The organism is Chitinophaga sp. Ak27 (assembly GCF_012726295.1).
In the GTDB taxonomy this organism is placed as follows: Bacteria; Bacteroidota; Bacteroidia; order Chitinophagales; family Chitinophagaceae; genus Chitinophaga.
In genome coordinates, this window is sequence record NZ_JABAOB010000003.1 from 230,687 (window position 1) to 346,029 (window position 115,343).

A 115,343-nucleotide genomic window follows, 5' to 3' on the forward strand; every position below is an offset into this window, starting at 1 on the left:
CGTAAAAAGTGCGTAGTGAAAATAGTGGATTTTACCCTGGTGCCAGGCCCTGAAAGAGCATTACGCATAGCCATCTCCTTTACTAAAAATACTTCCCGGATAGAATGGTTCCTGGAGAAAGCAACGGAAATTGGTATCCAGACGATCATTCCGCTGGTAAGCCAGCGTACGGAGAAAGAAAAGATAAAAGCAGAGCGGTTGCAGAATATCCTGGTATCGGCGATGCTGCAATCCCAACAGTTTTATCTGCCCGACTTGCAGGAACCACAGGCGTTTGACAAGGTGGTGAAACAGCATACCGATTCTCAAAGGCTGATTGCACACTGCCTGCCAGAACAAAAACAAGCGATGCAGGATATCATCCAACCGGGTAAAGACACCCTGGTACTGATAGGACCGGAAGGCGATTTTACACCAGATGAAATCAAGTTGGCGCTGGAGCAGGGGTTTGTACCAGTGTCGTTGGGAAATACCCGTTTGCGTACGGAAACGGCGGGGATGGTAGCAGTAACAATTATGAATTTAGCATAGGAGCATAAAGCGGAAAGCAAAAAGCTATTGAGGCGAATAGTCTCTGCGAGTAAATATCCGCTTAGGTTATTCGCCTCGATAGCTTTTTGCTTTCGCTTTCCGTTTTCAGCTCTTACGCAGTCCTGCACAGATCTTCTTAACAATGGCTGGCCCTTCATAAACGAAGCCGGTATATACCTGTACCAGGGAAGCGCCGGCGTCCAGCTTTTCCTGGGCATCTTCTGCTGTGAAAATGCCGCCTACGGCGATAATAGGGATACGGCCCTGGCTATGGGTATGGATATAGCGGATCACTTCGGTGGCCTTGCGTTTTACCGGCAAACCGCTGAGTCCCCCGGCGCCGATGTCTTTGATGTCGGCATCAGGCGTTTTTAGTCCCGCCCGGCTGATGGTGGTGTTGGTGGCCACAATGCCGGCCAGTTTTGTTTCCGTCACAATTTCGATGATATCATCCAGTTGTTCGGTGGTCAGATCGGGCGCTATTTTCAGTAAGATTGGCTTCTGTTTGGGTTTTTGAGCATTCAATACCTGCAGGTGATGCAGCAACTGTTTTAAGGGCTCTTTTTCCTGTAAGGCCCGTAAGTTGGGGGTATTGGGAGAGCTTACGTTTACTACGAAGTAGTCAACCACATCAAAGAGCGCATGAAAGCATTTTTCATAGTCGCTGACAGCTTCTTCATTCGGGGTCACTTTATTTTTCCCGATGTTGCCACCTACGATGATATTGGATTTTTTGCGCTGCAGTCTTTTTGCAGCAGCGACGGCGCCTTCATTATTGAAGCCCATGCGGTTAATCAGCGCTTTATCTTCCGGCAGGCGGAATAAGCGGGGCTGTTCGTTCCCTGGTTGGGCGAGTGGTGTAACGGTCCCTATTTCTATGAAACCGAAGCCGAGACAGGCCAGCTCGTCAATGTACTTAGCATCTTTATCAAATCCGGCTGCCAGCCCTACGGGGTTGGAAAATTTCAGTCCGAACAATTCCCGTTCCAGTCCTTTGGTTTTAACGCCGCAAAAGGCATTTAATACGGTTTTGCCAAATGGCAGGGAATATACTGTCTTAAGACCACGCATAACGCTGTGGTGAATACTTTCCGGCGGATAGCGGAAAAGGAAGTTTTTGATCAGGTTGTACATTGCGCGGCAAAGATAAACAGGTTTGGGGGATTTTAACGAATTTGCAGACGCACAAAACAGCTTTTCCCCCTATTGCAATCGGTTATTAAGTGGTTACCAGTGGCCATTTTACGTATTTCTACGGAAAGATATAAGAGATCGTAGGAATTAATTTGAATCAGGCAAATCATGCCTATATTTGCGGCTTATCATGCTGGAGCTGCATACATTTGAAGCATTATTTAGAGAAAACCATGCTCATTGCCTGGCCTTTGCCACCCATTACACGGGTGATCCCCATGTAGGAGAGGAAATTGTGCAACAGGTTTTCCTGCGTTTGTGGGAAAAACGGGATGGGATCACTATTACTGGCCCTGTTAAAGCATATTTGTTTTCTGCTATTCGTAATACCGCCATCAGTCAATGGCGGAAGGACGTAGTGCGTTCAGAAAAGGAGTCCAGTTATGGCCAGCAGAAAGATACCACGATAGCGGCCGGAGAGGAGGTAAAAGAACTGGAGCGGTTGTACCGCCAGGCGTTGGAGCGACTGCCGGAGCGATGCAGGGAGGTATTTGTACTAAGCCGGCAGCAACATATGAAATATGCCGAGATAGCGGAGGCAATGAATATTTCAGTAAAGACAGTGGAAAACCAGATGGGGAAAGCACTAAAAATCCTGCACCAGGAGCTGAAAGAATACTTGCCACTGTTGACAGGCTTCTTATTTTAAAAATAATTGCGGACGCATAGGGGCATTGGTATTTTCTATGCGTCTTATTTTAGATAACCGTCCCTGGGGGCGCTGACTGTAAAACTTACAACAACTGATGACACCATCTTTTCCAGATGAGGCAATGCCTGATGAGGCGCTGTATACCTTGCTCTGCAAGTATCTGTTGCATGAAGCAGATGCGGAGGAGCGCGCCTGGGTGGAAGCATGGGTAGCAGAAGATCCGGGGAATGTGGCCTTACTGGACTCTTTGAGAAAAGTGCTGGATACAGCTACTTCCAATGAGCGGTTGGTGGAAGCCAACACCAATGATGCCTGGTTGCAGCTCAGTGGCAAAATTGAAGAGAAACCGGTATTGATAGCCGTTAAGCCTGCGGCCCGTTTTACCTGGCTGAAAATAGCTGCCGTGCTATTGATAGCCCTGGGCGCCGGCTGGTGGTTTTTAATAGGTAAGCGTCCACAACAGGTATATGCCGGGCCTGCCACTGCTACACTGGCAGACGGCAGCAATATCCGGTTGTCGGCTTTTTCCCGGCTGGAAGTAGCCAGGGGCTTTAACCAGCGCAACAGGAAGGTAAGTCTTACCGGTACCGCTACCTTCGACGTAAGCGGCAGCGCTGAAAATCCCTTTGTGATAACATTGGGACATACAGATGTGAAGGTATTAGGTACCCATTTTATGATTAATTATGAACCGGGTACGGCAGTTCTTAAAGTACATGTCACTACCGGTAAGGTGATGGTAATAGATCATGATAAGGCGGATAGTGTGGTGTTAACAGATGGCATGTTGTTGCAGAAAGATAGTGATCGCCCTGCTTTTCGTATAGCGGCCCATGTTACAGATATGATTAAAAAATCCTTGTCGTTCAGGGATACTCCCCTGGAAGAAGTATTACACACGATCACGGAGGTATATGATATCAAAGTGGAAGTGGTAAATATGGATCTCCTGAAATTACCTGTTCGTGCTGACTTCACCGGCGAATCAGCCGATGATGTAATCAGATCACTGGCGCTCATGTTGAGTGCCGACTATGAGAAAATAAATGATCGGCAATACAAATTAAAATAGCTCGTGTCGGCAAGCGCACAGCTTTAACTGTCTTTCACACTTTCAATTTAGCTATCTATGTCGTTAGCCGGAAAACTGCTGGCGGGGATATTGATATTATTGTATGTCCCACTGAACGTTTTTGGGTGGGACTGGCAAACAAGAGTAACGGTAATTGTGAGAAACCAGCCCATTGAGGCGGTGTGTAATATACTGGAGAAAGAATACGGTATTCATTTTTCCTATAGCAGAGAACTTGTCAACTTGTCCCGGAAAGTTACGTTAACAGCCCAGCACCAACGCCTGAAGAAGTTGCTGGAAGATTTATTTGCTCCAGATGACATACGTTTTACCCGTGTGGGTGAGCAGGTCGTGTTGGTGCCTGCACAACGCACTACCCGCACTATCAGTGGCTATATCAAAGATGCCGTTAGCGGTGAAAGTCTCATTGGCGCTACGGTATATGCCCCTGCGCTTAAACAGGGCACTACTACCAATCAATATGGCTTTTTTAGCTTAACTACCGTAAAAGATACCAACAGCCTTTTTATTTCTTACATCGGCTATGGACCGCATTTACAACAGGTAACCGCAAAAGGTGACCTGTGGCTGAATATCAGCTTACAGCCAACCGGCAGCCTGAAGGAAGTAGTAGTCAGCGCCCGGGAAAATAAGCTGCAGGAGCAAACACAAATGAGTAAAGTAAAACTCTCTACCACCGAGCTGGAAGCGATGCCCCGTTTCCTGGGGGAAGTGGACGTGATGCGTACCTTACAACTGTTGCCAGGTGTAGGCGGAGGGATGGATGGCGCCGGTGGTTTGTATGTGCGGGGTGGCGGGCCAGACCAGAACCTGGTACTGCTGGATGGCGCACCGATATTTAACTTTTCTCATTTCTTCGGCGTTTATTCCCTCATGGATGCCAACGTGGTGAAATCTACCGACCTGTATAAAGGCGCGTTTCCTGCCCGCTACGGCGGACGATTATCTTCGGTGGTGGATATTGCCACCAAAGAGGGCAATATGAAAGCCATACACGGCAATGCGTCTATTGGACTGATTGCTGCCAAGTTTGATATAGAAGGGCCTATTGTAAAAGATAAAACATCTTTCCTAATATCGGCCCGCCGCTCTTATCCCGACCTGTTGCTGAATGCAGCCATACAATCAGATAATTCCCTGGGACCTAACGGCGATTTCAAAGCTTTCTTCTATGATATCAACGCCAAGGTGAATCATATCTTTTCGCGGAAAGACCGGGTATTTCTCAGTTTTTACAAGGGGGAAGACAACCTGGGACTACAGCAAACCACCAACGATACGGCTGCTATTTCCGGGCTGCACACGTATAAAGGCGTAACCTCGCGGTTTAAAATGTCGTGGGGGAATACTATTGCGGCATTGCGGTGGAATCATATTTATGGGCCACGCCTGTTTTCCAATATCACGCTCAATTATTCCAGCTACACCTTTGCTACTCAATATGGACACCGTTACATTATGCCCGTACTGGGTGAAACAACGGACCTGTTTGGGAAATACAGTTCCCGTATGGAAAACAGCGGTGGCCGGGTCGATTTCGATTATCGCCCCCATCCGCGTCATGCCATACGTTTCGGGGCTATTACTACCATGCATTATTTTAAGCCAGGCAACTCCTCTTTTGAAAATAAAGGTACGCCGGTACAGCCGCTGGATACACTGAATACTTCCCTGCGGGTGGTGGGCGGTGAACTATCGCTTTATGCAGAAGATGACTGGCAGCTGAATCCCAACCTGTACGCCAACCTGGGAATACATGCTTCCGCTTTCCTTGTAGAAGGCCGGTTTTATTCTTCCGTACAACCCCGCCTGGGGCTCCGCTACGTACTGCCGCGCAACTGGGCCGTAAAGGCGGCTTATACACATATGAACCAGTATATCCACTTATTGTCGAGTAATGGTACTACGTTGCCGACCGATATCTGGGTACCGTCTACCCAGCGGGTAGCGCCTATGTTTTCCAAGCAGGTAGCACTAGGTGTAGCTAAAACGTCGTCTAACCTGAAATATGAATTTTCATTGGAAGGCTATTTCAAATCGATGCATAATATGATCGAAAATGCCGAGAACAATAACATTACCAATACCGGTGCCACCCGCTGGGATGAAAATGTAATTGTGGGCAAGGGCTGGAGTTATGGATCGGAATTGATGTTACAAAAGAAAAAAGGCAGCACTACCGGCTGGATCGGGTACACGCTTTCCTGGTCTATGCGCCGTTTCCCGGGCATTAATTACGGAGAAATTTTCCCTTTTAAATATGATCGCCGGCATGATATCGAAGTGGTGCTGATGCAGCAATTGGGCGAGCATTGGGAGTTTTCGGCCTCCTGGCACTACAATTCCGGTACGCCCATAACTGTTCCGGTATCCAGTTATGTAGGTACCGGCAATGCTTCTCCCTGGGACCCGGGCACCGGCCAGCCTGTCATAGATCGTTATGATAACTGGAACAACTATCGCGGAGCGGATGTACATCGCCTCGACGTGGGAATTACCTATAGCAAGCAGAAAAAACACTGGCGTAAAAGCTGGAACCTGAGCATCTTCAACATATACAATCGTAAGAACCCGGTTTTTTATTATATGGAAAGTGATCCGGTTACAAAGCAGCGCTACCTGACCAGGGTAACGTTATTGCCTATACTACCCAGTATTACTTATGCGGTTAAATTTTAAGGAGATGAATAAAGTATATTTTTTCGTAGGGACGATACTGTTAGCAAGCTTTCTGCAAGGCTGTGAAAAACGGGAGAGCGTGACATTACTTTATGAAGGCAATAAAATAGTGGTAAACACGCTGATACAACCCGACAGTGTGATCTATACCCGCATTACACGCAGTGTTCCCAGTAATGTATTGATCGATGGTAATAATACAGATATAAGCGGGGCTAATGTGCAGCTGCTGGAAGATGGCGTGCCGCTTGCCTCACCGGCAATGCAAACCATAAAGGGAACGGCTTATTATGTATCGGGGAGCAAAGCGGTGCTGGGCAAGCGGTACGAGGTACGGGTAGCGGTTCCTGGTATGCAGGCTGTAACGGCTATGGATACCCTGCCCGGGGTGCCATTGGCAAGTGCAGCAGCGGCACAGGTCAATAGCAACCGTATCCGGTTTACGCTGAAAGACTGTCCTACTGCCAATAACTATTACCGCATAAGAATATATGTTTCCAACCCGGATGGCAACGACGGCAGCTTTTGGCAGTTCCGCCTGGACCCGGCTTTCAATAATAACCTGGTAGACTTTTTTACACAGGGAGCCTCCAACAGCCTCATTATGAGCGACGAACGATTCAACGGGAAAGAAGTCAATTTTGTACTGCAAACCAACAATCCGATTGCCGCCACTACGCAGATCACTTTAGAAGTAAGTGCGCTTACCTATAACACCTATCAGTACCTGAATACGCTGACCACGCAATTAAGATCAGGGGAAGCGGTAATATCCCAGCCGGTACGGGTATTTACCAATGTAGCCAATGGCTACGGCATTGTAGGCGGTATCAATACCAAAAAGCTGGTATTTAAAGCAGAATAAAGCTAAACGGCGGGAGGTAGAAATAAATTAGTTAAACCCGCCGAAAGACCCTCCTATATTAATACTTCGCTATTTTTTTTGTTCCCCGTTTGTTCTTTTAAAAACCTGCTCTATTTTTAGCCCATATACTGTTATATGCCAGAAATAATGCCTGACGACCTGACTGATCGGCTACGGACAGATGATTTTAAACTGTTTGAGCTGATTTTCAATACTTACTGGGAGGAATTATACACTTATGCAGCCCGGATAACAGGAAGTGATGCAGATGCACAGGATATTATACAAGACCTGTTTACCAGTATCTGGGAACGCCGGCACCAGCTGGAGTTGCATACCCATATCCGTTATTATCTCTTTAGCGCCGTCAGAAAGCACATCTTGCGTAAATTCCGGGATGATGGATTGAAAGAAAAACATCTCGAAAAATTTATTACCCATAGTGAGCTGCGTACAGAGCTGACCCTCAATACTATTATCCATAAAGACATCATCACCCAGTTACAGCAGGACCTCCAGCATTTACCCGAAAAGGAGCGCCAGGTTTTTGAGTGGTATCATTTTGATGAACTCAGCATCCGGGAGATTGCCCTCATGCATGGCACAGCAGAACAAACAGTGCGCAACCAGCTGGGAAATGCCTATAGAAAAGCCCGCCCATTGCTCAATCGCCTGCTGATGTTCCTTTAATATCCCCTTCCATGTTACCTTAATGTTAATCCCGCTTTTTCGATAGTTAAAAAGGGCCGGTTGTGCAACTTAGCTTTTAAACATCGTACCTTGATCCGATCCAAAATAAGCGCCATCATAGATAAGTACCTGGATAACAGGGCTACGCCAGCTGAAGAGCAGTTGCTCACGCACTGGCTGGATGTGTTATCCGCAGAAGGGACTCCATCGGACGCTCTGACGCCGGGAGACAAGGAACAACTCAGGCGTAAAATGCTGCAAACCATCCGCCAACGTACCGGGCAGCCTATACGCACCTATCATATATGGAAACGCATGATGGCTGCCGCCGCTATACTCCTGGCAGTTACGGTTGCCGGCTGGTGGATGATACAACAACGTACCTCCCGACCCATCGCCTGGCTGGAACTAAGCACCGGCATTGGCGAAATGAAAAAGCTGGTGCTACCCGACAGTAGCACGGTATGGCTGGAAGGAAACAGCCGGCTGAAATATCCCGCGCATTTCAGAGACAAACGGGACATTGAGCTGTTATATGGAGATGCCTTTTTTGATGTTTCTCCCTACCCAAAATCACCCTTTACGGTATATGTAGATAGCCTGCAAGTACGGGTGCTGGGCACTTTCTTTCACGTAAGAGCCTACCAGCAACTGCCTATGGAAATAACGGTTAATAGCGGTAAAGTGAGTGTTAGTAAGCATGATCAGCTCATGGGGATGCTCACTGCCAACCAGGCTATGCGCATCAACTGGAACGATCATACGTTTTCGAGAATGGAAGTGAGCCCATTAAACATCAGCGACTGGATGCGACGGGAAATCGTTTTTGACAACATGCCTTTAAGGTCGGTATTACACTTACTGGAAAATTATTATCGCGTAAAGTTTGAAATTGAGCGTGTGCCCGATATGCAGATTACAGGCTCCATGCCTGCAACGTTAATGCCATATCAGGTATTTAATATTCTGGAAGAGCTAACGGATCACCAGGTGATAGTACAAGCCCGTGGAGGAAATAAAGTTACTGTAAGACATAAATAAATATTCCCTGAATTGATTTAATTAAAAAATCGCGGTTATGAATGTACGTAGTACTCATCTGCGTACAAGCGTATTTGGCAAACAAATATGTCTTGTACTGCTCTTGCTATCCCTATACGGAAGCATTTCAGCCCAACAAAAGTCTGCGGTAGTGCAGGAATTACATGTAAGCGCCGGACCGCTGACAAGCGCCCTAGGGCTATTGCGGCAGCAAAGCGGCGCCAATATTATGTATGACGCCAATCTGCTGAAACACCTGACAGTAAAGGCCCAGGACTTCCGAGGCCAATCTGTGGAAGACGTGCTGCGCCAGCTACTGAAAGGAAGTGGTTTCTCTTTTTCTTCTACAGAGGGCGTATTTATTATTAAAAAGGAGAAAGTTACTGCTCCCGTAACCGGTACCATTACGGACGAGGAAACCGGCGCCCGCCTGCCTGGCGTAAGCGTATTGGTAAAAGGCAATACACAGGGCAGCATTACCAATGCCGAAGGGGCTTTTACGCTGCAGGCCGATCCTCATGGCGATACCCTGCTATTCAGCTCCCTGGGTTATAAACCCGGCCGCCTGGTACTTAATGGACAACAGCAGGTAACTATACGCCTGAAATCCGATGCCAGTGTGCTCAACAGCGTAGTGGTGGTAGGATATGGCCAAACTACCAAAGGTGATCTCACCGGTGCAGTATCACATGTATCATCCGAAAACTTTAACACCGGTGTATTCAGTTCACCGGAGCAGCTGCTGCAAGGCAAGGTTCCCGGCCTGAATATTACCCGCAGTGGCGATCCCAACGCCACGCCGGCGGTGATCCTGAGAGGCCCCTCCACCTTCCGGGAAGGCGAAGCACAGCAACCCTTTTATGTGATCGATGGTGTACCTGGCGCTAATATACAGCTGGTATCTCCCGCAGATATCCTGTCGATGGATGTATTGAAAGATGCCGCGTCTACCGCAATCTATGGCGCCCGCGCGGCCAACGGCGTGATCATGATTACTACGCGTCGCGCCAAACAGGGACAAAGCTGGATCAGTTACAACGCCTATGCTGCGTCAGAACGCATTTCCAATAAGATAGATATGCTGTCGGCCAATGAACTGCGCCAATACCTGAAGGACAATAACAAAAGCCTCACACCAGCCTATGAAGACAATGCCAACACCGACTGGCAGAAAGAAGTAACCCGCAACGGCGTGTCGCAAAGTCACAACCTTTCTTTCGGCGGCGGTAATGAAAAAACCTTGTTTGACGGAAGTATCAACTACCTTCAGAATAATGGTATTATCAAGACTTCCTCACTGGAACGGCTAAACGTTAGGGCCAACCTGGAACAGCGCGCTTTTAATGACGTGTTGAAAATAAACCTGTCTATCAGCAATAGCTTAAGCACGCAGAACCGGGCGCCAGAGCAGGTTTATCTCAACATGCTGAACTATATACCTACGGTAAACATTTTTAATCCCGATGGTACTTATAAAGAAGACCTGAGCCGCTCCCGTGGTTATCTCAACCCTGTTTCCCTGATCGACAACAACAGCGATCGTACCAAAGAAAAAATTATGCTGGGTAATGCACGCGCTGAGTTAAAATTATTGCCAGGGCTGCGTTATACCATGAGCCTATCTTTGCAGGATCAGCAAATTAACCGCGATATCTATAATAACCGGGCGTCCAGCTTATCGCCTAATACGAACGGACAGGCCACCCGCAGCGCTTTTACCAATTCACGTAAAGTGCTGGAGAGCTATTTTAATTACGATAAAACATTTGGTAAGCACGACCTGCGGTTGCTGGCCGGATACTCCTGGCAGGAAGACCGTACCGGCGACGGATTCCAGACCTCGCAACAAGGGTTTGTATCAGATGTTACCGCGGGCAATAACCTGAACCTGGGAGGCGCCAAAGATGGATATCTCCCTAACTATGGTACTACCCGGATACAAACCTTACGCTTTATTTCCTTCTATGGCAGGGTAAATTATTTATATGAAGATAAATACCTGTTGCAGGTATCTGTTAGACGGGATGGATCTTCGGCCTTTGGTATCAACAACCGCTGGGGTACCTTCCCGGCAGTATCCGGCGCGTGGAAGATCAGCAAGGAAAAATTCATGGACAACATACGCTGGATCGAAGAGCTGAAGCTACGTGCAGGCTATGGCGTTACCGGCAACTCGCTGGGCTTTGACCCGCTTATCGCCAGGTTCCGCAACGATATTTTTGGTAAGTTCTACTCCGATGGCAGGATTATCAGCTCTATAGGACCCGTACAAAACGATAACCCTAATCTCAAATGGGAGCGTACCGGTATGGCCAATATAGGTATCGATCTGACCTTATGGAAAGGACGCCTGAGTGTAACCGCCGACTACTACGATAAGCGTACTACCGACCTGATTTACTCGTATGAAGTACCTTCTCCTCCCTACTTCGTACCTAATATGTTAGCCAACGTAGGCGCTATGAGCAACAAGGGTATTGAGTTACAGGTAAATGTAGTGCCGGTAAAAACAGCCAATTTTACCTGGAGCACTTCTGCCAATATTGCGCATAACAAAAACCGCGTAGTATCCCTTTCCAACGATATGTTTTCCGTGAAATATATTGAAACGGCAGACCTGGGCGGTAAAGGACAATCCGGTAATAAGTCGCAGCTGATACAGGCTGGATACGCATTAGGCGCATTTTACCTGTGGCAATATGAAGGGAAAGATAAAGAGGGCAACTCCACCTTCCGTTCCGCCAATGGAGGCATCACCAAAGAACCCAGTTCCACTGACCGCTATTATAGCGGTGATGCGCAGCCGGCCATCATCTATGGTTGGAACAACAGCTTTACCTTCCACCAGTTCGATGCCAGCATCTTTATACGAGGCGTTTCCGGCAATAAAATACTGAACGCTACGCTCGCCAATCTTAATAATCCTGCGGAGGCCACTGGCTACGATATGCCCCGGATAACGCTGGGAGAGGCAGTTACAGACGCCAAAGCGCCTTACATTTCTACCCGTTATTTGGAAAACGGTTCTTATCTGCGCCTCGATAACGTGACCATCGGATACACCATCCCGGTGCCCGGCAAGTATGTACGCAAACTCCGTGTATACGCTACCGGTAACAACCTGGCACTGATTACGAAGTATAAGGGCATAGATCCCGAAATCAATATGGGCGGGCTCACACCAGGTATAGATAATAATAACTTCTATCCTAAAACCCGTTCCTTCCTCTTAGGTTTGAACGCAACTTTTTAACAACGGTAAATCTGGATAACATGAAAAATATTATTATAACGGGAATGGCTATATGCTTTACCTGCCTCACTGCTTGTACCAAGCTGGATGTAAAGGTAGAATCCGAATATACCAGCGATAACTTTCCCACCACCGCGGATGGTTTTATTGCCGCCTCCGGACCCATGTATACGCAACTGAGTTCAAAATATGCGGTAGATTACTGGCGTCTGCAGGAGCTGTCGACCGACGAGGCCATTATCCCTGCGCGTGATGGTAACTATGAGGATGGCGGACAATACCGTTTCCTGCATAAGCATACGTGGACAAAAGATCATCCCACTGTTAGAAACGTATGGCAGTGGGCTTTCAGCGGGGTAACTACCTGTAACCGTATCCTCACTCTTTTCCAGAAAGCGCCCGAAAGCAAAAGCAAGCAAACCAGCCTGGCGGAAGTAAGAACCATGCGGGCCTTGTATTATTTTTTCCTCATGGATCTTTTTGGTAAGGTGCCCATTATTACGTCGTTCGACAATACTTCCCTGCCGGAACAATCTTCCCGGGAGGCGGTATTTACCTTTATAGAAAAGGAGTTGAAAGAATCGCTGCCATTGCTTAATACCAAGACGGGACAGGCTACTTATTCCAAACCAGTGAAATGGTTTGCTTTTGCGCTGCTGGAAAAAATGTACCTGAATGCGGTGGTGTATACCGGTCGCCCTATGTATACCGAAGCTGTAGCCATGGCAGACAGTGTGCTGGCAGGCGGCGCCTATACGCTGGATGATAATTTCATCAACATATTTACGCCGGATAACGGGCCGCAGGTGAAAGAAACCATTTTTGCCATTCCTTACGATACCTACCAGATTAAAGGCAACCAGTTCTCCCGGTTTGGATTGCATCCTGCGCTGGTAGATAAGTACTCTCTATTGTTCCGCCCCAGTATTGCCATGAGCACGATTGCTTCTTTTTATGAGAAGTTTAATTTAACGGGAGATATCCGCAACAATACCTGGCTTGAAGGAAAGCAATTCAATAGCGATGGATCTCCCATTATGATCAGTACTACCAATAAAGGATTGGACAATAACTATGCTGGTCCTGATCCGGGCGCGAAGATTAGCTGGCAGTTAAGTTTTTCCAAAGAACTGAGGCTGCGGGTAGATTCTTCTATGGACCTGGGCAATGATGAATTGGCCAAAGCGTCGGGCGTACGTGGTATTAAATTTTATCCGGATAAAAATACCGAGCCGCAGGATCGTAACTCCAACAATGATGTGCCCGTAATGCGGCTGGCAGATGTAATGCTGATGAAAGCGGAGGCGATCCTTCGTGGCGCCGCGCCTACTGCGGTAAAAGGGGAATTGCAGACAGCAGATGTACTGGTCAATAAAATACGGGCCAGGGCTCATGCACCCTTGATATCCGGTATTACCCTGGATGGCATGCTGGATGAACGTGCCCGGGAAATGGCCTGGGAGGCCTGGCGCAGGAATGACCTGATCCGTTTCAATAAATTTGAAAGTGCCTGGGGCTTTAAAACGGATGGCAATACCTTCCACCGGGTATATCCCGTTCCTGCCAGCGAGTTGACCCTCAATCCAAAACTGGTGCAGAATACAGGCTATTAATACAATAGTTAAGTTATATATTCAGCGGCGTGTTCACATAGTTTTAGTTAAAACTATGTGAACACGCCGCTGCTGTATGGATAGTTTTCCCTTTTGCGTAACAGGTTTTCCTGATCCGATCATTGCGGTGAGTAGTCCATTCTTATTTTTGTGACATGTCAATGATACCCCGGTGGATTTAGCCATACATATAAACAGATCTATTGTTTGCGCCACCAGATCTCAGATAGTAAAGAATGATGAATGAAGTCCTGACAGCGGCCGGCTCCCGGCCGCTGGAGGCACAAACCATACGCCCATGTGTAATTACCAGACATTGTATCATGGCGCGGCGGGATATGTGATCCGCTGCCCTCATTGTAAAGGAATCCAGCTTGCTTTTGGTACTACCGTTGTTAACCTGGCCACTGCAGAATTTAGTTGCTTTAAAAAGATGGTGACCCGGCTGGCGGATGATCATCATGACGCTACGCTGCACGAAAAATCAATTTGTTTGCCCCTGCCGGCCGATCATGTGATGATGCTGGTTACTCCTGCTGAAATAGGCGATTTGTCGCGTATGGCGGCAGAAGTACAGGCATTGTTGGATACCTATGAAATATTGGAAACTACTTCCACAGATTAAGTATGCGTTGGTGCCGGCCTGTTCATCCGTCTTTTAACCCTGGTTCCGGTTTTTTATTGTCAGCATAAGAACGGATAATGCTCGTTAAGTATGAACGCTACATTATATTTGCGTGCGCATACGTGCATGCGGTTAACAGTATAAAAACGCAATCATATGAAAACGACAGTTGCATTACTCCTGGTAATGGTGCTGGGATTTACCAATAGTTACTCCCAGAAAAGCGCCAAACCAGTTGACTACAATGCGGTCATTAACGAAGCATTTCAACTTTTCAAAAATGAAAAGGGTGGCAAAAATGCAAACTATATCCCTTTCCTCGATAAGGTGGATCCCGATATGTACGGTATTGTGCTGGTAACGAAAGAAGGGCAGGTATACCAGGTAGGAGAAACCCGGTATGAATTCGGGATTGAATCAATAGAAAAAGTATTTACCCTTTGCATGGCGATGGAAATATTTGGCGATTCAGCCATCCTGGAGAAAGTAGGTGCGGCGCAAACAGGATTGCCTTTTAATTCGGTTCCTGCCATTGAGCAGAACGGCCAGAAGCCCTCCAATCCGCTGGTAAATGCCGGCGCCATGGCTACCACCAGCTTACTGACCAGTCATTTCGGGCATGCTGATGCCTGGGATAAAGTGAATACTTATTTCGGCAGGTTTGCGGGAAGGCCCCTCACCGTGCTGGATGAGCTGTATAAGTCGGAAGCTGCTACCAATGAACATAACCAGGCAATTGCCATGTTGCTGAAATCGTATGGATACATGTATGATGATCCGTTATATGCCTGTGACTTTTATACCAAACAATGTTCTTATGGGGTTACCACCCGCGACCTGGGGATTATGGCCGGTACGCTCGCCAATGGCGGTGTAAATCCCATTACCAAAGAGCGGTTACTGAAAGAAGTGTATGTACCGCGGGTACTGGCCATTATGGGCACTACCGGGTTGTATGAAACCACCGGCGACTGGATGTATAAAGTAGGATTACCCAGTAAGAGTGGTGTTGGGGGCGGTATTATTTCAGTGGCGCCTGGCCGTTTTGCTGTTGCTGTTTTTTCGCCCCGGTTGGATAAGGCAGGTAACAGTGTGAGGGCGCAGGAAGCTATTAAATATATTTCAGAGAAATTGTCTGCCAATGTGTATTTAGGGAGATAATTGTGGTGGAATAACCACTGATTGGTGAACGGTGCCGGGGATTTTCCGGAGGCCGTTCACCAATTTTTTTTCGGGGTTAATTCGTAAATTCATAAAACAAGTTATCATATTAACCTGTTTTAGAGCTATGGACGTAAAAGATTATTATAAGATACTGGGAGTAGAGAAAGCGGCGACAGCTGAGCAGATAAAGAAAGCTTACCGGAAACTGGCGGTGAAATATCACCCGGATAAAAATCCGGACGATAAGGCTGCAGAGGAAAAGTTCAAGGAAATTAACGAGGCTTACGAGGTGTTGAGTGATGCGGAGAAGCGCAAAAAATATGATCAGTTTGGGGAGAATTATAAATACTACGAGCAGCATGGGGGCCGGCCGGAGGATTACGACTGGTCGCAGTTTGGCGGCCGCGGCCGTGGGCAGACATATAGCAGCGGGAATATGGAAGACATATTCGGCGGCGGTGCTGGTGGAGAGGGCTTTTCAGATTTCTTTGAGCAGCTTTTTGGCAGCAGGTTTGCGGGCGGAAGACGGGGACAAACTTCGCAGGGACCCGGCAGGGGCCGCGATGTGCAGGCAACGATGGAGGTAACGCTGGAAGATGCTTATACAGGAGCCACCCGGCAAGTGGAGGTAAATGGCAGCCGGCTCAATATTAAACTGAAACCTGGTTTGTATGAAGGACAGGTAATCCGGCTGAAAGGCAAGGGGAGCCCGGGGCGTAAGGGAGGAGAGAACGGTGATTTACTGATCAGCGTACAATTGGCGCCACATCCGCATTATGAACTGAAGGGACAGGATATCTATACAGATCTGGCTTTGCCCTTGTACACCGCCGTATTAGGAGGAAAAGTAACCGTGAATACGCCCGGTACAGCATTGAACATGAATATACCCGCAGGAACGGACAGTGGGAAGGTATTCCGGTTAAAGGGAAAAGGAATGCCAGCCTACGATAATAAAGGTACCGCGGGCGATTTATACATCAAAGCAATTATACATATACCAACAAATCTTTCCGACAAGGAAAAAGAACTGTTTCAGCAACTTTCACAACTAAATGAGAATGGCCATGCTTAAACTTTTTGATTACCTGGAAGAAGTGATTTCCACTGAAAGAATTTCACAGCTCAACAATCCCAAGTTGTTGTATACCGCCAGTGAAATCATGCAGGAGCTGGGCTACGGCCAGTCCGGTATGGAACAGGAACCATTGGACAGAGCCATGCATGCGTGCGCGGCGCTGAATATCCCGGTGGACTTCAACTTCAAGAAAGTATATTGTTTTAAAGACGGTGAACTTACTACCGATTGGCAATTATCTGAACTGGCTACCTACCTGTTTATGATTAATTGTAACCCACTAAATCCTTATGTAGCTAAAGCGCAGCTGATCTTTATGATGAAAGACAGAGTATGAGAGATATTAACCGTACCGGTATCCTGATTGTAGTGATTATGGGTACTACCATGGCCGGGATAGATTCGAGTATCGTTAATATATCCCTTCCAGTGATGAGTAAGCAGTTTAACTGTACGCTCGATGAAATTGAATGGGTGATTACGGTATATATGCTCAGCTTTTCGGTATTGATGCCGTTGACCAACTGGCTGAAGAACAGGATAGGTTTTTTTAATCTTTATGTGGGGGCCGTTTCTCTTTTTACATTGGGTTCACTGATGTGTGCCTTGTCGACCAGCCTCGATTCATTGCTGGTAGGCAGGGTAGTACAGGCATTGGGTGGCGGGGCTATGGCGCCTACCTCGATGGCCATTATTTCCTATGTATTTCCCGCCCGTGTGCGTGGTGCCGTTTTGGGCTGGTGGGGACTGGGCAACCTGATTGGCCCCGCCATGGGACCTACCCTTGGAGGGATATTAACGGAAAAGTTTGGTTGGCCTTCCATCTTCTATATTAACCTACCCATTGGTATCATTACCGTGGTGTTGGCATACAAATACCTGGATGTATTGCGTAAGCAACCCAAATTAAAGCTTCCCTTCGATCTTACAGGCTTTGTTGCCCTTACTATCTCCCTGGTGTGTTTACAATATGGTATTGCCAGGGCAGAAGTAGTGGGCATTACTTCGCCGGAAATACTATTGACCCTGGCGATGGCCCTGCTGGCATTTATTTGTTTTATATGGATAGACCGGCGCAAGCAGGACCCTATTATGGACCTGGCCCTTTTCAGTAATTATTCATTTGTGAGTTGTATTTTGGTCACTATTTCCCGGGCGGCGGCATTGTACGGTGGGCTGTTTCTGATGCCTTTCCTGTTGCAGGAGCAAATGGGTTTTTCGGAAGGTATTTCCGGGTTGCTGATATTGCCTAACTCCGTGTTTATGGCCGTATTGATGCCCTTTGCCGGTCGTTGGTCAGATAAGCATGGATCCAGGGAAATTTCCATGCTGGGCATTTTACTATTGGCGGTATCCATGTATTTATTTGCCGAACTCGATAGGGGTAGTCATTTAACCGCCGTAATTGTTACCATGACGGTAAGGGGTATCGGTATGGGGTTGCTGCTGGCGCCCTTGAATGCTGCTACACTCAGTGCAGTAAAGCCGAGCGAAGTAACGATGGCTTCTTCCATCAGCACGCTGATGCAACAGGTAGGCGGGGCCATTGGTATAGCCGTGCTGGCTATTGTAACCCAGGCCGCCTACAACCGGCATGTGCTGGAAGGATTAACGAATATGAGAGCACATCACCTGGCGTTACGGGAAGGCTTTTATATTTCGCTGATCATTTTAGCCGTAACCCTGGTACCTGCCTGGTTTCTACCAAGAAGGAACGTGGTGCTAAAGGATACCGGTACTCATATAGATACCTGATTTTTTGTGCATAATTATTGATGAGAGGTTAAAATAATGAAGGAATTTTTGCGAAACTATGACAACAAACGGTAAGCAGCACATTTTGATGATAGACGATGACGAAGATGATTTTTTCCTGGTAAATGCTTTACTACAGGACATCTCTCCGGATCAATATGTGCTGCAATGGGTATCCTCTTATAAAGAAGCCCTGTTGGCTATCGAAACACGGTCGCATGACCTTTACCTGGTCGACTACCGGTTGGGTGCTCATACCGGTATTGATGTGTTGCATCATTTCCGCAACCTGGGATACAAAGCCCCCGTCATTCTATTTACTGGTAAAGGCGATTATAAAATCGATAAAGAAGCCATGCAGGCCGGTGCGTCCGACTACCTGGTAAAGAGCGAAATTAACGCAGCTTTATTGGAACGCGCCATCCGTTATACGTTAGACAAGTTTAATCATCTGCTGGCCATTGAGAAAAGCGAGAAACGTTATTTCAGCATCTTCGAAAAATCAAACGACCTGATTATCCTGGCCGACTGCGAACACAAGATAGTGGCCGCTAACCCTGCGGCGCTGCGGGTGTTGAAATATGAAGAGGGTGAACTATACAGCAGCCGTTTACAAAGCCTGTTTGCCGATGACGAAGAAATAAAGGGTTTCCTTGACCATCTTTGCTCCGATGATGGCGTAGTGCAGCGGGAGTATACTTTCCGCAGCAAGAGCGGGCAGCAGCTCGACGTAATGATGAATGCATCGCTGTTGGATGAAAAGAAACAGCTGTATTTATGCATTATCCAGGATATTACCGCACGCAAACGCAAGGAGCGGGAAAAGCAGCAACAGGAAAAATTTGCCATTACCGGCCGTATTGCCCGCCTGGTGGCCCATGAAGTACGCAACCCGCTTACCAATATCTTGCTGGCGGTTTCACAGCTTAAAACAGAACCTGTTGCCGAATCAGAAGATACGCAGCTATACCTGGATATCATGGAGCGCAACTGCCACCGGATCAATCAGCTGATCACGGAGCTGTTGCAGTCTACCCGCATGTCGGAGCTGAATATGCTGCCAATGGGGCTGAATGTACTGTTGGAAAAGGCGTTACAGCTGGCGGCCGACCGGTTACAGCTGAATAATATTACAGTAGAAAAGAACCTGGGCGAGCCGGATCACACGATATTGGCAGATGAGGATAAAATACTGATTGCCTTGCTGAATATCATTATCAATGGTATTGAAGCGATGAAAAACGGGGAAGGATGTTTAGCTATTCAGTCTTGGGGGGAAAACGACCGGGTGTTTATTCGTATATCCGATAACGGGAGTGGTATTTCTGAGCAGAACCTGGCCAAGTTATTTGAGCCTTTTTTTACCAATAAAACCAAGGGAACGGGGTTAGGGCTTACAGCTACGCAGAATATCATATTGCAGCACCAGGGCACTATTTCTGTAGATAGCGCCCTGGGCAAAGGCACTAGTTTCCTGATCAGTTTCCCGATCCATCATGGCTAGTCTTCCGCTATTTTGAAACCTGTTTGTGTAAAAGCAATTTTCCGTTGTTTATACAGGTTGCCGATCGTCATTTTAAATGTTTTCTTACTCATGCCAAAGAAGTCCTGGATTTCTTCCGGGGTCGACTTATCATGATAGGGTAAATAGCCATCATTTTCCCGGAGCAGGCGTAATACTTTTTCCCCTTCATCTTCTACTTTGCTGAACCCGGGCTTACCTAAGATCACATCTATTTTATCATCTTTTATCTGGCGTATGAACCCGGTCATTTTATCGCCGATTTCAATGGGGCGGAAAATGTCGCTGTGATGGAGGATACCGGTATGCTGGTTGTTGATGATCATTACATAGCCGATGTCGGTACGGCGATAGGCTACCAGGTTTACCAGGTCTTTTTCTTTGACGGTGAGGTTTTCGTTGCTGAGAAAGCGGTCAATTTTTTCGGTGGCAGCCAGTCGCCCTGTCAGTTCATCGATATATATTTTTACCAGGTATTCCTGTCCGGGTACCATGCGGGTAAGTTGCTGGGACTGGGCTACAAACAGGTCTTTCATGAGGCCCCAGTCGAGGAAGGCGCCTTGTTTGGTAGTGCTGACGGCTTTCAGGAGTACAATATCGCCGGCAACGCCGTAGGGGCGTTGGGTGGTGGCAATAAGACGGTTTTCGGAGTCGTGGTAGATAAATACTTCCAGTTCATCGCCGATTTTTGTTTCCCTGGGTACAAACCTGCTGGGGAGCAGGATTTCCTGGTCTATGCCCTCCAGGTATACACCAAAGTCAGCTTCTTTTTTTACTCTCAGGAGATTGTATTCACCCACCTTTATCATAAAATTCAATTAATTGTCCGGCTGCAAGTTACTTATAGATTGCCGGATTGCGAGAATCATATTCTGCTTACTTTTGTAAGTAACGGCTACTCAATAATAACTGTAATTCCATAAAAGCTGTTTCAAAAACCAACCGACCATCTTATGACGATTTTATTTTTTACCCTGATCTTGCTATGCGGGGCCTTCACGGCTGGCCTGCTGGGGTCGCTTACCGGTTTAGGAGGCGGCGTTGTCATTATTCCGTTGCTCACCCTGGGATTCCATGTCGACATCCGTTATGCCATTGGTACCGCCCTGGTAGCCTCCATTGCTACTTCATCGGGGTCAGCCTCAGCTTATGTGAAAGAGGGCATTACCAATATCCGGCTGGGGATGTTCCTGGAAATAGCCACCACCACGGGTGCGGTGGCAGGTGCGCTCATTGCCGTGTACATGCCTACAAATGTGGTAGCCATTATTTTCGGGCTGGTACTTATTTTTTCTTCCCTGGTGTCGTTTCAAAAGAAAACACCGTATGCGGAAGACAGTGCCAAAAGCAAGCTGGCGGCGCAGCTGCGGCTCAATAGCAGTTATCCTTCTGCCGATGGAGCCGTTAATTACCAGGTACATCGTGTACCCGGGGGCTATTTTATGATGACCTTTGCCGGTGTAATGTCCGGGTTGCTGGGTATTGGTTCCGGCGCCCTGAAAGTGTTGGCGATGGATAATATTATGCGCATTCCATTTAAGGTATCTACCACCACCAGTAATTTTATGATTGGCGTAACCGCTGCTGCCAGCGCCGTGGTATACCTGCAGCGGGGTTATATTTCCCCGGGCTTGTGTATGCCGGTGGTATTGGGGGTGTTGGCCGGGGCCTTTGCCGGTTCCAGGCTGCTTACCCGTGCCAATGTAAAATGGCTGCGTATTGTATTTAGCGTGGTCATTGGCTTCCTCGCTTTGCAGATGATTTATAATGGTATCACCGGAAAACTATAACATATGAAAAAATTATTTTCTACTTATTTCCGGGATAAAGATATTCAGCAGCTCATTGGCAAGCAGTTGCGCCTGGGCGTGATACTCTCCAGTGCGATTGTGCTGGTGGGTGGTATTATTTACCTGGTACGGCATGGGCATGAACAGCCCTCCTACGGCAGCTTTACCGGCGTACGTGAAGGGCTGAACAATTTGCCCGGCATCTGGCAGGGCGTGCTGGAGAACAAGGGCATGAATATTATCCAGCTGGGAGTGGTATTGCTCATTGCCACGCCTATTATTCGTATAGCCTTTTCTGTTATTGCTTTTCTTTTAGAGAGAGATTACCTCTATGTAGTGCTCACCCTGGTGGTGCTGGGCATAATTATGTTCAGCATGAGTGGTGGCCTGGCCGGTTAGGGCTACAGGCTTACAGCTACTACGGTGGCTATTTTATCGGGCGCCTGTGCAGGGAGATCAATGATGAGCTCATCTGCGCGGGCGTTGGTAGAGAGTGTTTGTCCGCCTGCCAGCAGCCTGGCATGGCGTATTTTCTCTTTAATGCCCGGTACATGTAGTTTGCCATCGGCTGGCCAGTCGAATATGTGGAGATAGAGCGTGGTGCCGTTATCTTTCTTTTTCTGCGTACAGCGGCCCCAGGGCAAAGGAGGCAACGGGCTACCCTGTGTGCCGTAGATGGCTTCTCCATTTACCTTCATCCATTGGCCTATGCCTTTCAATGCGGTGAGACTTCCTTCCGGGAAGGCGCCACTGGCATCGGGACCTACATTCAAGAGATAGTTCCCATTTTTAGAAGCGATATCTACCAGGTTACGTATAAGCGTTTCCGTGCTTTTCCATTTGTGGTCGTAGCTTTTATAACCCCAGGTACCGTTCATGGTCATGCAGGTTTCCCAGTCGCGTCCGTCCAGTTCGGCGGGGGAGGGAATTTTTTGTTCCGGTGTTTTATAGTCGCCCGGAAAATTGGGGCGTTTGAGGCGATCGTTGGTAATGATATTGGGTTGCAGGGCCAATACAGCCTGCAATTTTTCTGCATATTCATCCGTCATGTTGGTAGGCGTATCCCACCAGAGCACGGCTACATCGCCGTAGTTGGTAAGTAGTTCCTTTACCTGCGGCACGGCTACTTTATCGATGTATTCCGACATGGAGGTGGTGGTTTGTGCGGGGTCCCAGTGACCGCTGTGCTCGAGCGTATAGGCGTCTATGCGGGCAGAGTCAGGGTTGGGCCATCCTTCCGTGGCTATTTTGCGGGCGGCGGCGCCGCCGGGGTTGTTCCAGTCTTGCGCCTGTGAATAATAGAAGCCTAGTTTGAGACCGTATTTCTTACAGGCGGCGGCCAGTGGTTTCAGTACATCTTTTCCGTAGGGGGTGGCATCTACTATGTTCCATTTGCTGGCGCTTGATTTAAACAGGGCGAATCCGTCGTGGTGTTTGGCGGTGATTACGATGTACTTCATGCCTGCGTCTTTGGCGGTTTTTACCCAGGCATCTGCGTCATACTTAGTAGGATTGAATTGACGGGCGTATTGCTGATAAGTAGCTACAGGGATTTTCGCGCGGTTCATGATCCATTCTCCGCCCCGGCCTACCTGTTGACCATTATATACGCCTCCGAGTACGGCATAGTCGCCCCAGTGAATGAACATGCCGAAGCGTGCGTCGCGCCACCATTGCATGCGCTGATCGCGTGATGGTGTGGTTTGCGCAAATAGCTGGGTAGTGACAAGTAATACGATGAATAAGTGGAATACTTTTCTCATAACTTTTGTGGATATTATTAATAATGCAAACGTTTGCATTGGCCGGGTGAAAAATAAGCGCATTGCGCTTTTTATCTCTCTGTAATACTAATATCCGCAAAAAAGGAAAAGAAAGCTGGATGAATTTTGCCGGAAGGTTATACTTTTTTAACGAAAGGCACCTGTTCAGCTATTTCAGTAGCTGAACAGGTACTTAGTTATCTTAAGCCATTTCCATTTCGCGCAGTTCGAGTACCTGGGTAGTCCATGTCCGGAGTTCGTCTACCATGGCGGGATTATTCAGGAGGGACTGGCCGTAGGACGGGATCATTTTCTTCAGTTTCACCTGCCATGCTTCTGTCTCCACATCTTCCTTGAAGCAGCGTTTCAGGAGGTTGAGCATGATAGAAACCGCGGTAGAAGCGCCTGGGGAAGCTCCCAGCAGTGCGGCGATGGAACCATCGGCAGCACTTACTACTTCGGTACCGAATTCGAGGATGCCGCCATGTTCAGGATCTTTTTTAATTACCTGTACACGCTGACCGGCAATTTCCAGCTCCCAGTCTTCCATTTTAGCTTCAGGGAAGTATTCACGCAGGGCTTCCAGTCTGTCTTCCGGCTTTTGTCTTACCTGGGCAATGAGGTATTTGGTGAGCGGAATATTGTCCAGGCCTGCAGAAACCATCGGGCGTATATTATTGGCCTTGATGGATAATGGCAGGTCCATGAAGGAACCGTTTTTCAGGAATTTAGTGGAGAACCCGGCGTAGGGGCCAAACAGCAATGCTTTTTGGCCGTCTATCATGCGGGTGTCCAGGTGGGGCACCGACATAGGAGGCGCTCCTACAGAGGCTTTCCCATATACTTTAGCACGGTGCTGTTCAATTATTTCAGGATTGTTGCAGCGCAGCCATTGTCCGCTTACCGGGAAACCGCCGAAACCTTTTCCTTCCGGGATGTCTGATTTTTCCAGTAATGGGAGGGAGCCGCCGCCGGCGCCAATAAATACGAATTTTGTCTGAATGGTTTGTTTGTCGCGGGTTTCACGGTTTTTTACCTTGATTACCCAGGAGCCATCATCGGCTTTTTTGAGGTCGCGTACATCGTGGTTGAAGTGCAAGGTAACGCCATCGAGTTTTTCGAGGTGGTTAAACAATGCACGGCTCAATGCGCCGAAGTTCACGTCGGTACCCATTTCCATGCGGGTAGCTGCTACTTTCTGAGATGGGTCGCGGCCTTCCATTACCAGCGGGATCCAGGATTTCAGCTTTTCCTGGTCTTCCGTATATTCCATGCTTTTAAAAAGATGGCATTGCTGCAGGGCTTTGAACCGCTTTTTGAGGTAATCCACATTGTCTTCTCCCCAAACAAAACTCATGTGGGGAATGCTCTGAATAAAGTTGTGCGGATTGGAAATGATGTTGTTTTCTACGAGATAAGACCAGAACTGGCGGGATACTTCAAACTGCTCTGCAATGTTCACCGCTTTTTTAATGTCTACCGATCCATCTTGCTTTTGTGGCGTGTAATTCAACTCGCAAAATGCAGAGTGACCTGTGCCTGCATTGTTCCAGGCATCGGAACTTTCAGCAGCCGCCACATCCAGTCGTTCAAAAATTGCAATGGTTAACCCGGGTTCGAGCTCTTTGAGGAGCATTCCGAGTGTAGCGCTCATGATGCCAGCGCCGATTAAAACCACATCCGGACCTGTTCCAGCTGTACTCTTGCTTCTAAACATAACCCCATTTTTATTCGAGGTGCAAAGTTACAATCAAAACATTTATGCAGGGTGACAATTTTGGTTCTTTTAAGACACTTTAACAATATTATTACAATTCTTTCTGAATGGATTGAAAGATTTGAATTTATTAAAGAGATATATAATTTTATCTTTTGGTTAAGCATCTGGCCGTGAAGTAATTGACTACCCGTAAATATTACTTTTATTTTATGATGAACAGACGTGCATTTCTAAAAGGCGCTTCCGCCGCCATCGTAATTTCTGCCTGCGGAAAAATAGTAAGTGCCGCCACTGCCCGGCATTTCGACAGCAAAACCGTTTTCCGCTTTGCCGTAGGCTCCGACTGGCACTATGGAGAGCCGAAAACCCAGTACGACCAGTACTTCCAGGATCTGCAATCGGCTTTCAACCAGTACCAGCAGGCATTTCCGTGTGAGTTTTTCGTATTGAACGGCGACATTATCCACAACAACCCAGATTTATTATTACCCGCTGCCGCCAAGCTGAAAACCCTGCACCCGAAACTGTTTGTTACCCATGGTAACCACGATATGGTATCGGCCGAAGCCTGGCAACAAGCCTGGGGACATCCGCTCAATCACGATATCGTGATTGGCAAACAAGTAATCCTGCTGGGAGATACCGCAGATGATAAAGGCAAATACCTTTGTCCCGATGTGGAATGGTTTGCCCGTAAACTGGAACAATACAAAGCTGCTCCCAATGTTTTCATCTTCCTGCATATTACCCCGGTAAAATGGACAGACAATGGACTGGATTGTACCGAATTTCAATCTCTGATAAAAAAATATCCTAATATAAGAGCCGTATTCAACGGGCACGATCACGACCAGGACAGCGTAAAAATGTTGGACGACACTAAAATACCTTTCCTCTTTGATGGTCATGTGGGCGGTAGCTGGGGTGTAGGCTACCACGGCTTCCGCGTGGTAGAGCTGAAGAAAGACGGTAGTTTGCTTTCCTTCATCATGAATCCGCTGAAAAGACAGGACGAAAGAGTTTTTCCGAAAGTTTAGCTATTTTGCCGGTACATTCGACCGATAAACGAACAACTATGCTGGAGGAACTGGAAAAGGACTACGGGTTTACCTATCCAACACTTTACAAACAATTATATAAAGATGGAATGCTGGACTGGGGCGAGTTTGGGGAAGGCTGGCTGGACAAGGTATATCCTTCCATCAAAACCGCGCCGCCACTGTTGCTGTATGCCAACGACCTGGAAATAATGCCGCTCAGCACTGTAGATGAAGAAATGGACGGGGGCCTCCTGTTTGCCGATCCTATACACCGGTTTGTGCCATTTGCCCTTAGCGGCGCCGGCGACTGGTTTGCCTTCTATTTCAATTTGCAGGAAGGTGACAACGTGCCTATCGTACAGGTATTTCACGATGCCAACGAAGCTTGCATTCTCGCTAAAAATTTACAGGACTTCATATTCCTGCAAATGCTGGAAGCTGTAACAGACCTGGTTCCGGAATATCCTTCCCTGATTGAGCACGGCGACATAAAAGAGAACTGCCACAACTTCCTGCGTACACACGCTCCTTATCTGACCCCCAAACAGGCGAAGATTATCGCCGCCGTATACGAAACCGGCAGCTTAACCAATACCGCCCTGCACGAAATTGTAGAAAAAGAAATGAGCTTTGAATGGTTGGATAGTAGCTTTCCTTACCAGGTAAGAGAATAAATTTTTCTGAGAGGCTGACCGCTGGTTAGCCTCTTTTTATATGAACCGATACCTATGAAAACACACCTCATTTATTTGCTCGTTGCCCTATGTGGCCTGCTAGGCAGCTGCCACACTAAATCACCCGTGAACGCAGGAACTACCACGCTCAGCGAAGGCGTAATTACACTGAAACCAGATACCATCAGGACATTCCGGCTGCTAAATGAAGATGGCAGTGTATGGAAACAAATCGTTTTTAACGACGGCTTTTCCGATAGCCTGCTCCTACCCTATGCGTCAAAACCGGAAAACTGGCTGCTGGTTTTCAGATGTACCCATAAAGAACATAACCGGTATAAAGTAATCGTGAACGAAGAAACTGGTAATACAAAATACATCAGCAGCAACGACTCCAACTTCATTGCCCAAAGCTGGGAAGAGAATATGCTCCAGTCTACGTTTATAGGCTTCGACGTAAAGACAAACCCACTAAAGGAATCGCCACTGGTATCCGCTGCTAACGTGCCTTATGCCCCAGACGAAGAAGAAGATGTATTCTTCCGCGCGGTGAAAGTTGAAGGCGATTGGGTACAGGTAAAGAGTAATGATGACCAGGTGATAGGATGGATAAGATGGAAGAATGAGAAAGGAGAGATGATGGTGGATGTTTTTTATGATGCGTGAGGGTAACGGGATAGGGTATACGATTTAATACTCATTTGGAAACTGAAGTCACTGCGCCAATAGAATGCGTATCGCCTTTTTATCTTCACAACACTGTCCTGGTAATAAAATCTTAACTCAAACTAATAACAATGAAAGAAAACTGTTAACCTGAATAGTACCCCTTGCCTGTGAATGTTTGCCCTGATACTGTGTGAAGAACGTCAATGCCTGGCTTATAAACGAATCTGATTAATTTATTCTGTCGCTATACTTATTATGAACAAATTATACCCTATTACGATATAAGTTTCACTAATGCCATTTTACAGCGGAAAGTTCACGCCCCTTATGGACAGGCTGGGGCCCTGGGCTTCTGATTTTGGAACAGCCTTTGGCTCGTTTGATTTATCAGGTAAGGGGTCTTTCATGATTACAACAGATGGAAAAGGGGGATATACAGTTGCAGGTGATATTAAGTATACATTTAGCGATAACTATAGATGGGATAGTAGAAGAGGAGATAGCGGTGATGAAGAACTGGTGGATCATTCAAAAATGAACTCTTTACAATCGCTCGGTGCAAAGAACTTTTACATAAGGTGTATTATATACAAGGAGTGTCTGGTTCAAATGGTTCTTTAGACTATACAGATAAGCGGGATGCTGGAGTTACAGAAGATAAAAGTAGTTACCCGCAAGGTAGCCGCTATTATAGAATGCCAGAAGGTGTAAAGCAAGCAAATAACTATGGTGGTGAATGATTCTATACAATTAATTAAACGAATATTATGGGAGGGAAGCTTAATAGCTGTTCCTTTAGGGGGGGCGTTGCTTGTCTCTTATTCCTTTTTGGATCAGGTGTCTATTTACCTGAATTGGTTTGGCTACGTACTATTATTTTGGGGATTATGTTATTTTTGGGCCAGTCTTTTTTTGAGAAAAAAGGGCCGTTTAGGAAATAGATACTTATTGATTGTAGGAATAGGCTTATTCTTGTTGGGGTTACTATCAGTAATCTATTATTATAATTTTTCACCGTTGCCCGCAGAGCTAGATTACTAATTTAAAAAATTTACTTTTGATAAATGCTAAAAACCAGTCGTAGACCGGGTTTTAGCATTTATCAAAAGACTTTTTAGTTTTATAGTTTTGGGATCACATTATCGATTAAGAAAAACAGATGCTGTTTAGTCTCTGCATCAAATTTTTCAATATCCTCGATCCCTTTTAGCAGATCCTTATCGAAAGCGGATAATTGTCCTTCTCCAATCAGATAATCCACCGTTACAATAAGTAATACCTCAATAGAGGGCGTATTTGCATTGCGCTCATAGTTGCCAATGATGATGTCTCTATGGATCTTTATTGTTTATCTAAGAGGCAAGTATATCAATACCAGGGAACTTATCTGTAAGGATTTTTATAAAATCATTGAAGTCTTGCACTTCCGCTACCGATTCATCTTTGTAGTTTTGTTCATTAAAAACATCATCTCCTTCCAAGAAGTATGAATGTATTTTGAATAGCCCCTTGTTAAAGCTTAGGTGTATTGAATAGAAAACATCATTACTCTTTTTGTAAGAGGTAGTAATATTAGCTCCATTTTTAAGCCGTAGAAATACTTTCTTAATATTCATTTGCTATGGGGTATGAAGGCGCGTTATGGATTGGGTGTAGTTTTATTTTCAAAATAATTACATTTCAAAAGCCCCGCACCGCAGGGCCTTAATATCTCCACAAAAATCAATCCTTATAAAACTCAATCAACGACCCAAAATACTGCTCATTCCATCCCGCTACCATATCTTCATACGCTTCATCGGGAATATTCGTATGCCGCAATTCCACGTCCGTTCCCTTTGGCGACGGGTGTAATTTAATCGTAACAATCGACGGATTTTCGTCTTCTTCTTCTCCAAAATACCATTGCTGCACTATTTTCTTCCCTTCTTCAAATTCCAGGTTGCGGCCTACGATGCTTTCTTCCCAGAGTGAAAATTCGGACCCTGGTTCGGTCGACATTTCCGCTACTTCTCCGGTCCACAACTGGATGGTGGCGGGGTTGGTGAGGGCGGCGTATACTTCTTCCGGCGGGGCGGCGAGAATAAAATGTTTTTTGTAATCTTTCATACCTTCAAAGCTACTGATTTGGAGAATTATTATTTACTTTTCTGTAAAATTTGGGTGTATGCAATTTACTAAACTGATCCCGACTATTTTTTACTCCGATATGAGCGTGGGCTTACAGCTTTTTGTAGATATCCTGGGTTTTGAGCTGGCTTACCGGGATGACACGGGCGATCAGCCTTTTGGAATCATCAAGCGCGATACCCTGGTGATCCACCTGGTGGAGAATAGGGAATGGGCGCAAAAAGACCGCCCACAGGTGAGGCTGGAAACAGATGATATTGAGGCGGTGTATCAACAGGTAAAGGAACGGCACCCGGAATGGTTGCATCCCAACGCCAACGAGGTGAGATTACAACCCTGGGGCGCCCTGGAATTTGCATTGAGAGATACCGAAGATGTGTGCGTGATTATTCAGCAGCCGGCGTAACGGGTGTCCGATTACGGCCAAAGGTTGTTCACTTTCGGACAAATAACCCCTGTATTTTCCTTCCAGAGTCTTTATAGTAGCTGCTTTGCAACTATGGCCACTTTCTTGTGTCTTTAAGGCGTCAACCATCAAAATCCAGTTGCCATGGTAAAAAATTACCTGAAAATAGCTATCAGAAACCTGTTGAAAAACAAGAGTATTTCGTTTATCAATATTTTCGGTTTGTCGGCAGGTATGGCAGTAACCATGCTGATTGGACTGTGGATATGGAATGAGCTTTCTTTCGATAAATATTACCAGCATTACGACCATATTGCCGATGTATGGCAGCGCCAAACGGCTGGCGCCAATAGCGGCGCCTTCAACTCCATGCCTATCCCCCTGGCAGCGGAGCTAAGAAATACCTACCCGGGCGATTTTAAGAACGTTGCCCTGGCCTCTTATGGTACGCATACCCTGAGCGCCTGTAACCAGAAGTTTACCCGCCGGGGTATGTTCATAGAAAAGGGCGGCCCGGAGCTGTTTACCTTGAATATGCTGAAAGGCAGTCGAAATGGGTTAAAGGAGCCCGGCTCCATACTGCTGTCGGCTTCCTTTGCCCGTGCGCTCTTCGGGGACAAAGACCCTATGGACCAGCTGGTAAAAATTGATAATAACAATAAGCTGATCGTAAAAGTAACAGGGGTATATGAAGACTTCCCCGAAAATACGACACTGTACGAAATGACCTATATGGTGCCCTGGGAGCTGTTTGTCAATACCTGGGACTGGGTGAAAGATGCGAAAGACAACTGGAGTTTTAATTCCATGCACATCTACGTGCAGCTGTCCGACCAGGCCGATATGGACAAGGTATCTGCAAAAATCAAGGATATTAAAACCTTGCACGCCGAGAAGGAGTCGGGCGTGACCACAGACATTTTCCTGCATCCCATGAAGAAATGGCACTTGTATTCCACTTTTGAAAACGGGGTCAACGTAGGCGGACAAATCCGCTATGTGAAACTCTTCGGCCTTATCGGGTTGTTTGTGTTACTGTTGGCCTGTATCAACTTCATGAACCTGAGCACTGCCCGTTCCGAAAAGCGGGCCAAGGAAGTAGGTATCCGCAAAGCCATAGGCTCCATGCGTAAGCAGCTGGTCTGGCAATTTCTCAGCGAGTCGTTGCTGGTGGCGGTGTTTTCATTTGTCATTTCTTTAATGATCGTGTTGGTAGTGCTGCCCTGGTTTAACCAGGTTGCCGATAAACATATCCATATATTGTGGGATCAGCCAGGGTTCTGGCTCATCGGCATCGGTTTTAGTCTCGTTACCGGCCTGCTGGCAGGTAGCTATCCGGCACTTTACCTTTCTTCCTTCCAGCCGCTGAAGGTATTAAAAGGTACTTTCCGGGTAGGACGCTTTGCGGCGGTGCCGCGGAAGGTGCTGATCGTAGTGCAGTTTACCGTGTCGGTATTCCTGATCATTGCTACCGTGGTAGTATACAGGCAAATACAATATGCCAAGAATTTACCCGTAGGATATACCCGCGACGGTTTGTTGTCTATCCAGATGACCACGCCGGAAATTTACCAGAATTACCAGGTGATCCACGATGAGCTGATACGCTCAGGTGCTATTACAGAGCTCACCCAGGCCCAGGGGCCAGTTACAGACATTTGGACAGGATCAGGAGATTTTGAATGGAAGGGACAAAGGCCCGATCAACTGCAGAGCTTTGCCACCATCGGCGCCAAATTCGGTTATGGAAAAACAATAGGATGGCAGCTCCTCCAGGGGCGTGATTTCTCGCCCGATTTTGCTTCCGATTCCATGGGAATGATCCTCAATGAAGCCGCCGTGAAATACATGGGATTGGAGCATCCTGTAGGTGAAATTATCCGGAGAGGCGGCAAAGAGTTTCATGTGCTGGGAGTAGTGAAAAATATGATTATGACTTCTCCCTACGACCCGGTGCAACCTGCGATCTACTATTTCCTCGCAGAAGGGGGGAATTTTATCAATATCCGGATTAATCCAAAAATGAGCGCCAGCAAGGCATTGGCTATTATCCAGGACGTAATGCAACGTTATAACCCTGCGGCCCCCTTTGCTTATACTTTTGCCGATCAGGAATATGGTAAAAAATTCAGCGAAGAGGAAAGGATTGGTAAGCTATCTACGTTCTTTGCCTTGCTCGCCATAATGATCAGTTGCCTCGGACTATTCGGCCTCGCCGCCTTTGTAGCCGAACAGCGCACCAAAGAAATTGGTATCCGCAAAGTGATGGGCGCATCTGTATTCCAGCTGTGGCAGCTGTTGTCGAAAGATTTTGCCCTGCTGGTGGCCATCTCTTGTTTGATCGCCATCCCCGTGTCCTGGTACTGTCTGAACAACTGGTTGCAGCAATACCGTAATCATACCACTATCGTTTGGGAGATCTTCGCATTTACCGGCCTCGGCGCATTAATGATCGCGTTGCTGACCGTCAGCTATCAATCGGCCAAAGCTGCCATGGCTAATCCTGTCAAGAGTTTGAAGGCAGAGTAGCCGGAAATTATTTCTTCCGGTTGTCAGTTGAAAAAGGTATTTTTATCAATACCTTTTTCAACCGCGATCCATATGAAGTATACCCGCCCTTTTGTTTTATACCTGCTATGCTGGCTACTTTCATTCAGTAATAGCCATGCGCAGTCATGGATACGCATCAACCAGCTGGGCTACCTGCCCGGTGGTATAAAGGTAGCTGTATGGGGAACGAAAGCTGAACAAGCCCCTCCCCAGTTTCAACTCAAGGAAGCTACCACTCATAAAATTGTTTTTACCGGGAAAGCCAGTAAGCCGTTTGGCGCCTATGGCCCTTTTTCACAAACATGCCGGCTGGATTTCAGCTCCTTTAAAGGCCCCGGTATCTATTACCTCGAAGCTGGTACTGCCGTTTCTCCCGTTTTTCGTATAGCCGATAATGTATATGCCGGTACGGCCGATTTCCTGTTGCGCTATATGCGGCAGCAACGAAGCGGCTTCAATCCTTTCCTGAAAGATTCCTGTCATACCCACGATGGCTATACGATGTACGGCCCTATGCCCGACAGCACGCATATAGATGTGGTAGGCGGCTGGCACGATGCCAGCGATTACCTCCAGTATGTAACTACTTCTGCGAATGCTACCTACCATCTGTTGATGGCTTACCGCGATTTTCCACAGATATTTGGAGATAGATATGCGGCTAATGGCCTCCCTGGAATAAATCACGTGAAAGATGTGCTGGATGAGGCCCGGTGGGGACTCGACTGGCTCCTGAAAATGCATCCGCAGGAAAATTATATGTTTAACCAGGTAGCCGATGACCGCGATCACCACGGCATGCGACTGCCCGCCGAAGATAATTTCTATGGAAAAGGCTTTGAGCGGCCGGTATATTTTTGTTCGGGAAGGCCCCAGGGACTGGGCAAATACAAGAACAAAGCAACCGGCGTCGCTTCTACCGCTGGTAAGTTTTCCAGCGCCTTTTCGCTGGGATACGACCTATTGAAAGATGCCGATCCAGCCTATGCTCAGTTGCTGAAAACAAGGGCGTTGTCAGCCTGGCAAATGGGGCAGAGGCAACCAGGCGTTTGTCAAACAGCTTCGGTGCTTTCTCCTTACATCTACGCGGAGGATAACTGGACCGACGACATGGAACTGGCGGCAGCAGCCTTATACCATATGACCCGCGATACCGCTTATCAGCGCGCGGCCTGGGATTATGCCCAACAGGAAAAAGTAACGCCCTGGTTGGGTGCGGATACGGCCAATCACTACCAATGGTATCCGTTTATTAACCTTGGGCACTATGCCCTGGCTACTCACAGTAAAGGAACTACCCGGCAACAGCTGATCGGGTACTATAAAACCGGCATCGAAAGCGTGTGGAAACGCGCCAGGCAAAATGCTTTCTACCGCGGCATTCCATTTATCTGGTGCAGCAATAATCTTACTACCGCTTTTGCCATTCAATGCTACTGGTACCGGCAGCTTTCCGGCGATGTTGCGTTTTCAGCCCTGGAGCAGGCCAATACCGACTGGTTGCTGGGGTGTAATCCCTGGGGCACCAGCATGATAGGAGGACTACCCGCCGGCGGCGATACGCCGGAAGACCCGCACTCATCTTTTTCGGTGGTCGGTCATTACCGGGTAGATGGCGGTCTTGTGGATGGGCCTGTTTATACCAATATCTACAAGAACCTGATCGGTATCAAACTATCAAAACCGGATGAATATGCCGCCTTCCAGAGCAACCTGGCCGTATACCACGATGACGACGGCGATTATAGCACCAACGAACCTACCATGGACGGTACCGCTTCCCTGGTATACCTACTGGCAGCCAAAGCCAGCGAGGGCGCCGGAAAGCGCCAATATGACCACGGCGGCATTATACGGGGCGATAGCTCCCGGAAGCAGCTGGCACTCGTGTTTACCGGCGATGAATTTGCCGACGGCGGAACGGCTATACGCAACACCCTGCGTCAGCAGAAAGTACCGGGCGCTTTTTTCTTCACCGGGAAATTTTACCGGAATCCATCTACACAAACACTTATTCAACAGCTGAAAGCCGATGGGCACTACCTCGGCGGACATGGTGATCAACACCTGTTGTACTGCGATTGGCAACAACGGGATAGCTTGTTGGTGACGAAAACACAGTTCAGAGATGACCTTTCCGCCAATTACACTGCTATGAAAAATGTAGGGATAACCAATGCTCCCTGGTTCCTGCCGGCCTTCGAATGGTATAACGATAGTATCGCCGCCTGGACCTCCGAAGTAGGTTTACAGTTAGTCAATTTTACCCCCGGCACCGGGTCTAATGCGGATTATACTTATCCAGAGATGGGGAAAAAATATTGCTCTTCCGAAGCAATCTATAGGTCGGTATTGCAGTATGAAAGTAGCCGCCCTGGAGGATTAAACGGGTTTTTATTATTACTGCATATAGGGACTGATCCCAGGCGGTCAGATAAATTTTACAACAAACTTCCCGCTCTCATTGTTGCATTGAAAAGCAAGGGCTATCATTTTGCCACCGTTGCTGAGGTGTTACAATAATGATGAGGAGAAACATTGCCAGCCAGCATCTAATCAACCGCGGCTAAGGTTAAAGATCACCTGTTACGGAAATTGTCTTCCCATTGCATCCAATTGCCTGTTATACCCGCAATCCTGTTGTGTATATCAACCATTCATAAATCTGCTAAAACTTTTCTATGAACACGTTTCTATTGATGAAAGTGGCGAAAGCCCGGTTCCTGTTGCTGTTCCTCGCTATTAATTTCCTTGCCGCCGCCGCATGGGGGCAGGTGAAAATTTCCGGCCAGGTAACAGACGATCAGCATACCCCACTACCAGGTATCACGGTAGTAGTGAAAAATACCCAACAGGGCGCACAAACAAACCCTGATGGCCGTTATACCATTAATGCCAACCTGAAACCAGGTAATTACACGCTTGCTTTTTCCGGTATAGGGTTTGCTCCCCGCGAAAGCGTGTTAGTTGTTGTAGAAGGTACCACGACCTATACGCAAAACATCCAGCTGGCTACTTCTGTATCCAAGCTGGATGAGGTAGTAGTAACCGGTACTTCGGAAGGTACTACCCGTCGTCAGTTAGGTAACTACATCAGCACGGTGAAAGCGGATGAAATTAACAAAGGCGGTACCGGAAATGTGCTGGCAGCTTTACAGGGCAAAACCGCCGGCGCACAGATCTCACAAAACTCCGGTGACCCTTCCGGAGGCATCTCTGTAAAACTACGTGGTATCAGTACCATATCAGGATCTACCGAACCGCTCTACATCGTAGATGGGGTAATTATCGACAACTCCACTACCCGCGTTACCAACTCTGATCCCAACTATGGTATTGGTTCTACAGGAGATAACGTGGTAGGAAGCGTAGGACAAAACCGTATGGCGGATATCAACCCTGCCGATATCGAAAGGATAGAAGTGCTGAACGGCGCCGCTGCCGCTGCCATCTACGGTTCCCGCGCCAATGCCGGCGTAGTGCAGATATTTACCAAAAGAGGAAGCGCCGGCGTGCCGGTGATAAATTTCTCTACCACTTTTTCCGTTAACCAGCTCCGGAAGAAATTAGATGTAAACCAGGCGCCTACTAAGTTTGGCGGATCGCCCAACGATTCCACTCAAAATATTCTCACGCCTGCTATCGTTAGTACCACGCCGGTACAGCGCTACGACTACCAGGACTTTATTTTCCGCACCGGCGTAGGAACGGATAATAATATTTCTGTGGCCGGTGGTAAAGACAAAACAAAATATTATACCTCCGCCAGCTATCTCTATAACCAGGGCATTATCAGGAATACAGATTTCAGCCGGTACAGCTTCCGCGTTAACCTCGACCAGGAGATCAATAACTGGATCAGCTTCAACGCCAGCCTGAACTATGTTTACAGCAAGTCGAATGAAAAGCCTGATGGAAATACTTTTTATTCACCCATGAACTCCGTTACCATTATCGGTAACTACTACGATATACAACAGCGGGATGCATTTGGTAACCTGTTGAAAGTAGGAGAAAGGGGACGTGTAAATCCTGTTTCTGTTATCGAAGACTTCAAACAACAACAGCATGTAGGCAGAGTCATTGCCGGTGCAGGTATTAAGCTACGGCCTATCAAGAACCTCACGGTCGACTATCGCATGGGTATCGACAACTATAACCAGGAGGGTACTACGTTTATGCCAGCCTTTGCCTATAACGTAAGCCCGGGATTTTATGGAGGAGGCCCCTCCCTCGATCCAAGCCAGAATGGTTATGCCAGCGCAGGTAATAACAATTCCTTCATGATTAACCATGATGTAAATGCTACCTATAACTGGGATATCAGCGATAAACTTACCTCTGTAACCCAGCTGGGATACTCCCTGCAATACCAGCGTATGCACTATACCCTGGAGCAGGGAAGAGGGTTGCCTCCTTTTGTACAAACATCCGACAGGGCTACTACCATTATTCCTGGCGCAGATCAGCGAACAGAGGTATCTATCTCCGGGGAGTTTATCCAGCAGAACTTTAAATACCGCAACCAACTGTTTCTTACCGGTGCGCTCCGTTTAGATGGCTCTTCCGTTTTTGGTGTTAATGAACGAAACCAGCTCTACTCAAAACTGAGTGGTAGCTATGTATTGTCGGGCACCGACTATTGGGAAAAATCGGGGCTCAGCAAATGGTGGACACTCTTTAAACTACGCGCTGCCTATGGCGAATCCGGTAACCTGACCGGGATTCCTGCTTACGGCCGCTACAATACTTACCAGGCCACTGCATTCATTGGTGCTTCTGCATTTCAATCGCCCGCTACCTACACTAACCCGGATGTAAAACCTGAGCGGCAGAAGGAGCTGGAATTCGGTACGGATCTGTCATTTTTGAATGATCGTATATCCTTATCCGTTAACTACTACCGTAAGAAAGTAGAAGATCTGCTAATCAGCCGCGCTATTGCACCTACCAAAGGATATTCCTTTTACCTGAGTAATGTAGGCACCCTGCAAAACAACGGGCTGGAGGTAGTGCTGAACCTGGTGCCGGTAAAAATAAAAGACTTTTCCTGGAGCCTGACCGCCATCTATAACCATAACCGCAATAAGGCAGTAAATATTGGCCAGTCGCTGATCCTGTATAATACTGTGGGTGGTGCGCCGGTAGGTATTGCCAATGGCGAACCTATCGGGTTCTTCTATGGTACCTTCTTTGCCCGGGATGCCAATGGAAATATCTTGAAGAATCCGGCTGGCATTCCTGTTACCGAAGCTGGTAAGCAACTTACGCCGCTAACTTATACCGCTGAGCGTGATCCGGCCACCGGCTTACCTCCCGCTACAGCAGCCGCGCTGAATACAAAAATTGGCGATCCAAATCCGAAGTACACCGGTACCCTTACCAGCGATTTCCAGTATAAGAAACTGGGATTGCATGTACAGGTAGACGCGGTACAGGGTGTGAACGTGTTTAACGCCGACTGGAGAACCCGGCAGGGGGTGGATAATGGTAAGATCGCCGAAATGGAAGACCGGGGCCAGCTGCCACGTGGCTTCATTGCCGGCAACTACAATATCCAGGAATGGAGAATAGATGATGGATCGTTCGTAAAACTACGTGAACTGTCATTGAGTTATAGCGTGGGCAAACTGAAAGGCATCAGCGACCTGACAGTAAGCCTGGGCGGCAGAAATTTAATCTCCTGGGATCATTACAAAGGATACGATCCGGAATTGAATGCAGCAGGACAAAGTTCTGTACTGCGTGGCATCGATTTCGGTGCGGTACCTATTCCACGGAGTTATAACCTGTCTGTTCGCCTTAAATTATAAACCACTTTAAAAGATCCATCATGAAACGATATATCAAACAATGCTTACTGGGTGTGGTAGCCATTAGTTTTATCACCGCCTGTAAGAAAGATTACCAGGACCCGTCAGGACCGTCATCAGAACAGGCTTACAGTACGCCTAACGCTTTAGCTAATGCGGCCGTAGGGCTGCAGGCCTGGTACGAAAAAGACAGGATCGGGATACTATATACCAGCGTGGCTTCCGGCAGTTTACTCACCGGCGAAACCTTTGTTACCAACCCGGGTAATACCGATGAAGCACAGATAGGCGCCGGTGGAGTAAAGATTCTGAATACCAATGCCATTGTCACCGGGTTGTGGTCGGTGAGTAATAAGATCCGTTATGAAGCCGATAGTATCATGCGCCGTACCAATGCGATTGTTACCGATAAAGGATATGCCAGCGGTATTATTGCCTATGCTTCTATCTTTAAAGCCCTGGCCATTGGTGTACAGGCCAGCTTCTGGGAGCAGGTACCTGCAGGTAGCAGTACGCCCGGATCTACCACCAATAATGTGAGCTTCATTACAGGACAGCAGGGATTTGCGCTTGCAGCATCTACGCTGGATAATGCCATTGCTACGGTAACGGCAACGCCTATAGGCAGTAACTTCTTGGTGAATGTGCCTGCCAGTGTAGATATTGTAAATACGTTGTATGCCTTGAAGGCTAGGTATGCCTTGTACGCTGGCGACTATGCCGGTGCCCTGGCTGCAGCCAATAAAGTAGACCTTACGGTGAGGTCAGTATTCGGATTTAATCCCCAGGTTACCAACCCAATTTATACCCTGGTAACCGCCACTAATAATATCTACAACGTGGTAGATTCTACTATGGGGTTGCCTGTGGGCTTACAACCTAATTTGTCGGATAAACGTGTACCGTTTTATATAGCAACCAGGACGGTAAAACCACACTTTAATATCAATGGTTTTTTCCAGACCAATGTTACCGCGGTGCCTATTTATTTGCCGGGAGAAATATTGTTGATAAAAGCAGAATGTTATGCCCGTCAGCATGATGTGCCCAATGGATTACTGCAGCTGAATAAAGTGGTGACCAAAACGCCTGCTGCCGATCCTTTTGGCGTCGGGGCTGCCCTGCCGCCGGTTGTAGCTGCATCAGAACAGGATTTACTCACCTTGATTTTTCAACATCGCCGGATTGAAATGTTTATGGGTGCACAGGAGCTGGAGGATAGCCGTCGCTTCGGAAGACCCGTAGGGGAAAGAAAGAGGAATTACTTCCCGTATCCGTTTGTGGAAAGGAATGATAATCCCAATACCCCGCAGGATCCTGCATTTTAATAATGTTGCAATGGTTGCTGCCTGCTGGTAGCAACCATTGTTTTATATTGGTTGCTTGAATAGGTGAAAAGATGGATTCCCGTGAAAGTAATAGTAAAAGAAGCTACCCCCGAAATAGGCGGCTACGTCCCACCAGTCGCCGGTATAGCGTGAGGAAAAATGCGGCATGATCCACTCAAACACCACCGCCGTATAACCAGCCATGAACAATAAATAGCCTAACGGATAAGTATAGTTGGCATTGCAGACAATAAATCTGCGGATGAAATGAAGCGACAAATGCGCCATGGCAGGCACTGCTACCAGGTCGGTCAGATGATCATTCAATACCGGGATAGGCTGATGCAAATACCTGCACAGGTGAATAATACACCACGTTACCCCATACGTGACAAATAAGGGATCAAATAACTTTTTCATCTCACAAAACAAACATAATGGCTCCCCCCAACAGTAATGTAACAACAAGTACCATTACGGTAAACAGGTAGAATCCACTTGTCTTCAGTATTTTTACGGGTGTGCTATCGCCGGGAGCGATAGGGAATATGCTGCCTCTCAACCTTTTAAGTAAAGGCGTTTCGTCCTGTACCGGTTCGTTTGATTCGTTTGGCATATCTTTAAATTTAGAACAAATGTACTAATTATTTTTAAAATCGGACCAAACATCTAAATTTGGATATGGATACTAAAGAGCGCATTCTAAAAACGGCTTTGGAGTTATATAACAGCCAAGGGGTTAACACCATTACCAGCAGGCATATTGCCGCTAAAATGGGCATCAGCCCCGGCAATTTGCACTATCACTTTAAGCATACCGACGAAATTATTAAAACGTTATACGACCGCCTGTCGGCCGATTTTGACGTGATAGTAGCCAGTGTGGAAGCGCTGGAAGAGGTAGACTTGCCAATGATTCGTAGTTTCGTTATCACCTCCCTTGAGCTGGGATATAAATACCGGTTTATCTTTTTACATTTTGTGGAGATAGGATTGCGTATACCCGCGGTAAAGAAAGACTATGCGGCGTTGACACAAAGACGCGAGAAAGAGTTCTTGTCTATTTTTGAAAAATTGAAAGCCAGTGGTGTATTCAGGCCCGATTTACCGGAAGAAGTATTGAAAGCATTTGTTACCCAGATTTTTATTGTGGGCGACTTCTGGTTGTCCAACAACGAGTTGACATTAAAGCTAAAAGGCAGTAAAGCTATTGCGCATTATAGCGATATATTTTCCAGTATGTTTTATCCTTATTTAACGCCGGCAGCCATGCAGCTGGCAAAGGGAAATGAATAGTGGCACAGGACCGCGCTTTATTGCAACCCCTGTGCCACCCTGTTGATTAGGCTAATACCGCCTTGTAATCCTCCACAAATTGCCGGAACCCGATAGCTGTTTTACCGGTAACCTCTTGCACGGTATTAAAAACAGCTGCTGCTTCCCCTCTTGAATAGTGGGCATAGTCTTCCAGTAGGCCGCCTACCTGCCATTCAGGGAATCCTGCCGCTCTCACAGCTTCTTCCATTTGAGCCGGCGCTACATCTACAAAGGCGATTTGCTTACCCAGCACCTGGGATAGGATATCGGCCATTTCATAGTGCGTAATAGCTGTACTCCCGGTAATGTTGTAGATCTTATTTTCATGTCCCAGTGAGGTTAGGGCTGCTGCAGCTACGGCCGCAATATCGCGTACATCCACTGCGCTGATAGCGGCATGACCGACTGCGGCATAGAATTTTCCCGTTTGCTGAATTAAATCTTTGAAGCCAAGTAATCCCTGCATGTACAGGTTGGGACGAAGAAAGGTATAGTTAAATCGTAGTGATTGGATATACGCTTCTACCGCTGCATGGTAGCGCAGGAAGCGCACCGGGGAATGTTTTTCCGAAGCAAATTGCGACAGCTTCACGATATGCTTTACGCCAGCCTGATGAGCTGCATGTACAAAATTTATTTGCAGCGATTCCGCCTGCTCGGATGAGTTGGTAAGTAAAAATGCTTTATCGATGCCTTGCAGGGCGTTGCTTAAAGTAGCAGAGTCAGATAAATCGCCCGTTACAATGGTAGCTTGCGGCAGGCTTTTGAGCAATTTACTACTATCTCCATTACGTACCAGGGCTTTAAAAGGAGTATTGGAAGCTACCAGTTTTTTTACGAGTTGTGTACCTACGTTGCCGGTGGCGCCAGTGATCAGGATAGTTGCTTGTGTCATTATTTGAACGTTTAATTGTTATTTGATGACACAAAGATGGTGATAGCCGCCTGCCTGGAATTGTAAGAAAACGAAAGTTAGTCCCGCTGCCTACAGATGCTTTGTTGAAACTTCAGGTATTGTGTGGGGCTTAAATGCAGGTAGTGTTTAAAATCGTGGATAAGCTGGCTTTGATCATAGTAACCACAGCCTTCAATGATATCAAACCAATCTACTTTTCTGTTGCCGCCTGTGCTGGCCCCGATCATTTCAATGGCTTTCAGGAAGCGCTGATACCGCGCTATTTCTTTGGCAGAATAACCAAAGTATTTTTTGTGATGCATTTGCACGGATCTTTCCGACAACTGGTTCTTTTCAGAAATCTCTTTTACAGTACTCAAGTTGGGATCGTTGAAACCTGCTATTTGCTCCACGATAGGATGACGATTACGCAGATATGGTTGGCAAAATGCCAGCAGGTGATTTACCCGGTCTTCCATAGCTGGTATATGACACAGCTCTTTCCATAGCACAGTAAAGCAATCGTCCTGCAGCAAGGTATCGGGATGGGTAGAAAAGTTTTGAGCAAAGGCGGCGCTGCCAAAAAAACGGGAAAAGGCATCGTCTTTAAAATTAGCCACCAGCAGTGATGCACCTGGTGGCAGTGTATAGTCAAATGCCTGCTTAATAGGCCCTGCTACCAGGCAGGTATCCATCACCAGCTCGTCTTTCTCCCGGGTAGTAAGCACGATAGGCGCCCCGAAGCTAAATGCCATCATGGTTTGAAAAGAGGGTAACAGCGTGTGAGTTATCGCCTGATCAGTGTTGTTTTCCGCAAAATAGAAATGCGAGAATACTTCCTCAAAGGCAGCAGGAACAGCAATGCTGCCGGTGTTGTAGGTGCCCTGGTTTTGCATGATGCAAAGATAATAAAGAGTTCGGAATCCAACTTTTTTCGAAGCTGTGGAACGTTTTTTATCGGGAATTTTGTGTCGAATTTTTTTGCTGAAATTTTATTTATCCAGTAAAATTTCTTTTATGCTCATCTTAATTTTTTTCCTAGTTTCGCTATACTGAAATCATGATATCGTTAACCACGCCGCATCCCTTATGTGGCCTATCTCTGTAGCATTTAATAATCCTATAAAACTTTTATTTATTCATTAAAACCCATCCCTCAAGCATGAAAAAGTTGTTTGTATTGATCCTCGCAGGATCCCTGGCATTCGTTAACCAGTCTTGTCAGAAAAGTAATATGAAAGATCCGCTATCTACGGAAACAGCCACCACGTTAAAGTCGGGTGTTAACGCTAAAGCAGCAGGTGCTTGTTATAGTGCTACTTATGTAGATACCTGGCATTATGCTACGCCACAGCTATACATCTTTCATGACAACCAGTATGCGCGTTATGATGTGCTCACGAATACCTACAAAAGCCTGAATGGTATTTCGAATGGCTATCCTGGCGTGCCGTTCAGCTCATTTGATGCTACGTACATTGATACCTGGCATTACTCCACACCGCAATTGTATATCTTTAGAGGTAATCAATATGCCCGCTACGATATTCTGACTAATACTTACCAGGGTCTTAACAGTATTGCCAACGGTTATCCCGGTGTGCCTTTCACCACGATTGATGCCGCTTATGTGGATACCTGGCATTATGCAACACCCCAGTTATATCTGTTCAGCGGTACACAGTACGCACGTTACGACATCCTGACAAATACCTTCATGGGAGTAAACAGTATTGCAAACGGTTACCCGGGTGTGCCTTTCAGTACTTTCAATGCTACTTATGTTGATACATGGCACTATCCAACACCGCAATTATACATCTTTAACGGTACCCAGTATGCACGTTACGACATACTGACCAATACCTTTATGGGGGTTAACAGCAACGCTAACGGTTATCCTGGCGTCCCTTTCTGCCTGTAATCTGCATCAATGGAATATAAATGGAGAACCTCTTCCGGTTGGGAAGAGGTTCTCTGCACGTGCTGTCTATTCACGCACTAAATTGTTTTAAATGATGGTCGCAATGTTTGTAAATAAATTGTCCCAGCTGTTCTTTCGTCATTTTGCCAAAAAACCAATGTGTGAATTCGGTGCCGTTAAACGTATCATAACGCTCAATCAGCAATTTCCATTTTAATTTTTCATCGTCTAAGTCACTGATGTTTTCAGTTACTTTAAACGGCGGAGGAGTGGTAGAATTTTTTCTGATGTTGGAATGTTCATCTTTTAAAATTGCTTTAATGGCTAATTTGCCAAAAATGCGCCCCATCAATGACCGGTTGATTTTTATATGGCCATAATAGTATTCTTCGCAGCGTGCACAATGCCTTACCATTTGAGTAACTGTCATCTTGCCCCACTGAGGAGTATTGTTTTTGGTAAGGGAATCAATTCTCCGGACTATCTCCTGCCTTGTTTCCCTGTCAAATATTGATTTCATGCATTAGGGATTTATTTGTGCCAGTGAAAACCAATTTCCGGAATCGTCTAAGAAGAGTGCTTCGTAGCCATAAAATTCTTTTGTAGGCGGTTTTTTAAAGACAACGCCTTTACTTTTTAACTCTTCGTAAGTTGCCATCAGGTCTTTGCAGGTGAATACGGCGGCGCCGAAGGTTCCTTTCCTGATAAGTGAGGTCATTGTTTGTACGGTTTCTTTGTCAAACATGGAGCCTTCTATTATAGGGAAAAGTGTAATTTCTAACTCCGGTTGTTCTGGAGGTGTAACGGTCAGCCATCTGGCATCTTTGCCCATAGGTACATCCGTGTGCACTTTAAAGCCAAGCTTGGTTACATAGAAATCGTATGCACTGTCCTGGTTAAGCACATAAATGGTGGTGTGCGTAATCCTTGTAATCATATTTTTTTATGTAAAAATGCTGAATCCGGACGCTTTCAACCTCTTCAAAATTGCTATTTTTTCCAACCATGCGTTTCGGCAAAACAGTTTGGAATAAACTGTAGGGGATGTTCGTTCATCTTGTTTTTTCTGATTGTTTCACTTTTTTGAAAATGAGAAGGAGTTTGCCCGGTGATCTTCTTAAACATACCAGCAAATGAAGTGGGGCTTTCCAGGCCCACCATTAATCCTGTGGCTAAAATAGAGTGCCCTTCTCTCAACAACTCTTTTGCTTTTTCAATCCGGAGATGAATCAGATAGTTTTTGGGAGTCAGGCCATAGATAGATTTAAACAGCCTGATAAAATGAAATTTGGAGAAATTCGCTTGCTCAGCAATATCGTCGAGATCGATGCTGTCGGCGTAAAACTTATCTATAAATAGTTTAGCGCTTACAACCCGCTTGTATAAATATATCTTTTCATACTGTTCCAAGATACATATTGTTTAAAGGTGTCGCTTTAACGGATGGTTGCCTGGTGCTACTGTTAATAACAGTTGTTTGTTATACAGTAGCGCTGGGTAATTGCTAAGTTAAGAAAAAAAGGGTGTTATTGTCCGTCAACTATATAATGTCATTGTTTGTATGGTCTTTTTGATGGCTTCAAATTTTTAAAAAGCACTATGTAGCTGAAGAAATAATCTCGTTTATTTGTAATTATCAGGGAAAGCATTATGTTTGTCGGAACCAAGCAGTGTTAACTCAATAGAAATGTTGTATGGAGCGTATAAGTTATTGAAGCCTATTTAATCTGTATTTTTCATTTAAAGTTTTCTGAATGCGAAAGCTATCCTCCGGGCTGTTAACGCCCTTATTGTTGTTATGCCTATTGCTAAAATTGGTTTCATGTTCAAAGCAAGAAAATGATTATCCCAATGAGAAAAAATTGCTTAATGAGATAAAAACCTGGTATATGCAAAGTCCGCATACCACAGGCGAGTTAGATTGGGACGGAGCAAGGATTTCTATAGGCCCTGTAACCGGAAAATCAAAAATAGAGGTGCCTTATCGATTGAACAAGCCGTTTGAAAAAGGCGGTAAAGGCATCAGAAAGATCATTTTTACTAAAGATAAGGGAATAATCGCAGGGACAATGTTCGTAATTGTTGCCACCGAGGAGTATGCAAAATTTCATGCAGGTTTTAATACACAGGATTTTACCGGAGTGATTGGTGAATATGATCTGAACATGAGGTTTATGTACGGTGAATATTATGAAAATGGTATCAAGAAGCGCAAAGCGGAATTTGTATCTTATTCAAGTAAGCGTGCATTCCTAAATGAAATCAAGACAGAGAGAGAATGCCAGTATTTACAGGACACGTATGTTGATGCAGATGGCGTATTCACAGTTTATGGATATTCAGTTTGTACTGATGATCAGGGAAATAGTACCCCCAATACAGGAGCAGGGTCAGGTGTGGGGGTAGGCGGTGGCGGAGGCGGAGGGACAGGAGGTGGTGCTGGTCCACATCAGGATGAGCATTGGGATATAGATGAAGTACCACCGCCAGTCATAAGCCAAGGTGCATCATTTGACTCATTGCGGATCGAACTGGTAAGCCCTTGTCTGATTGAAGCTACCAAATTAGCCATGAAAAATGATTTTCAGAATGCCGTTTTGAAAACGTTTAATCATTTCTTTATCTCACAAAGTGAGGTTGACGTATATGTTGGTGAAGCACCTTTAAGCGGCAATCTTTACGGAAAGACATCAGGAAGTATATATAATATTGAAATAACACTTAATACTAATCTTTTGGCCCATGCCTCAAAAGAATTGATTATTGCAACGCTCTATCATGAAATGATTCATGCTTTGTTTGATGCGAGAAAAACTCAAACAAATGATCCATTGAAATGGGGAGAGGCGTTTCAACACACAATTATGGCTGCAACTTATGTGGATCAAATGAGCTCCTCTCTCCGGCAGATATTTCCATCTTTATCTAAAGACGACGCAGATGCTTTGTCATGGGGAGGATTGGAAGAAACAAACGCCTGGAAATTAATGGATCCGAAAATTGCAAATGAGATATTATTAAAGGCAGATCAATTTGATCAGACGCATAAAGCAGGTACTCGTTGCCCATGATAAAATAAATATAGATATATGAGCATTAGATTAATATGTATGCTTTTCTGCACAATGATGGCAATTTCGTGTAGTTACAAATCTTTTGGACAAGACATTGAAAAGGCAAAGCTGGAAAAGGCAATAGGAAAGCAATTTCGTTATCCGGCAGATTTAGCAGCTAATAAGGTAACTTCTTTTTTTGCCTTACGTATCTTTTTGTCTTCAGAGGGAAAAGTTGATAGTATCCAGACGTCTAGGTTTACGCCAAAGAAAATGATCACAGAGCTAACAAAGAAATCCTATTTATCAGGCATAAATTGGGAAAAGGTGATCCATCACAAAGTGCAAGTTGGAGAATCAATAATCATTCCTTTGGTCGCATACTATGATTCTGGGCAAAATGAACAGACTTTCTATGAATACACGCTAACAGATATCATTAATTTTAATGGGGTAAATGATGTAATAAGTAATTGCGCCATTGTACCTACTATTGCTATACCCTACAACGTATATAAGTAATCTTAAATTAGTAGACATTCAGAAGCTACTCTTTTATCATATGTTTTTGGGGTAGCATTAGATTAACTGTTAGAGGAAAATGTTAGCCCTATCTATTCTATTTACCGCTATAAAAACTGAGTAAAAAAAATAGAAGCCTGCAATGATGCAGGCTTCTATCCTGTGACCCCCCTGGGGCTCGAACCCAGGACCTACTGATTAAGAGTCAGTAGCTCTAACCAACTGAGCTAGGGAGTCAGCTTTTCCCATCCTTTTGTTAAAAACGAGAGTGCAAATTTAACGCATCTTTTCTGAATTTTCATGTACTTAATTTAATTAAATTTGGTAAAAAGGCGGAAATGTGGATAAATACCCATTATGTTGATAATCTAGCCGTTAGCTCATTATAAAATTATTATTCATGCAGGAAGCGTACATAGTAGCCGGATACCGCACCGCGGTGGGCAAATCTAAAAGAGGGGGTTTTCGTTTTTACAGACCGGATGATCTGGCAGTTGACGTAATTACCGGGTTGCTGAAATCCGTACCACAGTTAGATCCCAAGCGGGTCGACGACCTGATTGTAGGTAATGCGGTGCCGGAAGCGGAGCAGGGGTTACAGATCGGGCGCATGATTTCTGTAAGAGCGCTGGGCGTTGATGTGCCGGGCATGACGGTGAATCGCTATTGTGCTTCCGGCCTGGAAACAATCGCAATCGCTACCGCTAAAATACAGTCCGGCATGGCCGATTGTATTATTGCAGGCGGTACGGAGAGTATGAGCCTGGTGCCCGTAGCCGGTTGGAAAACAGTACCTAACTATACCGTGGCCAGTACTAACCCTGATTATTATATTGGCATGGGACTCACCGCTGAAGCAGTGGCTTCTGAGTTTAAAGTAAGCCGCCAGGACCAGGATGAGTTCTCATTTAAATCGCATCAGAAAGCATTAAATGCCATTCAGAACGGCTATTTCAAGCCGGGAATTTTGCCTATTGCTGTAGAAGAAGTGTATGTGGATGAGAAAGGCAAGAAACAGAAACGCACTTATACAGTAGATACCGATGAAGGTCCGCGCGCGGATACTTCTATGGAAGCACTGGGTAAGTTGAAGCCTGTGTTTGCCGCCGGAGGCTCTGTTACGGCTGGTAACTCTTCACAAACGTCCGACGGCGCTGCCTTCGTGATAGTGATGAGCGAACGTATGGTCAACGAGCTGGGATTAAAGCCTATTGGCCGTTTGGTAGGGTGTGTGTCTGCCGGTGTGCATCCCCGTATTATGGGTATTGGCCCCGTGGCCGCTATTCCTAAAGTGTTGCAGCGTACTGGAAAAACTTTACAGGATATCGACCTGGTAGAACTCAACGAGGCATTCGCTTCCCAGTCTATTGCCGTTATCCGGGAGCTGGGCCTCAATCCCGACATCGTGAATATCAATGGCGGTGCTATTGCGCTGGGACATCCCCTGGGTTGTACCGGCGCTAAGCTTACGGTACAACTGCTCGGCGATCTGAAGCGGCTCAATAAAAAATACGGTATTGTTACCGCCTGTGTAGGTGGTGGACAAGGCATTGCCGGTATCATCGAAAATATTAGCTAATTATAAAGGTCAACCTGGCGTTAAAAAGTATGGGGCTGTGAAAACAGCCCCTTTCTTTTTCAACCAAAATCTGAACCAATGGTGGTCAGAAAAATTTTAAAACAAAAACCAAATTTTTTGAAAACTGAGGGAAACTGTTTTTCCTCCGGGCAGGACGCTTGCTTCACACTTACATAACGAGGCCTCTAAACTACAAAATCTCTAATTATTTCAACTAAATATTTATATCAGTGGTAAATAGATAGTGCAAAAACGATTTTATTTATCAAGCCCGCCTGGCCTGACTCGCACTTGGTTTGCCTTTCTTCTTATGTATTTTATTATATTGTAATATTATTTAAATAAACAATATGTAAATAGCCAGTATATTAAGGGGCCTGTACCCACAGATCCATAAAAAATCAATAGCTTTATCCTTTCAAATTATTGATTGTGCAAAGATCCTTACTACTAGTACCTATTTTCTTATTCGCCTGCCAGCAAACAGCTACCAAGGAAGAGACCACTACCGGTCAACCACCGGTAACTACGGCTAAAACAACACCCAAATCGGTGGCTTTTAAACTGATAAGCGGAAATACCAACAGCGATACCGCAGTATTTGAACAGGCAGGCATCACCGCCGGGATCGCCAATACAGGCAACGGGATGCAAACCATCTATATTACACAACAAGGAAAACGACTCATCAACTATATACGGGCTATCGACTCCGCCACTACCGCGCTGCCAACACCTGCGCTGGTTATAACGGGAACGGATACCCTGGTCAGCTTTAATAGGCAACAAACCAATAGCTTCTCTTTTAAAATAAAAAATAACAGGGGATTCTATATGAAATCGACCCACCAGGCCGACAGCATAAAAAAAGCTCCCCTCTTTTAACGGGGAGCTTTCTAAAAAACAGTTTATTTAAAATTGATCGGGATAGCCAGCTTCACACTGTAATTGCGACCTACATTAAATACACCCGCTCTACCGGTAACTTCATTTACAGGAGCATATTTCAACCTGCTCAAATGGCTCTGGTAAGCTACATCCGTAATGTTGTTCACCGCAAAATGAAGGGAGAATAATGTTTTATTTTTCTTATTCACAAAATCAGATCCCAACCCTGCATTAAACAACGTATAACCAGAAGTAGGCGTTTCTGTTGCATAAGCAGTAAACACATCGTTCTGCGCAAAATTCAAATCCATCTGCACGCCCACATAAGCATTCTGTAACGGACTTTTGCCTACTTTCTTAAACTTACCCTTCAACTCAGACAACCAGCGTGCCGGCGGAATATTGGGCAAATATTTCGTAGAGTCGCTGCTGTTAACTGTAGTAGCCCGCACATAGGAAAACGTGTTTTCAAAATGCAGCCAGTCAATCGGATGCGGATGTATGTCCAGCATAATTTCACCACCATATAGGTTGGCATTGGTTTGCTGGTACTGGAACGCTGCAAAACCCTCATCGTTATCATGCACCGGGATAGAATCGGTACCAGCAGCGTTAAACAGTTTACGGGAGAAAATAAAGTTATTGATATGATTATAAAATACGCTCGCTGTCAAAGACAAATGCTGGGTATTGAAATCGATACCCGCATCCACCTGCGTACTTACCTCCGGTTTCAACTGCTGGTTGCCATATTCGTATTTGATAGTGCCTTCATGCACACCATTGGCCGACAACTCCGCAATATTAGGCGCCCGGAAACCACGCGCTGCATTCAGTTTCAACACCACGTGATCGCTGGCCTCATAACTCAGCCCCACACTACCGGATACATTGGAAAAGTTACGATTAAACGCATCAAATTTGCTGTCTCCACTGGTTGCAGGCTTACCATCTGTACCCAGGAACAAGGCCTTGGAGTTAATGGAGCGGTTGTCGAACCGTAAACCGCCACTTAACGTCAGTTTGTTGAATGTTTTGCTGGTAACGGCAAACGCACCAATGTCAAACAGGTCGTACGCTGGGATCAGGAACTCTTCTCCTTTGTTCTTGTTGGTTTGCTGCATACCATTTACCCCTACCGTGGTTTGCCACCCATTCATCTCTGGCAGGTAATACTTAGCGCCATAGTTGAAGGTTTGCAGGTACAGGTAAAGGCCCGGCGTATTCGGTTGCAGCACATCGCCGTATTCTCGGCGCTGGTTCAGCTGGTAACCCAATGTCAGCCCCAAACGGCCGCCATTATTAAGATACAGGTTGTTGTCCCATACTATTTTCTGGTGATTGATCTGCTGCTTGGGAACCGTCATACTATACGAACGGTGATCGCTGCTGGTAACAGGCCCTTCTTCCGCTGCTCCGTCAATATTTACAGGTTTCACGAAATTACCGGTACTGTCACGATCTCCCTCTACCAACCCCAGGTGCTGATTAAAGGAAGAAAAGCTCAGGTGGGAATATCCCCACTGCTTATTGATGCCCAGCGTAGCGCCATAGTTGGTATTGTTGAAGCGGGAATTGAATACATACCCGTCGTATTTATTCTGGTAATCATGCGCTTGCTTTTGCGTAATATAAGCGCCCCAACTGATGCCATTGTTGTTACCTGCTATGTCAGCATGATAGGCCATCAAACCATTGTTGCTCTGGTAGTTGGCTTCCACGTTGCCTTTTATCTGCCCTAATGGTAACGGCGCCGGGGGAACGATGTTAACTACCCCAGCCAACGCATCCGAGCCATATACTAAGGATGCAGGCCCCTTCAGCACTTCTATCCTGCTCACATTGTAATCATCAATTTCAATTCCATGCTCGTCGCCCCATTGCTGGCCCTCCTGGCGTACGCCATCACCTACTACTACCACCCGGTTGTAACCCAGCCCACGGATAAAAGGTTTGGATATAGCCGGACCGGTAGACAATTGCGTTACTCCCGGCACTTTTGCAATGGCGTCAATAATGTTGGTAGAGATGTTGTCATCGAGATAGTCCCGGCGGATTACACTGATGGGCGTAGGCGTTTTCTTTACGGAAGTGGCGAGGTTGGCGCCGGTAATCACAATCTCATTCTTTTCTATCAAGGTTTCTGTCAGCGTAAAATCTTTGTTGGTGGCACCTGAAATAGCCACCAGTTCTGTATAAGCGGCATAGCCGATGTAATGTACATCCACTACATATTTTCCTTTAGGAAGATTTTTGATCACATAATTACCCTGGGCATCCGCAGCAGCGCCTACACGCAGGTCGGGCAGGTAAACAGTGGCTCCCGGCAGGGGCGTATGGGTTAATTTATCCACTACCTTACCGGATAAAGAATTAGAATATCCCTCTTCAGGGTTTACACCGGCATAGGCAGCTGGCAACGCCAACAGCACTATACCCATGAGTCCGAGTATAAATACACGCAAATAATGCATATCTGAAAAATATATAGAACTGATTGCTAATAATGAATAACTAACGTAGCACGAGAGTGCCCGTTATGATAATGCGTATGCTGTTTTAAAGCATGTTTAAAGCGTGTTTAAAGCATGTTTAAAGCATAGCAACGGCCGGAGGCGCCCGGGGAGTGAGATTGTAATAAGTAGCATGCGTGGTTTCTGGTATCGGAAGCGGGAAGAAAATCCAGTTTACCTGCCACACCGGCGCTATATAATAAGTAACAAACGGCTCATAGGGCTCTACACCTATCTGCAGAAAATCACAGTGACGGTGTTGCTCCGAAATGGTAAGCCCGTCATGCTGATGTACGGCATCTACCGTGTCGTGGTGACCGGCAAATTCGTGTATAAACTCCCGCGGGATGGTATTTAAAGTAAATACTCCCAGGAGAAGAATCGCTAATATTTTATGTAGATAGCGCTTATACACGAGGGCAAAGGTAGCAAAATCCATTTATTTGCAACACCGTTGCACGATTATTAATCTAATTATAAGGTCAGTTTACTTTCAGCATAGGCCGTACCTGCTGTACGGGGCCGTTTTGAAACCGGGCATAATAAATACCGCTGGGCAGGGACTGGGCATCAAAAGTAAAGGTATAGGTACCCGGTGTATGTACTTTATTCACAGGTACACTGATCAGCCGGCCAGTGGTGTCAAATACCTGGATCATGGTGTTGCCGCTGCCGGTGATATAGGTAATGGTGGTAAAATTATTAAACGGATTGGGTGAATTGGTGATCAGCTTCTTATCGGTATTCAGATCCGGTAAGCCGGTAATAGTCCCACAGGCCACCCCGCTGATCAGTGGCAGGCGCTGGTAATCTTTTTGCAGGATGTTCTGCAAGGTGGTTTGATCCACGCAGAACCACTGCTCAAGAATAGACGCATAGATAGACCTGAAGTCGTACTGCATGGGGATATTGTCGATTACCGTAGTCGTATCTGGTAAAGCAGGGGAGTTACCCAGCACACCCTGGTTTACATAATCTCCGAAAATGATCATAGGCGCGGCAGCACCGTGATCGGTACCCATACTGTAGTTGGACTTAATACGGCGTCCAAACTCAGAGAAGGTCATACCCACTACGCGGCGGGATGCATGCAGGCCTTTCAGGTCGTCCATAAAGGCTTTAATGGCATCCGACAAACCACCCAGCAGGTTGGCATGGCCTCCCTTGCTGGTATCGCCGCCTTCCGTTTGGTTGGCATGGGTGTCGAAGCCGCCAATGCTCACCATATACAGCCTGGTTTTCAGTCCGCCGGCAATTAACCGGGCTACGATCTTCAATTGTTCCGCTAGGCCATTGTTGGCCGGATAAGCGCCCTGGCTGGTCACTTTCTTGGCAGCCGCCATAATAGATTGCTCATAGCTGTTGGTTTGCTTCGCAATCAGGCGGATATATTGCAATTCCTTACCCCACTTGGTATTGGGAACAGGATCTGTAACGCCATCTATCAGGTTGTAAAAGTCGGTAGCACTGGTAATGGCAATACCCATACTGGCGCCGGCGCCCTGGAAAGCGGGCGACACGATAGAACCAATTTGTATGGCCAGCGGATCGGGATTATCTGCGTTAGGATAACCATCCGGGAAACCAGGATACTGTGTATCGAGGTAACGGCCACCCCAGCCGGTAGTCAATATCTCATTGGAATCGGAACCTGTTAACCAGATATCAGTAGCACGGAAATGGGAATAGTTGGGAGAAGGATAACCCACACTTTGCACAATGCTTACCTTTCCTTCATTGTACAGTTGTTGAATGCCGGTCATTGCCGGGTGCAGGCCGGATTTCAGGTAACTGTCCAGGCGAAGTACCTTACCTTCCTGGATGGCAATATTGGTACGCGCTGCCTGGTATTTGCCATAAACATCAAGCGGAATAACCATGTTCAGGCCATCATTGCCACCGGTCATCTGGATCATTACCAGTACGTGATCGTTATCTTTTGCCCCGGTACTCAATGCAGTGAGCATGGGCGACGAAGCAAAGGCTTTAATGGAAAAACCATTGATCAGGGTAGGTAGGATAGCAGCTGGCGCTGTATATTTGAGGAAGTCTCTTCTTTTCATAAAAAGGTTTTTCAGCTATCAGGATAATTGATATTCCGACAGGTCCATAATGTATTTATACAGCGCCTGGAGGCGTCCTTGCACGTTGTCTTTTGCGGTAGCATCTCCGGGGTTGGCGATATAGGCGTTCCATGCCTGCGTCCAGTAATAGTTACTGTTCGGGCTTTGACCAAAGAGTAGTATCGTATTCTTCAAAAAATCTTTCACTGTATCGGAAACGCCTACGCGATACAGGAGGTCCAGCGAGTCGCTGATCAGGGCTACCGGATCTTCCGGATGCGGGAGCCTGGCGGCAAAGGCCAGGGTGTCTATGCGCAATCCGCCTACGCCACCACTGCTCACCAGTCCATCACTCAGGCGGTTGCGTTTAGGCAACGTATCAGTATTGATCCAGAGTTCATGAAAGGCGGGCTCCTGGTAGTAAGCTTCCCATCCGGCTACCAGCGGGGGATCCCCAAAGTTTTGCAGCATAGCAGCCGCCCTGTCGTGTATAAATGCCCAGGTCTTGTATTGCGACGTATAGTCAGTGGGGATAGGAATCCCATATTCCCGGCAAATGCCTACACAGAAATCGGCCGGACTCTTAATAAGGCAGGCCATATTAGCCGGGTCAAAGAAGTGTTCACTGGTAAACAGCGCATTCAGCGTTACTTTAATATCGTAAAGACTGCTGCGTAGAATATCTGCCAATGGCGCAATCACATTGGTTTCCGTGGCCTGGTCTATATCGTAGTATACGAAGAACCGGTAAAGCTTGCGGCAAATAAATTTCGCCACTTCTGGTTGTAAAAAAATAATATTGAGTAAGTCATCCACTTCTGTAGCACCATCAGGACCTGTTTTCCCGGAGATGACTTTATTGGAATAAAAGCTGGAAAACTGTTTATTGGTGATATCGTGCTGTGTAGTATCAAACAAGCTCACAATATTGGTTCGGTCTACCCGGAACCCGGTGAGTACGCGGGCCGTGGCTCTCACATCATCTTCCGTATAATGAGAATCCGGACCTTTACCTACCGTGAAAAGCTCATGTAATTCCCGGGCATAGTTTTCATCGGCGGCGCCTTTTGAATTGAGGTACCCGTTGAGATATACCAGCATGGCCGGATCCAGGGTAATGGCTTTGGTAAGCGCTTTAAAATTACCCAATGCATGTTTGCGTAACGTGAGATTGTATTGGTAAACAAAGCGGCTATCATTCACCATACTTGTTTCCGTTACAAAATGATTATGCCAGAACAATACCATTTTTTCGTGTATACTGGTAGGTTGGTTAATCATTTGACCAGTCCACCATGCTTTATAGGAAGCTATTCTTTTTCTTTCCAGCATTTCGTCTCCCATGGCGGCTCTTACCCAGGTAGCACCGGGCGCTACCCCGGTATCATCCACCCCATAGTTATTTACGGGAGGGGTAGGATCTGCCTGTGGAGTGAGCAAGGTATCAACTGCCTGCTGCATCGACAGGTTCTTGAAAGTGTTGATATTGTCCGGGGAAACGCCGAAGAGAGTACGTTTCAATAAATGTATCTGCTGTAAAGATCCCCAGGCGCCGGTATAAGGCGCAAGGCCGGTTCTGGTACGGGCAAATGAGGTAACGTTCCGCACTGCGCGGTCAGGAGATAAGGTTAGGAATTGTCTGCGATCCATAAAACGATATGGTTGATGGCCAGGCGACCGATTATAGATCCAAATTAGTAAAAAGTTTAATCTAATTAAAGAGAATGGAGGATTATATTATTCGTAATTCTCATTTTGATATGCTAAAGATCAGGATGATAATTAAATTGTTATTTTGATTAAATCGTATTGTATTAATATACAAATGATTACGAAAAGATTTTTTATCTTCGCAATGTAAAAATACCTACATTTGAAAATGTCTGCGGGTAGTCGTACCCGTAGACAAAAAGTACCAGGGGGCTGCCCATCCGTGGAAAGAGCCAGCAGCCTTACCTGGTTTATTTGAGCAGTAAACACCAACTCAAATGACATATAATAATTTGTCGGCCCCAATGCCGTCCACGAACCTTCGCAGGTATATTTCAGGTAATCAACTTTATCTACCTGATCATAATTGTTGCTTTTCTCATAGTCCATAGTACAACAACTGTGATAGATGAGAGATCATTTTGATCTTCTTTTTCTCAATATTTTACCGGTGTATCGCCGGTACTGGAAATCCATTTTTATCTTAATAATCCTGTTTGCAAAAATCTATATCAACAATCAATTTGAATATGTATAACTTATTGATTATTAATATGTAAATATACTAATAAATTAATAGTGGTATACATTTTTGTAAATTTTTTAACCCACGAAAAATGCATACATCAGAAATCCTGGAAATAGTCAGAACGACACTCGAATTATCAAAACAAGAAATGAGCAACCTGCTGGGCATCCCCGGTAAGCGATATGCCCGCTACGAAAGCGGAGTGTTAATACCAGATGATTTTTTTTATGAAAGAATGGAAACACTATATGGCATCGATATGCAGCAATCCGGTATTGCTTTCGCTCACCCGGAAAAGCTGAAACCTGCGGTATATGAACAGTTGCGTCAATTGTTATTGTAAGGCATAGCGTATGAGCGTCCCTGTTATACTAATTAGGTATTGCAGGTTTGAATAAGAAAGCGAGTTATCAACAAACAAAAATAAAAAAGGAGCCAACGTCAATTGGCTCCTTTGATATTTTAATGATGATGGTGATCAGTATGATCGTGATGATGCTCGTCCGGTTTTAACTTCGCCGTACTGTCATCATAATACACGAAGAAGTATAAATAAATGGCCCTCGATAATCGCATCAGCCAGGGCTGGATAAGTACGAGCAACACCCCATTTACACCCAGCCAGATAAAAATGCTGTTATCTCTCCACGTAAGACCGAAGAAAAGCCAAAACCAGATTAGATTAAACACGCTGAAAGCCACCGATAATGCGTAGCTCACATAGCCTGTACCAAACCAAAATCCTGTTTCTAACTCATACTTCTGTCCACATACCGGGCAGTTATCGTACATATTAAAGATCTTCGAAAACTTAAAGTGAAAGGGATTCTGATCTCTGAACATATGTCCTTTCCTGCATCTGGGGCACTTCATCGTCAGCATGCTGACGAAATAGTTTGGCCGCCCGGGCTGTTGTGTACTCATACTGCAAAAATAACCATTTATTTTAAACTGTTATACCGCAGCAGTTTTGCGTTCGCCGATCTGTTGCCTCCACATAGCGTAATACAGGCCCTTTTCTGCCACCAGGTCTTCATGCTTGCCCGATTCTACAATCTGCCCTTTTTCCAGTACATAAATCCGGTCAGCATGCATGATAGTACTCAAACGATGTGCAATCATCACGGTTATATGTTGTTTGCTGGCGGTGATCTCTCTTACAGTAGTCGTAATTTCTTCTTCTGTAATAGAATCCAGCGCGGAGGTAGCTTCGTCGAATACCATCAGCCGCGGGTTGCGCAGCAACGCTCTGGCAATAGATAACCGCTGTTTCTCTCCACCGGAAATTTTAATACCACCTTCTCCGATCACCGTTTCCAGGCCCTTGTCGGCCCTTGCCAGCAATGAATAACAGGAAGCCTTGTCCAGCGCTTCCATCACCGCTGCATCACTGGCGCCAGGATTTACAAACAACAGGTTTTCTTTGATGGTACCGGCAAATAACTGCGTATCCTGGGTTACAAATCCTACCTGGTGACGCAGGTCTTCCATATCTACTTCATTGGCATCTACGCCGTTGTAGTAAATATGCCCTTCGTTAGGTTTGTATAATCCTACCAACAGCTTCACCAGCGTGGTTTTACCCGATCCGGAAGGCCCTACAAAAGCAATGGTTTCTCCTACTTTTACAGAGAAATTCACATGATCCAACGCTTTGGATGCAGCTGTAAGATGTTTAAATCCTACCTGCTTAAAGTGCAGCTCATCAATGCCATTCACCTTAATAGGATTGGCCGGCATTTCTTCTACCGGCGTATTTAAAATACTTTCAAAGTTCAGCAGCGACACCTGCGCCTCCCGGTAGTTGAGAATGATATTGCCCAACTCCTGCAACGGCCCGAAAATAAAGAAAGAATAAAGCTGCAATGTCATCAGCTGACCAATACTCACCGTGTCCCGGTAAATGTAAAACAATAGCAAAAACAAAATGCTGGAACGCATCAGGTTCACAAAAGTACCCTGTACAAAGCTGATACTGCGAATGCTCCGCACTTTCTTCAATTCCAGCATCAGGATTTTCAGCGTAGTAGAATTTAAACGCCTGATTTCCTGTTGGGTAAGTCCCAAACTCTTTACCAGCTCTATGTTACGGAGCGACTCAGTAGTAGAACCCGCCAGTGCCGTGGTTTCTTTTACGATGGTTTTCTGAATCACCTTAATTTTTCGGCTCAATACACTCATCAATATGGTCAGTAAAATACAGCCGGTGAGGTATACAAAGGGCAGTGTCCAATGCACGGCAGTAGCATACACCATCACAAACAGCACACCGATCAGCGATACAAAGAGCACGTTTACAAAAGCGGTGATAAACTTTTCGCAGTCTACCCGCACTTTTTGTAAAATGGCCAGTGTTTCCCCGCTGCGCTGGTCTTCAAATTGCTGGTACGGTAACCGGAGCGAGTGCTTCAACCCGTCGGTATATACCTGGGCACCAAACTTTTGCACAATCACATTCACGAAATAATCCTGGAATGCTTTGGCAATCCTGGATACCATAGCTACGCCGATAGCAGCCAATACCAGGAGTAATACGCCCCATAAATAGTCGTTTTCAGGCCTGAAAATACTTCCTCCCTTTATGGTCGTCTTAGGATGAGAAGCAAACCTGTCGATAATCCACCCAAAAATCATGGGGTCCATTAGTGAGAAAAGTTGGTTAATACTGGCTAAAGCCATGGCTAATACGACCAACCATTTATATCTCTTTAAATAATGCAATAATAGTTTCATATGTCCAATTTCCTGAGCTGCAAAGGTACTGCATGTTGTCACATATGTGCGGAAAGTTGTGTGCGTTTTTGGTCAAAAAATGTTAACTTAATAGTAAGTTCTTTTCTACAGGCATTGGCGATTATTTTTTACCTGAATAAATCTCCACATATGAAAGCGTATGATGAAAAACATATCAAAAACATCGTACTGTTAGGTGCACCCAAAAGCGGCAAAACAACCCTCGCTGAAACCATGTTATTCGAAGCCGGCATCATCAGTAAACGCGGTAGTATTGAAGAAAATAATACTATCTCCGACTACCACGATATAGAGCACGAACGCGGTAACTCTGTATATGCCACCCTGATGCACACAGAATGGAAAGATTATAAGATCAACATCATAGACACCCCCGGTCTGGAAGACTTCATAGGAGAAGTGATTGCCGCCATCAGGGTATCCGATACCGCAGTATTGCTGCTAAATGCACAATATGGAGTGGAAGTAGGTACCGAAATGGTATGGGACTACGTGGATAAGTACCGGAAACCCACGATTATCGCGGTCAACCAGCTCGACGCTGAACTGGCCAATTTTAATAAAGCCGTAGAAGACGCTGTACAGGCATTTGGCTCATCCGTTACCGTTATGCAGTACCCGGTAAACCAGGGCCCTGGATTCAACGCCATTGTCGATCTCCTGAAAATGACCATGTACCGCTTTCCCGAAAATGGAGGTAAACCCGAAAAGCTTCCCATCCCCGACAGCGAAAAAGAACGCGCCGAAAAAATGCACAACGAACTGGTGGAAAAAGCCGCTGAAAATGATGATACCCTCATGGAGCAATATTTTGAGAAAGGAAACCTGGATGAAGATGAACTTCGTAAAGGCCTCAAAATAGGCATGCTCCGCCACCAGGTGTTTCCCCTGTTTTGCCTGTCGGCAAAGAAAAACATGGGCAGTGGCCGCCTGATGGGCTTCATCGATAATGTAGCCCCCTCCGCCATGGAAATGCCCGATGAGGTGACCACCGATGGCAAAGCCGTTCCCTGTGATCCCGCCCGTCCTACCGCCTTATTCGTATTCAAAACACTACAGGAGCCTCACATTGGGAGGCTCACTTATTTTAAGGTAATGTCAGGAGAAGTGAAAAGCGGTATGGAGCTGATCAACGAACAGGGCAACACTACAGAGCGTATCAGCCAGCTCTTTATTGCAGACGGTAAAAACCGCAACAACGTTGACCGGTTACAGGCAGGCGACATTGGCTGTACCCTTAAAATGAAAAATACCCTGACCAATCATACCCTGGCAGAAAAGAGTTTCGGCGGACAAATAGCGCCCATCGATTTCCCCGCACCTAAAGTACGGGTTGCCATCGAGGCAAAGAATAAAGCCGATGATGAAAAACTCAGTGAAGTGCTGGCCGAAATTCATATGGAAGACCCAACCCTGCTAGTGGAATTCAACCGGGAACTGAAACAGGTAATCCTCCACGGCCAGGGCGACCTACACCTGCTCGTTACCAAATGGCGATTGGAAAACATTTATAAGATGCCGGTAGTTTTCCAGGCCGCCCGGATACCATATCGCGAAACCATCCAGAAACCCGCACAGGCCTCCTATCGCCATAAAAAACAATCCGGTGGCGCCGGCCAATTTGGGGAAGTATTCCTTAAAATTGAACCCTGGTTCGAAGGAATGCCTCCCTATAAGGAACATTCGGTGCGGGATACGGAAGAAATAGCCCTTTCCTGGGGAGGGAAACTGGTATTTAACAACTGTATCGTAGGAGGCGCCATCGACAGCCGCTTCTTGCCCTCCATCCTGAAAGGTGTCATGGAAAAAATGCAGGAAGGCCCCCTAACAGGCTCCTATGTACGCGATATACGGGTAAGCGTATACGACGGTAAAATGCACCCGGTAGACAGCAACGATATTTCCTTCAAAATAGCCGGCATGATGGCTTTTCGCGAAGCTTTCCACCATGCCGCTCCCCAACTGCTGGAACCTGTATTTGAGCTAGAAGCCACCGCTCCCGATGTTATGATGGGCGATATTATGAGCGAACTGCAAAGTCATCGCAGCATTATAACAGGCATGGATACACTGAATGGATACCAGGTCATTAAAGCCCGTACGCCACAAGCCGAAATAGATAAGCTGTTTGCCGCCCTGCGAAATGTTACACAAGGAAAGGCAAAGCTCAGGTCACACTTCGCAGAATACGCCCCTGTCCCGGCCGAATTACAAAAAAAGCTGAGCGAAAACTATAAGGAAGAACTGAATATTTAGCCCTTAGTTGCCCCATCCTTCCCGGTCAAGACTCCTGAACTGTATCGCCTCTGCCATGTGCGCCGGCGTTACACTGTTGCTGCCTTCCAGGTCAGCAATCGTTCTGCTCACTTTCAGTATCCGGTCGTAAGCCCGCGCCGACAACTTCAGCCGCTGCATAGCCTGCCCAAGCTGCTCCCGGCATTGCTCGCTGATCACACATACTTCCGACAGCAGCGAACTATGCATCTGGGCATTGCAATACACGCCTTCATAAGCGGCAAATCGCTCCGCCTGGATAGCCCTTGCGGCAATCACACGGTCACGTATATACGTACTTTTTTCTGCCCGGTGTGTGGAACTCAGATCCGCAAATTTTACCGGCGTTACTTCTACGTGCAAATCGATACGATCCAGCAAAGGTCCCGATACCTTATTCAGGTAGTCCTGTACTTGCCCAGATCCGCAACTGCACTCTTTTTCAGGATGGTTGAAATAGCCGCAGGGGCAGGGGTTCATAGAAGCAATCAACATAAAACTGGCAGGAAAATCAATAGCAGTGCGTGCCCGGGAAATGGTCACCCTTCTTTCTTCCACGGGCTGCCGCATCACTTCCAGCACTTTGCGTTTAAACTCCGGTAATTCATCCAGGAACAATACGCCATTATGCGCCAGCGAAATTTCTCCAGGCTGGGGAATGCTGCCTCCACCTACTAGTGCGGCATCGCTGATGGTATGATGGGGCGACCGGAAGGGGCGATGTATAATGAGCCCGGTATGCGCCGGCAGCTTCCCCGCTACGGAATGGATTTTGGTGGTTTCAAGTGCTTCCTGTAAAGTCAGCGGTGGAAGGATGGTTGGCAATCGTTTGGCCAGCATGGTTTTGCCTGCGCCCGGAGGACCTATCAATATAGCATTATGCCCGCCGGCAGCGGCTATTTCCAATGCCCGCTTAATGGATTGCTGTCCTTTTACATCGCTGAAATCAACCTCAAAAACATCCTGGCTACGGTAAAAATCATCTTGTTCAGGTAATACGGGCACCAGGCTTCCCGGTGTGGTGAGTAGTTGTATGGCCTCTGTAATATGCGAAATGCCATATATCTGTAGCCCGCGTACCATGGCGGCTTCCCGGGCGTTCTGCCGGGGAAGTATGCAGCCCTGAAAACCATCCTGCTGCGCCTGTATCGCCATCGGCAACGCGCCTTTGATAGGCTGGATGGTACCGTCGAGCGATAATTCGCCCATTATCAGGAACTTATCCAGCTGTTCGGCGGGTAGCTGCCCCGAGGCGGCCATAATGCCAGCGGCAATAGGCAAATCATAGGCAGCGCCAGCCTTGCGGATATCTGCCGGCGCCATATTTACTACTGTGCGGGTACGGGGCATGCGTAGCCCCATACATTGAATGGTCGACTCAATACGCCGCTCACTCTCTTTAACGGCATTATCCGGTAGCCCAACGATAAATAATTTATTTCCCTGTGAGGATACATTTACCTCTATGGTAATGGTGATGGCATTCACTCCCTGAATGGCGCTGCCAAAGGTTTTAACAATCATATGGATATTGGGTTAACAATGATCGCGAATATACAACTTTGGCAGCAACGGAAGCTTAACGGATTTGCGTCAACAGCTCCAGTACTTTCTCTCTCTTCAAAATCAGGTAACCGATCTTCTCTTTGGCAATACCGTCTTTCAGCTGGTAAGTAAAATGCAGGTCGTCATCAATAACGGTAGATTCAAAATACTTAAACTGGATACGCTGCTCTGATTGCAGATCTTCAGCTATTTCGTACAAATGGGTGGATAAAATAAAAAGACAGTTCGTGCTCTGCAATAATCCCCGGATAACGGCCAGGGAACAGTTCCGGGCATCTTCTACGTTGGTGCCTTTAAACATCTCATCAATTAATACCAGCCAGTTCTTGCCATTGCTGATCTGTAGGATGGTATTTTTGATGCGCTGTACTTCGCTGTAGAAATAGCTCTCGCCTTTGAAAATATTATCTTGTACCTGTATGTTGCTGAAGATGCCATGGAAAAAGCTGAGCTCCATCTGCTGCGCCGGAACACCCATCCCGATATGCGCCAGAAAAACGGCTACTCCTACAGCCTTGATAAACGTGGTTTTGCCAGCCATATTAGCGCCCGTCAGGAACATAAAATGCGAGGCTTCATCCAGCTGCACATCATAGGCTACCGGCTCAGGTAAAATAATATGATAGAGTTGTTGGGCTTTGATTACCGGGCGGCTGCTGGCAGAAAAACGGGGGAACTCCAGTTTATAATGCCGGATAGCCTTGGCCATGGCGTAAAAGGCATCGAGTTGCTGGTAGAGGGTTACCAGCTCCAGGATCACTTTCTTATGCCGTTTCCGGATGTAATTATCATAACGGAGTATGCCTATAAAATTCAGGGTGCCTTCTTCATCCGCTTTCAGAATGTCGTAAAAATCTTTTTTGCTCAACAGGTGCTGCGCCCGGTCCAGCAAGGTTTTTAAAATTTTAGGGGTATCATCGGCATTAAACACGTTGATGAAAGAACGGAAGCCTTTCAGCAGGTTTACCAGTTGGGTAAAAGAAAATTTGATAAAGCCAAAGTCAGGTGCATACAGTGTTTTATTGATCACCGCCTGTATATACAATGGCAATCCTTCGGTATTGGAAATAGGTTCAATCTGGGCTTCCATGTAGTTTTCCACCACTACTACGGTACCATTGGAGATGATGGAAGGCCAGCTATTTTCCTTCTCCAGGATGTATTGCAGTGCTTTTTGCCTGTTTTCAATCGACGGGATGTCTTGCAGTGGGTTGCTGAACAGCTGCTGCATGTACTCGCGGCCACCGGAAGTAGTGGTAAAATCTAGCCGGTGGAACAGGGAAAATTCTTCGTCGCGATTAAAAATAGACAGGTCGTAATAGGATGTTTTGTCCAGTTGCATGCAGCATCGTTTTAGTGAATATACGGTGGAAGATGCAAGGATAGAAAAATTCCATAAGAAAGAAAAGCGTATTTTCTCGCCAAGGCGCAAAGCAGCTAAGGATCTTCTTCTTCTTAAATGCTTTGCTTCTTTGCGCCTTGGCGGGAAAAAATTAGCGACTGAACGTTAACCGTTGCCCCAGTATATTTTCGTTGAAAACGCCGTTTACATAGGCCAGGTGACCGTTTATAAAGGTATGGGTGATGGCAGCCGGGAAGGTATGTCCTTCAAACGGGCTCCAGGCGCATTTGTAGAAGATATTTTCTTTATTCACGCTGGTTTGGCCCTGTAGGTCTACGATAACGCAGTCAGCAAAATAACCTTCTCTCAAAAATCCTCTTTCTTTTACCTGGAAGCAAATAGCAGGTGCATGACTCATTTTCTCCACCACTTTTTCTATGCTGATATCTCCCTGGCGGGCATGTTCGAGCATGAGCAGCAGGCTGTGTTGTACCAATGGCACGCCGGATGGAGCCTGTAGGTAAGGTTGTTGTTTTTCTTCCCAGGTATGCGGAGCATGGTCGGTGGCAATAATATCCAGCCGGTCGTCTAGGAGTGCCTGCCAGAGCGCGGTTTTATTTTCCGGCGCTTTGATGGCGGGATTACATTTAATCAGGTTACCGTATTGCGCATAATCATCTGCGGTGAAATGGAGGTGATGTACGCATACTTCTGCAGTAATCCTCTTTTCGGCCAGGGGCAGCATGTTACCGAATAATTGCAGTTCCCGGGCGGTGGAGATATGCAGGATATGCAGGCGGGCATCATGTTTCTGTGCAAACTGGATGGCTACCAGGGAAGACTCGAAGCAGGCCTCTACATTGCGGATCAGCGGGTGGTCGGCAGCTGTGAGCTGGTCGCCCTTTTCCCGCTGGAAAGCTTCCATATTGGCACGGATGATTTTTTCATCTTCGCAGTGGGTGGCAATCAACAGTTCGCTGTTGGAAAAAACGGTTTCCAGTGTGAGGTAGTTATCCACCAGCATATTGCCGGTAGAGGATCCCATGAATATTTTGACCCCGCAAACGCTGTCTTTTTTGGCGTTTGTTTTCAGGATTTCTTCTACGTTATCATTGGCCGCTCCCATAAAAAAGGAATAGTTAGCCAGTGAATGTTGCCGGGCGATGGTGTATTTATCTTCCAGTAGTTCCTGTGTAAGGGCCGCTGGCTTGGTATTAGGCATCTCCATGAAGCTGGTGGTGCCACCGGCTACGGCGGCGCGGGCTTCGGTATAGATGGTGGCTTTTTGTGTTAGGCCGGGTTCACGGAAGTGTACCTGGTCGTCTATAACGCCTGGCAACAGGTGCTTGCCTTCTCCGTTAATTTCTGTGTATTGGCCACTGACGGTGATGTTGGGCGCAATTTTTTCAATGCGGCTGTTCTTGATCCATACATCCTGTACCGTGGTGCGTCCTTCGTTAACCACGGCGATATTCCTGATGAGGTAGTTTTGCATGCCGCAAAGGTAGAAAAATTATCCTTCAAGATGTATGGAAAACACGATCATGCGGGATTGCAGCTTGTCTATTACATTGGAGTAGCGCAGGTTAGGATCTTTCACATGTACGTTGCCAAAGCCATTGCTGATTTTAAATTCGGGAGCAAAGATGAAGCTTTCAAAGTAAAACTCAAACCCGGCGCCTACCTCATAACCATAGTCGCTTTTTTTCACTTTTACCAGGTCTTCCGCCCGGCGTAAACGGGCATTGGAGGCCAGGTCGTAGTCGTATTTAAGGCCGGCAATGGTATATACACGCATATTGCCGATACGGTCGGATTTAAACTTTATTTGTAAGGGAAAGCTCAGCAGGATGGATTCAATCTTCTTTTCAGTGTCTTGCGACTTGGGATAAGTTTCGCGGTAGTACAGGTTTTTGGAGGCAAAGATCAGCTGCGGGTTAAAGCGCAGGTCAAAATGCTCACTGAGCCTGGCGTTGGCCAACAATCCCAGGTTGAATCCCATTGTTTTCAGGGGTTCGGCTACCATGATAGAGTCGGTGGCTAAGAAAGCGGGAGAGTGCTCCAGCTTGTAAGCCGACTGGTTGGCAGCCAGCGTAATACCAAAGTAATAGGGTTTTGCATCGTGTTCCAACATATTCAGATTGGTTTGCTGCGCTTTTGCAGGCAGCATCCCGATCAATAAGATGAATATCAGCGCGTAGCGCAGTAGATAGAACATATGCCGAATGTAAGCGTTTTGCATGTAACGGCCTGAAAACGGGTATTGGTTAATATGGTTCGCATTGCTTCACCCTGCGGAAACGCTTTCACAGATTCTGGCAGATAACTGTAAGCCGCCTGGCTCTTAGCTATCCATTTCCCGATCAGCGGTGTAATATAGCGAAAATACGAATTATATAATTGTTTAATAGGAAAAACTGTAGGATTCGAAAATTCCAGGATCACCAACCTACCCCCCGGCTTCAATACACGATACATTTCTGATAACCCCTTTTCCAGGTGCTCAAAATTACGTACGCCGAAAGCCACAGTTATCGCATCAAACGTTTGGTCGGGAAAACTTATTGTCTCGCTATCGCCGCTTTGCAAGGTAATTTTGCCGCTAAGACCCAGTTTGTCGATTTTTTCCCGCCCATGTGCCAGCATGCCCTCAGAAATATCTATCCCCACAATTTTTTCGGGGTGCAGGTGCTTTTCAGCCATAATGGCAAAGTCACCGGTACCGGTAGCCACGTCCAGCATCAATTTGGGCTGAATAGCCTTCAGATAGCGAAGCGCCTTCTTCCGCCAGATAATGTCGATTCCGAGCGACATAAAGTGGTTGAGAAAGTCATAGCGATAAGCAATATCATCAAACATAGTCGCTATCTGCTCCTTCTTGCTTAATTTTGACCCTTCAAAGGGAACGATCTTCTGAACATTTGCATTTTCTGACATAGTGCGCAAAGTTAAAGAAATGTGGTCATGTGACAGTATACAAATACAGAGATCCGGCAATTTTTAATGCAACAAAGCAATTTATCAATATGGTTATTAAGTCAGCAGAATATCTTATCAGCAGCCCCGATTGGGAAAAATGCCCCACTCCAACCTGGCCCGAATACGCATTCATCGGCCGGTCTAATGTTGGTAAATCTTCTTTGATTAATGTATTGGCCAACAATGAAAAATTAGCCAAAACGTCCGGTACACCCGGTAAAACACAGATGATCAACCACTTTATCATCAATAAATCATGGTACCTGGTGGACCTCCCTGGCTATGGCTTCGCTAAAAGAAGTATGTCGCAACGCCGCCAATGGCAGCAAATGATCGAAAACTACCTGCGCAAACGCCCCAACCTGGTCAGCGTTTTCGTACTGATAGACAGTCGCCATGCCCCCCAGAAAATCGATATCGACTTCATCAACCAGCTGGGCGAATGGAACATCCCCTTCAGCCTCGTGTTTACCAAAGCCGATAAAAGCACCCAGGCGGAAGTAAGCCGCAACGTGAAAGCATTCCTCCAGAAAATGAGGGAAACCTGGCAATTCCTCCCTCAAAACTTTGTCACCTCCACGGTGAAGAAAACAGGACGAGATGCGATCCTTACCTATATCGATGAACTAAATGCCCAGTTCCGGGCCATTGCAGGCTAACAATACATTTTCCCCCTCTCTCCAATATTTATTTATATTTGATCTTGTCTTGCTAATATTGACACTTTATTTATCCAAATACTTGTTGGCATGTCTGATACTACAGATGAAATACTGTGTAAAGGAATACTGGAGAGAGATCAGGAAGCCTTCCAGGCGTTGTATGAAAAATACCGGGACACCATTTATGGTTATACCCTCAAACTGTGCGGACTGCCGGAAGTGGCGTCAGATGCCGTACAAGAGGTATTTATGAAGATTTGGATAAAACATGAGCACCTGGATCCCCGCTTATCGCTGAAAGCCTACCTTTTTACTACCGCCCGCAATTATATATTCGACTACCTGCGCAAAGCGGTACATGACCAGCATTTCCGGGAACACTTTTTACAACTGTATACGGAAGATACCGGGGGCGCTATGGACGATCTCCTGTATACCCGCCAGCTCGAAGCCATCAAAATGAAAGCCATCTCCTGCCTGCCCACCCAACGCCAGCTGATTTTTAGGATGAGCAAAATGCAGGGACTCACCAACCAGGAAATTGCCGACCAGCTGGGCATTTCCATCAACACCGTCAGAGACCAGCTGGTAAAAGCTTCCCGCTTCGTACGACATTACCTGTACCAGCACGCCGATATCTCTATATTACTGGCCATTTTTTGTCATATCTACACATACTAAAAAAATTTTTTTTTACCGGATCGTCTTTGGGAATTTCCCAATCGTATTAATAGTATGTCAACAAGGAACAATGGACGAGCATAAGGACAGTATTAAATTCCTGTTTAAAAAAATGATAGAAGGGAAAAGTACGCCAGCAGAGCGTTTGCAATTGCTGACGTGGCTGGAAAACAACCCTTCAGCGGAAGAGTTCCCTGCTGTGGAAGACTTGCCGGACGCAGGAAATAAACTGCTGATGCCAACCAGCGAGGCAGACAGGGTATGGTACAACATCCTGCAGCAAGCGGCTCAAACACCCGTTGTTCCACTGTGGAAGAGAAACGGGTTCAGGATAGCCGCTGCCATGGTACCGGTTATTGGCATCGCGTCCCTGGTACTTTTTTTTTATAACAAGAGAGACCAACAGCAATATTTTGTCAACAATACACACCACGTAAAAACGATTCAACTGAAAGACGGGTCTACCATACAGCTCAAACAACATAGCCGGGTAAGAATAGCTTTTACACACGGCCATACCGGAGAACGAGAGGTATGGCTGCAGGGAGAAGCCTTTTTCAATGTACAGCAGCAGGCTTCGCACCCCTTTACCGTACACGCTTCCAATGGAGTAGATATACAAGTACTGGGCACCGCTTTCAATGTAAATACAGAAGGAACTCATACCGCTGTAGTATTGAATGCAGGAAGTGTAAGCGTAAAAGCCGCAAAGGCGCGCAAAACAGTAGCCCTGCAACTGAAACCCGGCGAAATGGCCAGCTTCGATGCCAACACCCTGGTGCTTTCGGCCGAGAAAGTAGACACGTTGTTCCACACCTCGTGGAAATACAACCTGATGGCGTTTAAAAACGAATCACTGAAGGAAGTAATGCATCAATTAGGTGAACAATATGGATACAATGTAGCATTTGAAAACACCATCCAGGAAAAGCTGTTATTTACAGGTTATCTGCCCACAGATAACCTACGGCAGGCCATCCTCACCATTGAACAATCCTTTAATTTAAAAATCGATTTGCAACAAAAGAGTATTTACATCACGAACAAAAGCTTTTAAAAAAGACAACCAAAATTAGTTATGAAAAGAATGCGTTCAATCAGTTACCCACTGATAATGGTGACTGCTTTGTCGTGCTGCCTGCAATGGTCAACAGCACAGATAGCAAAAGCAGCTGTCCACGACACCAACACGGCTGCCCGGCCGCTGATTACTGTAATAAATGAACTGGAAGCTAAATTCGATGTACGCTTTAGCTACAATGCCGCCCTGATCAGGGACAAAAGCGTTCTAATGCAGAACCTCAGCGGTTTCCAGGCCGATAATATTGAAGAAAGCCTGAATAAATATATTGCGCCACTGGGCCTGGTCTGCAAAAAAATAAATGGTAAACTATATGTCCTTAAAGCAGAAGTAACCGGCGATACCAAAACTATTGCCACCGATGTAGCAAACGTAATACAGCAACAGGTAACCAAAGGTACCGTAAGAGATTCGCTCGGCAATGCCTTACCCGGTGTGGCAGTACAAGTGAAGGGAAGCAGTAAAGGAACCGTTACCGACAAAGAAGGTCGCTTTGCTATCGACAACGTAAAAGATGGCGATATACTGGTGTTCAGTCTCATGGGATATACGCCTAAAGAATATATCGTAAGAGGCTCCCAGGCAGTGAATATGGTACTCAACGACCAGGCCATCAACATCGACCAGGTGGTAGTAACCGCCCTCGGTATCAAACGCCAGGAGAAAGCTCTCGGCTATGCGGTGCAAAAAGTAAAAGGTGATGCCATCCAAACCGTAAAAGGCGTGGATATGGCTACCTCCCTTACTGGGCAGGTATCCGGTCTCGTTATTAAAAACTCTACCGAATTCTTCGCCAAGCCCAAAGTGGAACTAAGGGGAGAAGATGCTTTGCTGGTAATAGATGGCGTGCCCTATGCCAACATGACTCTCCGCGATGTACCCGCCGATGATATCGAAAGCCTCGATGTGCTCAAAGGCCCCACCGCCTCTGCATTGTACGGCTCCCGCGCTACCGGTGGCGTGCTCCTGATCACCACCAAAAAAGGATCCGGCACCGGGTTAACAGTGAATGTGAACAGCACCACTATGCTGCAAAGCGGCTTCCTCGCCATCCCTAAAACCCAATCCTCTTACGGCCGCGGTCAGAATGGAAAAATCGATAACGATTATGTATGGGGGCCCCGGCTCGACGCAGGTAATACCGCGAGAGACTGGAATCCTCAAACCAAACAATTTGAAGACAACCGGCCATTGAACTCCATCGGTAAAAATAACCTGAAAAATTTCATGGAGCTGGGACTCATCACCAACAACAACATCAACGTGGCACAGAGCGGGAAGTATGGTAGCTTCCGTGCTTCCCTCAACCATATCTACAACAAAGGCCAGTTTCCCAACGCTAAAATGAATATGTACAACTTCACGCTTGGCGGTGAGTTGAAGGCTACAGAAAAATTTACCCTCGAAGGCCACATGGGCGTGAGTAAACGCATGTCGCCGCAAACCTGGGGCTCAGGTTACGGCAACCAGGGATATATTTACCAGCTCACCATGTGGACGGGCGCCGAATATGATATACGCCAGTACCGCGACTATTGGAAAGTGCCTAATAAAACCCAGAACTGGATGTACACCAACTGGTATGATAACCCTTACCTGATTGCCTACGAAAAACTGGACGCAATCCAGCAAAATACCACGAATGCGAGCCTGACAGGTAACTATAAATTTAACTCGGACCTCAGCCTCCTGGTACGTATCGGCTATGATGTATATAGCAATAAAGAGACAAAAACCAACCCTACTGCCAATATTTATTCTACCCGCGGCGGATGGAATGCAAAAGGATTATACAACATCAATAATACATGGGGCTGGAGTATCAACAACGACGCCATATTGAGCTACAGCAAAAAATTGGGCAACTGGAATGTAGAAGGTATGGCCGGTGGAACGATCTACTACTTTGTGAATGAAGGTTTAATAGCCAGCACCAAAAACGGGCTGGTATCACCTACCTATTTTTCATTGAACGGATCTGTAGAAGCACCTACATTTAGCCCATCTTACAAAAGCAAACAGGTAAACAGCCTCTTTGGCCGGGCTGCTATCAGCTGGAGGAACATTGTGTTCCTGGACGCTACCGGGCGTAACGACTGGAACTCTACTCAGCCAAAAGCAAGCCGCTCCTATTTTTATCCCTCTATCGGTTCCAGCGTAGTCTTATCTGAAATATTTAAGATGCCTGCTTTCACCGACATGTGGAAGATACGCGGTTCATGGGCCACCTTTAAAACGCCTGCTGATATTTATGATATCAACCGCCTGTATAGCACTACTACAGGCGCCTGGAATGGGGCCAACTCCGCCAGCTACTCCAGCAAATTGCAGGGCGCCAGCATATTGCCCAGCTCTTTCCGTACCTGGGAAATCGGTACTGCTGCCTACTTGTTTAAGAAACGCTTGAATGTAGACGTAGCCTACTTCAATAAATACTATTATAATCAACAGAAATTTGTCCCTATTTCCAGCTCATCAGGATTCGATAATACCCTCATCAATACAGGTGAAACTTACGTGAGAAAAGGGATAGAGGTAACCCTCAGCGGTACAGTCATCCAGAAAAAAGCCTTCCAGTGGGTATCTACTGTTAACTGGTCAAACCAACACCGTTATTACGTAAACCTGGACGATGTATATTCTCCTAAAAAGCCATGGGTAAATAAAAACGCCCGCCTGGATGCATTCACCGATTATTACTGGTTGAGAGACCCGAATGGTAACATTATCCATAGCAATGGTATGCCGGTGGAAAGCGATTACGAACAGGTGTTTGGTTATACAGACCCTAAATTCAGCTTCGGTTTTATCAATACTTTCCAGATCCGCAACTTCACCATCGGGCTCAATATCGACGGGCGTATCGGCGGTCTGATGTACAATTATGTATATGATAAGATGTGGGATTCCGGTACCAATCCCGAATCCGATAACCAATACCGTTACGATGAAGTAGTAAATGGTTTAACCAATTATGTAGGCAAAGGCGTGAAAGTAGTGTCGGGTACGGTTGCCTACGACAACTTCGGCCACATTACCAGCGATACCCGTCAGTATGCAGAAAATGATACCAAAGTATCTTACCAGGATTATGCGCAGAATTTCAGGGGAGGAGACAGGGGCATCCAGAAGAAATCGTTCGTTAAAATCCGTGAGCTGTCTGTAGGGTACCGTTTCCCGGCAACTACCCTGGCCAGAACTGGTATTAAGAATGCATCTGTATCCTTAATTGCCCAGAACCTGTTCCTCTTTACCAAATTCAAATTCTCAGATCCCGATGTAGATGATGAAAACCTCAACTCGCCTTCACAGCGTATGATAGGTGTCAATTTTAAAGTAGGGTTCTAATCTTTTATTGTCAAAGTAATGCTCATGAAAAACTATTCACTGAAAAATATATTAGCAGTACCACTGGGAGCAATAACGCTGCTGGCTGGATGTTCAAAATTTGATAAGATCAATACAGATCCTAACCAGACTTCACAGGTGACTTCCGGCATGCTGGCCACCGGCATGATCCTGAACATTACCAGGAGCAGCATCAGTTCTACCAAGGGATTCATGCAACCCTATCTGCTGGGAAAATACCTCACCTGGGGAGAAGGGCAGGAAAGCTTCCAATACAATAAATTCGGAAGAGCCAATTTCGATCGCCTCCTGCAGCTACGTAATATCCCACCTATGCTCGCCTATGCAGAAGACGACGGGCTGAGAAAATCTTACAGCGGACTGGGACATTTTATCAGGGCCTGGCAGTTTTTCCAAACCACTATGCAGGTGGGGGATATTCCTTATTCCCAGGCAGGGAAAGGCGAATCGTCCAATATTATTCAACCGGCGTATGATACGCAGAAGGAGGTATTCCTGGGCATATTAAATGAACTGGATAGTGCTAATATCTTGTTGGCAGAAGGGAAGAAGTTTGCAGGAGATCCCATTTATGCGGGGGAAGCCGACAACTGGCGCCGGCTCGCCAACAGCTTCCAGCTACATGTGCTCATGAACCTGTATAAGAAAACAAACGACCCGGATTTAAAGGTAATCGCACGGTTTAACGACATCGTGGCCAACCGGCCACTAATGCGCTCTTATGTCGATAATTTTGCCCTTACCTATACAGCGGCCGCCGGTCAAAACTACCCCTGGTCAGACGTGCCTGCCGGCTCCGGCAACTCCTTTGTAAAATCAAATTACACCATGCTTTCTGCTACGTTAATAGATCCGCTGAAAGCCATGAAGGACCGCCGTTTATTTTATTATGCCAAACCTTCCCCGGTAAAAATTGCCGCAGGTAAACTGATGACCGACTGGGATGCATACGTAGGAGCAGAACCTTCCAATGCCTTCCCGGTACTGCAAACCATGCGTGTGGGGAAAGACTATTCAGACCTGAATAACCGGTATGTAAACCTGGTAAATGCCGAGCCGGTAAGCCTTTTCAGTTATGCAGAATTGCAGTTTGTGCTGGCAGAAGCGGCATTGCGCGGCTGGATTTCCACTGCCCCGGCTCAAACCTACTATGCGGCAGGCATTACTAGTGCTATGAAGTTTACCGCTGCTTATACACCCGACCTGGAAGATTATCATCACAACATGAAAATAGATGATAATTATATCCAGACTTACGTAGCAGCAGTAGCGCTGACAGGCAATACAGCTGCACAGCTTCAGCAGATTATCCTGCAAAAATACCTGGCCGGCTTCCTCCAGGGAAGTAATTACAATGCCTGGTATGAGCATAGGCGCACCGGCTATCCTGTATTTATCCTGAACGCCACTACTAACCTCAATACGCCTACCACCCAATTCCCGGTAAGGTGGTTATATCCGGCCAATGAGCTGAGCTTCAACAATGCCAATATGGATGCTGCTGTTCAACGGCAGTTTGGGGGAAGTGATAATGTGAATAGCGTGATGTGGTTGCTGAAAGATTAATAAACACTGCTAAAACGAACCAAGGGCCTCCCGCTGTCAGCAGGAGGCCCTTGGTTCGTTTTAGCAGTGTTTGCTTATTCTCTTTTATAAGTCAGCGTCATACCATCAATCATATCATCGGTGAATACGAGCGCATATGGTTTTATCGTGATGTAATTAGTGAAGGTGCTGTCATTGGTGATGAGCTTCCAGGTATTATCACCCGGCGCTGTTTCCAGGCGGTAGTGCGTAGCCCTTACCTGCAGGCCGTTGATGATCAGCCGGAAAGTATCATGGGCAAAAATCGCTTCCTGCCGGTTAGTGATTTCATGCGCTCCTCCGGATATACCACCTTCGGCCTTGATGAGTAACCATTTTCCTTCCACGCCTTCCGGGGGGGTGGATTTTTTGCTGCAGGCTACGGCAAGAAGACATAGCAGGACGGGGAGGAAGTAATATTTATTTTTCATACAGGGAAATTGACGATAAATATGGTTGATAGAAACTATTGGTTCGTTTGTAAAGCGAGGCAAGGGGAGGAAATGTTACAGCTTTTTTGGGAAGGATTTGAGCTGGATAAGGGGAGAAAAAGCCACTTGACGTGGTAACACGTCATCAATCATATTTGAGAGAGGTACAAAAAACAGGCTGCCTTAGTTCACTATCTTATTGGCGCAGCTGCTGCTGGCAAAGGCTTCCGGTTTTGCTTTAAAAGCGAAGCCCATACCCAGGATATAACCCATTGCTTCCCGTAAAGCCAGGTTGCTCTTGAACTGAGGATTGGTATTGATATCAGCATGTACTTCCATGTCTACATCATATTCTGTAAACAGGTCGCACAGCTCATACGCAATCTCAATACTCTTGGCTACTTCCACCAGCATGCGTTCTTTGATAGAATAGCGGTCCTTAGTTTTTTCATTGTGGATAAACATAAATCCGCCGTGGCCTTCTCTCAGGAAGACGATCACCGTAGCGAATTCTGTATCCAGTCCTTTTACCTGGGAATCAGTACCAATGCACACTTTCAGACGAAACCCCCTGGCAGTTTCGCGAACAATGGCTTGTCTTACTTCTTCCTTGACCGGAAGGTGGATAACCTCTCCATTAAATCTTCTCCATTGCATAAATGTATAGTTAAGGGTGAACATGCAACTTGGTAATGCTTATAATGCCTGCCTGATGAAGTAATGCCATGCGCTAATTTGGGTCAAACAATATGGGATGCGTTCATTGGGGGATAAAAGCAGTAGATACGAATATACGAAAAAGCTGTTAGCATTAGCTAACAGCTGGTATTAAAAAAAGAAGAAGATAGGAGAGATAAAATTAAAATTGTCCGGTACTTAGTAAGACCAGCGTACAAGCTTCCACGGGTACTATCTGATGCTGCCTGGCAATATCCGCCAGTTCCGGGTTTTCGGTACCCGGGTTAAAAATAATGCGCTTGGGATGCAGCTGCAGGATATAATCATAATATTCCCGCTGAATGGTAGGATTCAGGTACAAAGTAACCGTATCTACCTGTTCCAGCACCGGGTGGGCCGTAATAACCGGGATATCGCCTATCTGGGCAGCGCGGTTTCCGATAGCCACTACGGGATGTCCCTTGGCGGTAAGCCGGTTAACCGCCATGTTACTATATCTTTCCGGGTTGGGCGAGGCGCCCAGTACTACCGTGAGTTTTTTATCATTGTTGGTGTCCATACAGCTAATGTACGTATTTCAGTACAAGTGGTAAGCGCTCCGGGGCAAATGGGCCAGGATATCCTCACAGGCAGCTTTTATCTCTGGAAAAGCAAATACAAAGCCCTCCTGCAAAGACCGGCTGGGTAACACCCACCTGCTTTTGAGTAATAATTCCGTTTCTGTTCCTATCAATAAAGCGCCTATTTTCAGCAAAGGAACTGGCGCAGGTAATCCAAACGGGTGGGAAGCCGCTTCCCGCAATGTTTTCATAAAGGCCCGGTTGGTAACAGGAAAAGGCGCTGTACAGTTATACACACCCTCACTATGATCGTTTTCGTACAGCCATTCAATCATCCGGCATACATCGGTGATATGGATCCAGGTATACATCTGCCTGCCGTGGCCCTGGTAGCCGCCCAGCCCGAATTTTACCAGCCGGAGATAAGGCTGCATAACGCCGCCGCTTTCCCAGCCCAGGGTAATGCCTATACGAAGAACAATTTTTCGTGTACACGGTAGCGTAATATCGTTAAATGCCTGTTCCCATTGTGTGCACACCTGTACAGAGAAATCATTCGCTATCTCCCCATTAAATTCATCCATGGGCCGGTCTTCTGCGTGCCGGTAAATGGTAGCGCTACTGGCATTGATCCATACAGCCGGCGGATTTTTTAGTGTCCGGATGGCCGCTCCCAGCGCCCGCGTAGCATTTACCCGGCTCTCCAGGACGATGCGTTTATTTGTAGTATTGTACCGGCAGTTGACACTTTTTCCTGTGAGATTAATAAGCAGGTCGGCGCCTTCCAGTGCTTCACACCAGGTACCTGGTTTTTTACCATCCCATTGTACATAGCTGATACGGCCCGTTGCGGGGCGTACCTGCCGGGTAAGAATAATAATGTCGTTATGTTTTCCAAAACAGGTAGCCAGGCTTTTACCAATGAAACCAGTACCCGCCGCAATAATAATACGCTTATTTTCCATGGTGCTTATTTTAGAGGCAGTGGCTCCGGTACAGATATTCTCCGGATGTTCAATATAGTTACCAGGGTAATTAATAACGGCACTAATACTTCGCTGATGAGCAGGATAAAGAGGATAATGGTATAAAAGAAGCTGGGAAATGCGTCGCAATTCCTGCCTGCCACAGTTAACAGTAATAGGCAGTTATAACCAATGAATGCCCAATGGAAAAAATGTAGGACATAGTTGGCGTTTGGGTGTTCTTCATGCACAAGGCTGATAACGGTGCTTAATAACTGCCAGGCAGCAAGCCCATAAAACACAGGCAAAAAAAAGCCAGAGGCAGTGAAATACAATCCTAACCCCGCAACATAAAGCAAGCCCTGAACAGTACCATTTATAATAAGGAGCAGTTTCATTTTTATTTTTTTTGTTAATTCGGAATTTTCAGAAAAAATTGAAATATTGCGACAAAAAAAAATTACTTGATGAGTTTCAACAAGCTGCTGTAAAACCAGCTTTCTTCCGATTTGATAAACGCACTAATGGTTTTATCGGTTTGCTGCGCAAACTTGGTAATATTGGAGATAGAGTCTTTGAAGGCTTTCATTTCCTTGTCTTTGGGATCGCCTTCGGCCTGCTGCAGCTGTTGCAGCACTTTCATGATGGGGTCCAGCTCGCGTTTCTTTCTTTCGCGGGCAATATAAGTGGCTACTTTCCAAATGTCTTTTTCCGCTACAAAATATTCCTTCCTTTCACCAGGAATAAGGATGCGTTCTACCAGGCCCCAGTTAATCAGTTCCCGAACGTTCATATTGGTATTACCCCGGGAAATATTGAGTTGCTCCATGATATCATCTGCACTCAACGGATCCGGCATAATCAGTAATAACGCGTGAATCTGGGCCATGGTGCGGTTAATGCCCCATTGTGCGCCTAAAGATCCCCAGGTTTGAATAAACTGCGCTTTTGCTTCCGGTAAGTTCATGAAGGTGTTGTTTTTATAGCGTTTGACAATTTACAAAGCCAAATGTATGTCATGTTTTTGAACTTTCAAAAGATAGTGAAACATTTTTACGCGGTAATGACGGGACCGGAAGACACCGGGGAGGTTATTTCATTATAATTCTCCTGGTTGTCGTTTATTTATAAATTTTAACAGGCAGATGATACCATGTTGGAGTAGCACAAGGCAGCCCTTGCTTATGCACAATTTTATACGGAATAGCCTGGATATACCGCGTAAGGGCCGGCAAAACGATAGTGGTAGCCGCTTGCCGGTTCCCTGTAATGTTTCCATTATAGATAATAATGCTATCAGTGTGTGTGGTATTATATAGTGTAGCCTTAATCATCCTAAGGTCGAAGAGATAGGGCTTAACTGTGTCCACCTTAAAACTTAATATCACTAACCCCTGGTATCCCATTGGCTTTAGTTGTTTTGTAACTGGAATATGATCAAAATCCATCCGAAAACATGGGAGAGGGTCAGTCCAGCAGGTAATGGTATGATCATCCCACTGTGTTTGTGCGACAGAAATCGCGGGAAAGCCCAGGATCAGTGCCAAGAGTGAACAAACAGCTTTCATATTATTTTATCATAAGATCCCACGGCTGGTTTTTTTCCATAAAAAAGGCGGAGCAAACGCTCCGCCCTCCTGTATAGCTTATTATTTCGATTATACCAGCATTGTTACCGGGTTTTCCAGGAACCCTTTCAGGGTAGCCAGGAAACGGGCGCCCACGGCTCCATCCACACTTCTGTGGTCGCAGCTCAGGGTCAGCTTCATGATATTGGCAGTTTTGATCTGCCCTTTTTCCACAACAGCGGTTTCCTTGATACCACCTACTGCCAGGATCGCTGAATCCGGCGGATTGATGATCGCAGTGAATTCGTCGATACCCAGCATACCCAGGTTGGAGATGCTGAAAGTATTACCGCTGAATTCCTGTGGTTGTAACTTTTTGTTTTTGGCTTTGTCGTACAGGCTCTTTGCTTCGGTAGCAATCTGGCTCAGTGTCTTCTGATTAGCAAAGCGGATCACCGGAACAATCAGGCCATCCTCAATCGCTACGGCGGAACCGATGTGGATATGCTGGTTCTGACGGATGTAATCACCCATCCAACTGCTGTTTACATCCGGATGCTGACGCAGTGCCATGGCAGATGCCTTGATCACCATATCATTGAAGGAAATCTTAACAGGGGAAATTTCGTTGATAGCTTTCCGCGCATCCATGGCTTTATCCATGTTTACGTCTATCTTCAGATAGAAGTGAGGAGCGCTAAACTTGCTCTCGCTGAGGCGTCTGGCAATTACCTGGCGCATTTTGGTCAGCGGAACATCTGTGAAACCTTCCTGACCGGCAGGTACAAAGGCCGGAGCAGCAGGGGCAGCAGCAGTTTGTGTTGCAGGAGCCGCTTTCGCCGCAGGAACAAAGTTATCCACATCTTTCTTTACAATACGGCCACCATCACCGCTACCAGGTACCTGGCTGATATCGATACCTTTTTCCTCTGCCAGCTTTTTAGCCAGTGGAGAGGCTTTCACACGACCGTCTGTACTATTGGAGGCAGCAACAGGAGCAGCCTGTGGTGCAGGTGCTGCGGTGGTACCATTCTGTGCAGCAGGAGCCGCAGCAGCAGTTGTAGCCGGAGCACCATTTTCAGCCGCCAGGATCGCATCCACGTTGGTTCCGGCCTTGCCTACAATGGCGATAATGCCGTTAACTTTGGCAGCATCCCCTTCTTTAACACCAATATATAATAAAGTACCGTCGGCATAACCGATTACTTCCATGGTAGCCTTGTCGGTTTCCACTTCCGCCAGTACATCATCACTTTTTACTACGTCGCCTACTTTCTTGTTCCAGGCAACTATTTTACCTTCTGTCATGGTATCGCTCAACAGCGGCATACGGATAACAGTGGCATTTTTCAGTGCTTCTTTCAACGCAGCATCATCAGCTGGTGCAGCAGCAGCGGGAGCAGTCTGTGGTGCAGGTGCCGCAGCAGCCGGCGCAGGAGCAGCAGTCGCTTCTTTTTTATCTTCGAGCAGAGAACTATAGTCTTCTCCCGGTTTACCTACAATGGCAATAATTCCGTTAACTTTAGCTGCCTTTCCTTTTTCTACTCCAATGTACAGGAGGGTTCCTTCTACATAACCCATCACCTCCATCGTTGCTTTATCCGTTTCCACTTCAGCTATAACATCGTCTGCCTTTACTGTATCGCCCACCTTTTTATGCCATTCCGCAATCACCCCTTCCGTCATCGTATCACTCAAAAGGGGCATTCTGATAACTTCTGCCATAGTGTTTTATTCAAAATTTTGTTCAAACCTACATGTTTTTGCGCAAAAACGCAAAGAAGGAAGTGTAAACTGTTTAAAAATGTCTATCTATCGTTAATATTTAATTATATGCATTTGCCTAGAAATCCAGCTCCATATTAAGTCTGTCTTTCAGCTCTTTTACAATCGGGTATTTTTCAGCCATCTGCTGAAATTGCTCCCGGCTGGAAAGCGGAGCCGGACCAATATCCTGTACCTGCTGACTCTCATCCAGCTGCAGGGTAAGCACAATCGCCGGGTTGTTAAATTTCTTTTTCAGGAATTCTGCGATCACCAGCTTCTCCTCTTCCATAAACCTGAATTGCACTATATTCCGGCTCACAATCCCCACTTCCTCAGTACCCAGCAACTTGAGCTGGGCCAGGGCGAGGTTACTTACTACCGTCATTTTATTGGCCTGCCGGTACTGATCAATAAATTCTTCCCAGTATACATGGATGGCCCCCATAGTCAGTGGGGTAGACTGTACCTGTGTATTTCCCTGTTGCTTGGCCGCCATCGCCTCTTTCATTGCTGCCAGCCCGGTTAATTTACTGGAGATAGCTGCAGGAGTAGTGGTTTCAACCGGTTTGGCCGCCGGGATCGCTACTGGAGGAGCTGCTACCGGAGCAGATGTTACAGGTATTGCTACCGGGGTTGGCGCCAGTGAAGGGGTCGGTATAGCCGTAGGTACTGCTACGGATGGAGCAGTACTAACCGGTGCCGGGGCGGCCACTGGTGGAGCTGTTGTTACAGGTGCTGCCGGAATACTCGCTACAGTGGCCTGCTTTTCTGTTACTGTCTTGGCAGTAACCGGCTGGGCGCCGGGAGCACGCAATTTCTGCGGTGCCGAACCATCAGGAACTAGTTTTTTTTTTGCTACCTCTCCGGTAGCATCATCGCTCACCAGGGTAACGGCCTGCTGCAGGTAACACAGCTTAATCAACGCCATTTCCACATGTAAACGCTTGTTACGCGCCATCCGGTAGTTAATTTCGGTATCGTTGAGCAGGTGTAACGCAGTAATCAGGTAAGCGGGACTCAGTTGACCAGAAAGCTGTTTATAACGGTCTTTCAGGTTGCCGGATACTTCTACCAGGTGAAGCGCCTTTTCATCTTTACAGAGCAGCAGGTTGCGTAAAAATTCAGCCCACCCGTTCAGGAAATTATCTCCCTCAAATCCTTTCTGCAAAATTTCATCATATATTAATAAGGCATTGGCAATATCCTGTTGTAATACAGCGCCCATCACCCGGAAAAAATAATCATAGTCCAGTATATTCAGATGCTCCAGCGTATTCTGATAGGTCAGATGCCCGCTGGTAAAGCTGACGATCTTATCCAACGTACTCAGTGAGTCACGCATACAACCATCCGTTTTCTGCGCCACTAAATGCAGGGCATCAGTGTCTGCCTGGATATGCTCTTTGGTACAGATCTCCTGTAGGTGGTCTACGGTATCCTGTATGGTAATACGCTTGAAATCAAAGATCTGGCATCGGCTCAGGATTGTAGGGAGGATCTTGTGCTTTTCGGTGGTAGCCAGGATAAATATAGCATAGGAAGGTGGCTCCTCCAGCGTTTTCAAAAACGCATTGAATGCGGAAGAACTGAGCATATGTACCTCATCTATGATATAGATCTTGTATTTCCCGGCCTGGGGGGCAAAACGTACCTGTTCTACCAGTGTTCGGATATCATCCACCGAGTTGTTGGAAGCAGCATCCAGCTCGTGAATATTGAAGGAACTCCCTTCATTGAACGACTTACAAGAATGACATTCGTTACAGGCTTCTCCATCTGGCTGCAGGTTTTCGCAGTTAATAGTCTTCGCCAGGATACGCGCACAGGTAGTTTTCCCAACTCCCCTGGGTCCGCAAAACAGAAAGGCATGCGCCAGCTGGTTATTGCGAATGGCATTTTTGAGTGTGGTGGTAATATGTGCTTGTCCTACAACAGTTGAAAAGTTCTGTGGACGGTACTTACGGGCTGAAACGATAAAATTCTCCATATGACTGCTACGCGTTCGCGAGCGCCGAAAATACGCACAAATTCAGTAAGAGAAAAATGCACAGCAGCAACGGCGCTTCCAGGGCAACCTATTCCCCCGGTATCAAAGTTAAAATAAACTCCAGATATGATTTTTTTAATAATATGATTCCGTTGTTATAATATTCCATCATCTCGGAGCTCACTTCATGCAGTTCCTGCATGGCAGCATAGTCGGGAATCATATCGGTTATAAAGTTACAGTCCTGTTGCCGGAGCTTCCCGAGCTTTCCTTCCATACTCTCCGGGAATGTGCTATACAAGGCCGATTGACGGATGTTTTCCGTCAGGAGCCGGAAATTCCAGCATTCGGCCGACAATTCCTGGTAAAGGGGGGGCAATGACGCCAGGTCCTGTTCCTGGCTGTTAAACAACTGGCTGATGCAATGTATAATACGGAATACCTGGTCATTTAATTGATGTCCCGTTTCTTGATAAGCCAGTACTTCCCGGTATTTTTTGAGCAAAAGGGCTGCGACCTCAGGGCCTTTTTGCAGCGCAGTGCTATAGTGGTAACGAAAAGCAAGCAGGTCGTGTTTTTTTAGCCATTCTGCTTCTGCGCATACCTGGGTGGTAAGCATACGGGCCAGCTGCCGGGCCCTGGCAGTGCTATATTTCTGTCCGTCGAATTCAAAATAACGGGTCTGGAACTGGCCGGTACTGATGGCCTGCAAGGTTTCTGCATCCTGCCGGTCCCGGTAAAATGCCCGCATCCTGGCAATAATATCCGGATGGTATATATCTTCGAGACACGTCTGCGCCATCTCTTCCCGGGATAATAAAATAGCGTCATCTACTGCTATATCATTAAATGGCCGGTTATCGTAATACTCATTAAATGCTTTGGGATATTCGTATAGCCGGTGGTGTTGTGACAGCTCCGCAATATAAGCGGCAGGCGTAACCAGGTCAAATGTATCCGCCGGCATAGGCAGGATTTGGTGATACAATCGCCCTGTCATCTGCTCCTGCAGGGCTTCGGGCTCATTAAATAAAGCCCAGGCACTATGCCCTGTTGGCTTACAGGATACGGCAGCCTGTACATAATGCGCCTCCCGGGCTTCCCGCGACAAGTGAGAGGTCCATTGCTCCCGCAACTGTACCCGGCTTTTCAGAAACGATTGAAAGTAATGATCAGTAATAACAGGCAACCCGGCAGGATCCAGCGCCAGCTGATGCTGTTGGCTGTAATAACAAAGCAATGCCCGTTGTACGGAGAAAATACTGGAAAAACGTACGCCCTTCTCCGCCAACTCGGGAAGTTTATGGAAACAATGATCCAGGCAATAACTCCCCATTTCTACCCGGCGTAAACTGCTGATAGCAGTGGGCGAGCTGGTGAGACTCACAGCTACCTGGTCGGCATAAAATTCCATTTCCCGGCTCAACTCCAGGTAGCGGCGGTTAATTAGTGAATATATTTTCCGCAACACAAATTGCATCGCTGTTAATAGCCGCGTGGTAATATGTGCAAAAAAACTCAGTAAACTATTGCCATTACTCCAGCGCATGGCTATTTCATCCCACTGCTCATTTTCATAAAGCATCGTATACAAGCGCTTATTCAACGCATAAATGTAACTGCCCAGCTTCATACTTCGCTGGGAAAAATGGGCAAATTCATGCGCCAGCAACATTTTAAATTCACTGATATTCACGCTGTTGATCAACCCCAAACCAATCTCCAGGTTTTTTGGAGCAGGCCATAGTAAACTGAATAAATTGGAATCATAGAATACAGTAGTATTCATATCTGGCACCACGAATATTTTTTTAGGGAAATGAATACGTGTGTCCTTTACCAGCTGCGTAATAAAGTCGAATAAACGGGGATGATGATCTGCAAAAATCTGTATGCGGTAAGGGTTTATCGCCTGCCGTTTGTTGAAAAGAAATTTAATGAGAAAAAACAACACCATCCCCCCCAACAACATAAGACCAGGTCCTATGATGCCTGTAAGCCAACCAGGACGATGGCGGAATAACATCACCCCCCCTAGTATACAACCAACAGCCAGGGCTACGGCTGCCAACAATAAAACCACGTAAAGTATAAAAAACAGTACAACGTAGCTGATGGCTTTCATTATCTGTTGCCTAAACAATAACGTGGGTTCAATGAGCGCCAGATCAGCGTTTTCCGGGCACTCAGGATATAAGTCGGTCATAACGAAATGTCAGGTTAGACCCTAAAAGGGATTTAAATGTATCGAATATTCATAAACTTATTGGTGTTTCATCAGCAGTCAGCCATCAGGGCAGGTAAGCGAAAGCCATTACCGTATTGACTAATAGTAGGTTGGTTAATTATATATTTTTAATAATAATATATGAGATGTAATATATTTGGTTGATCTATGGCCTCAAAACGATACAAAAATGTGTGTAATACTCGAGGTAGGTATCAATAAATGGATGCAGGACCACACTCCTGCATCCGAAATATGTTATCCGATTATCGGATGCCGGTGAAACGGCCTTCTTCGGTCAAATAAATAACGATAAGTGGTCAATTGCCGGGAAGGGGCAGCCCCCAGGCTTTCCGCCACATTCTGCATTTTGGGGTTAAAATCACCTATCCATTGCATTTCATAATCCACATACTTCACTGCACCGCTTTGAATTAATTTGGCGCCTTCCACAATGGTAAACGCATCCACGCCCTTGCCCTGGAATTCCGGTACTACCCCGAAAATAATTCCCGTCATCTTTTTACAATACCCCATCTGTTTCAAATACAGGAATTTGAGCTTCTGCAACAGGCCAAATTTCCCATTCATATGTTTAATATACTGGTTGAGATCGGGCAGGTTAAGCCAGATAGCAATAGGCTCCTCATGATGGTATACGAACCAGGCGATTTTCTCATCCAGTAATGGCTTCATCTGCTTGAAAAGCGCAATCGCCTGCGCCTTGCCCATATCCTTGCCACCACCATGTTTGGCCCAGGCTTTATTATATACTGTACAGAAATCTTCTGCAAACTTCCGCAAATCCTTTTTTCTGAGATGCATCGCCTTAAACGCCGGATCAGCAGCAATGGCGGCATGGCGATCGTAAAATTTGGGTTGCAGGGTATCTGCTACTTTCATCCCATAGCAAATCTGATTGAAAAATACCTGGAATCCATACTGCTCGAAGAGGCGAACATAATAGGGAGGGTTAAAGTTCATGGCATAAAGCGGCTCATGATAACCTTCTGTGAGCAATCCCCACCAGTTGTTGCGTTCTCCAAAGTTGATGGGACCATCCATAGCCTCCATGCCACGCTCCTGCAGCCATTGTTTGCCGGTATCAAAAAGCAGGTTGGCTGCTTCCTGGTTATCAATACAGTCGAAGAACCCGATACCGCCTACCGGGAATTCATCTCCCTTATTCTTATATTTTTTACTGACAAATGCGGCCATCCGCCCAATTAACTGACCATTACCATCTTTTAAAATCCATCTTACACATTCTCCATGACGAAAAGCTTTGTTATGTTCCCGGTCAAACACCGAGTTGATATCCTTATCCAGCGGCCTTATCCATCCTTCCACGTCTTTATTCAATAATACATGTACTTCCAGAAACTGCCGGGCTGTCTGTTCATTGTTTACAATAATCAATTGCATTGTGACCATTTGTACAAATGTAATGAAAACTCAGTTGGCACTATTTTTTCTCTCGCCACAGGGATGAAAAAAGCTTATATCTATCCTGCTATAATACTGCTGTTAATCGTTATATTCAGCCTGGGCTACTGCCAGCAACAGCGGCATGTACGTAAAGTATTATCTGAAAACCAACGGCTATGGAATGAAAATCGGGACCTCCGGCAAAGCCTCGCCCAGGCCGGCGCCGTGAGCCAGCAGATCAACAGCCACCAGGAGCTGCAACAACGGGTAGGCGGACAATTTATCGAACGCCGTGCCTATTACCGCCGCAACTGGCAGCAATTTATCGCAGCAACGGCGGGCGACTACCACACCGGCTTTCTCGGAGGCATCAAAAACCTGACAATTACCGTACGCAATCAAACAGAGTATCCCCTCGACAATGTGGTGGTAAAAGTGCTGTATATGCGCAATAACAATGAAATCTTCAAAACAGAACAGTATACCATTAATAACATTTCCGAAAAAAGCAGCCGAAGCATCACTGCTTCCAATAGCCGTAAGGGAAGTAAGGTAGAAGTGAAACTGGTAAGCATTACCAGTCAGCCCATGAACTTCTGCTGGGCGGCCGATAAGCCCGTTCCCGCCGGTAACCCCGATCCATTTGAATGTGTGCCCGCCGCAAAGAATAATCACTAACTTCGCGGCATGATCCAGCTTACCCCAGTTACCATGGCCGATGATGCCATGAAAGACTTGTACAGCGAAGCATTTCCACTGGAGGAAAGAAGACCCTGGCCCCTGCAGGAACAACTAATGGCAGCAGGCCATCTCCGGATATTGCGTATAACCAGTAATGCCGCCTTTGCCGGCCTTGTGTTTTACTGGCAACTCCCCGATTTTTACTTTATAGAACATTTTGCTATCCATCCCAGTGCCAGAGGAGGCGGCGCCGGTACGCAGGTAATGCAGTTGCTCGAAAAACAGCTACAGGTCATTGTATTGGAAGTAGAACCTCCTGTAACGGCACAAGCTATACGTAGAATTAATTTTTACGAACGGCTGGGTTATCAGACGTTCCCGGATCGTTACCAGCAACCAGCCTACTATCCACATCTTCCGCCACTGGAACTTTGTATCATGTATAAAGGGATTTCCGCCGAAACAATGGGCTTCAACAAGATAAAATCACAATTATATCAATACGTATATAATCAGTAACAATAGCTGCGCTGTTTACAATGCACAAAAAAAGACCGCCTCATAAACAGAGACGGTCTTTTATCAGGTAACGTCAACGGACGATGTATATTTGGCAAGTATTATGACTTGTTCATTTCGCCAGCTACAGCCTTATCCTACACGTGAAGGTCGATCACCTTGCTGTTGTTGTTGTTGTCTTTGCTGCTGCTCCTGCTGACGTTGTTGCTGCTGCTGTTCCCTTTGTACACGCTGTTGTTCCTGTTGCTGCTGCTGTTGTTGTCTTACTCTTTCCTGTTGTTGTTGTTGTTGTTGTTGTTGTTGTTGTTGTTGTTGTTGTTGTTGTTGTTGCTGTTGTTGCTGCATACGTTGTTGTTCCTGTTGTTGCTGTCTTACTCTTTCCTGCTGCTGCTGCTGTTGCTGTTGCTGTTGCTGCTGCTGTTGTTGTATACGCTGCTGTTCCTGCTGTTGCTGTCTTACTCTTTCCTGTTGTTGTTGCTGTTGTATGCGCTGTTGATCTTGTATCTGGCGAACACGGTCCTGCTGTTGCTGCTGTTGTATTCTTTGTTGTTCCTGTTGCTGTTGCTGTTGTTGTGCACGCTGCTGCTGTTGTATCTGTTGTAAACGCTGTTGTTCCTGCTGTTGTTGCTGCTGGTCAAATCCCCTGGAAGGTCTGTTATAATTACCGGCGGGCGTGTTGTTGCCGGCAGGAATATTACCATTATCACTGTTGCCGGGTCTTACCCGACCAGGGAAATTGTTGTTGGGAACATTACCATTATTGTTGTTGGGAATATTACCGTTATCGCTGCTACCTGGCCTTACCCGTCCAGGGACGTTGTTATTGTTATTGGGAATATTTCCGTTATTGTTGCTATTGTCGCCGGGTCTTACTCTACCCGGGAAATTGTTGTTAGGAACGTTCCCATTATTATTGTTGCCATTATTACCAGAATTGATGCGTCCTGGTGTATTACCATTGTTATTGGAAATGTTCCCGTTGTTGTTATTACCACGATTCGGACGGTTATAGTCAAGTTGCTGTACCGGTCTTGAACGATCGGCCGTCTGTCCTCTCTGAATAGCTGCAGCGTCCGGACGGTAAATACGTAACTGGTTGCTTTCTACCCTGCCTGTTCCTGGTCTGCCACTGTTTTCCACTCTTAAAGGCCTGATCTGCTGGCCGGAGTAACGTTGTACTTCGTTGGCATTGGGTCCAGCGTAAACCCGGTACCCACCATAATTATTGGTGTTATTGATAATAGTAGTATTGTTGATAATAGTTACGTTCCGGCTATTATCTACATAGTAGTTATTGATACGGGGGCTACCGATATATTGTCTGGGTACGAAGGCCCAGCAATTGCTCGGAGGATTATAGGAATATTGAGGTCCCATAGGCGCCCAACCGTAATAATCACCACCACCTCTCCAGTTTACCCAGGCTGGTCCCCATTCATTACCCGGTACCCACATCCATCCCTGGTAGTCGTCATATAACCAACGGCCATAGTGGAAGGCAGCCCAACCCCAGGAATAGTCAGACATCCAGGTCCAGCCGTAATCGGTATAAACCCAGTGCCCATTTGTATAGTATGGTCTGAAATCCCGGCCCGCATTAGGTATCCATACTCGGTCGTAACCCGGATAACTCGCCCAGGTACCATAAGGGCTCAATTCATCGTAAAATGAAATGGAGGCATTTACCTGTACCTGTGGACCGGAAGGATAAGACGTATTATATTGATCGTATTGATTGTATTGACCACCCTGGTCATACTGGCTTCCGTAAGGAGCATAAGTAGTAGCACAGCTGCTTACGAAGAAAGATATAGTTAAGAGAAGTATCCCTGTATGTTTAATTACCCTGTTCATAACTCCCTGTTTTATTAGTCCCGATTTTTGTTGTCCCAGACTCCTGAAGATGTCATGAATGTTGTTGTGTGTATAGTTACTTTATAATATCAACAGCATTTTTTGATGATGAATTGAATGATGTATCGAAGACCTGATGATTTAAATTGTTAAAGAATGGTGTTAAAGTTTTTATAACGCTTTTGCTGCAGTTTGGGCGTTTATATATACTATGTCAAAAATGATTCCAATTTAATAAACGTTTGTAACTATCTGTATTTCAATGTAAAATACCGTGGCGATACGAATAATAAAACATTACTGTAATATTGCAGCAGTTCGTTATAATTTTGACCCAATGTCTTCATTTTTTAGCATTCAGCACATCTTTTTTACTGCACTGGGATATTCGGTCAGTTATGTTGAATTTATAGGTACGTTAACCGGTTTGTGGTGCGTGTGGCTGGCTGCCCGGGACCATATTTTAACGTGGCCGGTTGGGCTGGTCAATGTGAGCTGTTTTTTTATACTTTTCTGGCAATTGCAGCTGTATGCAGATATGTTTTTACAAATCTACTTTTTCGCTACAGGCGTGTATGGGTGGTTGTTTTGGTACAGGAAGCAGCCGGAAAATGAACCGGTGTATGCGTTGCAATCCCGGCAGCGCTGGGGACTGGGACTAGCGGCGTTGGTACTTTCCGGGATCACAGGTTATATCATCAGTCGCCTGCATGTGTGGTGGCCGGGAATATTTGAACATCCGGCGGCTTATCCTTATACCGATTCGCTGGTAGCAGTATTGAGTGTAATGGCTAATATCCTGCTGGCGAAAAGAATCTGGGAAAACTGGTTGCTGTGGGTATTGGTAGATATTGTAGCTACCGTTATTTATTTTATGAAAGATGTAAAGTTTCTTGGAATCGAATACTTTATTTTGTTGATTATCGCCACCATGGGCCTTTTGAAATGGTTGAAAACGTATAGGCAACAATCCATTGTTAACAGATAAACACCAATACCTATGTTCTCAAAATCTTACCGGCGTATAGCCGTTGCATTTATACTCGTTTTTATAGCGATGTATGTATTTCGAATTATTTATGGCTATTGTTATAAAGGCCGGCAATATGATGAATCTGGCAGTAATAGTTTTTTATCCGGGGTTGTAAAACACCGTAAAAACTATGCATCTGAGAAAATAAAATCGTTGGGCCCTGCCAATGCAGCTCCTGCCAGTATAGCAGGTAACCAGAAATATGAGAAAGTGGCCAATGTGCGGTCTAAATCCTCCCATTTTACGGAAGATGAAAAACAGCTGCATAGCACTATTAAAAAGTTTGATGCAATTATCCAGTACCAGCAGGAGTCGGGCAATAAAGGAGCACGGGAAATACAAATGCTGATAGGTGTTTCGCCGGAAAAGTTCGACTCATTTTACCTGGCCACGCAGGGAATTGGCGTGATTAAATCTACCGAAATTACTAAAACCGATAAAACCAACGAATACCGCAAACTCAACGCTACTAAGGTTTCCCTGGAAAAGTCACTGGCTTCTTTCAACGACCTGAAAGCTAAAGAGGGAAAGATAGAAGACTTTATAGCGTTACATAACAAGATTTACGAGGTGGAAACGGAATTGCAGGGCCTGGGCGTGGAGCTGGGAAATTTTGATACGGAGAATGAATTTTGTACGGTGCAGTTTTCCATGTACGAAGGAGCGGCAGAGAAGCCTATCAGTTTTGTAACCCGTTTGAAAGTGGCGCTGGAATGGACAATAAAGTATTATGGAGTATTAGTGGCAAGTGTATTCTTTGCGGCGGCAGCTGCATGGGTAATATTGAAATTGATATTGTTGGTAAATACTTTTATCGCTTCGCAGAAGAAAGTATAAAAATGCCGGAGTATCAATACTCCGGCATCAGTATTTTATACAGTGTATTCACCTACTTTGGTACCGTCGTCTTTCAGCATGGTCAGTACCAGTTGTTGCTGATCTGCTTTTATTTTTATTAGCGTCCGGGCACCGTCTTTCGGGCCACCACCAATAATAAGCGGGTATTCATGCTGGCCTTTTACGGGCGCATAAACACCGTATTGGTGGGTATGACCGCATACCAGGATATCTATCTTGTGTTTGTTGAACAGGTCGCCAAACATTTCGCGGCAATGTTTTACACCGTGCCATTCGCCGGAATGATAATGTGGAATATGCATCATGACAACTTTGTGTTTCGCTTTTTTAAAGGCGGGGCTTTGGAGTTGTTGTTCCAGCCATTGTGCCTGTTGCTGCCGGTAGGCATCAAAGTCAACGATGCCCGCATATACCGGGTGTGTATCTTCTTTATCTTCTCCTGTATCCAATACTATAGCGAAAACGGGTCCTATGTTAAAGGTAAAGTAGTTATTGTGCCCTGGGTTATCGAAGTACTGGTGCCATTCCCTGGCGTATTTGCCCCTGGTTTCGTGGTTACCTCTTACATACATGAAGGGGGTTCGGGTAGAAAAAATATCGCCACAGGGGGTGAGCATATGGTCGATGATTTGTTGTTCGTCGGCCTGATAGTCAAACACATCGCCGTTGAAGAAAACGAAATCGTATGGATCTTGTCCATTCAGTCCCATCAGGTGAGGAATAGAGGCGGGTCGGTCGTGTATATCATTAATGATCAGCCAGGATACTTCTTTTGCTTGTGGATCGGGGGCGGTGAAAGTATAGGTATCGCTGGTGATGGTGTTGCCATAGGTCATTTTATAGGGTTCAAACGACAGGATGTTTTTAGAATAAACTTTGTAGCTGTATTTTTTCCCGGGTTGCAGGGGGCCGAGTTCAATACGGTGCCGGCGGTTGTTGGCGTCTACCAGGCCATGGTGGATGCTGTGGGCTTTCTGGTTAAGCTGTCCGTCGATGCCGTATTCCACCCAGCTATAGGAAGGGCGGGAAGTGAGCCACATCACGGAAATGGTATGTGGACCAGGGTATTGCAGGTAAGGTTTGCACAGAAAGGTGATGTCCGGGTTGTCGGCCGGGTGGATACCGGCTTTGGCTACGGCGGGTATAATACCGGTCATACCCAGCAGGCTGGCCTTGGAAATGTTGCCCAGGAAAGATCGCCTGGACTGTTCACTGTTTGATTTTTTCATATGTAGATATTATATATATCAGGATAGTTTTTAAAAATAGTAAGAGAATCAAGAAAAGGGAGCTATTTTTATATGAGTGGTGTAGCTGATACCGGTTATTTATAAATATAAATATTCTGTAATTTGATAGACTGCGCTTTAGATTGCCGGGAGATAAAAGTAAAATAACGGTGAGAACGGTGAAAAATGCGGTGGGAAAAGGTTTTTTTTCGTCAATAGCGTTTTGATATTCATCTATTAACTCTTACCTTTGCGGCAAATTTTGGAAACTGTTTGCACTGCAAGCGGTTTTTGAGGAAGTAACATTTTAGTATTTTATAAACCTCTTTAAAAATATGCCTAACACAGGTAAGATCAAACAAATTATCGGTCCCGTGGTGGACGTGCACTTTGATGACAAATTGCCCGAAATCTACAGCGCATTGGAAATTACCCGCGAAAATGGTCAGAAAGTAGTATTGGAAGTACAACAGCACCTGGGTGAGGACAGCGTTCGTACCGTGGCAATGGACTCCACTGACGGTATGGTTCGTGGAATGGCCGTAGTTGATAAAGGCGCTCCGATTAAAATGCCAATTGGCGACCAGGTTAAAGGACGTTTGTTCAATGTGGTAGGTGAAGCGATCGATGGTTTGGGTGATATCGATACTTCAAATGGTTATCCTATTCACCGTGAGCCGCCTAAATTTGAGGATCTGGCTACTGAAACAGAAGTACTGTTCACTGGTATTAAAGTAATTGACCTGATTGAGCCATACGCTAAGGGTGGTAAAATTGGTTTGTTTGGTGGTGCTGGTGTGGGTAAAACCGTATTGATCCAGGAGCTGATCAACAACATTGCGAAAGGTTACGAAGGTTTGTCTGTATTTGCCGGTGTGGGTGAGCGTACCCGTGAAGGGAACGATCTGATGCGTGAAATGATTGAAGCCAACATCGTAAAATACGGTGATAAGTTTAAAGAATCCATGGAACACGGTGACTGGAACGTTGCCGCTGTAGATAAAGAATTACTGAAGCAATCACAGGCTACGTTTGTGTTTGGTCAGATGAACGAACCGCCGGGAGCCCGTGCGCGTGTGGCATTATCCGGTCTTACCCTGGCTGAGTATTTCCGTGATGGAGATGGTTCTGCAGGTGGTGGTCGCGATATCCTGTTCTTCGTAGATAACATCTTCCGTTTCACCCAGGCAGGTTCTGAAGTATCTGCACTGTTGGGCCGTATGCCTTCAGCGGTGGGTTACCAGCCAACACTGGCTACTGAAATGGGTCTGATGCAGGAACGTATCACCTCTACTAAAAATGGTTCCATCACTTCCGTACAGGCGGTTTACGTACCTGCGGATGACTTGACGGATCCTGCTCCTGCAACTACCTTCTCTCACCTGGATGCTACCACCGTATTGGATCGTAAGATTTCCGATCTTGGTATCTACCCTGCTGTGAGCCCGCTGGACTCTACCTCCCGTATCCTCACGCCATCTATCGTTGGTGAGGCACACTACAACTGTGCTCAGCGTGTGAAAATGATTCTGCAACGCTATAAAGAACTGCAGGATATCATCGCGATCCTCGGTTTGGATGAATTGAGCGACGAAGATAAGCTGACAGTATCCCGTGCACGTCGTGTACAACGTTTCCTGTCTCAGCCTTTCCACGTAGCAGAACAATTTACCGGTCTGAAAGGAGTACTTGTTCCAATCGAAGAAACTATCCGTGGTTTCAACATGATCATGGACGGAGAAGTGGATGAGTATCCGGAAGCAGCTTTCAACCTCGTAGGTAATATCGAAGCAGCTATCGAAAAAGGTAAGAAATTACTGGAAGCAGCGAATAACTAATTATAGTAATGATCCCGGTTTGGCCGGGATCATTACCCTTCACCATTTACGATCATAACATGCTATTAGAAGTATTAACACCAGAAAGAAAATTATATGCCGGCGAAGTGTACGGAGTACAGCTGCCAGGTATTGACGGTTCTTTTGAAATACTGGATAAACATGCGCCATTAATTGCAGCTCTCGGAAATGGTAAAATGAAAGTGCTGAAAGACAAGGCGCACGCCGAGTTCTTTACTATCAGCGGTGGATTCGTGGAAGTGTTGCGCAATAAGGCTACCGTACTCGTAGAAGGCGCTGTAGCAGTGGAGAAATAAGCATACCAGCAAGAAATTATAATAACCAGGCCGGGTAAGATTACCCGGCCTTCGTTTTTGTCCTAACTATTCCAATCTTAGATGACCCGGCAAGGAACAGGATTGCAACGCCGGGATTTCCTCTCTATTCATCTATGTGCAATACATTACCTGTACGGCTATACGAGATATCCGCAGTTCTATAATGCACAACAATAAACAGCCGTATCAAGGGCTGTATATATTACCTAATGAATATGCCTTTGATGATAAAGTGTTGATGATCAGGTAAAATTCTGGTATCGGTCTATAGAAGGGTCAAAATGTTTTCATAGGTTTGTTCCTTCATAGGTGTATTCTCATCGGTTATTACTTACCTGAACGGGCTACGTAATTGATATTATTTACCAATTACTTTAGCAAGATATTTAATTTGTTTTAAATAAACACGATTCCGCCTGTTCATTTTTCAACAAAACCAGCCAGCATGCTACATCTCCTTCTATTTCAGATTATTAACTTTTAGTTCAGGGAGGGGTCAATGGGATAATTTGCCATCATGGCAAAGGCGCTGCCAAGATTTTTGAGAGATTGCTGCCATATTTGCTGTTCACGGGGTTCAAATACCAAGGTGGCATCCGGCTGCGACAGGATCCAGGATTTCTCCTTTACTTCTTCTTCCAGCTGTCCCTCCGTCCACCCGCTATAGCCAATAAAGAACTTGATCTGTTTAGGTTCCAGCAGGCCCTTATTAAGGGCAGCCACTACTTCATCAAACCTGCCTCCCCAGTAAATACCAGGCAGTATTTCCAACCCCCCGGCAATTAAATCGGGCTGCCGGTGAATAAAATGTATGGTATCCATTTGTACCGGGCCACCATAATATACGGGGATATTGTTGATCAACACTTCCGGTACCAGGTCGTCCAGCGACTGGTCGAATAACTTATTGATAACGAACCCAAAACTGCCTTTTTCTTCGTGTTCACAGAGCAATACTACCGTGCGTGCAAAATTTGGATCTTTTAAGAAAGGATCAGCTATCAGCAAAATGCCGGGCGACAAACTTACCATAGACATACAATTTTATAGCTCTATCCAAATTTAACTAAATGATTGAATAGTAAAGGAAAAAAGTATCTTGGAAAGTAATTGATGGCATAATGTTGCTAAGACATTCAGGATCAGGTGCAAAATAGTATGCGGCGGTAATATTGACTGATTTTCTTGCTGAAATAGTTCGAAAAATGGAAAAAATGCGAAATTTCTTTATGTTTTGAGAACCGGGAAGAAAATAGAGGAAATAAAAAAGGAGGCTAGAAAACCTCCTTACCATTTTATCAACCAAAATCTAAATCGCTTATGGAACGAATCCACATCGATGTATGTAGAAAGTTTAATTACTTTGTTATGATCTTGAACTAATCAAATTTAGTACCAAGATTCTGAAGCAAAGGTAAGGAAAGATGCAATAATAAAATCAGCAGTGGCCAGTTAAAATTACGTTAAAGTGATGTTGTATTGCTGTTAACAAACTGCAGGCTTGCATTCCGTTCGGAATTTTGTATCATAGTTGCTATAGCAAACATCTTTTTTAACATATTTTAATATTTCCCTGCGCTTATCTTTGGCGTAACTTAAAGTCAGACAAAACATTACATGATACCACTGAAGAAGATTTTTCCCGTTATTGTTGTACTGATCACGCTATCCCTGTTCGGCATCATTTATATCCAGGTGAGCTGGATCAAAAGCGCGATACTGATTAAAGAGGAACAGCTGTTTCAACGGGCTGTTAACATGACCAATGACGTGTACAACGATCTGATGTACCGCCGCCAGAGCATGGCCATGTTTAAGCTGGATAACCGGGCGCCGGCTATAAAAGGATTTAATCCCCTGGATGTTACCAGGATGCCCTATAACCCGCCTGCTATCAGCGAAATCTTTAAAGTAGAGGAAGTGAGGCGTATTATCCAGAACAATATGAGGAAAAATCACCTCGATTCCACCCATTTCGAATTCGCCATCATCGGTGTCGCGCCCGGATCTGACCTGGGAGTACCCAAAATGCTGTCGGCCAGCTTTGAGCAGATGTTCCAGCGAAACGTTGACGATACTATTGGAGGCAGGAAAAAGTACCGCGTACAGGTGATCCCCCTGGCGGAACCCAATGACTTTAATCCCCGCGTGGAGAAGCTTTACATCATCATGGCCAACGACGACTCTATTGCCAAGCAGCTGGGCATGATGATCACCGGCGGGGTGCTTTTTACGATGATTATCATCACCGCCTTTGCCCTTACCATCCGCACCATGCTAAACCAGAAAAAGCTGTCGGAGATAAAGTCTGACTTTATCAATAACATGACGCATGAACTGAAAACACCGCTGGCCACCATCTCCCTGGCCATTGATGCCATCAGGAATGAGAAAGTCATGTCAAAACCGGAAAAAATCCAGTATTTCTCGGGTATTATCAAGGAAGAAAATAAACGCATGAATAAACAGGTGGAAAGTATCCTGCAATCGGCCCTCCTCGAAAAAGATGAAATAGGGCTGAAACTACAGGCCACCGATGTACATGCCGTAATCCAGAATACGACCGATAACCTGCAGCTGCAGCTGGCCGGTAAAAACGGCGAGGTAGACCTGCAACTGGATGCTATCAACCCAGTGATTATGGCGGATGATGTGCATTTTTCCAACCTCATCTTCAACCTGATGGACAATGCCATCAAGTATTCCAATGATCAGCTTAAGATTGTTATCCAGACTTATAATACACGCAAAAGCCTGTTCATCGTGATTATCGACAATGGTATCGGGATGAGCCGCGATACTATTTCCCGTATCTTTGAAAAGTTCTACCGCGCTCATACCGGTAATGTACATAACGTAAAAGGTTTTGGGCTGGGTCTCACCTATGTGAAAGCCATTGTAGACGCGCATAAAGGAAAAATTAAAGTGGAAAGTATCGTAGGGAAAGGCAGTAAGTTTACCCTGGAATTTCCGCAGGAACTAGATAAAGGATAAAGCGTATGATACTGAGTGAAAAAGAAATTCAGCATTTTAAAAACCCCATTGCCGTACCGGGTATGGGTATCAGCATGCAGGAGAAACTGAAGGAAGCCCGGGTATTAGTAGTAGGCGCCGGCGGCCTGGGAAGCCCGGTAATACAATATCTCAGCGCCAGCGGGATAGGGGTATTGGGTATTGCGGATTACGGTGTGATCAACGATGAAGATATGCATCGGCAACCTGTATACCAGATGCAGGATATCCGTAAGCATAAAGCAAAAATGGCAGCCAGCAGGCTCTGGGCGGTAAATCCATATACCAAACATTACCCGATACTAATGCAGGTAAAGCCCGAAACCATCGGTATGATGCTGGTGGGCTTTGACCTGGTGATTGACTGCTCGCAACATCTGCCCACTCACCTGGTGATTAACGATGCTTGCCTGGTCAACGATAAACCTTTTATCACGGGGGAAGTGCATAACTGGATGGCCTGGTTTGGCGGCTTTAATATGCCCCTGGCTGACGGCACGCGCTCAGCTACTTACCGCTGCGCCTTGCCTATTACAGAAGAATACCGCAATTTCGATGCAGGTGCTATTGGCGCCACGCATGGTGCACTCGGCATGCAAATCGTATGCGAGGTGATCAAATATCTCATGGACGTACCCATAGGTGTTGCCGGGAAGCTCTATGGTATAGACTATCTCCATAATCAAACCCAGGTATATGACCTGCAGCCGGATACCGCGCAGATCGAAAGTACCCGTGCAGCTGGTATCCTCACTGCGGATGATTACGGGCTGGAAATAGTGCCGGATGTGGAAGATTAAGCTGAAAGCTCTATATCATAGCTGCTCAGTGAGGATGGTTTTGGCGCCGATCTTAAGTTCATGCTTTACGCCCAGTTTAAGGGAATAGTTTTCGGCGCTATGCCCCGATGGAAAGCCAAAACAAACTGGGTAATCATATTCCTTGACCAGGTTGCTGATAATCTCGTATTCGGACTGCCCAAATGGGGTATCTGTTTCCTTACCGTCTACAAAGGAGCCTACTACCAGCCCGGCCAGTTTATCCAACCAGCCGGCGCGTTTCAGATTATACATCATCCGGTCGATGTTGTACCGGTATTCGCCTATATCTTCCAGCAGCAGGATTTTACCTTTTGTATTTACCTGGGAGGGCGTACCGGAAAGATTGGCCAGCATAGACAGGTTACCACCTACCAGTATACCCGAAGTTTTTCCTTCCCGGTTGAGTGGGTGAGCGGCGGTGGTATAGCGGTAAGGCTTTCCTTTTAATGCGGTAGCCAGGCTGCGCACATACTCATTATCCAGCGTATCGGGAGTAATGCCGCTGCACATCATGGAATGGAGGGTGGCAATGCCAAATTTTTGTTGTATATGGGAATGCAGGGCAGTAATATCACTGTAGCCACAGAGCCATTTGGGCGCCTTACGGAATTTGGTAAAGTCGAGTTTATCAAGGATGCAAACCATGCCGTATCCACCACGTCCGAAGACAATGGCTTTTATTTCCGGGTCATCCAGCATATCCTGCAATTCTTCCAACCTGAGTTCGTCGGGAGCGGAAAAATTATGAAAGCTGGTGCCTACTGTTATACCAAGGTGTACGTGATAACCCCAGGAGCTGAGCACGCCCCGTGCATATTCAGCTGCCTGCAGGTCCATTTTGCTGCTGGAACAGGTAATTCCGATCAAATCACCTTTTTTCAAATATGGTGGAATTTTTACCATTGTACCTTTTGTTTACCTTTGCAGATTAGTTAGCGTAAATTCATACTTTATTTGCAGACTAAGGTGATAAATTGTAATGGTGATTCCAAAACAATCACCCGATTTAAAATTTATTTAAGCATTCTTTAAGAGAATATGGGAAAATTTAATAGATATTTAATAACTGCGGCATTGCCCTATGCCAATGGCCCGGTACACATTGGTCACCTGGCCGGCTGCTACCTGCCTGCAGATATTTACGTGCGTTACCTGCGCGCTAAAAAGGCAGATGTAAAATTCGTTTGCGGAACAGATGAGCATGGCGTGCCTATCACCATTAAAGCGATGAAGGAAAATGTGAGCCCACAGGACGTAGTGGATAAATACCATAAAATCATTGGCGATAGTTTTGCCGCTATGGGCATTTCTTTCGACATCTTCTCCCGTACCAGCAACCAATTGCATCATCAGACCTCCCAGGATTTCTTCCTGAAAATGTATAAGGATGGCCTGTTTGAAGAAAGAGAAAGTGAACAGTTTTTTGATCCGGAAAAAGAGATGTTTCTGGCCGACCGCTATATCATTGGTACCTGCCCTAACTGTGGTAACGACAAGGCCTATGGCGACCAGTGCGAGCGCTGCGGAAGAACCCTCAGCCCCGATGAACTGATCAACCCCCACTCTGCGCTCAGCAATGCACCATTGGTGAAAAAGAAAACCAAGCACTGGTACATGCCGTTACAAAACTATGAGCCATGGCTGAAAGAATACATCATCGACGGTCACAAAGAGTGGAAGAACAACGTATACGGCCAATGTAAAAGCTGGCTGGATAGCGGGTTGCAAAGCCGCGCCATGACGCGAGACAGCAACTGGGGTATCAAAGTACCTTTACCAGATGCTGAAGGAAAAGTGCTGTACGTATGGTTCGACGCACCTATCGGCTATATTTCCGCTACCAAGGAACTGACGGAAGACTGGGCCAGCTATTGGTGTAAAGAGGATACCAAACTGGTACACTTCATCGGTAAGGATAACATTGTTTTCCACTGTATTATCTTCCCCGCAATGCTGAAAGCACACGGCGGATTTGTGGTACCGGACAATGTTCCGGCCAATGAATTTCTGAATATAGAAGGAGAGAAAGTATCTACTTCCCGTAACTGGGCGGTGTGGGTAAACGATTATATCCAGGACTTCCCCGATCAGCAGGATGTGCTGCGCTACGTGCTTTGCGCTACTGCACCGGAAACCAAAGACAACGACTTTACCTGGAAAGATTTCCAGGATAGGAATAACAATGAGCTGGTAGCTGTTTTTGGCAACTTTATCAACCGTGCACTGGTACTGATGCACAAGCTTTGCGGTGGAAAAGTGCCGCCACTGCATGAAAAATACATGGAAGAGGCAGATCGCGAAATGTTGAATGAATTTGCGGCGGCCAAAGAAAAAATTGAATCCAGCCTGGAAAACTATCGCTTCCGTGAGGCATTGTCTGAAGTGATGGAATTTGCCCGTAAGGGAAATCAGTATCTCCAGAAGTGCGAACCATGGATACTGGCCAGTGTGCTTGAAAAGCTGAAGGCAGGAGAACCTAATACCAAGCATCCTCAATATGAAGGTAAGAGCGAGGAGTTCCTGCAGGCGCGTATTGATATCAGTCTGCATATCTGCCTGCAGATGTCTGCTAACCTGGCTATCTTCTCTGAGCCATTCCTGCCCTTCACTGCCAAGAGAATCTGTCACCTGCTGAAAGTGGTAGACCGTATGCTGGAATGGGATAACGCGGGCCGCACCAAGTTGCTGAGTGTTGGCTACACCTTGCGCGCACCCGAATTGTTGTTCAAGAAAATTGAAGACGAACAGGTAAAAGCACAGGTAGAAAAGCTGCATGCCGGCTTAAAGCAAGCCATGGATGCAGCTGCCGCAGCCGCCCCTGTACCGGCCGTGGGTGAGGCGCCTGCTGCACCGGCAAAGCCTGAAATTCAATACGATGATTTCGCTAAACTGGACCTGCGTGTAGGCACCATCCTGGAAGCAGAAAAAGTACCAAAAGCGGATAAATTGCTGAAATTACTGGTAGATATCGGTACCGAAAAACGTACCGTGGTTTCCGGTATTGCCATGCACTTTGCGCCGGAAGATATTGTGGGTAAACAGGTAACGCTGGTAGCCAACCTCGCTCCCCGCAAAATGCGCGGTATCGAAAGCCAGGGTATGATCCTCATGGCCGAAGATAATGGTAAGCTGGTTTTTGTAAACCCATCTGAAGCAGTAAAAGCAGGTAGCGGCGTAAGCTGATGCTGATTATCCAAACAAGATATATAGTGGCTGTACCAACCGGTACAGCCACTTTTTTTTGTTTGCCAAAAAAACTATCATAGAAATCATCTTTCCGCTGATGATGGAAGTGCAAAAAATGCTAAATTCAGGGATCAGTAAACTTACCACTGCTGTAAGATCCGTTAAAGACTAACAGCTAAATGCTAAAAGCTATGATGAGACATATCAACAAGGTAGCCGTTCTTGGCTCGGGAGTAATGGGATCAAGGATCGCCTGTCATTTTGCAGGCATTGGCGTACAGGTTTTGCTGCTGGACATAGCGCCAAAGGAATTGAACGAAGCAGAAACAAAAAAGAAACTGACACTGGAACATCCTGCTGTGAAAAACCGTATCGTAAATGATGCACTGCAGGCAGCGATAAAATCCAACCCATCGCCGGTGTTTACAAAAGATGTGGTGAAACGCATTAAAACCGGCAACTTCACCGATGATATGATGCGTATCTGCGAGGTCGACTGGATCATCGAAGTGGTAGTAGAAAACCTGGATGTGAAGAAAACCGTGTTTGAACAGGTGGAAAAATTCCGGAAACCAGGCACCCTGATCACTTCCAATACCTCCGGTATCCCCATTCACCTGATGGCGGAAGGCCGTAGCGAAGATTTTCAAAAGCATTTCTGTGGTACGCACTTCTTCAACCCGCCCCGTTATCTCCGTTTACTCGAAATAATTCCCACCCCTCATACCAGCGAAGCTGTGATCGATTTCCTGATGCACTATGGCGATCTCTATCTCGGTAAAACTACCGTACTCTGTAAAGATACGCCGGCGTTTATTGCCAACAGGGTAGGGGTATTTTCTATCATGGCCATCTTCCACATCATGCAGGACATGGGGCTGGGCATTGACGAAATAGATGCACTGACAGGACCGGTGATTGGTCGCCCTAAATCGGCCACCTTCCGTACCGCCGACGTAGTCGGGATAGACACGCTCGTAAAAGTAGCCAAAGGTGTGATGGACAATTGTCCGCAGGATGAAGCCATCGGCATTTTTAAAATACCCGGTTTCCTCCAGAAAGTAGTGGAAAATAATTGGCTGGGAGATAAAACCGGGCAAGGCTTCTACAAGAAAACCAAAGGAGAGGGCGGCAGCAAGGAAATTCTTACGCTGAACCTTCAAACGATGGAGTATGGGCCTAAACAAAAGCCTAAATTTGGCAGCATCGATGCCGCCAAACCTATAGAGGACCTGAAGCAGCGCCTCAAAATGCTGGCCACCGCCTCCGATAAAGCCGGCGAGTTCTATAAACAATTCCATGCTTATCTTTTCTCCTACGTTTCACATCGTATTCCTGAAATAGCCGACGACCTGTACAAAGTAGATGATGCCATGAAAGCCGGGTTTGGCTGGGAAATAGGTCCCTTCGAATCCTGGGATCTGTTGGGCGTAGCTGCATCTGTAAAGCTGGTGGAAGAAAAAGGACTGACGGTGGCCCAATGGGTGAAAGATATGCTGGCAAAGGGTATCAACACTTTTTATAAAACAGATAACGGCAAGAAATCTTATTACGATGTGGCCTCACAGGCTTATAAACCATTGCCTGGCGAAGGACAGTTCATCATCCTGGAAAATTTCTCGAACAATATCATCTGGAAAAACAGCGCCTGCAGCCTTATTGATATAGGCGATGGCGTGGTATGTTTCGACTGGAAAACAAAAATGAATACCATTGGCGGTGAAGTACTGGAAGGATTGAACAAGGCAGTAGACCGCGCTGAGAAAGACTTCCGTGGCCTGGTGGTTGGAAACGACGGGACCAATTTTTCTGCCGGTGCCAATGTAGGTATGATCTTCATGCTGGCGGCAGAACAGGAGTTTGATGAGCTGGACATGGCGGTACGCCTGTTTCAACGCAGTACCATGCGTTTACGTTATTCGTCCATCCCCGTGGTGGTAGCGCCTCATGCGCTTACTTTGGGCGGTGGTTGTGAAATGTGCTTGCATGCCGACAAAGTACAAGCCGCAGCTGAAACTTACATAGGCCTGGTAGAGCTGGGTGTAGGGCTGATTCCGGGCGGAGGTGGCACTAAAGAAATGACGCTTCGGGCCAGCCTTGAATTTAAAGAAGGCCGGATTGAAGAAGAACCGCTGAAAGATTTTTTCATGACCGTAGCTACTGCTAAGGTGGCCACATCTGGTTTTGAAGGTTTTGATATGGGCGTATTGCGGAAAGGACATGATGAAATTACCATGAATCCCGGCAGGCTCATTGCCGACGCCAAGCGCAGTGTGATCGCCCTGGCAGATGAAGGATATACCCGCCCGGTGGAAAGAACCGATATAAAAGTGATGGGCCGTGGCGCACTGGGAGCCATGCTGGCTGGCGTATACGCGATGAAGTTTGGTAACTACATTTCAGAACATGATCAGAAAGTAGCTAATAAACTGGCATATGTGATGTGTGGTGGCGATCTTACAGAAGCATCCTTTGTGAGCGAACAATACCTGCTGGACCTGGAACGCGAAGCATTCCTAAGCCTGTGTGGCGAACGCAAAACATTGGAGCGGCTGCAGAGTGTGATTAAAACAGGCAAACCTGTACGGAATTAAAAACTGTTATTTTCTACGGGAAATGTAGTGAAGATTAGCCATAAGATCATTCGCTGCATTTCCCTTTTTATTGTACACCCTTATAATATTTCCCGTGCCAATTCTAACCCTACAAAACATTTCAAAAAGATATGGAGCAGTACAGGCTTTAGCTGGTGTTTCCTTTGAAGTACCTGCGGGCAGCGTCTTTGGTATACTTGGGCCAAATGGTAGTGGAAAAACTACCCTGCTGGGCATTGTGACCGATGTACTAAAAGCCGATACCGGTCATTTTACTTTATTTGATAAAACACCTACTGCTCGCGAGCGCCGGCAAATAGGTACTTTGCTGGAAACACCCAACTTTTACCATTATCTCAGTGGATATGAAAACCTGGAGATCTCTGCGGCGGTAAAGCAGCGGGGGAAAGATGATATAGCCCGGGTATTGGATATCTGCGGCCTTACCCAGCGTCAGCATTCCGCTTTCAAAACCTATTCGCTGGGCATGAAGCAGCGACTGGCAATTGCAGGGGTATTGCTGGGAGATCCGGAGGTGCTCATCCTCGACGAACCTACCAACGGGCTGGATCCTGCAGGTATTGCGGAAGTAAGGGACCTGGTGCGCCGCCTCGCCGGTACCGGTAAAACTATTATCCTGGCCAGCCACTTGTTGGACGAAGTAGAAAAAGTATGTACCCATGTGGCTATCCTAAGAAAAGGGAATTTGCTGTTATCGGGTGCTGTAAACGAGGTAATCAGCCGGAATGACTATATAGAAATTGCCGCGGCCGACAACCATGCGCTACAGTCGTTGCTATTGCGATATCCCGGTTGTACCAGCGCAGAGCTGAATGGCGGCCTCCTGAAAGTCATGTTTGCAGCACAGCCCGATGCTGCTGCCATCAACAACTACTGTGCGCAACAGGGAATCTGGCTCAGTCATCTCCAACTGCGTAAGAAGAGCCTTGAAACTGCATTCCTGGAAATTACTAACACCCCTGTACAATGAAACAAATCATCTACACCGAATGGCTGAAAGTAAAGAACTATCGTACTTTCTGGGCAATGCTGCTGCTGGCGCTTATCATCATTCCCGCGGGTAACTTTATGGTAGCCGATAAGTTCACCGAAAACCTCCAGCAGCTCAGCAAATTAGTAGGCAACCCCTTTAGCTTCCCGGATGTATGGCTGACTATGGCCTCTATTAACAGCTATATTTCTGCGCTATTTGGCCTGTTGTTGATTATCCTGGTTACCAACGAATATACTTACCGTACCAACCGCCAGAATATCATTGATGGCTGGGAGAGGAAACATTTCGTGTATGCTAAATTATTCTGGCTGGTGTTGCTGGCGCTATTAACATTGATAGTAGCCACCATTAGTGCTATCCTGGTGGGCGTGATTTATGGCAATAAGCCGGTCAGCTTTGAGGGATATGAATACATGTTATACTATTTCCTGCAACTGATAGTGATGCTCACGATAGCTTTATTGATCGGGGTGCTGGTAAAACGCGCCGGACTGGCTATTGTGCTGTTTGTTGCCTATAATATGATGCTGGATCAGTTGTTGACATTCCTGCTGAAACGATACGTTGGCACTGTGGGAGGGCTGCTGCCACTGCAAAGCGGGGATGAATTGCTGCCTTTCCCGTTGGTGGGTAAAATGGTGGCTACCAGCGACCATTACGATACTTATGTGTATATCCTGGCCATGCTGTGCTATATCATTTTAGGTATCTTTTTGGTTTTCAGGAAAATATTAAAATCCGATCTATAGAAATATCTATATATTTCACATTCTTTTAAAGCGAAATGTATCGCAGAGAGCTTAAATTTGTTGGGCAATGTTAAATGGTGAATTATGGCAAAACAGGAACGTGTAATATTGGTAACCAACGATGACGGTATTACGGCACCCGGTATACGTGCGTTAATTGAAGCGGTACGGCCGTTGGGCAGGATAGTGGTGGTAGCGCCGGACAGTCCGCAATCGGGGAAAGGCCATGCCATTACCATCGGCATTCCTTTACGTTTGGAAAAAGTGGATATTTTTGAGGGGGTGGAAGCCTGGCAATGTTCCGGTACGCCGGTAGACTGTGTGAAGCTGGCCCGGGATAAGATATTGCATGGCAACAAGGCTGATATCTGCGTGAGTGGTATTAATCATGGCGCCAATCACTCCATTAATGTCATTTATTCCGGTACGATGTCTGCCGCCATGGAGGCAGCGATAGAGGGAATTCCTTCAGTAGGTTTTTCCTTCCTCGAATACAGCTATGACGCCGATTTTTCACTGCCTAAAAAAGTCGCTCGCGAGGTGACGAAACGTATGCTTTCGTCTGAATTGCCGGCGGGTACATTGTTTAACGTGAATATCCCGATTGTAAGCGAACACGAGTTTAAAGGATTGAAATTGAGCCGGCAGGCAGATGCCAAGTGGGTGGAGGAGTTTGACGAGCGCCGCGACCCGCACGGAAAGAAATATTACTGGCTCACCGGGGCATTTAAAAATCGCGACAACGGTGAGGATACAGATGTATGGGCATTAGATAATAACTTTGCTTCCATAGTGCCGGTGCAGTTTGATCTGACTAATTATAAGCTGAAAAAGAAGCTGGAAGAGGATTGGAGCGACCTGTAAAAAGGTAAAGGCAGCAGTTCTATGATGATCACGGACAGCTAGCAGCTAAAAGCTAAACACACGTATGTTAAAAAAAGACAATCTTCCATTAGGGATTTTACTGGGGTTTCTGACACCGCTGGCAGCGTTTTTTCTGTACTATTTTTTTGTTATCAGACCGCATAACAATGTAGGGTTCGGGCAGTTCCTGGGCATTCTGAAAGATAACCGCCAGATGATTCCCAAACTCACCAGCATTTGCCTGTTGCTGAATGGGCTGGTGTTTTTCCTGTATACAAGAAAACGATTGGATATTACCGCCAAAGGTATTTTCCTGATGACCATGCTGTATGCCATTGCTATTCTGTTACTCAAACTGATCAGATAATTTTTAATCTACATTATATTGAAATATTACATTATTGCAGGAGAAGCGTCTGGTGATTTGCATGGCAGTAATCTTGTAAAGCAATTAAGACAGATAGATACCGCAGCGGATATACGTAGCTGGGGAGGCGATATGATGGAAGCCGCCGGCGCCCATGTGGTAAAGCATTACAAGGAACTGGCCTTTATGGGATTTGTGGAAGTGGTGATGAACCTACGCACTATTTTACGCAATATAGATCTCTGTAAAAAAGATATTACCGCCTGGCAACCCGATGTACTGGTATTGATAGATTACCCCGGCTTTAATATGCGTATTGCAGAATGGGGAAAACAGCAAGGCTTTAAAATAGTATACTACATTTCGCCGCAGGTATGGGCCTGGAAGGAAAACAGGGTGAAAAAATTAAAACAGTCGGTAGATAAAATGCTCTGCATTCTCCCGTTTGAACAGGCATTTTATCATAAATGGAATTACGAAGTAGAATATGTAGGTCATCCCCTGGTGGAAGTAGTAAAAGCTGCCAAGGAAAAGCCTGCGGATGCGCCCTTGTCTGATAAACCAATTATTGCCGTATTGCCCGGTAGCCGCAAACAGGAAGTGAGCGTGAAATTGCCAATTATGCTCACCATGGCAAAGCATTTCCCTGATTACCAATTTATAGTAGCCCAGGCGCCCAGCCTGGACGATCATTTCCTCGAAGCATTGACCGGACAACATCCCAATGTATCGATGGTAAAAGGACAAACATATACATTATTGAGGCAGGCTACCGCCGCCCTGGTAACGTCGGGTACCGCTACGCTGGAAACGGCATTATTCGGAGTGCCTGAGGTAGTATGTTATAAGGGAAATCCTATTTCCTACTTTTTCGCCAAACGCCTGATCAAGGTAAAATACATCTCCCTGGTAAACCTGGTGATGGATAAGCTGGTAGTAAAAGAATTAATTCAACACGACCTTACAGAAGAGCATCTCCTGAAAGAACTGACCTTATTGCTGAAGGATACTCATGTCAGGAATAGCGTGATGAACGACTATGCTGCATTGTGGCATAAGCTGGGCGAAAAGGATGCTTCCCGCCGCGCGGCCGAAGTGATCTATGACTATGCTGTAGCGCGCTAGTGCTTCCGGATCAGCCGGATGATCATCACGATGATTGCAATAATAAAAAGTAAAAGAGATATTCTGTTCATCCCATGCATCATGGCCACGTAGCGTGTTTTTGGTGCATTGGGATCCTTTTTACCGATATATAGATACCTCAATATTTGTTTCCAGATACTTTTCATTTCTCAAAGATCGTAAATCAGTACTATTTTTGGTTCTTCTGAAAAATTAGAACATGAAATATATACTGTTAAGTGCCTGGCTTTGTTTAGCTGTTTTTATGAATCTGCAGGCACAGGATCATACCGTTAACCTCATGGGCTCCGGCTGGGAGTTTTCCCGTACCGATGAAGGCGTGTGGCGCCCTGCCACAGTTCCCGGTACTGTACATACAGATTTGCTGGCCCAGCATTTAATTCCTGATCCCTTTGTAGGTACCAATGAAAAGGCGGTTCAATGGGTCGATAAAAAAGACTGGGAATACCGGAAGAAGTGGAAGCTGAAAAAGCAGGAACTGAATTTTGATGTGATAGCGCTCGAATTCAAAGGCCTGGATACCTATGCCGACGTATACCTCAATAATCACCTGGTTTTACAGTCATCCAATATGTTTGTATCGCATGTGATAAATGTGAAAGAGTGGTTGGTAGCAGGCGAAAATGAATTACGCATACTGTTTAAAAGTCCCATTAAAACAGACATGCCTAAATTTTTACAGGATCAGATTATTTATCCTGCCGGTAATGACGCCAGCGATATCCCGCTGAGTGTATATGCGCGTAAAGCGCCTTATCATTATGGCTGGGATTGGGGGCCACGGTTGGTCACCTCAGGTATCTGGCGTCCGGTTTACCTGCACAGCTGGAATAGAGCAACCATTCGTGATGTATACTGGCAGCAGTTGAAGGTAGATAGCGCACGGGCAGAAATGCAGGCGGAAGTGACCGTAGAAGCTGCGGTACCGGGCGAGTATACGCTGCAGCTGCAAAAGAAATCTACCCACGGAGGAGAACCTGCCCTGGCGTTGTTCCCGGTAACATTACAGGCAGGTACCCAGGTATTTAAAGTACCTTTCGCGATAGAAAAACCAGTGCTGTGGTGGCCTGCAGGTATGGGTAACCAATACCGGTATGAGCTGGTAGCCAATTTGCTCCTCAGGAAGAAAAAAATAGATGCCCACAGCGATAAAATTGGTATCAGAACAATAGAAGTAGTGAATAAGCCAGACAGCCTGGGTGAATCTTTTTACGTGAAAGTAAATGGTCGCCCGGTATTCATGAAGGGCGCCAACTATATTCCCCAGGACAATTTCCTGCCCCGGGTAACTGCCGATAAGCAGGAGCAGTTATTCCGTGATATGACAGAATCGCATTTTAACATGGTGCGCGTATGGGGTGGCGGTGTTTATGAAGAGGATAAATTCTATGACCTGGCAGACCAGAGGGGTATCCTCGTATGGCAGGATTTCATGTTTGCCTGCACCCTTTACCCTTCAGATACCGCTTTCCTGGAGAATGTGAAGCAGGAGGCGGCTGATAACATCAGGCGTTTGCGTAATCATGCGTCCCTGGCGTTATGGTGCGGGAATAATGAGATAGCCGTAGCTATTAAAAACTGGGGATGGCAGAGCGGTTACGCCTATACGAACAAGCAATGGGATAGTTTGCAGCAAGGGTACGATCTGTTGTTTAAAACTATTTTGCCACAACAGGTAGCGACTTATCAGCCAGGGACATTTTATTTCCATTCTTCTCCTATCAGCAACTGGGGAAAGCCGGAAGAATTTACCAGAGGTGATAACCACTACTGGGGTGTTTGGCATGGCATGGAGTGGTTTGAGGCCTTCAATACGCATATTCCCCGGTTTATGAGCGAATATGGTTTTCAGTCTTTCCCCGGTATGGAAACCATACGGACGTTTGCTACCAAAGATGATTATGATATTTTTTCCAATGTGATGCAGGCGCACCAGAAAAGCCCTGCTAAAGGGAATACGGCGATTAAAACTTATATGTTGCATTATTACCGGGAGCCGAAAGATTTCCCGGCTTCCGTATATCTCAGCCAGGTATTACAGGCCGAGGGAATGAAAGTGGCGATAGAAGCGCACCGCCGGGCTATGCCTTATTGTATGGGAACTCTTTACTGGCAGTTGAATGATTGTTGGCCTGGTCCGTCCTGGTCGGGCAGGGATTATAACGGTCGCTGGAAAGCCCTGCAATACTATGTGAAAGAGGCTTTCCAGCCTCGGTTGGTATCCAATGTGATTGAAAACGGACAGCTGAATACCTGGGTGGTGACCGACGAATACCAGGGGAAAGCCGACCTGGTAATGTCGGCGATGGACTTGAACGGAAAGGCGATCTGGCAAAAGGAGTTGAAAGATATCCAGTTAAACAGCAATGCCAGCGTAAAGTTGCATACCATTGATACGGCGGCTATTTTGCAGGGACGAAACCCGGCAATGGTAATATTCTATGCGCAACTGCGAATTGACAATAAGGATTTAGAACGGAATATCTTTTACTTTGCTCCGGCGAAGGAAATGAAGCTGGAGGTACCGCACCTGGAGGTGGTGACCAGCAAGCCAGTTAAAGAGAGTGGAGTGGTATACATCCGTTTGAAATCGGATAAGCTGGCGCGGAATGTTTACTTATCGCTCGACAATGCACCGGCGGCTACTCATTTTGAAGAAAATTATTTTGACCTGTTGCCCGGGGAAACCCGGACTATCCGGTTGCAAACAACACAATTGCCTGAAATTGTTCAGCAGGCATTGAAGATAACTACATTGGAAGCATCTTATAAACACTGAAAATGAAAAAATTCTGGATTGCATTAGGTTGCGTATTAATGGGAATGGCGAGCGCCCAGGCCCAAAGCGAAGAACATCCATATGTACCTGAAACCGATCAGGCAGTTGTGAAAAAACTGGATGAGTGGCAGGATTGGAAGTTTGGTATGATTATGCACTGGGGACCTTATTCACAGTGGGGCGTGGTGGAATCCTGGAGCATTTGCCCGGAAGATGAAGGCTGGACACAGCGTAAACCTGCCGGTATCCCGTATTATGATTACCTGAAAAAGTATGAGGCTTTAGGCAAGACCTTTAACCCCGTGCATTTTAATCCCGAAAAATGGGCAAAGGCAGCCAAAGACGCCGGTATGAAATACTTGGTATTTACTACCAAGCACCATGATGGTTTCTGCATGTTTGACACCAAACAAACAGACTATAAGATTACTGCTGCCGATGGCGCTTTCAGCAAAAATCCGCGGGCTAACCTCGCCAAGGAGATATTCCAGGCGTTCCGGGAGGAAGGAATTCATGCCGGTGCTTATTTCTCTAAGCCCGACTGGCATACAGAATATTACTGGTGGCCTTATTTCCCGCCCCGCGACAGGAATGTGAACTATGACATTAAGAAATATCCTGAAAGATGGAACCAGTTTAAGCAATATACTTACAACCAGATAGAAGAGCTGATGACAGGTTATGGTAAACTGGAAATTCTCTGGTTAGACGGAGGTTGGGTACGCCCACGTAAAACGCAGACCAAAGAATCGCTTTCCTGGAGCCAGACCGCTCCACAAGACCAGGATATAGATATGGGTAAAATTACTACCATGGCGCGTAGTCACCAGCCGGGGCTGATCGTAGTAGACCGTAGTGTACATGGTCCTTATGAAAACTATCGCACGCCGGAACAGGAAATTCCCAATAAGCCGCTCAGCTATCCCTGGGAAACTTGTATGACCATGGGTAGTTCCTGGTCTTATGTGCCGGATGATAAGTATAAAACGGTGAATGTACTCATCCACAACCTGGTCGACATTGTGGCCAAGGGTGGTAACTATCTGCTGAATGTGGCTCCTGGCCCTGATGGCGAATTACATGATGCGGCTTATGCTACCATGAAGGGTATTGGGGAGTGGATGCATGTTAATGGCGATGCTATCTATGGCACCCGTGCCGTAGCGCCTTATAAAGATGGTAAAGTATGTTTTACGCGTAAAAAAGATGGTGCTGTATACGCTATCTACCTGTTGGATGAAAATGAACAGGTACCAGCCACTATCAGTTTTAAAGGACTGACACCTGCTAAAGGTGCCCGCTTACAGCTGTTGGGTGCCGGTAATAAGCTGGTGTGGAAAACTACGGGAGAAGGCATAACCATCCAGGTGCCTGAAGCTATCCGCCAGAAAGGATTTAAACATGCCGTAGCGATTAAAATATCAGCTGTGGAAAAGATGTGATTTAGATGTTAGTTCATGTGAATTAATGTTGATAAAACAAAAAAGAGAGGATTGCTTACCCGCAGTCCTCTCTTTTTTGTTTTATAACCAATAACATCCACAAATGGTAGCTATATGAACAGAAACCCAAGAGTGCTGCTTGTTGAAGATGATAAGGCCTTCGGTAGTATTGTAAAACAACATCTTGAGCAGGCCGGCTACAACGTAGAACATTGTTACGATGGTATTGACGCCTGGAATCAATATGTCAGAAACCGATATGATATTTGCCTGATAGACATTGTCATTCCGAAAATGAATGGGTTTGAACTGGCCAGGCATATCCGGAAAAGCACCCTGTTAACGCCTATTTTTTTCCTTTCCTCCGAAAGGACCGGGGACGAAGACCGGATCAACGGATTCCAGCTGGGAGGCGATGGCTACCTGATCAAGCCATTTAGTTTCGAGGAATTACTGAGAAGGATAAGGGTCATCCTGAAATGGACCCGGCCCAACAGAACTGAGCTATTGATAGGGCATAACCTGGGTACCTATACGTATCACTACCGAAAGCTGAAGATATATGAGACAGAAAGCAAGCTGGTAAAGAGCAAGTTATCTCCGATTGAGGCTAAAATGCTACGTTACTTCCTGAGCCGTCCCAATATTATCGTGCAAAAAGACGAAGTGCTTTTACGGGTTTGGGGAAAAGAGGATTTTTATGCCAGCCGGAGTATGGACGTGTTTATTGGCCGGATCCGGAAGCAGCTAAAGCTGGAACCCCGGGTAGAGCTGGAAACGGTGTATAATGTAGGGTTGAGGTTGAATGTCCCAGAAGCATTACTGCCTGTTAAAATATGTGTACCATTCACCTAGCGCACAAATAACAACCATAAATGAAGCGAATTCCCGTTCCTTTCCCGGTGACCGTACCAGGGAAAGGATGGGAATTTTTTGCCGGCCCCTGCTTTTTCCATCCTGCTTTTCTTTCAGATTATATTAAATCGTAACTTTATTCTAATGGAAACAGTGGCAGTTCAAAAATATAATTTAGACGAAGAGCAGGAAAAGAAAGAAATCGTTCGGCATTACCGTGCTTTATTGAGGGCATTAAAACCCCGGTTAAAAAAAGGCGACAGGGAGCTGGTACGTACTGCTTTTGAAATGGCAGCCGATGCACATAAGGAAATGCGCCGTAAGTCCGGGGAACCGTATATCCTGCATCCGCTGGCTGTGGCGCAGATATGCGTGGAAGAAATAGGGCTGGGAGTACGTTCCGCCATCTGTGCATTATTGCATGATACAGTGGAAGATACAGAAGTGACGCTCGAAGATGTATCCCGCGAATTTGGTAATGAAATCGCACATATCGTAGATGGGTTGACGAAAATATCTACCGTCATAGATTCCAGCACCAGTACCGCGCAGGCTGAGAATTTCAAGAAGATATTGCTTACCCTGGCCGATGATCCCCGGGTAATATTGATTAAGCTGGCCGACCGGCTGCATAACATGCGTACGCTCGACAGCATGAGCCGCGAAAAACAGCTGAAAATAGCTTCCGAAACGGTATTTATATATGCCCCCCTGGCACATCGCCTCGGGCTTTATAATATTAAATCTGAGATGGAAGACCTGGCGATGAAATACACCGAGCAGCAAACCTACCGGGAAATCGCCAAACGCCTCAAGGAAACAAAACGGGAGCGTACCCGTTATATTAATGAGTTTATTAAACCTATTAAAGAGGTACTGCAGGAAGAAGGCTTTGAATTCGAGATCTATGGCCGGCCCAAGTCAATCCATTCTATCCATAATAAAATCAAAACCAAGGGTGTAGCCTTTGAGGAAGTATATGATCTTTTCGCCATCCGTATTATCCTGGATTCCCCGCTGGAAAAGGAAAAAGCGGACTGCTGGAAAGTATATTCCATTATTACCGACTTTTACCACCCCAGCCCGGAAAGAACCAGAGACTGGCTCAGTAACCCCAAATCCAATGGGTACGAGGCGTTGCACGTAACGGTAATGGGGCCCAGCGGTAAATGGGTAGAAGTACAGATCCGCTCCAAACGCATGAACGACTACGCCGAAAAGGGCGTGGCTGCACACTGGCGTTATAAAGAAGGCAGCGGCGCTTCCGCGCAGCAGGAATCCAAATTTGACCAGTGGTTTACCCAGATCCGGGAAATACTGAACAATCCCGATTCCAATACACTCGACTTCCTGGCCGATTTTAAGAGCAACCTGTTCACTGAAGAAATTTACGTATACACGCCTAAGGGCGATCTGAAAATATTGCCGGTTAATTCTACCGCATTGGATTTTGCTTACTCTATCCATAGTGCGGTGGGAAATAAGTGTATCGGCGCCAAAGTAAATTACAAGCTGGTACCCCTGAGCCATAAGCTGCGCAGCGGGGACCAGGTAGAGATTATTACCTCCAATAAACAAAAGCCTTCGGAAGACTGGCTCAACTTTGTGCTTACCGCCAAAGCCAAGTCA

At 46.2% G+C, this 115,343-nt stretch carries 97 protein-coding genes and 1 tRNA gene (2 of these 98 running past the window's edge); 58 read left to right on the forward strand and 40 right to left on the reverse strand.

Annotated elements, in window-relative coordinates; translation table 11 throughout:
- On the forward strand, window positions 1–531 hold the 3' portion of the coding sequence (locus tag HGH90_RS12405; protein WP_169191225.1) for a 16S rRNA (uracil(1498)-N(3))-methyltransferase. It extends 174 nt beyond the left edge of the window; only the last 531 of its 705 coding nucleotides appear in the window; its start codon lies beyond the left edge, outside the window; its stop codon occupies window positions 529–531.
- A gap of 105 nt (window positions 532–636) precedes the next feature.
- Here the strand turns inward: HGH90_RS12405 and HGH90_RS12410 are convergent, their stop codons facing one another.
- Window positions 637–1,665, reverse strand: a complete 1,029-nt coding sequence (locus HGH90_RS12410; protein WP_169191226.1) for a quinone-dependent dihydroorotate dehydrogenase — start codon at window positions 1,663–1,665, stop codon at window positions 637–639.
- Window positions 1,666–1,855: 190 nt separating this feature from the next.
- Here HGH90_RS12410 and HGH90_RS12415 point away from each other — a divergent pair, with 190 nt between their 5' ends.
- From HGH90_RS12415 to HGH90_RS12480, 14 genes are all read left to right on the forward strand, one after another.
- Window positions 1,856–2,374 (forward strand): RNA polymerase sigma-70 factor, encoded by a 519-nt coding sequence (locus HGH90_RS12415; protein ID WP_169191227.1) that lies wholly within the window; start codon window positions 1,856–1,858, stop codon window positions 2,372–2,374.
- Between the two features lie 97 nt (window positions 2,375–2,471).
- Window positions 2,472–3,449, forward strand: a complete 978-nt coding sequence (locus HGH90_RS12420) for a FecR domain-containing protein (RefSeq protein ID WP_169191228.1) — start codon at window positions 2,472–2,474, stop codon at window positions 3,447–3,449.
- A 57-nt stretch (window positions 3,450–3,506) separates the two neighbouring features.
- Window positions 3,507–6,149, forward strand: coding sequence for a TonB-dependent receptor (locus HGH90_RS12425; RefSeq protein ID WP_169191229.1), 2,643 nt, complete (start codon window positions 3,507–3,509; stop codon window positions 6,147–6,149).
- A gap of 79 nt (window positions 6,150–6,228) precedes the next feature.
- Entirely contained in the window at window positions 6,229–7,014 is a 786-nt protein-coding gene (locus HGH90_RS12430) for a DUF4249 domain-containing protein (RefSeq protein ID WP_317166142.1), read from the forward strand.
- Between the two features lie 135 nt (window positions 7,015–7,149).
- On the forward strand, window positions 7,150–7,704 hold the full coding sequence (locus HGH90_RS12435) for an RNA polymerase sigma factor (protein ID WP_168761754.1): 555 nt from the start codon (window positions 7,150–7,152) through the stop codon (window positions 7,702–7,704).
- A 90-nt stretch (window positions 7,705–7,794) separates the two neighbouring features.
- Window positions 7,795–8,745 carry a FecR family protein gene (locus tag HGH90_RS12440; RefSeq protein ID WP_169191230.1) on the forward strand — a complete coding sequence of 317 codons (951 nt, stop codon included), beginning with the start codon at window positions 7,795–7,797 and terminating at the stop codon, window positions 8,743–8,745.
- A 37-nt stretch (window positions 8,746–8,782) separates the two neighbouring features.
- The gene (locus tag HGH90_RS12445) at window positions 8,783–11,998 is read left to right on the forward strand and encodes a TonB-dependent receptor (RefSeq protein ID WP_169191231.1); all 3,216 of its coding nucleotides are present in this window, start codon (window positions 8,783–8,785) and stop codon (window positions 11,996–11,998) included.
- A gap of 20 nt (window positions 11,999–12,018) precedes the next feature.
- Entirely contained in the window at window positions 12,019–13,611 is a 1,593-nt protein-coding gene (locus tag HGH90_RS12450) for a RagB/SusD family nutrient uptake outer membrane protein (protein ID WP_169191232.1), read from the forward strand.
- 298 nt (window positions 13,612–13,909) lie between these two features.
- Complete coding sequence (locus HGH90_RS12455) at window positions 13,910–14,236, forward strand: DUF6686 family protein (RefSeq protein WP_169191233.1); 327 nt, start codon at window positions 13,910–13,912, stop codon at window positions 14,234–14,236.
- 156 nt (window positions 14,237–14,392) lie between these two features.
- The gene (glsA, locus tag HGH90_RS12460) at window positions 14,393–15,397 is read left to right on the forward strand and encodes a glutaminase A (RefSeq protein WP_211172633.1); all 1,005 of its coding nucleotides are present in this window, start codon (window positions 14,393–14,395) and stop codon (window positions 15,395–15,397) included.
- A 127-nt stretch (window positions 15,398–15,524) separates the two neighbouring features.
- Window positions 15,525–16,475 (forward strand): DnaJ C-terminal domain-containing protein, encoded by a 951-nt coding sequence (locus HGH90_RS12465; protein ID WP_168761759.1) that lies wholly within the window; start codon window positions 15,525–15,527, stop codon window positions 16,473–16,475.
- Window positions 16,468–16,815 (forward strand): hypothetical protein, encoded by a 348-nt coding sequence (locus HGH90_RS12470; RefSeq protein ID WP_145664119.1) that lies wholly within the window; start codon window positions 16,468–16,470, stop codon window positions 16,813–16,815. Before HGH90_RS12465 ends, HGH90_RS12470 begins: the two co-directional genes overlap by 8 nt.
- A complete protein-coding gene (locus tag HGH90_RS12475; protein ID WP_169191234.1) occupies window positions 16,812–18,233 on the forward strand; it encodes a DHA2 family efflux MFS transporter permease subunit in 1,422 nt (473 codons plus the stop codon). Before HGH90_RS12470 ends, HGH90_RS12475 begins: the two co-directional genes overlap by 4 nt.
- Before the next feature lie 58 nt (window positions 18,234–18,291).
- Window positions 18,292–19,737, forward strand: coding sequence for a hybrid sensor histidine kinase/response regulator (locus tag HGH90_RS12480; protein ID WP_169191235.1), 1,446 nt, complete (start codon window positions 18,292–18,294; stop codon window positions 19,735–19,737).
- Here HGH90_RS12480 and HGH90_RS12485 read toward each other — a convergent pair.
- Window positions 19,734–20,564, reverse strand: a complete 831-nt coding sequence (locus HGH90_RS12485; protein WP_169191236.1) for a S1 RNA-binding domain-containing protein — start codon at window positions 20,562–20,564, stop codon at window positions 19,734–19,736. The two genes, HGH90_RS12480 and HGH90_RS12485, sit on opposite strands and share 4 nt — an antisense overlap.
- A gap of 144 nt (window positions 20,565–20,708) precedes the next feature.
- Here HGH90_RS12485 and HGH90_RS12490 point away from each other — a divergent pair, with 144 nt between their 5' ends.
- Both HGH90_RS12490 and HGH90_RS12495 read left to right on the forward strand, forming a co-directional pair.
- A complete protein-coding gene (locus tag HGH90_RS12490) occupies window positions 20,709–21,545 on the forward strand; it encodes a sulfite exporter TauE/SafE family protein (protein ID WP_168761763.1) in 837 nt (278 codons plus the stop codon).
- 3 nt (window positions 21,546–21,548) lie between these two features.
- Window positions 21,549–21,944 (forward strand): DUF1634 domain-containing protein, encoded by a 396-nt coding sequence (locus tag HGH90_RS12495; protein WP_169191237.1) that lies wholly within the window; start codon window positions 21,549–21,551, stop codon window positions 21,942–21,944.
- Between the two features lie 2 nt (window positions 21,945–21,946).
- Here the strand turns inward: HGH90_RS12495 and HGH90_RS12500 are convergent, their stop codons facing one another.
- Together HGH90_RS12500 and HGH90_RS12505 are read right to left on the reverse strand one after the other, a co-directional pair.
- Window positions 21,947–23,308: an alpha-L-fucosidase gene (locus HGH90_RS12500; protein ID WP_169191238.1), complete on the reverse strand. Its 1,362-nt coding sequence runs from the start codon at window positions 23,306–23,308 to the stop codon at window positions 21,947–21,949.
- Window positions 23,309–23,510: 202 nt separating this feature from the next.
- Window positions 23,511–25,025 carry a malate:quinone oxidoreductase gene (locus HGH90_RS12505; RefSeq protein WP_169191239.1) on the reverse strand — a complete coding sequence of 505 codons (1,515 nt, stop codon included), beginning with the start codon at window positions 25,023–25,025 and terminating at the stop codon, window positions 23,511–23,513.
- Between the two features lie 212 nt (window positions 25,026–25,237).
- Between HGH90_RS12505 and HGH90_RS12510 the strand changes: the two genes are divergently transcribed.
- The 4 genes from HGH90_RS12510 (at window position 25,238) to HGH90_RS12525 (ending at window position 28,032) form a co-directional block, all read left to right on the forward strand.
- Entirely contained in the window at window positions 25,238–26,065 is an 828-nt protein-coding gene (locus tag HGH90_RS12510; RefSeq protein ID WP_169191240.1) for a metallophosphoesterase family protein, read from the forward strand.
- A gap of 38 nt (window positions 26,066–26,103) precedes the next feature.
- Window positions 26,104–26,742, forward strand: a complete 639-nt coding sequence (locus tag HGH90_RS12515) for an SMI1/KNR4 family protein (protein WP_168761768.1) — start codon at window positions 26,104–26,106, stop codon at window positions 26,740–26,742.
- 54 nt (window positions 26,743–26,796) lie between these two features.
- Window positions 26,797–27,408, forward strand: a complete 612-nt coding sequence (locus HGH90_RS12520) for a hypothetical protein (protein WP_168761769.1) — start codon at window positions 26,797–26,799, stop codon at window positions 27,406–27,408.
- Window positions 27,409–27,705: 297 nt separating this feature from the next.
- Complete coding sequence (locus HGH90_RS12525) at window positions 27,706–28,032, forward strand: hypothetical protein (RefSeq protein ID WP_169191241.1); 327 nt, start codon at window positions 27,706–27,708, stop codon at window positions 28,030–28,032.
- A 731-nt stretch (window positions 28,033–28,763) separates the two neighbouring features.
- Here HGH90_RS12525 and HGH90_RS12530 read toward each other — a convergent pair.
- Both HGH90_RS12530 and HGH90_RS12535 read right to left on the reverse strand, forming a co-directional pair.
- Entirely contained in the window at window positions 28,764–29,027 is a 264-nt protein-coding gene (locus HGH90_RS12530) for a hypothetical protein (protein WP_168761771.1), read from the reverse strand.
- Window positions 29,028–29,133: 106 nt separating this feature from the next.
- Window positions 29,134–29,520: an SRPBCC domain-containing protein gene (locus HGH90_RS12535; RefSeq protein WP_168761772.1), complete on the reverse strand. Its 387-nt coding sequence runs from the start codon at window positions 29,518–29,520 to the stop codon at window positions 29,134–29,136.
- A gap of 58 nt (window positions 29,521–29,578) precedes the next feature.
- Here HGH90_RS12535 and HGH90_RS12540 point away from each other — a divergent pair, with 58 nt between their 5' ends.
- From HGH90_RS12540 to HGH90_RS12560, 5 genes are all read left to right on the forward strand, one after another.
- Window positions 29,579–29,947, forward strand: coding sequence for a hypothetical protein (locus tag HGH90_RS12540; protein ID WP_168761773.1), 369 nt, complete (start codon window positions 29,579–29,581; stop codon window positions 29,945–29,947).
- A 144-nt stretch (window positions 29,948–30,091) separates the two neighbouring features.
- Window positions 30,092–32,476, forward strand: coding sequence for an ABC transporter permease (locus HGH90_RS12545; protein ID WP_169191242.1), 2,385 nt, complete (start codon window positions 30,092–30,094; stop codon window positions 32,474–32,476).
- Between the two features lie 72 nt (window positions 32,477–32,548).
- Window positions 32,549–35,020: a glycoside hydrolase family 9 protein gene (locus HGH90_RS12550; protein ID WP_169191243.1), complete on the forward strand. Its 2,472-nt coding sequence runs from the start codon at window positions 32,549–32,551 to the stop codon at window positions 35,018–35,020.
- Between the two features lie 158 nt (window positions 35,021–35,178).
- Window positions 35,179–38,310: a SusC/RagA family TonB-linked outer membrane protein gene (locus HGH90_RS12555; RefSeq protein ID WP_169191244.1), complete on the forward strand. Its 3,132-nt coding sequence runs from the start codon at window positions 35,179–35,181 to the stop codon at window positions 38,308–38,310.
- Window positions 38,311–38,330: 20 nt separating this feature from the next.
- Window positions 38,331–39,638, forward strand: a complete 1,308-nt coding sequence (locus HGH90_RS12560; RefSeq protein WP_168761777.1) for a RagB/SusD family nutrient uptake outer membrane protein — start codon at window positions 38,331–38,333, stop codon at window positions 39,636–39,638.
- 42 nt (window positions 39,639–39,680) lie between these two features.
- Here the strand turns inward: HGH90_RS12560 and HGH90_RS12565 are convergent, their stop codons facing one another.
- Together HGH90_RS12565 and HGH90_RS12570 are read right to left on the reverse strand one after the other, a co-directional pair.
- The gene (locus tag HGH90_RS12565) at window positions 39,681–40,058 is read right to left on the reverse strand and encodes a hypothetical protein (protein WP_169191245.1); all 378 of its coding nucleotides are present in this window, start codon (window positions 40,056–40,058) and stop codon (window positions 39,681–39,683) included.
- Window position 40,059: 1 nt separating this feature from the next.
- A complete protein-coding gene (locus tag HGH90_RS12570; RefSeq protein ID WP_168761779.1) occupies window positions 40,060–40,254 on the reverse strand; it encodes a hypothetical protein in 195 nt (64 codons plus the stop codon).
- 65 nt (window positions 40,255–40,319) lie between these two features.
- On the opposite strand from HGH90_RS12570, the gene HGH90_RS12575 reads away from it, so the two are divergent.
- Entirely contained in the window at window positions 40,320–40,934 is a 615-nt protein-coding gene (locus tag HGH90_RS12575) for a TetR/AcrR family transcriptional regulator (protein ID WP_169191246.1), read from the forward strand.
- 46 nt (window positions 40,935–40,980) lie between these two features.
- Here the strand turns inward: HGH90_RS12575 and HGH90_RS12580 are convergent, their stop codons facing one another.
- Both HGH90_RS12580 and HGH90_RS12585 read right to left on the reverse strand, forming a co-directional pair.
- On the reverse strand, window positions 40,981–41,850 hold the full coding sequence (locus tag HGH90_RS12580; RefSeq protein ID WP_169191247.1) for an SDR family oxidoreductase: 870 nt from the start codon (window positions 41,848–41,850) through the stop codon (window positions 40,981–40,983).
- Between the two features lie 77 nt (window positions 41,851–41,927).
- Entirely contained in the window at window positions 41,928–42,746 is an 819-nt protein-coding gene (locus HGH90_RS12585; RefSeq protein WP_169191248.1) for a helix-turn-helix domain-containing protein, read from the reverse strand.
- 266 nt (window positions 42,747–43,012) lie between these two features.
- On the opposite strand from HGH90_RS12585, the gene HGH90_RS12590 reads away from it, so the two are divergent.
- Entirely contained in the window at window positions 43,013–43,774 is a 762-nt protein-coding gene (locus HGH90_RS12590) for a hypothetical protein (protein WP_169191249.1), read from the forward strand.
- Window positions 43,775–43,844: 70 nt separating this feature from the next.
- Here HGH90_RS12590 and HGH90_RS12595 read toward each other — a convergent pair whose 3' ends face one another.
- From HGH90_RS12595 to HGH90_RS12605, 3 genes are read right to left on the reverse strand one after another with little or no spacing between them, the layout of a single operon-like run.
- Window positions 43,845–44,294, reverse strand: a complete 450-nt coding sequence (locus HGH90_RS12595) for a DUF1569 domain-containing protein (RefSeq protein ID WP_169191250.1) — start codon at window positions 44,292–44,294, stop codon at window positions 43,845–43,847.
- A 3-nt stretch (window positions 44,295–44,297) separates the two neighbouring features.
- Window positions 44,298–44,711, reverse strand: coding sequence for a VOC family protein (locus HGH90_RS12600; RefSeq protein WP_168761785.1), 414 nt, complete (start codon window positions 44,709–44,711; stop codon window positions 44,298–44,300).
- A gap of 53 nt (window positions 44,712–44,764) precedes the next feature.
- Window positions 44,765–45,184, reverse strand: coding sequence for a helix-turn-helix transcriptional regulator (locus HGH90_RS12605; protein ID WP_211092832.1), 420 nt, complete (start codon window positions 45,182–45,184; stop codon window positions 44,765–44,767).
- A 344-nt stretch (window positions 45,185–45,528) separates the two neighbouring features.
- On the opposite strand from HGH90_RS12605, the gene HGH90_RS12610 reads away from it, so the two are divergent.
- A complete protein-coding gene (locus HGH90_RS12610) occupies window positions 45,529–46,845 on the forward strand; it encodes a SprT family zinc-dependent metalloprotease (protein WP_168761786.1) in 1,317 nt (438 codons plus the stop codon).
- An 18-nt stretch (window positions 46,846–46,863) separates the two neighbouring features.
- A complete protein-coding gene (locus HGH90_RS12615; RefSeq protein WP_169191251.1) occupies window positions 46,864–47,349 on the forward strand; it encodes a hypothetical protein in 486 nt (161 codons plus the stop codon).
- Between the two features lie 163 nt (window positions 47,350–47,512).
- On the opposite strand, the gene HGH90_RS12620 is transcribed toward HGH90_RS12615, so the two are convergent.
- Window positions 47,513–47,586: transfer RNA gene (locus HGH90_RS12620), tRNA-Lys, on the reverse strand.
- A gap of 163 nt (window positions 47,587–47,749) precedes the next feature.
- On the opposite strand from HGH90_RS12620, the gene HGH90_RS12625 reads away from it, so the two are divergent.
- Window positions 47,750–48,928: an acetyl-CoA C-acyltransferase gene (locus HGH90_RS12625; protein ID WP_169191252.1), complete on the forward strand. Its 1,179-nt coding sequence runs from the start codon at window positions 47,750–47,752 to the stop codon at window positions 48,926–48,928.
- Window positions 48,929–49,360: 432 nt separating this feature from the next.
- Window positions 49,361–49,813 (forward strand): hypothetical protein, encoded by a 453-nt coding sequence (locus HGH90_RS12630; RefSeq protein WP_168761789.1) that lies wholly within the window; start codon window positions 49,361–49,363, stop codon window positions 49,811–49,813.
- 23 nt (window positions 49,814–49,836) lie between these two features.
- Here HGH90_RS12630 and HGH90_RS12635 read toward each other — a convergent pair whose 3' ends face one another.
- The 4 genes from HGH90_RS12635 to HGH90_RS12650 all read right to left on the reverse strand — a co-directional run bounded on the left by HGH90_RS12635 (window position 49,837) and on the right by HGH90_RS12650 (window position 56,042).
- Window positions 49,837–52,290: a TonB-dependent receptor gene (locus HGH90_RS12635; protein WP_169191253.1), complete on the reverse strand. Its 2,454-nt coding sequence runs from the start codon at window positions 52,288–52,290 to the stop codon at window positions 49,837–49,839.
- A 118-nt stretch (window positions 52,291–52,408) separates the two neighbouring features.
- A complete protein-coding gene (locus tag HGH90_RS12640) occupies window positions 52,409–52,768 on the reverse strand; it encodes a hypothetical protein (protein ID WP_168761791.1) in 360 nt (119 codons plus the stop codon).
- A gap of 43 nt (window positions 52,769–52,811) precedes the next feature.
- The gene (locus HGH90_RS12645; protein ID WP_169191254.1) at window positions 52,812–54,392 is read right to left on the reverse strand and encodes a DUF1501 domain-containing protein; all 1,581 of its coding nucleotides are present in this window, start codon (window positions 54,390–54,392) and stop codon (window positions 52,812–52,814) included.
- Window positions 54,393–54,410: 18 nt separating this feature from the next.
- The gene (locus HGH90_RS12650; protein WP_169191255.1) at window positions 54,411–56,042 is read right to left on the reverse strand and encodes a DUF1800 family protein; all 1,632 of its coding nucleotides are present in this window, start codon (window positions 56,040–56,042) and stop codon (window positions 54,411–54,413) included.
- A gap of 677 nt (window positions 56,043–56,719) precedes the next feature.
- Between HGH90_RS12650 and HGH90_RS12655 the strand changes: the two genes are divergently transcribed.
- A complete protein-coding gene (locus tag HGH90_RS12655) occupies window positions 56,720–56,974 on the forward strand; it encodes a helix-turn-helix domain-containing protein (RefSeq protein WP_169191256.1) in 255 nt (84 codons plus the stop codon).
- Window positions 56,975–57,093: 119 nt separating this feature from the next.
- On the opposite strand, the gene HGH90_RS12660 is transcribed toward HGH90_RS12655, so the two are convergent.
- Both HGH90_RS12660 and HGH90_RS12665 read right to left on the reverse strand, forming a co-directional pair.
- The gene (locus HGH90_RS12660) at window positions 57,094–57,555 is read right to left on the reverse strand and encodes a DUF983 domain-containing protein (RefSeq protein ID WP_168761795.1); all 462 of its coding nucleotides are present in this window, start codon (window positions 57,553–57,555) and stop codon (window positions 57,094–57,096) included.
- A gap of 30 nt (window positions 57,556–57,585) precedes the next feature.
- Window positions 57,586–59,364 carry an ABC transporter ATP-binding protein gene (locus tag HGH90_RS12665; RefSeq protein WP_168761796.1) on the reverse strand — a complete coding sequence of 593 codons (1,779 nt, stop codon included), beginning with the start codon at window positions 59,362–59,364 and terminating at the stop codon, window positions 57,586–57,588.
- 150 nt (window positions 59,365–59,514) lie between these two features.
- Here HGH90_RS12665 and HGH90_RS12670 point away from each other — a divergent pair, with 150 nt between their 5' ends.
- Entirely contained in the window at window positions 59,515–61,641 is a 2,127-nt protein-coding gene (locus tag HGH90_RS12670; protein ID WP_168761797.1) for an elongation factor G, read from the forward strand.
- A 3-nt stretch (window positions 61,642–61,644) separates the two neighbouring features.
- Here HGH90_RS12670 and HGH90_RS12675 read toward each other — a convergent pair whose 3' ends face one another.
- The 5 genes from HGH90_RS12675 to ubiE form a co-directional block, all read right to left on the reverse strand.
- Complete coding sequence (locus HGH90_RS12675) at window positions 61,645–63,183, reverse strand: YifB family Mg chelatase-like AAA ATPase (RefSeq protein WP_168761798.1); 1,539 nt, start codon at window positions 63,181–63,183, stop codon at window positions 61,645–61,647.
- Between the two features lie 55 nt (window positions 63,184–63,238).
- Window positions 63,239–64,567 (reverse strand): MutS-related protein, encoded by a 1,329-nt coding sequence (locus HGH90_RS12680; protein WP_168761799.1) that lies wholly within the window; start codon window positions 64,565–64,567, stop codon window positions 63,239–63,241.
- Between the two features lie 151 nt (window positions 64,568–64,718).
- A complete protein-coding gene (locus HGH90_RS12685; protein WP_168761801.1) occupies window positions 64,719–66,062 on the reverse strand; it encodes a dihydroorotase in 1,344 nt (447 codons plus the stop codon).
- A gap of 18 nt (window positions 66,063–66,080) precedes the next feature.
- The gene (locus HGH90_RS12690) at window positions 66,081–66,785 is read right to left on the reverse strand and encodes a porin family protein (protein ID WP_247679769.1); all 705 of its coding nucleotides are present in this window, start codon (window positions 66,783–66,785) and stop codon (window positions 66,081–66,083) included.
- The gene (gene ubiE, locus HGH90_RS12695) at window positions 66,758–67,504 is read right to left on the reverse strand and encodes a bifunctional demethylmenaquinone methyltransferase/2-methoxy-6-polyprenyl-1,4-benzoquinol methylase UbiE (protein ID WP_168761802.1); all 747 of its coding nucleotides are present in this window, start codon (window positions 67,502–67,504) and stop codon (window positions 66,758–66,760) included. Before ubiE ends, HGH90_RS12690 begins: the two co-directional genes overlap by 28 nt.
- A gap of 89 nt (window positions 67,505–67,593) precedes the next feature.
- Here ubiE and yihA point away from each other — a divergent pair, with 89 nt between their 5' ends.
- The 5 genes from yihA (at window position 67,594) to HGH90_RS12720 (ending at window position 74,905) form a co-directional block, all read left to right on the forward strand.
- On the forward strand, window positions 67,594–68,205 hold the full coding sequence (yihA, locus tag HGH90_RS12700) for a ribosome biogenesis GTP-binding protein YihA/YsxC (protein WP_168761803.1): 612 nt from the start codon (window positions 67,594–67,596) through the stop codon (window positions 68,203–68,205).
- Window positions 68,206–68,295: 90 nt separating this feature from the next.
- The gene (locus HGH90_RS12705) at window positions 68,296–68,889 is read left to right on the forward strand and encodes an RNA polymerase sigma factor (protein WP_168761804.1); all 594 of its coding nucleotides are present in this window, start codon (window positions 68,296–68,298) and stop codon (window positions 68,887–68,889) included.
- A gap of 70 nt (window positions 68,890–68,959) precedes the next feature.
- Window positions 68,960–69,946 (forward strand): FecR family protein, encoded by a 987-nt coding sequence (locus tag HGH90_RS12710; RefSeq protein ID WP_169191257.1) that lies wholly within the window; start codon window positions 68,960–68,962, stop codon window positions 69,944–69,946.
- Between the two features lie 21 nt (window positions 69,947–69,967).
- Window positions 69,968–73,318: a SusC/RagA family TonB-linked outer membrane protein gene (locus HGH90_RS12715; RefSeq protein WP_168761806.1), complete on the forward strand. Its 3,351-nt coding sequence runs from the start codon at window positions 69,968–69,970 to the stop codon at window positions 73,316–73,318.
- A 24-nt stretch (window positions 73,319–73,342) separates the two neighbouring features.
- Window positions 73,343–74,905, forward strand: coding sequence for a SusD/RagB family nutrient-binding outer membrane lipoprotein (locus HGH90_RS12720; RefSeq protein ID WP_169191258.1), 1,563 nt, complete (start codon window positions 73,343–73,345; stop codon window positions 74,903–74,905).
- 74 nt (window positions 74,906–74,979) lie between these two features.
- Here the strand turns inward: HGH90_RS12720 and HGH90_RS12725 are convergent, their stop codons facing one another.
- From HGH90_RS12725 to HGH90_RS12770, 10 genes are all read right to left on the reverse strand, one after another.
- On the reverse strand, window positions 74,980–75,354 hold the full coding sequence (locus HGH90_RS12725; protein ID WP_169191259.1) for a hypothetical protein: 375 nt from the start codon (window positions 75,352–75,354) through the stop codon (window positions 74,980–74,982).
- Window positions 75,355–75,537: 183 nt separating this feature from the next.
- The gene (locus HGH90_RS12730; protein ID WP_168761809.1) at window positions 75,538–76,011 is read right to left on the reverse strand and encodes a ribonuclease H-like YkuK family protein; all 474 of its coding nucleotides are present in this window, start codon (window positions 76,009–76,011) and stop codon (window positions 75,538–75,540) included.
- Between the two features lie 202 nt (window positions 76,012–76,213).
- Window positions 76,214–76,591 (reverse strand): CoA-binding protein, encoded by a 378-nt coding sequence (locus HGH90_RS12735; protein ID WP_168761810.1) that lies wholly within the window; start codon window positions 76,589–76,591, stop codon window positions 76,214–76,216.
- Window positions 76,592–76,609: 18 nt separating this feature from the next.
- Window positions 76,610–77,557 carry a TIGR01777 family oxidoreductase gene (locus HGH90_RS12740; RefSeq protein WP_169191260.1) on the reverse strand — a complete coding sequence of 316 codons (948 nt, stop codon included), beginning with the start codon at window positions 77,555–77,557 and terminating at the stop codon, window positions 76,610–76,612.
- Window positions 77,558–77,562: 5 nt separating this feature from the next.
- Window positions 77,563–77,955, reverse strand: coding sequence for a hypothetical protein (locus HGH90_RS12745; protein WP_168761812.1), 393 nt, complete (start codon window positions 77,953–77,955; stop codon window positions 77,563–77,565).
- Between the two features lie 62 nt (window positions 77,956–78,017).
- Window positions 78,018–78,524, reverse strand: coding sequence for a GbsR/MarR family transcriptional regulator (locus HGH90_RS12750; protein ID WP_145664385.1), 507 nt, complete (start codon window positions 78,522–78,524; stop codon window positions 78,018–78,020).
- Window positions 78,525–79,215: 691 nt separating this feature from the next.
- A complete protein-coding gene (locus tag HGH90_RS12755; RefSeq protein WP_169191261.1) occupies window positions 79,216–80,850 on the reverse strand; it encodes a pyruvate dehydrogenase complex dihydrolipoamide acetyltransferase in 1,635 nt (544 codons plus the stop codon).
- A gap of 118 nt (window positions 80,851–80,968) precedes the next feature.
- Window positions 80,969–82,879 (reverse strand): DNA polymerase III subunit gamma/tau, encoded by a 1,911-nt coding sequence (locus HGH90_RS12760; RefSeq protein ID WP_168761814.1) that lies wholly within the window; start codon window positions 82,877–82,879, stop codon window positions 80,969–80,971.
- Between the two features lie 88 nt (window positions 82,880–82,967).
- Complete coding sequence (locus HGH90_RS12765) at window positions 82,968–85,085, reverse strand: M48 family metallopeptidase (protein WP_168761815.1); 2,118 nt, start codon at window positions 85,083–85,085, stop codon at window positions 82,968–82,970.
- Window positions 85,086–85,364: 279 nt separating this feature from the next.
- On the reverse strand, window positions 85,365–86,531 hold the full coding sequence (locus tag HGH90_RS12770) for a hypothetical protein (protein ID WP_168761816.1): 1,167 nt from the start codon (window positions 86,529–86,531) through the stop codon (window positions 85,365–85,367).
- A gap of 63 nt (window positions 86,532–86,594) precedes the next feature.
- Between HGH90_RS12770 and HGH90_RS12775 the strand changes: the two genes are divergently transcribed.
- Complete coding sequence (locus HGH90_RS12775) at window positions 86,595–87,212, forward strand: hypothetical protein (protein WP_168761817.1); 618 nt, start codon at window positions 86,595–86,597, stop codon at window positions 87,210–87,212.
- 9 nt (window positions 87,213–87,221) lie between these two features.
- Window positions 87,222–87,734 carry a GNAT family N-acetyltransferase gene (locus tag HGH90_RS12780; RefSeq protein WP_168761818.1) on the forward strand — a complete coding sequence of 171 codons (513 nt, stop codon included), beginning with the start codon at window positions 87,222–87,224 and terminating at the stop codon, window positions 87,732–87,734.
- A 132-nt stretch (window positions 87,735–87,866) separates the two neighbouring features.
- Here the strand turns inward: HGH90_RS12780 and HGH90_RS31665 are convergent, their stop codons facing one another.
- Window positions 87,867–89,588 carry a DUF6600 domain-containing protein gene (locus HGH90_RS31665; RefSeq protein ID WP_211172634.1) on the reverse strand — a complete coding sequence of 574 codons (1,722 nt, stop codon included), beginning with the start codon at window positions 89,586–89,588 and terminating at the stop codon, window positions 87,867–87,869.
- Window positions 89,589–89,925: 337 nt separating this feature from the next.
- On the opposite strand from HGH90_RS31665, the gene pnuC reads away from it, so the two are divergent.
- Together pnuC and HGH90_RS12795 are read left to right on the forward strand one after the other, a co-directional pair.
- Window positions 89,926–90,576, forward strand: coding sequence for a nicotinamide riboside transporter PnuC (gene pnuC / locus HGH90_RS12790; protein WP_168761820.1), 651 nt, complete (start codon window positions 89,926–89,928; stop codon window positions 90,574–90,576).
- A gap of 12 nt (window positions 90,577–90,588) precedes the next feature.
- Window positions 90,589–91,458 carry a DUF4349 domain-containing protein gene (locus HGH90_RS12795; RefSeq protein ID WP_169191262.1) on the forward strand — a complete coding sequence of 290 codons (870 nt, stop codon included), beginning with the start codon at window positions 90,589–90,591 and terminating at the stop codon, window positions 91,456–91,458.
- 35 nt (window positions 91,459–91,493) lie between these two features.
- Here the strand turns inward: HGH90_RS12795 and HGH90_RS12800 are convergent, their stop codons facing one another.
- Window positions 91,494–92,708 carry a metallophosphoesterase gene (locus HGH90_RS12800; protein ID WP_169191263.1) on the reverse strand — a complete coding sequence of 405 codons (1,215 nt, stop codon included), beginning with the start codon at window positions 92,706–92,708 and terminating at the stop codon, window positions 91,494–91,496.
- A 335-nt stretch (window positions 92,709–93,043) separates the two neighbouring features.
- Between HGH90_RS12800 and atpD the strand changes: the two genes are divergently transcribed.
- Entirely contained in the window at window positions 93,044–94,546 is a 1,503-nt protein-coding gene (atpD, locus tag HGH90_RS12805; protein WP_168761823.1) for a F0F1 ATP synthase subunit beta, read from the forward strand.
- Window positions 94,547–94,605: 59 nt separating this feature from the next.
- Window positions 94,606–94,863, forward strand: a complete 258-nt coding sequence (atpC, locus tag HGH90_RS12810; RefSeq protein ID WP_145664420.1) for an ATP synthase F1 subunit epsilon — start codon at window positions 94,606–94,608, stop codon at window positions 94,861–94,863.
- Window positions 94,864–95,364: 501 nt separating this feature from the next.
- On the opposite strand, the gene HGH90_RS12815 is transcribed toward atpC, so the two are convergent.
- Window positions 95,365–95,922: a YqgE/AlgH family protein gene (locus tag HGH90_RS12815; RefSeq protein ID WP_247679770.1), complete on the reverse strand. Its 558-nt coding sequence runs from the start codon at window positions 95,920–95,922 to the stop codon at window positions 95,365–95,367.
- A 579-nt stretch (window positions 95,923–96,501) separates the two neighbouring features.
- Here HGH90_RS12815 and HGH90_RS12820 point away from each other — a divergent pair.
- Both HGH90_RS12820 and HGH90_RS12825 read left to right on the forward strand, forming a co-directional pair.
- Window positions 96,502–97,878 (forward strand): sensor histidine kinase, encoded by a 1,377-nt coding sequence (locus tag HGH90_RS12820; protein WP_168761824.1) that lies wholly within the window; start codon window positions 96,502–96,504, stop codon window positions 97,876–97,878.
- A 5-nt stretch (window positions 97,879–97,883) separates the two neighbouring features.
- Window positions 97,884–98,696: a HesA/MoeB/ThiF family protein gene (locus HGH90_RS12825; RefSeq protein WP_168761825.1), complete on the forward strand. Its 813-nt coding sequence runs from the start codon at window positions 97,884–97,886 to the stop codon at window positions 98,694–98,696.
- A gap of 15 nt (window positions 98,697–98,711) precedes the next feature.
- Here HGH90_RS12825 and HGH90_RS12830 read toward each other — a convergent pair whose 3' ends face one another.
- Window positions 98,712–99,599, reverse strand: a complete 888-nt coding sequence (locus HGH90_RS12830) for an LD-carboxypeptidase (RefSeq protein WP_247679771.1) — start codon at window positions 99,597–99,599, stop codon at window positions 98,712–98,714.
- A gap of 156 nt (window positions 99,600–99,755) precedes the next feature.
- Between HGH90_RS12830 and metG the strand changes: the two genes are divergently transcribed.
- From metG to lpxB, 7 genes are all read left to right on the forward strand, one after another.
- The gene (metG, locus tag HGH90_RS12835; RefSeq protein ID WP_169191264.1) at window positions 99,756–101,900 is read left to right on the forward strand and encodes a methionine--tRNA ligase; all 2,145 of its coding nucleotides are present in this window, start codon (window positions 99,756–99,758) and stop codon (window positions 101,898–101,900) included.
- A gap of 194 nt (window positions 101,901–102,094) precedes the next feature.
- Window positions 102,095–104,497 carry a 3-hydroxyacyl-CoA dehydrogenase/enoyl-CoA hydratase family protein gene (locus HGH90_RS12840; RefSeq protein WP_169191265.1) on the forward strand — a complete coding sequence of 801 codons (2,403 nt, stop codon included), beginning with the start codon at window positions 102,095–102,097 and terminating at the stop codon, window positions 104,495–104,497.
- 94 nt (window positions 104,498–104,591) lie between these two features.
- A complete protein-coding gene (locus HGH90_RS12845) occupies window positions 104,592–105,488 on the forward strand; it encodes an ABC transporter ATP-binding protein (RefSeq protein ID WP_169191266.1) in 897 nt (298 codons plus the stop codon).
- Complete coding sequence (locus HGH90_RS12850) at window positions 105,485–106,261, forward strand: ABC transporter permease (protein WP_169191267.1); 777 nt, start codon at window positions 105,485–105,487, stop codon at window positions 106,259–106,261. The genes HGH90_RS12845 and HGH90_RS12850 overlap by 4 nt, the downstream gene beginning before the upstream one ends.
- 84 nt (window positions 106,262–106,345) lie before the next feature.
- Complete coding sequence (surE, locus tag HGH90_RS12855) at window positions 106,346–107,125, forward strand: 5'/3'-nucleotidase SurE (protein ID WP_168761831.1); 780 nt, start codon at window positions 106,346–106,348, stop codon at window positions 107,123–107,125.
- Window positions 107,126–107,189: 64 nt separating this feature from the next.
- On the forward strand, window positions 107,190–107,492 hold the full coding sequence (locus HGH90_RS12860) for a hypothetical protein (RefSeq protein ID WP_145664450.1): 303 nt from the start codon (window positions 107,190–107,192) through the stop codon (window positions 107,490–107,492).
- 18 nt (window positions 107,493–107,510) lie between these two features.
- Window positions 107,511–108,617 carry a lipid-A-disaccharide synthase gene (gene lpxB, locus HGH90_RS12865; protein WP_169191268.1) on the forward strand — a complete coding sequence of 369 codons (1,107 nt, stop codon included), beginning with the start codon at window positions 107,511–107,513 and terminating at the stop codon, window positions 108,615–108,617.
- On the opposite strand, the gene HGH90_RS32110 is transcribed toward lpxB, so the two are convergent.
- Window positions 108,614–108,784, reverse strand: a complete 171-nt coding sequence (locus tag HGH90_RS32110; RefSeq protein WP_317131881.1) for a DUF6728 family protein — start codon at window positions 108,782–108,784, stop codon at window positions 108,614–108,616. The two genes, lpxB and HGH90_RS32110, sit on opposite strands and share 4 nt — an antisense overlap.
- A 53-nt stretch (window positions 108,785–108,837) precedes the next feature.
- Here HGH90_RS32110 and HGH90_RS12870 point away from each other — a divergent pair, with 53 nt between their 5' ends.
- From HGH90_RS12870 to HGH90_RS12885, 4 genes are all read left to right on the forward strand, one after another.
- Window positions 108,838–111,417, forward strand: a complete 2,580-nt coding sequence (locus HGH90_RS12870; protein ID WP_248277002.1) for a beta-mannosidase — start codon at window positions 108,838–108,840, stop codon at window positions 111,415–111,417.
- A 2-nt stretch (window positions 111,418–111,419) separates the two neighbouring features.
- A complete protein-coding gene (locus tag HGH90_RS12875; protein ID WP_168761833.1) occupies window positions 111,420–112,859 on the forward strand; it encodes an alpha-L-fucosidase in 1,440 nt (479 codons plus the stop codon).
- A gap of 114 nt (window positions 112,860–112,973) precedes the next feature.
- Window positions 112,974–113,714, forward strand: coding sequence for a response regulator transcription factor (locus tag HGH90_RS12880; protein WP_168761834.1), 741 nt, complete (start codon window positions 112,974–112,976; stop codon window positions 113,712–113,714).
- Window positions 113,715–113,858: 144 nt separating this feature from the next.
- Window positions 113,859–115,343: the 5' portion of a RelA/SpoT family protein gene (locus HGH90_RS12885; protein ID WP_168761835.1), read on the forward strand. The gene runs 762 nt beyond the window's last position; the window shows 1,485 of its 2,247 coding nt (coding positions 1–1,485); the start codon lies at window positions 113,859–113,861; its stop codon lies beyond the right edge, outside the window.

Bases quoted from the DNA above. Each gene is read 5' to 3' on its own strand.
- HGH90_RS12575 (WP_169191246.1), top strand. From the start codon at position 40,320: ATGGATACTAAAGAGCGCATTCTAAAAACGGCTTTGGAGTTATATAAC.
- HGH90_RS12550 (WP_169191243.1), top strand. From the start codon at position 32,549: ATGAAGTATACCCGCCCTTTTGTTTTATACCTGCTATGCTGGCTACTT.
- ubiE (WP_168761802.1), bottom strand. From the start codon at position 67,504: ATGTCAGAAAATGCAAATGTTCAGAAGATCGTTCCCTTTGAAGGGTCA.
- HGH90_RS12655 (WP_169191256.1), top strand. From the start codon at position 56,720: ATGCATACATCAGAAATCCTGGAAATAGTCAGAACGACACTCGAATTA.
- HGH90_RS12565 (WP_169191245.1), bottom strand. From the start codon at position 40,058: ATGAAAAAGTTATTTGATCCCTTATTTGTCACGTATGGGGTAACGTGG.
- HGH90_RS12505 (WP_169191239.1), bottom strand. From the start codon at position 25,025: ATGTTTAGAAGCAAGAGTACAGCTGGAACAGGTCCGGATGTGGTTTTA.
- HGH90_RS12660 (WP_168761795.1), bottom strand. From the start codon at position 57,555: ATGAGTACACAACAGCCCGGGCGGCCAAACTATTTCGTCAGCATGCTG.
- HGH90_RS12685 (WP_168761801.1), bottom strand. From the start codon at position 66,062: ATGCAAAACTACCTCATCAGGAATATCGCCGTGGTTAACGAAGGACGC.
- HGH90_RS12850 (WP_169191267.1), top strand. From the start codon at position 105,485: ATGAAACAAATCATCTACACCGAATGGCTGAAAGTAAAGAACTATCGT.
- HGH90_RS12445 (WP_169191231.1), top strand. From the start codon at position 8,783: ATGAATGTACGTAGTACTCATCTGCGTACAAGCGTATTTGGCAAACAA.
- HGH90_RS12515 (WP_168761768.1), top strand. From the start codon at position 26,104: ATGCTGGAGGAACTGGAAAAGGACTACGGGTTTACCTATCCAACACTT.
- HGH90_RS12600 (WP_168761785.1), bottom strand. From the start codon at position 44,711: ATGATTACAAGGATTACGCACACCACCATTTATGTGCTTAACCAGGAC.
- HGH90_RS32110 (WP_317131881.1), bottom strand. From the start codon at position 108,784: ATGAAAAGTATCTGGAAACAAATATTGAGGTATCTATATATCGGTAAA.
- HGH90_RS12740 (WP_169191260.1), bottom strand. From the start codon at position 77,557: ATGGAAAATAAGCGTATTATTATTGCGGCGGGTACTGGTTTCATTGGT.
- HGH90_RS12490 (WP_168761763.1), top strand. From the start codon at position 20,709: ATGACGATTTTATTTTTTACCCTGATCTTGCTATGCGGGGCCTTCACG.
- HGH90_RS12730 (WP_168761809.1), bottom strand. From the start codon at position 76,011: ATGCAATGGAGAAGATTTAATGGAGAGGTTATCCACCTTCCGGTCAAG.
- HGH90_RS12425 (WP_169191229.1), top strand. From the start codon at position 3,507: ATGTCGTTAGCCGGAAAACTGCTGGCGGGGATATTGATATTATTGTAT.
- HGH90_RS12800 (WP_169191263.1), bottom strand. From the start codon at position 92,708: ATGAAAAAATCAAACAGTGAACAGTCCAGGCGATCTTTCCTGGGCAAC.
- HGH90_RS12645 (WP_169191254.1), bottom strand. From the start codon at position 54,392: ATGAAAAGAAGAGACTTCCTCAAATATACAGCGCCAGCTGCTATCCTA.
- HGH90_RS12475 (WP_169191234.1), top strand. From the start codon at position 16,812: ATGAGAGATATTAACCGTACCGGTATCCTGATTGTAGTGATTATGGGT.
- HGH90_RS12745 (WP_168761812.1), bottom strand. From the start codon at position 77,955: ATGAAACTGCTCCTTATTATAAATGGTACTGTTCAGGGCTTGCTTTAT.
- HGH90_RS12480 (WP_169191235.1), top strand. From the start codon at position 18,292: ATGACAACAAACGGTAAGCAGCACATTTTGATGATAGACGATGACGAA.
- HGH90_RS12465 (WP_168761759.1), top strand. From the start codon at position 15,525: ATGGACGTAAAAGATTATTATAAGATACTGGGAGTAGAGAAAGCGGCG.
- atpC (WP_145664420.1), top strand. From the start codon at position 94,606: ATGCTATTAGAAGTATTAACACCAGAAAGAAAATTATATGCCGGCGAA.
- HGH90_RS12820 (WP_168761824.1), top strand. From the start codon at position 96,502: ATGATACCACTGAAGAAGATTTTTCCCGTTATTGTTGTACTGATCACG.
- HGH90_RS12670 (WP_168761797.1), top strand. From the start codon at position 59,515: ATGAAAGCGTATGATGAAAAACATATCAAAAACATCGTACTGTTAGGT.
- HGH90_RS12760 (WP_168761814.1), bottom strand. From the start codon at position 82,879: ATGGAGAATTTTATCGTTTCAGCCCGTAAGTACCGTCCACAGAACTTT.
- HGH90_RS12495 (WP_169191237.1), top strand. From the start codon at position 21,549: ATGAAAAAATTATTTTCTACTTATTTCCGGGATAAAGATATTCAGCAG.
- HGH90_RS12595 (WP_169191250.1), bottom strand. From the start codon at position 44,294: ATGAAATCAATATTTGACAGGGAAACAAGGCAGGAGATAGTCCGGAGA.
- HGH90_RS12680 (WP_168761799.1), bottom strand. From the start codon at position 64,567: ATGCAACTGGACAAAACATCCTATTACGACCTGTCTATTTTTAATCGC.
- HGH90_RS12735 (WP_168761810.1), bottom strand. From the start codon at position 76,591: ATGGACACCAACAATGATAAAAAACTCACGGTAGTACTGGGCGCCTCG.
- HGH90_RS12795 (WP_169191262.1), top strand. From the start codon at position 90,589: ATGTTCTCAAAATCTTACCGGCGTATAGCCGTTGCATTTATACTCGTT.
- HGH90_RS12840 (WP_169191265.1), top strand. From the start codon at position 102,095: ATGATGAGACATATCAACAAGGTAGCCGTTCTTGGCTCGGGAGTAATG.
- HGH90_RS12755 (WP_169191261.1), bottom strand. From the start codon at position 80,850: ATGGCAGAAGTTATCAGAATGCCCCTTTTGAGTGATACGATGACGGAA.
- surE (WP_168761831.1), top strand. From the start codon at position 106,346: ATGGCAAAACAGGAACGTGTAATATTGGTAACCAACGATGACGGTATT.
- HGH90_RS12640 (WP_168761791.1), bottom strand. From the start codon at position 52,768: ATGGATTTTGCTACCTTTGCCCTCGTGTATAAGCGCTATCTACATAAA.
- HGH90_RS12610 (WP_168761786.1), top strand. From the start codon at position 45,529: ATGCGAAAGCTATCCTCCGGGCTGTTAACGCCCTTATTGTTGTTATGC.
- HGH90_RS12485 (WP_169191236.1), bottom strand. From the start codon at position 20,564: ATGATAAAGGTGGGTGAATACAATCTCCTGAGAGTAAAAAAAGAAGCT.
- HGH90_RS12500 (WP_169191238.1), bottom strand. From the start codon at position 23,308: ATGAGAAAAGTATTCCACTTATTCATCGTATTACTTGTCACTACCCAG.
- glsA (WP_211172633.1), top strand. From the start codon at position 14,393: ATGAAAACGACAGTTGCATTACTCCTGGTAATGGTGCTGGGATTTACC.
- HGH90_RS12750 (WP_145664385.1), bottom strand. From the start codon at position 78,524: ATGAACTTACCGGAAGCAAAAGCGCAGTTTATTCAAACCTGGGGATCT.
- HGH90_RS12860 (WP_145664450.1), top strand. From the start codon at position 107,190: ATGTTAAAAAAAGACAATCTTCCATTAGGGATTTTACTGGGGTTTCTG.
- HGH90_RS12825 (WP_168761825.1), top strand. From the start codon at position 97,884: ATGATACTGAGTGAAAAAGAAATTCAGCATTTTAAAAACCCCATTGCC.
- HGH90_RS12580 (WP_169191247.1), bottom strand. From the start codon at position 41,850: ATGACACAAGCAACTATCCTGATCACTGGCGCCACCGGCAACGTAGGT.
- HGH90_RS12770 (WP_168761816.1), bottom strand. From the start codon at position 86,531: ATGCAATTGATTATTGTAAACAATGAACAGACAGCCCGGCAGTTTCTG.
- HGH90_RS12625 (WP_169191252.1), top strand. From the start codon at position 47,750: ATGCAGGAAGCGTACATAGTAGCCGGATACCGCACCGCGGTGGGCAAA.
- HGH90_RS12675 (WP_168761798.1), bottom strand. From the start codon at position 63,183: ATGATTGTTAAAACCTTTGGCAGCGCCATTCAGGGAGTGAATGCCATC.
- HGH90_RS12450 (WP_169191232.1), top strand. From the start codon at position 12,019: ATGAAAAATATTATTATAACGGGAATGGCTATATGCTTTACCTGCCTC.
- HGH90_RS12780 (WP_168761818.1), top strand. From the start codon at position 87,222: ATGATCCAGCTTACCCCAGTTACCATGGCCGATGATGCCATGAAAGAC.
- HGH90_RS12570 (WP_168761779.1), bottom strand. From the start codon at position 40,254: ATGCCAAACGAATCAAACGAACCGGTACAGGACGAAACGCCTTTACTT.
- HGH90_RS12410 (WP_169191226.1), bottom strand. From the start codon at position 1,665: ATGTACAACCTGATCAAAAACTTCCTTTTCCGCTATCCGCCGGAAAGT.
- HGH90_RS12775 (WP_168761817.1), top strand. From the start codon at position 86,595: ATGAAAAAAGCTTATATCTATCCTGCTATAATACTGCTGTTAATCGTT.
- HGH90_RS12590 (WP_169191249.1), top strand. From the start codon at position 43,013: ATGAAAAAGTTGTTTGTATTGATCCTCGCAGGATCCCTGGCATTCGTT.
- HGH90_RS12705 (WP_168761804.1), top strand. From the start codon at position 68,296: ATGTCTGATACTACAGATGAAATACTGTGTAAAGGAATACTGGAGAGA.
- pnuC (WP_168761820.1), top strand. From the start codon at position 89,926: ATGTCTTCATTTTTTAGCATTCAGCACATCTTTTTTACTGCACTGGGA.
- HGH90_RS12555 (WP_169191244.1), top strand. From the start codon at position 35,179: ATGAACACGTTTCTATTGATGAAAGTGGCGAAAGCCCGGTTCCTGTTG.
- HGH90_RS12765 (WP_168761815.1), bottom strand. From the start codon at position 85,085: ATGACCGACTTATATCCTGAGTGCCCGGAAAACGCTGATCTGGCGCTC.
- HGH90_RS12420 (WP_169191228.1), top strand. From the start codon at position 2,472: ATGACACCATCTTTTCCAGATGAGGCAATGCCTGATGAGGCGCTGTAT.
- HGH90_RS12635 (WP_169191253.1), bottom strand. From the start codon at position 52,290: ATGCATTATTTGCGTGTATTTATACTCGGACTCATGGGTATAGTGCTG.
- HGH90_RS12435 (WP_168761754.1), top strand. From the start codon at position 7,150: ATGCCAGAAATAATGCCTGACGACCTGACTGATCGGCTACGGACAGAT.
- HGH90_RS12815 (WP_247679770.1), bottom strand. From the start codon at position 95,922: ATGTCTATGGTAAGTTTGTCGCCCGGCATTTTGCTGATAGCTGATCCT.
- HGH90_RS12715 (WP_168761806.1), top strand. From the start codon at position 69,968: ATGAAAAGAATGCGTTCAATCAGTTACCCACTGATAATGGTGACTGCT.
- HGH90_RS12880 (WP_168761834.1), top strand. From the start codon at position 112,974: ATGAACAGAAACCCAAGAGTGCTGCTTGTTGAAGATGATAAGGCCTTC.
- HGH90_RS12690 (WP_247679769.1), bottom strand. From the start codon at position 66,785: ATGTTCTATCTACTGCGCTACGCGCTGATATTCATCTTATTGATCGGG.
- HGH90_RS12530 (WP_168761771.1), bottom strand. From the start codon at position 29,027: ATGAATATTAAGAAAGTATTTCTACGGCTTAAAAATGGAGCTAATATT.
- HGH90_RS12615 (WP_169191251.1), top strand. From the start codon at position 46,864: ATGAGCATTAGATTAATATGTATGCTTTTCTGCACAATGATGGCAATT.
- HGH90_RS12525 (WP_169191241.1), top strand. From the start codon at position 27,706: ATGCCATTTTACAGCGGAAAGTTCACGCCCCTTATGGACAGGCTGGGG.
- metG (WP_169191264.1), top strand. From the start codon at position 99,756: ATGGGAAAATTTAATAGATATTTAATAACTGCGGCATTGCCCTATGCC.
- HGH90_RS12870 (WP_248277002.1), top strand. From the start codon at position 108,838: ATGAAATATATACTGTTAAGTGCCTGGCTTTGTTTAGCTGTTTTTATG.
- HGH90_RS12520 (WP_168761769.1), top strand. From the start codon at position 26,797: ATGAAAACACACCTCATTTATTTGCTCGTTGCCCTATGTGGCCTGCTA.
- HGH90_RS12545 (WP_169191242.1), top strand. From the start codon at position 30,092: ATGGTAAAAAATTACCTGAAAATAGCTATCAGAAACCTGTTGAAAAAC.
- HGH90_RS12585 (WP_169191248.1), bottom strand. From the start codon at position 42,746: ATGCAAAACCAGGGCACCTACAACACCGGCAGCATTGCTGTTCCTGCT.
- HGH90_RS12510 (WP_169191240.1), top strand. From the start codon at position 25,238: ATGATGAACAGACGTGCATTTCTAAAAGGCGCTTCCGCCGCCATCGTA.
- HGH90_RS12560 (WP_168761777.1), top strand. From the start codon at position 38,331: ATGAAACGATATATCAAACAATGCTTACTGGGTGTGGTAGCCATTAGT.
- HGH90_RS12470 (WP_145664119.1), top strand. From the start codon at position 16,468: ATGCTTAAACTTTTTGATTACCTGGAAGAAGTGATTTCCACTGAAAGA.
- HGH90_RS12720 (WP_169191258.1), top strand. From the start codon at position 73,343: ATGAAAAACTATTCACTGAAAAATATATTAGCAGTACCACTGGGAGCA.
- HGH90_RS31665 (WP_211172634.1), bottom strand. From the start codon at position 89,588: ATGAACAGGGTAATTAAACATACAGGGATACTTCTCTTAACTATATCT.
- HGH90_RS12650 (WP_169191255.1), bottom strand. From the start codon at position 56,042: ATGGATCGCAGACAATTCCTAACCTTATCTCCTGACCGCGCAGTGCGG.
- HGH90_RS12875 (WP_168761833.1), top strand. From the start codon at position 111,420: ATGAAAAAATTCTGGATTGCATTAGGTTGCGTATTAATGGGAATGGCG.
- HGH90_RS12725 (WP_169191259.1), bottom strand. From the start codon at position 75,354: ATGAAAAATAAATATTACTTCCTCCCCGTCCTGCTATGTCTTCTTGCC.
- HGH90_RS12415 (WP_169191227.1), top strand. From the start codon at position 1,856: ATGCTGGAGCTGCATACATTTGAAGCATTATTTAGAGAAAACCATGCT.
- yihA (WP_168761803.1), top strand. From the start codon at position 67,594: ATGGTTATTAAGTCAGCAGAATATCTTATCAGCAGCCCCGATTGGGAA.
- HGH90_RS12665 (WP_168761796.1), bottom strand. From the start codon at position 59,364: ATGAAACTATTATTGCATTATTTAAAGAGATATAAATGGTTGGTCGTA.
- HGH90_RS12455 (WP_169191233.1), top strand. From the start codon at position 13,910: ATGTGTAATTACCAGACATTGTATCATGGCGCGGCGGGATATGTGATC.
- HGH90_RS12710 (WP_169191257.1), top strand. From the start codon at position 68,960: ATGGACGAGCATAAGGACAGTATTAAATTCCTGTTTAAAAAAATGATA.
- atpD (WP_168761823.1), top strand. From the start codon at position 93,044: ATGCCTAACACAGGTAAGATCAAACAAATTATCGGTCCCGTGGTGGAC.
- HGH90_RS12540 (WP_168761773.1), top strand. From the start codon at position 29,579: ATGCAATTTACTAAACTGATCCCGACTATTTTTTACTCCGATATGAGC.
- HGH90_RS12535 (WP_168761772.1), bottom strand. From the start codon at position 29,520: ATGAAAGATTACAAAAAACATTTTATTCTCGCCGCCCCGCCGGAAGAA.